The organism is Aphanothece sacrum FPU1, from assembly GCF_003864295.1.
Lineage (GTDB): Bacteria > Cyanobacteriota > Cyanobacteriia > Cyanobacteriales > Microcystaceae > Aphanothece_B > Aphanothece_B sacrum.
Genome location: NZ_BDQK01000001.1, coordinates 747,822 through 859,766 on the forward strand (window position 1 = coordinate 747,822; position 111,945 = coordinate 859,766).

Consider the following 111,945-nt stretch of genomic DNA (forward strand, 5'->3'; position numbering starts at 1 on the left):
ATTAGTGAGGGTCAGGATATCAGCGTTATTGTCGATTATGCTCATACTCCTGATAGTTTAGAGAATTTACTCAAAGCTGCCCGGCCCTTTATTGCAGGTCAAATGATTTGTGTCTTTGGTTGTGGAGGCGACCGTGATCGCACAAAACGCCCATTAATGGGCAAAATATGCGCCGAATTAGCGGATATTGCGGTAGTTACTTCTGATAATCCTCGAACAGAAGAACCTCAAGGCATCTTAAATGATATTATAGCAGGAATTCCTGAATCTGTCAAGCATTTGGTAATTAGCGATCGCGCTGAGGCTATTGGGAAGGCTATTGAACAAGCAAAAGCGGGGGATGGGGTTTTAATAGCTGGAAAAGGTCACGAAGATTATCAAATTTTAGGCACAGAAAAGATACATTTTGATGATCGTGAAGAAGCGAAAAAAGCCTTAGAAATTCGCTTACAGCATTTTGTGACTAACTAAAAATGGGTAGGGGTCAACGGCCGTTGACCCCTACATTAACTGATTGTTTAAGATTATATTTTGCTATTACTCTGAATCAGAAGTTAACATATCCATAGCAATTTCTAGACTGACTTTCATACGGTTTAAAGAAGCTGCTAATAAACCCATTTCATCATTAAACGGATGTTTGAATTCCTGAGATAAATCTCCTGTACTGATTCTTTGTGCTAACTGAGCCATTTTTGTTAAAGGTTTAGTCACTGTAATTTTCATGAAGGCGTTGATCAAAACAATAGCAATCAATAAACAAACTACTAGAATACTTGTCACAGAACTCTGAAGTTTTTGAGCATTTTGTAAGATACGATTTGCCGGAACTGAAATCATTTTCACCCCAACAATTTCATTTAATTTCCAGCCAAATCCATTCTCTCTGCCATAGGTAGCTAATTGACTTTTAGGGGCTGCTTGTGGGGTGCTATGACAGCGTAAACAGCTTTCTTTTGACACAGAAAGAGGACGAGCAATATAAAAAACATCTCCCCCTGCAAAAGAGCGAAACCCTGAGTCTTGTTCTAGATTAGGATTTTCTCTAAATTTCTTGATAACTTGGGTTTCAAAGTCATCAGCTTTATCTCTTGTATTAGTAGGATTTAATGTAGCTTCTTTATAGAAGAAATCTCGATAGTCTCCTTGATTTCTAAAATCCTCAAATACTTCACGGGCCGAATAAGCGGGAACTGTTTGCGGTAAAAATTCCGGATCAGTTTCTAAGCGAGAAGCTAATTTAGGATTGACTTGAGTGCTAGTATAATTACGGATAGAACTCATTGTCTCAATTAAAACTAGAGCTTTTTCTGCTATAACTTCTTCCGAATTATGCCTTAAAAGAATAGCTAAAAATAAACTGCTTAAAACAACTATAATAGCCGAAATGAAGACTAGGAGAATATTCAATTTTGTGGCTATTTTCCAATCTTTTAACATGGTTGAAATTCCTGACAATTTTGTATAGATTAGTTACACACTTTCGTTAATTTAACTGACTCTACTAAAAATTGTTCCCTAAAATGTCATCCAAGTTATAGTTGAAATCTCTGAAAAGCATATATAAATTAATTACACATCTTAGTTGATTTCACGGATCACAGATAAAAAATGTCCTCTAAGATATTATTCATTTGTTGATTGATCAGGTTATTCAAAGAAACCATTAAAAAAACAATCGCATAAGTTTAGGGTTTTAAGAGAAGAGAAATTGTGACATCCTCCCGACGCTAACTGCTAAGAGCAGTATAGCGCGGGCTTCCCCATATCACTATGAGGCTTTCGGGGCTTCTACGGGACGCTCTAGATACCTTTTTAGGGATATCCCCGATGACATCTTCCTCCACAGGCAGCTTGACCCCCAGTCCGAGGGCTGCAAGTCCACGTTGCTCAACAACCATAGCTGAAGCAACATCCCTATCGGTTAAAAAACCACAATGAGAACAATCATGTACTCGTTGAGACAGTTCTTTTTTACCAGTTACTACGCTACAATTGGGACATATTTGACTGGTAAAATTAGCGTCAACTTTCTCAAAATAAACATCTCGTTTCCAAGCAACGTGCTTCAATGATTCCAAAAAAACACCAAAACCCGCATCAAGAGTATGCTTGCATAGCATCCCTCTAGACATGGCTTTTAAGTTTAAATCCTCAGCAAAGATTATGTTCGATTGGTCACAAAGATGATGAGCTACTTGATAATGAAAGTTTTTACGAGTGTTGTAAATATGTTCATGAAGTCTAGCTACTTTTTGAATAGCTTTAAGTCGATTTTTAGACCCTTTTTGTTTTTTGGCTAGTTTTCGTTGTAGCCATTTAAGCTTACTTTGAAGTTCGACAAAAAACTTGGGTCTAGCAATCAGTTCCCCAAGAGATGTGGCAATAAATTTCTCCAGCCCCAAATCAATACCCAAAGATTTTCCTTGAGGCTTTGCAGAAGGTATTTTGACATCTGATTGAATACAAATGACAGCATACCAACCAGAAGCTTTTTTAACTATCTGAACTTGTTTAACGATAAATCCATCAGGAATAGGGCGGTGTAGATTAATTAGAACATCCTCTATTTTTGGGAGTTTTAATTGATACCCTGTTATCGGATTTTCCGTGAATTGAGGAAAATTAATTGAGCGAAACTGACCATATTTCTTAAAACGAGGAAAACCAAAACTTCGTTTCCAGAAAAAGTTAAACGCTTTATCCAAACGACCCATAACCTCTTGCAATACCTGAGATTGAACTCGTTTAAGTTCTGGATATTGTTTTTTAGCTATTGTTAAGGCTTTTTTCTGTTTATAATAGTCGGGAAAGGGCTGGTGAGCAGGTATGATATATTCAGAATGAAGACTACAAGCGTTAACCTGACATTTACGAGAATTTATCCATTCTTTTCTTTCTGCCAAGGCGTAATTATAAACACCTCGACAAATTTCTAGCCATTCAAGCAATTCTTTCTCTTGACTGGCATCAGGATAAATTCGATAAGCGTAGTTAAGGTTTAACACTTTTATCAACTGAACACATTTTCCATATTATAAAATACTTAGGGGATAATTGTCAATCCCTAGAAAGAAATCATGTACAATAATCACAAGCTTTGTTGTCAATCTCGGCCCCTGCTCTCATCCCGACACCGACCGAAGCGGTACGGTGCGGGGCTTCTCGCAGGGCAAGCTAAGTTAAGAAAAAAGCCAATCTTCAATATCGTTTCAATAACTAAGCGTGGCATATTCCACCAATTGTCCCAATTTTTGCCGCAAGGTTTCTAATCCTAAGTGTTGACTGGCCGAAATAAATACCGCTAAGGGGTATTCTTCTTGTGCCATCCTCAAAATATCACTTTCAGCACAATCAATTTTATTAAAGACTAACAGAATCGGCCCTGGAACTAAAGGCATCTGTTGCAAAATTCCCATTACCGATTGAATCTGAGTATGCCAAGCTTCATGAGATAAGTCTACTAAATGTAATAAGGCATCAGCCTCAGTGACTTCTTCTAGAGTGGCCCTAAAGGCATCTACTAGAGAGGGGGGAAGTTCCTGGATAAATCCTACCGTATCCGTTAATAAAATAGTAGTAGGTTTCCCTGTGGCTGCATCAGGAACCAATAGACGACGGGTTGTGGGGTCAAGGGTAGCAAATAATTGATCGGCGGTGTAAACTTCTGCATTGGTCAAAGCGTTAATCAAAGTAGACTTACCCGCATTGGTATAACCTACAATGGCTACAGACGCAATTTCCTGTTGTTGTCGTTGTTGTCGTAGACGAGAACGATGGGCCTGCAGTTGGTTAACTTCTTGTTGTAACCGAGAAATTCGTCTCTGAATGCCTCGACGTTCTGTTTCTAATTTGGTTTCTCCTGGCCCTCTAGTACCAATACCCCCCCCTAAACGGGACATAGCTTGACCTCGACCAATTAATCGGGGGAGCATATATTCTAATTGGGCTAATTCTACCTGTAATTTGCCGGCCCGAGATTGGGCCCGTTGAGCAAAAATATCTAAAATGACTTCTGTGCGGTCAACGACTCTGACCCCTAATTGACGTTCTAGGTTACGCACTTGGGCCGGAGATAAGTCTCGATCAAATACTACTAGATTAACCCCTAATGTTTGCACTCTGAGGGCTATTTCTTGTACTTTTCCGGTACCGACAACGGTTTGAGGATGGGGCCGAGGCCGTTTTTGTACCAGAGTTTCTAAGACTTCCCCTCCGGCCGTATCTACTAACCGTCCAACTTCGGCTAATTCTTGTCCAAATTGGCGATCGCTGGTTTTATCGGTTTGTAACCCTACGATCATGACTCGTTCGTGATCTCCTTCTACTTGTTGGGCTACATATTCTCGACTAAATTCTGCTTCTAAACCTTCTACTAAGGCTAAAAAATCCTGTTCTACCAAGATATCTAGACTCAGGGCCGCAGAAACTGTCCAATAATATTCTTGATGGGGATTGAGTTCTGAGAGGGGTAATAAATGGGCTATATAAGCTTCTTTGATGTATCCTGTAGCCCCTCCACCACGCCGCATTTTTCCTTCTCCAGTCAGACTTAATACGACTAACGCATCGAGTCTTTGCAGTACCATAGCGGTTAAGCTAGACTCTTTAGGTGCTTCTGACTTAAGATTTGTGGCTAAACAGCGAATGCCACACAGTCGTTGTGCCCCATAACGAGGTAATTCTAATAGGGGAATTTGGGTTTGGCCAGGGGTTCCGACTCCTACGCGAATGACCTGGCCCCGTCTGTTCACATAAGCACAGACTGGTTGACTAATCTCTGTACTGATAGCTCCTAATCTTTGAGCAAATTCAGCCGTCATCAGGCGATCGCCTATTAATTTTTGGTGATATAACCGTTGTAATTGCTTAATATGACTGGGTTTGAGTCCTTGTAGATTGCCGTAGATAGTATCAATAAGCGCACCTCTTTTTAGGATGATTGGTGATTTATATTTTGACACTCCCTCGCCGTAGAACGGCGGGGATTCTTGAGCTAATCACTGCGCTTTCTGGCTTCCCTTACTTACGTCTTACACGATTATGTCTGAACCGAGCTTACTAGAATATCACTTGCTATCTAGTTGTCCTTTTTGTGGTTCACTCTCCAAGCGTTTTGGTATTTCAACCAAGATTCGGGTATGCCCTACCCTATCTGTCTTACGACAAAGATTTTTACTGGGTTTCATTCACCGTTGTTTATCGGCTACTTCGCTATGTTTTACGAGGTTTTCGCTACCCTACTTTTTGTCTTTTATACGGACTTTCGAGTTCTAGGGTTCAAACTCAATTGAGTTATATTACTACCACCCACTCAGGGGATTCAAGCCAATTACAATATAACATAAAGCCGTCCCTTTAGGACGGGGAACCTTAAACCCAAATTTCCGGTAACATTCAACAATTGATAATTGACAATTGATAATTATCAATTGTTGAATCAGAGTATGAAACAGCCATTCTTTGCGTTGATTCTTTGCGCGAGATAAAAATCATACCATCAATCAGCAACGCAATAATTACCTCTACCTAAAAGGTAGAGGATTGAAAATAAGGAAAATTTTGGGGATTTCTTCCCTTAAAAGAGGAGGTTGCTTGGTGCATACTTCGATAACCGCGACTTGTGTTGAGCGAAGCCCAAGCAAGCCGAACCATAAACAAAATTAACTAATTATCAATTATCAATTATCAATTATCAATGGTGTGCTTAATATTCATCTTTCTTTGAGTTGTACCTCGCGATTAATTCTATTCATTCCTACTGAAATAATTAAGTTAATTGTTAAATAAGTCACCATGAGAACGAGTAACATTTCTATGGATTTTCCGGTTTGATTAGAAATTGTACTGGAAACGGAATAAATGTCATTATAAGCTACCGCGATCGCTAAACTAGAATTCTTGACTAAATTTAAAAATTCACTGGTTAAAGGGGGAATCATAACCCGCAAAGCTTGAGGAAAAATGACTAATTGCATCATTAAACCGGATCTTAATCCTAATGCTTTTGCTGCTTCCCATTGTCCTTTAGAAACGGACTGAATTCCTGCTCTTACAATTTCGGCAATAAAGGCGGCAGTATAAAGAGTTAACCCTACTAAAAGAGTGGTAAACTCTGGTAATAAATGTAATCCTCCTTGTATTTTTTGAACGGCAATATTATACTCAGGAAATTGCCAATCTAAACCAATAAAAATAATAATAATAGAAATAATTACTAATGATATCGAAATAATTTGATATATATTTCTTCTTTCTTGATTTTCCAGTATAACTTGATTTTTCTTATGATTAATAATCAAGGCTAAAATAACACTTGTTATTAAAAATAAAACTGATAATAAAGTTTGTTTATTATTAATAGGAAAAGGTAAATAAACTCCTTGATTAGAAAAGAAAATAGAATTGAAAAAATTTACAGAATTATCGATTTTAGGCAATCTTAAAAAGACAGCAAAATACCAAAAGAATAGTTGTAAAAGTAGGGGAGTATTTCGGATTATTTCTATATAAATTGTTGCTATTTTACACAACAACCAATTAGTTGATAATCTAGCTAAAGCGATAGTTACTCCCACAATAAAGGCTAAAATAATGCCACTAATCATAATTCGTAGAGAATTAAGTAAGCCGACTAAAATTGCTCGACTGTAGGGATCAGTAGACTGATAAGGAATAAGAGAATCTCCAATACCAAAACGAGCGGGAGTATCTCCATCAATCAAAAATACGAAGCCAAAATTTAAGCCTAGTTTTTGAAAGTTAGTAACTAAATTATTACCTAAGATCAACAATGTGACTAAGATAATCAAAAGTAAGATTACTTGTCCTAGAATTTTTAAAAAACGGGTATCACGCCAAAAAGGTGTTTTTTCCTGATCAATCATTATTAAAACTTTTAAATCTTTACCTAACAATGGATAATTTTAAATTATCCATTATCAATTATCCATTGTCAATTATTCATTATCTAAAGGGAGGAGAATAAAGTAATCCCCCCTCACTCCAAAGTTTATTAGGTCCCCGATCTAAACCCAAAGGTTTACCCACATTACGCTCATAAATTTCGCCATAATTGCCCACGTGTTTAACAATACGAGCAGCAAAATCATTAGGTAATCCGGCCCCTTCACCCAATTTATCATCTAAACCTAAAAATCGTCTAATACTAGGATCTTTAGAAGTTTGAAACGTGGCTAAATTTTGGGAAGTAATACCAAATTCTTCTGCTTGAAAAGTAGCAAAAGTAATCCATTTAACCGCATCAAACCAGGGAGTATCTCCATTAGCTACAACAGGTCCTAAAGGTTCTTTAGACATAACCACATCTAATACCAGATGATCGTCCGGTTTAGGAGCAATAGAACGACGAGCAACTAACTGAGAACGATCTGAAGTAACTCCTTCACAACGTCCTTGTTCATAAGCAGTATAAACCGCATCTACATCATCAGACACAACGGGTTTATAATCATCAATACCCCGTTTACGCATTTGATCTGCTAAATTTTGTTCGCTTGTGGTTCCTGCTTGAACACAAATAGATTTACCTTTTAACTGTTCTAATTTGGTGATACCAGTAGCTTTTTTTACCATCATCCCTTGACCATCATAAAAGGTTGTCGGGGCAAATTCCATACCAACAGAAGTATCACGACTAATAGTCCAAGTGGTGTTACGATTTAATATATCAACTTCTCCGGTTTGAACTGCGGTAAAACGTTCTTGGGTACTCAGTTTACGATATTCTACTTTAGTAGGATCATCAAATAGTGCAGCCGCGATCGCTTTACACATATCAACATCTAACCCAGAATATTGACCTTTTTCATCAACAAAGCTAAATCCAGGGATTTTGCCATCGACACCACAAATGAGGGTTCCGCGTTGTTTAATCGTTGCTAGACGACCTGTAGAACCAGGACTTGCTGTTCCTGAATCTGTTGGGGTTGTGGTTGTCTTCTCTCCACCCCCACAAGCGGTTAGGGAACTCGCTAAGAGCAGGGTTGAGAGAGCGATAGAGGGCCATTTAGTCATCAGATGAGTTTTATTAGACATCAGTGAATTCAACAATGTATTATAGATTTTTATTTTCCTCATAAGAGTATACCTTGTCTTTCCTCTTAGGTTATCCACCAATTCCTAATCTTCCGGCTAAACTTGGACTAAGGGGAATTAAAGTTGCTAACATTAAAAAGAGAATTAATAATCCCCATCCTGCACGATTATCATCAGGTTCAGTTAACTCATTAAGAGTCGGACGTTCTAAATCTCGTTGTAAAAACAGAATCACAATAGCCCAATATAAAGGAATAGGATTACCTGGATTAATTACAGTAACAATTGCTAATACAATTAAAGTGGCAATGGTGGTACGTCTTGCGATTTTTCGTCCATAAATTGCTTGAACAATGCGCCCTCCATCTAACTGTCCGGCCGGCATAATATTAAGAGCAGTAATCACCAATCCTAACCAACCAACAATAGCTAAAGGATGAATATTAATAATTGATTGTTGTAACTGATTTCCTAATATCACCTTGGCTAAACTTCCGACTAAAATGGAGCCTTGAAAAAATTGGGTTGGAACTTGAAATAAACTCCCTTCATGAGACAAAATAAACCCAATTATTAAAACAACTAAAGAGATAATTCCTCCTAATGCTGGCCCGGCAAATGCCAAATCAAATAAAGCCGTTCGGTGAGGTAATAAAGACTCAAAACGAGTAATTGCCCCAAAAGAACCGATTTGCCAAGTTGGTAAGAAAAAAGGCACACTCAAGCGTAAATTGTAGCGTTTAGCAGCTAAACGATGACCTAATTCATGAGCTAGTAAAACCGCCCAAAGTCCTACACTTAAAGGAAGTGCTTCTTGATAACGACCCCAATTATTAAATAAATCGAATCCTAATAGAAGACCCCCCGCTTCTAAACTGGTAACAATAGTAGCCACAAATAGAACTAAAGCTAAATTCTTTTGAGCTAAAGTTGTCGGTTGAGGGTCATCGGTGCTAGGAAGAATAATAACAACGGGTTTACCTTCCGTTCCTTCTACAAGAAAGAGACGATATTTTTCTCCAAAATTGGCGGTTAATTTTTCAGCTAATCGTTCATAAACTAGATCAGGTTCTCCTCTAAGATTACCTCTGAAAATAGCACCTTCTTGATAAGAAATTGTTTCTGTCGCAAAGAAAGTATCAATACCAAATATGCCTCTAATCAGTTGTAGATCTTCGTCAGGGATGGGTAAAACTTCGGGAACTATGGGCATTTCTGAGGTTTCCGATGAGGAGGTAGACACAGAACTTTGAGAAGAATATTTGTCTTCTTTTTGTTTAAGATATTCCGCGTTTTTTTGTCGTAACATAGCGTCTTTACTTTCAAATCTGAGGCGTTTCCCTAAATAAATATAAAGGCCTACCGAAAGCACTAATAATAATAAAATTCCCACTAGATTCACATAAATTCCTATAGCGAATAACCCAAAAAAAAGGAGCCAAGGAGCCATCAAAACAACCGATTGTAACCAAGCTAAAATACCTAATTTGCCATAGGATTTTGCCCGATTATAGCCCCATGCCAAAATTCCTATAGCAATGAGGAGAATAATCAGAACAGTTGTTGTCTCAGAAGGATTAAACATAGGAAATTAAACGCTATTTCTTAAAGGTTAGACGACTGATTATGTGCTTGTAAAGCAACTCTAAGATTACCTTGATGGGTATGGAGCAGAGCTTGAGACTCTTGGCCCTCTAGTCCCGTCCAGTGCATCAATAATGCTAGTTTAACCCGTCTTCCACTACGTTCTAACAAAAATCCTGCTTCTTCTCGACTTAAATCAGTTAAGTCTTCTAAAATGCGTAGAGCGCGATCGTGGAGTTTGCGGTTAGTAACAGACACATCTATCATACGGTTGCCATAAACTTTCCCCAGACGCACCATAACCCCAGTAGAAATGATATTTAAAGCCATTTTTGTCACCGTTCCGGCTTTAAGACGAGTTGAACCCGCCAAAACTTCTGGCCCCGTTAGTAAACGAATATCAATATCAACCCTGATCTGCACTTGTTCGACAGGGACACAACTGAGAGAAACTGTACTAGCCCCTCGTTGTTTAGCGGCCTCTAATGCTCCATGAACAAAGGGTGTAGTTCCTCCAGCACTGATCCCAATTACTATATCTTTTTCGTTAATGTGTCGTTGGGCGATCGCACTGGCCCCATCTTCTTGACTATCTTCCAAATCTTCAGAACTTCTAACTAATGCGGCGGCCCCTCCTGCAATAATGCCCTGTACTAAGTCAGGATTCGTACAAAAGGTGGGGGGACATTCTGCCGCATCTAAGACCCCTAAACGTCCACTGGTTCCGGCTCCGACATAAAACAATCGTCCGCCTTTACTAAGGGCGTTACTGGTAATATCGATCACTTGGGCTAATTCTAGTCTAGCTTGAGCGATCGCTTTAAGAGTTTGAGCATCTTCTTGATTAAAGAGATCGACTAACTCTAAACAGGTCATTTGATCTAAATTGCGACTATTGGGATTAATCTGTTCGGTTAAGAGATGGCCTCGTTCTTCTAAATTTTCCATAATTTGGTTATAATAGCCCTTCTAGTTGACGGCGAATGCGGTCTAAGTCTTCTGAGGGAATATCTGAGTGGTTTGGCGGTTCAACAATGTCTGGAGTCTTGGCTTCTGTTTCCCAGTCTGTTTGTTCTAGATTTTGGTCAGGGGGAATCTCTAATTTACCATCAGGGACTAATTCCCAATCATACCGGGCATCTCGACAAAAGGTTTCTATTTCCTGAGAGTCAAAGGGTTCTACCGTAGGGGTAGGAAAATCTTGAGCTTCGAGTAATAAAGCATAGCGTGTCGCATCGTCTTCTGACTCGAACATCAATATTTTATTGCGCCCTCCCATTTGGACGGTATGAATTCCTTCATTTTCGGTTCGGGCATTGAATAGTAAGACATATACTTTAGCCATATAAAAGTTCTTATTCCTTCAAATTGTGTAACATTTTAGCTAGTTGCTCGACTGTTCCTTTAGGGTATTGTTATTTTAGAATATCTGAGAATGGCTTTTTTCTCCAAGCCTAATACATAAAGGCTCTGTGTTCAACGAATCTAATCTGACATCCTCCCGACGCTAATTGCGCTCCCCAATATAGCGCGGGGTTCCCAACTCAACCACCAAACTTATCAAGCAAGCTTTCACTTATTTGACAGAGGTTCAAATGTCCTTGAGCGTTAATTCGGGAGTGTCCCCCTACTCAAATATTCCAATCCTTTAGCCAAAAGATTACGACTGGCATTTTCATCTCTGTCGAGAATCAAGCCACATTGACAGATGTGAGTTCTTTGAGACAAAGATTTCTTGACAATAATAACAATTTTGCCAAACACCTGCCCATAGTATTCAAGCCATTCAAAAAACTGTCTCCAACCTGCATCGCTGATACTTTTGGCAAGACGATGATTCTTGACCATATTACGCACCTGAAGTTTCTCAAAAACCACCAAATCGCTAGATTTGACTACGCACCTTGCCAATTGAACGACAAAGTCTTTACGTTGGCGAGAGACTTTCAAGTGTTTTCTTCCGAGTTTATTAATTGCCTTTTTGCGCTTGTTAGACCCTTAGGTTATCGTTAGTTTGGGTAATGCTTTTACAATAATGGGATGCTCCCAAAGAGAATAAGTTGATTCTTAATCTCTTTCCGTCTTATTCCAATTGATTTCAGGTTTTTGTAAAAAATTAAGATAGATAGGAAGTTTCCAGATAAGATACTGAGGAATTGCTAACAACATCATACCTGGTATGATGGATTGACCAAATTTGAACCAACTACCGATAATTGACACCAGAATTAAAAGTCCTTGTATTAAAAACATCAAAAAAGGAAACCACGAAAATCCCACTATTGCTGCGATTAGCGAAAAGCTGGTAAAAGATAACCAGAAGATAACAAGTACAGATAAAGGGGGAACCGCTAATTCTAAAGCAAGGATCAATAGATCTAAACGTTGTTGTTTCACAGAAGCTTGCAGCAAGTGAGGAACCTGAATTAAAATCTGAGATAAATGACCATGTTCCCAGCGAGTCCGTTGACTTTTCCCTTGATCCTGTTGCATCAATCGTCCCATGACTTGCCCTTGAGGACAATAGTAAGGTGCATATCCGGCTATGGCTAGGTCAACTGATAACTGCATATCATCCACCGTGTGATTGTTGGCCACAGGAACTTGACGAATAATTGACCAGGGAAAGGCCATTCCTGAACCATTTAACAGACAGGGCATATTAAATTGTGTTAATCCATAAGGACGAACTAAATTTTTCACCATAATCGCAAAAGCAGAAATTCGATCTTTCATGCTGGGATTAAGATCCGTTTTCATCAAATAGGTACTTTGAATCGGTTTTTGTTTGGCGTAAGCTAATTTCACAAGATAATCAAGGGTGTTAGCTTCCATAAGAGAGTCAGCATCAAGTATAACAACAACTTCAGGTGGGTTGCTTTCCAGAAATTTTAAGCCATAATCTACGGCATATCCTTTCCCTCTTTGTTGAGAATTTTGCCTTTCAATGACGGTTAACCCTTTTTCTTTGACTATTTCTGCTGTTTGATCAGAGCAATTATCCGCAATCACTACAATTTTATCTTGAGGCATTAATTGAGTTAATAAAGCGTCAAGAGATTCACTAATCACTTTTGCTTCATTATGAGCAGGAATGAGAATAACTGCTGACGGACGTATTAGATGATCGGTAGGATAATTTGGTTTCGATGGGCACAGTGAAGCCAAAAACTCGATAAATAGGAATAATACTGGTATTAATAGGATTAAACCAACCGAAAAAAAAGTCATGTCAATAATATTCATCTATTTTGGGTGCTTATAGATTCAAATCTTGCACGCAATGTTTAAAACCTCATTTTAACTCAAATTACAAGGAATTAAAAGGGTTTTAGGCTCTGAAAATCAGATTTTTAGATTTTTTAAAGATGCTGCAAGATCTGAAGTAGACTGAGATTGAAAAAACAAAAACCTTACAATACAATATACCAGTTATTTTTAAAATTAAGCTAGTCCTCATGGCTTTCCCTTATCTATGATAATAAGAAAATCTTACCCGATCATAGGGTGGGTTAAGCGCGGCGATGATTTTAATGAAAAACCAATAAGTTTTAATCACCGTTACAAAAAAAAATGGTACAATTAGTACCAAAGAAACTTTCAACTTTCGACTTCGTTAACAGTTATCAATTATCCATTGATAAAATCTTGTCGTCTACGGAAAAATCAATTTCCGCTTGATGACGTTTACCGCTTAAATAATCATTCTCAAATGAGTCTGTTAAACCCTTAATTAAATCATATTCGGGTTGCCAATTTAATTCATTTAATGCTTTATGAATATCAGCAAAAAAGTGTTGCATCCGTAAAGGAAAGGCTTTTTGTTTCCCAAAATCAAACTGTTTCGGATCATAATGAACAATTTTGATCTCATCAGGAGATTTTCCGGTCGCCATCCCACAAGCACGGGCTAATCCATCAAAGGTCACATAACGTTGTCCTGAAATATTGTAAATTTGTCCAATTGCTTGTTCATTTTCTAATATGGCTGCCATCGCTTTTGCTAAGTCTTGAACATGACCAAATTGAGTAAAATGTAATCCATTTCCAGGAATAGGAATCGGGCGATCGCGTACAATTCTATCAAAAAACCAAGCCTCTAAATCATTATAATTTTGTGGCCCATAAATATAGGTCGGACGAATAGATGTCCAAGGAATACCTGCTTTTTCTAGATAGCTTTCTGTCTCAAATTTACCTTTATGACGACTTTTGGGATCGACTGCATCCCCTTCTATATGGGGCATTTGCTCAGACTTTAAATATACCCCTGCCGAACTAACATAGACAAAATGTTTAATTCTATCTTTGAAAATTTCTACTAAGGGTTGAGTATCACTTAATTCTCGCCCATTATTATCAAAAACTGCATCAAAATTTTCTGCTCCTAATTTCTCTTTTAATTGACTTATATCAGTACGATCACCTTTAATTTGTTGTATTCCTTCTACGGGTGTAGGTTTATTTCCTCTATTAAATAAGACCACCTCATGACCCTGTTTAACTAATTCTTTTGTCAAATAAACTCCGATAAAACGAGTTCCCCCCATAATTAAAATGCGCATGATTTGTTTAGTTCTCCTTTCCTTATTCTGAATCTTTTTCTACTTTATTTATTTTATATTAAATCTTGATTAAAGGCGATCAATAACTAAAAATATATTGAGAATAAATAATTAAAAAATTGGCTCTCCCGTATGTGTGGTGATAAGTAAAGGTTATGATTCGTAGGGTGGGTTAGACGCGGCAACGATTTTGGTTCTACCGAACCTAATAGGTAAAACTATTAGAAATTATGGGCTTAAACCCGCTCAGGGTTAAGCTATAAAAACAAAACCCGCCTACGCGGGTTTAATTTAGCCGGACGAAGGGAGGCTTTGTTCCTATAGTATCAGACATAAGGTCTGTATGTGGACGTTAATTTAACATAACTTGTATGGAACAAGTTTTTGAGAAATTAGGAAATCACTAATATTAAACCGTTTCTTCTTGCTCACTTTCTGAAAAATTAATTCTTTTATATAACTCTTGTAATGTAATTTCAAACTGAACTGATTCTAATTTTAAAACTGCTTCTTTTGTTTCATATTCAGTTAAAACCCATTTCCCCTCAATAGTTTTGACAAAATGCTCAACTAAAATATTATATTGATCAATAAGAATATATTCTTTAAACTCAGAAATAGAGCGATAATAACGAAACTTATCACCTCTATCTCTTGCTTTAGTTGATTTCGATAAAACTTCTACAATTAAACTAGGATTTGTAATTGTTGTTGTTCCTGGAAGTTGATAAATAGGTTGCTCTTGAACTATCATAACATCAGGATAAGTATATTCACGATAACGAGGAATCCATAGACGAACATCCCCCGCAAAGACTTCGCTATTTTGTTCCATTAAAGCGAGATTTAAGTAAGTACAAAAATCCAAAACAAGACGATTATGATTAGTTGTTCCTCCAGTCATTAAGATAATTTCTCCATCACGATATTCATGTTTATCCGTAGATTCTTTTTCTAATTTTAGATATTCTTCTGGAGTATAAACCTGTTTTTCTGTAGCTATTGTCATCTTATTTTCCCTCAACTTCCCAAATTGTTCTAGCTTTAGTTTAACAATAATTGGCGGTTCTACCGAACCTAGTATCTAAAACTATTAGAAATCATAGGCTTAAACCCGGTCGGGTTAAGCTATAAAGATAAAACCTGCTTACGGGGGTTTAATTTAGCCTCCGTTCGGGAGGCTTCGTTCATATAGTATCAGACATAAGGTCTGTGGTGTAGACGTTTATTTATCATAACTTATTCGTAGGAAGTCAGGTTGTTGGGTTTCGTTCCTCAACCCAACCCACATTTATTCTTAATCGAATAGTAGGAAGAAATTCATGATGAAGAATTATTTTGAGAACGGTTAAAAGCTTGACGTTCAGGAAACAAAGTACATAAAAGTTGATTAATATAAATCTGACCTACAACGGGAACATTCGGCATTTCATTCGGGATATTAGGTGGATTAATAATTTCGGGAATTTCTTCAACTTCTGTCTCTGGTTCTAACCATAAATCCTCCATTTCTTCCACAAATTCCGGTTTTTCAACTTCCGTTGTTTCTGGTTTAGGAATAACATCATTACTATCAAGAATAGAACCATTAGTTGCAGCAACAGAACCGTTAGTTTCCGATTTTATTGCTTGTGAAGGTTCAGATATTTCTGAAGAAACAGGACGACGAGACATATCACCAATTAATGATCCTGCCTCAATAGCTGTTCCTGGTGCAATAGAAGTATTTAAAATGGTGCTAGAAGACCCAATACAAGCATTTTTACCAATTTTACTGTGACCAACCACCAAAACTCCGGCCCCTAACATAGCACCAGATTCGATTTCGATGTCTCCCTCATAAGCATTCAAAAGAGTTCCCATACCAATACAAGCCCCTTCCCGTATCACAATGCGACTATTGGGGGCAGCTTGGAGAATGGTTCCAGGTGCCACAACTGCACCATCATGAATGGTAACATCACCAATCACGCAAATATCTAACTGAGTCGGCGGATAAACAAGGGGTAAACGCATTATTTGATTAAATAGTCAAAAGGGGCAAGACGAACTTCTTACAGAAGTAAAGCAAAAGGCAAAAGGCAAAAGTAAGAGAAATTAATGCTTTTTGACCCTTAATTGCCTTGACTCACCACTTTTGCAAGAGGTTTTTGTCCTACCCCTGATGCACTTAGATTAAGGACGTTGAATCAGAGTTTCGACTACACGCCGTTTCGCCTGAGAATCAATCCCAATCAAACGAACGTATTCACCTTGATGTTCTGCTAGACAAGCTTCTAAAGCTGCCATCACTTCAGATTCACGGGTGCTGTCAATAGGAGAGCAACTTTGCCAAGACTTGGTACGAAAACGACGCTTATCTGCGTGTTCTGTGCCAATTTTGTGTCCTTGAGCTAATAAAGACCGCACTTGAGTTACGGTTTCTGGGGTTAAGTTACGACTGCTAAAACTGCCATTAGATTGACCGTTTTGATAACTCACAGGAGCGGCAGTAGAAACGGCTCGTGAACCATTAGCTACAGCTTGGCCAGGACGCTGAATCAGGCTTTCACAGACGCGCCGTTTAGCATTAGTATCAATACCTATCAAACGCACATATTCCCCTTGATGTTCCGCTAAACAAGCTTCTAAAGCTGCCATCACTTCAGATTCACGGGTGGTATCAATAGGAGAGCAACTTTGCCAAGATTTGGTACGGAAACGACGTTGATCTGCGTGTTCTGTGCCAATTTTATAGCCTTGACCCAAGAGCGCACGAACTTGAGCGATCGCTTCTGTACTTAAGCCACTACTTCCTTGATAAGAACAAGCACCATTACTAGAACGATAAGCAACCCCAGAGCCATTAGATGATGAGGAATTAGCCGTTGCGCCAGGACGATGAATAATGGTTTCTACCATGCGCCGTTTAGCATTAACATCAATGCCAATCAAACGTACATATTCTTTATCATGTTCAGAGACAACTGATTGTACTTCTCTGATGACATCTGCTTCTCGTTTGCTGTCAATGGCTGGCCCCGTTAACCAAGAACTGGTACGAAAACGGCGTTGATTAGCAAATTCTGTGCCAACTTTATAACCTTGATTGAGCAAGGAACGGATTTGAGCAACAAGATCATCTCCCACAGTAGCTGCTTTTCCTTGGCCGTTGCTAATACTCGCGCCATTGCCATTACTGCTATAGCTAACAGGTTTATTCCCAGAACCAGGGACATCCTCAGGCCGCTGAGCAATGACTTCCAATACACGCTGTTTGGCTTGAGTATCAATACCGATCAGACGCACATATTCCCCTTGATGTTCAGCTAAACAGTTTTCTAGATTAGCTAAAACTTGATTACCTGAGCCGCTAAAACTGCCACAGGTTAACCAAGACTTAGTACGGAAACGTCTTTTATCTGCGTGTTCTGCCCCAATAGTATAACCTTGGGACAAGAGAGAACGTACTTGGGTTACAATTTCTGGACTTAAACTCATACTGGTCACCGAATTTTTATAATCAGTCTCATTAACGTCTTTTATAGAATTCTCCAACCGCTCACGAATCGGATTAATACAAACGGCATTGTCAGCACATTGATAACCGACTCGCAAGGCTTCGTTGATTTCTACCACATGACGAGCGAAAGCGCGATCAGCCTCTGTTACATCAGGAAGACGATCCGCTTGTTGTTGATTGGTAATTATGGCCCCAGAAGGAACGTATTTACCTGGTGCGATTTCCACATCCTGAATTAAGGCGTGCATCATAACAATACAACCAGCACCCACTCTGGCATTAAACACTGTGGAACGAAAGCCAATAAAGGCCCCGTCTCCAACATAGGCTGGGCCATGAATGAGTGCCATGTGGGTAATACAGGCTTTTTTACCGATCCAGACAGAATATTCGAGTTCATCGTCTCCGATAACTCGACCTTTTTCTAATCCATGAATGACCACCCCATCTTGGATGTTAGTGGCTTCACCAATGGAAAAGGGCGTGCCTTCATCAGCACGAATTGACGTTCCTGGTGCAATTAAAACATTAGCACCAACTTTGACATCACCAATGAGGTTGGAGAAAGAATGCACATAGGCACTGTCATCAATTTGGGGTTCTGCTAAGGTTTTTGACCAAGGTGTCGGGGGGGCCGCTGCTGTGCGGACTACCATGACTACTATAAGTCCTCCTAATCTGACGTTATCAGTTACCAAACAATTGACAATTAAGGTTTAAATTCCCTTGTCCATTGTCCCTTGTCTATTGATTTCCAGCCCGATATTCGTCTTTTTTGCTATAAATCTGACGATTTGCTAGGGTGATAGTATCAATAATCCCTACCACCATGGCATCAAGTGGACGTTCTTGATATCCACTTTCAATTCGGGCAGCACTTCCCCTCGATACTAATACCCACTCATTAATCCCCGCACCGACAAGATCTCCTGCCACTTCATAGTCGGGTAAGGCTTGTCCTTCGGCATCAATGAATTGTAGCAGTAAGAGCTTAACGCCTGTCATGCTTGGGGTTTTGCAGGTACTAACAACGGTTCCTCGCACTTGAGCAATTTGCATTATGCTGGCTTTTGAGGTTTATGTTATACCCGTCTTAGGGGACGATTCACACTTTCCCGGAACTGTTCTACCGCTTCGGTATAACGAATGGGTAAGACGTATTCTAAGTTTTCGTGGGGACGGGCAATAATATGATGGGAAAGCACTTGACCACCATTAACCCTTGCCACATTGGAAATTCCGGCTGCTATGGACGCTTGCACTTCGGAAACGTCGCCACGCACAATTACGGTAACGCGACCACTTCCAATCTTTTCGTAACCAACCAGGGTGACACGGGCCGCTTTGACCATCGCATCAGCCGCTTCAACTACGGCAGGGAAACCGAGGGTTTCTAACATTCCAACGGCAATTGACATTAATTTTGACTCCTATCTTGGCTGCTTGTCTACTTGTGGACTAATTGACTAATACGCTCTAAATTGTTCCACTTCCTCTGTGTAGCGGATGGGTAACACATATTCGAGGTTTTCGTGAGGACGAGCAATAATATGGGTGGATAAGACTTTACCGCCATTGACTCGATTGGCTGCCTCAATCCCGGCCGCTACGGAAGCTTGAACCTCAGAAACGTCTCCGCGCACAATTACGGTAACGCGACCACTTCCGATTTTTTCGTAACCAACCAGGGTAACACGGGCCGCTTTGACCATCGCATCAGCCGCTTCAACTACGGCAGGGAAACCGAGGGTTTCTAACATTCCAACGGCAATTGACATTTCTAATTTCCTCTTTTAAGCCAAACTAAACAACTATAGGATAAATGAATTAGAAGCTACTGCAAATTCTCTATCTAAATACCCCTCTAGACTGCTAAAATTAGCAGCACTACAAAAGTTAGGAGCGCAGTAGACCTATCCGCTTTCTCCTGAGATTATTGATCCTTTTGATCTGATATTTTTCAGTTCAAGGATACTCGTCAGTTTTTTCCGACGGGAGTAGCTAACTTATCAACCTCTATATTTAAGAATAGGCAACCTTGGCCCCTTTGACAATATAAATCACTATGATATTTTCTAATCTTATGGTTAATGAAAGTTAATAGTTATCTTTGCTTTGTCTAAGAAGACAGCTAGATCAATGGTTTGACCTTTGTAGAAGGGGACAAACTGTTTTATAATTTTTTCATAATGAGAGTTTAATGGGGTAAACTTGTCTAGGTAATCCTGGGCAGGACTGATTTGCTTTGTCTGGTTGAATCGGTTTACTTAAGATGTATCTTGGTTAATTAACAGCCCATATCCCCGATAGCTGACTCAGAAATGACTGGCGATCAAATAAGTAATAATACTGAAAATGGGAGTTGATTGAGAAGTAATCAAGGTATTGCTCAAAAGGTTGGCACTGATAATCTAAGCCAGAGTAAGACCGCAAAAAATTTCTAACCTCTACTTATCTAAGTTTAGCTTATTTGTCACCCTAACATCTGAGGTCATTAATTGATCTCAATCATCATTAATCCGATGATATCTTAAGAAAGTTATCCCAAAATTAATGTTGTCCCTTCAAAAATACTAAATTTAGATGAATGATTTTCTCTTGCAAAGTAGTTGGTTTATTCCCTTTTATGGTTTAATTGGTTCTTTATTAAGTCTGCCTTGGTCTTTAGGCATTATCCGACGAACGGGCCCTAGACCGGCCGCTTATATCAATTTATTAATGACGACTATTGCTTTTATTCATGGTACAGTGGCTTTTAGGCTCATTTGGCAACGACAAACAGAGCAATTAGTCTTTAATTGGCTCAAAGTGGCTGATTTAGACTTGTCTTTAACTATGCAATTATCTCCCGTAAGTTTAGGGGCCTTAGAACTAATTACCATGATTAGTTTATTAGCTCAAATTTATGCTTTGGGTTATATGGAGAAAGATTGGTCTTTAGGCAGATTTTACGGGTTAATGGGTATTTTTGAAGCGTCTTTAGGCGCGATCGCCCTCAGTGACTCTTTATTACTTAGTTATGGACTCTTAGAAATTCTCACTCTCTCAACTTATTTATTAGTAGGATTTTGGTATGCTCAACCTTTGGTAGTAACTGCGGCCCGAGATGCCTTTTTAACCAAACGGGTTGGGGATATTATTTTATTAATGGGTTTAGTGGCTTTGTCTAGTTACGGAGAAGGGTTAACTTTCTCTCAGCTTGAAACTTGGGCCAATAGTTCCCCAGTAGATACGGTAACAGCAGCTTGGTTAGGATTATCATTAATTGCGGGGCCTACAGGGAAATGCGCTCAATTTCCCTTGAATTTGTGGTTAGATGAAGCGATGGAAGGGCCGAACCCGGCTGGTATTATGCGGAATTCTATCGTAGTTTCGGCTGGAGCTTATGTTTTAATTAAACTTCAGCCTATTTTTACTCTTTCTCCGGTTTCTTCGACTACTTTAATTATTTTAGGCTCTGTTACGGCTATTGGTGCTTCTTTAATTGCTTTAGCTCAAATCGACATTAAACGGGCCTTATGTCATTCTACCAGTGTCTATTTAGGCTTGGTATTTATAGCTGTAGGTTTGGGTCATGTAGATATCGCCTTTTTACTGTTATTTAGTCATGCGATCGCCAAAGCTCTCTTATTTATGTGTGCTGGCTCAATTATTCTCACCACTAGCAATCAGAATATCACAGAAATGGGTGGTTTGTGGTCACGAATGCCTGCGACAACTATGGCTTTTCTGGTAGGTTCTATGGGATTATTAGGGTTGCTACCTATGGGGATGTTTTGGACGATACAGCGATGGTTAAATGGCTCTTGGAACGTTCCGACATGGTTATTAGGTATATTATGCTTTGTTAATGTTTTATGTGCCTTAAATTTAACCCGTATCTTCCGTCTTGTCTTTTTAGGTCAACATCAAAGTAAAACCCGTCGCACACCGGAGGTTGCTTGGCCGATGGCTTTTCCTATAGTTACTTTGATCTTAATTACTTTATTAGCTCCTTTAGTTCCCATTCGTTGGTCATTGTGGTTATCCCCAACTACTCCTTTAACGGATAATACCAGTTTTGCGGTTGAGTGGGGTATGCATTTACTGGTTATTTCTGGCATAATAGGTTGTTTAATAGGTGCAATGATAACACTAACGCGATCGGCGGCCAGACCTACTCAATTTTATTGGCGATTTTTCCAAGATTTGTTTGCTTATGACTTTTATTTAGATCGAGTTTATGCTTTCACGGTTGTAGCTGCTGTGGGAAATATTTCTCGTTTAGCTGCTTGGTTTGATCGCTATATCGTTGATGGTGCAGTTAATTTGGTCAGTTTAGCCACAATTTTTAGTGGTAATGCTCTGAAATATAATGTATCAGGACAATCACAATTTTATGTTTTCACTATTCTCATGGGAATCAGTTTATTAATGTGGTTTGTTTTGAATGGTCAATGGTCTATCATTATCAATTATTGGTCATCTTTCATGGCTTAGAGAGAAATCCAAATGCCAACAGGCTAAAGCCTGTGGCTATACAAACAAAGCCCGCCTTCGCGGACTTTTATTAACAAATAATCATTAATTATGCTCAGTACCTTAGTCTGTATTCCGTTATTTAGTGCTATTTTAATTGCTTTTTTACCTGGAAAAATTGAGGCAGAACGAAACCGTCAAATCTCAATCACTATTGCTAGTATCCTCTTAATTTTAACTTTAGTAATAGGGTTTCAGTTTGATCCGAGTAATACTGAAATGCAGTTAACAGAGTATTTACCTTGGCTTCAAGGAATAGGCTTAACTTACAATTTAGGAATTGATGGGTTATCATTTCCTTTGGTTTGTATTAATAGTCTCTTAACTTTAATTGCAATTTATAGCACTAGCCCAACCATTGAGCGATCGGGGTTTTATTATGCACTTATTTTTATTCTAAATAGTGGAGTAAGTGGAGCTTTTTTATCACAAAACTTATTACTTTTCTTCCTGTTTTATGAATTAGAAATTATTCCCCTGTATTTTCTCATTGTTATTTGGGGTGGCCCAAAACGGGGTTATGCAGGTATGAAATTTCTTCTTTATACTGCCGTTTCAGGATTTTTGGTTTTGGGGTCATTTTTGGGTTTAGTGTGGCTCTCAGGGGCATCTACGTTTGACTATGAGCCTTTACGTTCCCATACTCTACCCCTATCTACTCAATTAATTTTACTAGCTCCTTTGCTCATTGGGTTAGCCATCAAAATTCCAATTTTTCCCTTCCATACTTGGTTACCGGATGCTCACGTAGAAGCGTCTACCCCTGTTTCTGTCTTATTAGCTGGAGTATTATTAAAATTGGGGACTTATGGGTTATTACGGTTTGGGATAGGGTTATTTTTGGATGCTTGGGTATATATAGCCCCTTGGTTAGCCACATTAGCCGCCATTAGTGCTTTATATGGGGCTTCTTGTGCCATTGTACAAAAAGATATGAAGAAGGTGGTAGCTTATTCTTCTATTGCTCACATGGCTTATATTTTATTAGCTGCTGCTGCAACTACCCGTTTAAGTATTATTGCTGCTACTTTTCAAATGGTGAGTCATGGGTTAATTTCGGCTATGTTATTCCTGTTAGTGGGGGTAGTGTATAAGAAGACAGGAAGTCGTGATGTTAACTATTTGCGAGGTTTATTGACTCCACAACGGGGTTTACCTATCATTGGTACTTTAACTATTATGGGAGTGATGGCCAGTGCAGGTATTCCGGGAATGGTGGGCTTTATTGCCGAATTTTTGGTATTTAGGGGCAGTTTTCCCATATTTCCGGTGCAAACCTTATTATGTTTAATTGGTAGTGGTTTAACTGCTGTTTATTTCTTGTTAATGGTTAACAGGGTATTTTTTGGGCGTTTAACTCCTGAATTATCGGAATTACCCCGTGTTTTATGGTCTGAACGCATTCCTGCTATGGTTTTAGCCGTTTTAATTCTGATTTTGGGAATACAACCGGGTTGGATGGTACGTTGGAGTGAACCTCAAGCTGGAGTATTATTAACTGGACAAACTGAGGTAGTTATAAATTATGAATTATGAATTATGAATTATGAATTATGTAGGGGTTTAACAATGTTAAACCCCTACTCAATTTATTACTATTTAGAATCATCTGATTTTTGTTGAGTTTCTATCAATTTTTGTAAGATTTGAGTCATGTCTACTTGTCGCTGCTCAATTTTATCAAAACGGTTATAAAAGTCTGATTGTATTTCATAAAAATCGGACATAGAACGAGTTAATTGTCCTAAAAGCTTATATATCCCTTGACGCTCTTTTTCCCATTGTTCACGGTCTTTTTCTCGTTGTTCACGCTCTTTTTGCCATTCTCCTGATAATGCTTGAATTGACTTAGCATTAGAATTAGCGATCGCTCTTGTTTCTTGGAGTCCTTGTCGAACCTCTTGAAGTCCTGCTAAAACATTTTCTGCTAAAGCTTCTAATCTGTCAAGTCTGTTAGGGTCACTGTTATTCATGATATCCTCAAGGTTAAGTGTATACATTGTTTTTTTGTCCCCTAATTGCTGTTAGGGGACTATTTTTATTTTAATCCTCTACTTCCTCAGTTTCTTTAAAAATATCCTCGTCATCTTCTATCTCACCAGATTCATCTTCGTCATCTTCGGAAAAGTCATGCAAATCTCGAACTTTGGGCAAAGAGTCATCTGATTCAGAGGATTCTTTGATTTGCTCATCAATCAAATCAACTTTAGGTAAGATCACATGAAAATCTTTTCGCCAAGTTGAGATAGAGTGTTCTTGCCAATCAATTTCATTACTAACATCCTCTTTAGTCCTTTTTATCAAGTCTCTCACACCCTCAGAGGAATTCAACAATATCATTTTGACAAGTTCTATACATTTCTCTGTTCCAGATCCTGTAGTTATTATGGTTAATTTTTCATTGGGACTCACTAGAACGTTAGACCAATGAGATTTATTTCTGTTAAAAAAGCCATCTTCATGCATTTTACTAATACTATCCGAGATAGAATTAAGAGTTTCTGGAATACGGTATTCTGTCGATATCCTAAGCAAGAACTTTGAAATAGCAAAAAAAAGAATTTTTTGTCCTAGAACAGTATAAAGAATGCTGGACTGTCGTAATTGTTTTATACTTGCTTTTTGAGTTGCATTTAATCGAGCTTGCTCTGGTTGAATAGGAATATCTATACCTACATGACTGATCTGAGATATCCAATCTTTGAATGGCTGAAGTTCAGTAAAAAACCACTTAAGCAATTTTTTTGTGCCTATGTTTTTAAGTTGAGGATGAGACTCATAATAAGTATTAAGAGCAATATTACGTTCTTTCGGTGAATTGAATGATTTTTTTAATGCTTCCTTCTGATAATCTTTTAATAGTTCAATAGTACATTGACTCACTAAATCTAAAGTCGTTAGATAAGGGTCTGATTGGTTCAAGCTTCTTGCCGTAGAAGACCATTTAACAAATCTATCTTCAAGCACTCCTTCTTCTAAAAGATTTCTAGGAATCAACGCCGATATTTTACTATCATCAAGCAATAATTGAGTTTGTTTATCTATAGATTTTGCTGTCTTATTTATCACTGTAAATATATTACGAGTTGCTTTGATTATCTCATCTCTTACAGTTTCACTTAAGGCTGAATGACCAACCCTGCCAAGCTCACCAAACACCAAATAAACAACTGGTATGTCAAAGGTTTCTGAACAACTGAAGTTATCGTTTGTTTGTTGAGAATTTAAAGGCTCTTTTCCAGTATGAGCATTCCAATATCTTTTTAATGAAAGAAGTCTATGTTGACCATCAATTACAATTCTAGCTACATTTTTATAGAGCTTTAAATTAACCCATTTTTCAACGATTTTTCCTTTACTCTGAACTGTCTCGAAATCCCAAAACTCTGTTTGGTCATTTGAGTTAGGCAAAAGTACAACTACAATTGAATTAAAAAATCGAATTCCACCCTGAGCTAAGTAAGAAAATATTTCTGTATTTGCTCTGTTTGCATCTAGTTTTCTTTGAACTCGTTCAGAGAAGCTCCAACTGCCTTGAATTTCATCAGCAAATCTAATATTTTCAACCGCATCACTTTGATCCAGAGTTGTTATAAAGTACCTAACTTGACCAAATTTACCACTGATTGCTTTATATTCAATAGTCTCTGGAGACTGATCATCTAATTCCATTTTCTAACTCCTTTGGGTATTAAACTTAGGTTGACATAGCTGAATTAATAGACTTTCCAATTCTCTAGAAATCTCTTTTGGGCAAAGGACGCAAACGAATAAAAATTCGTCATAAGGTCTTGAATTTCCGTATCTTGAAAAAAAACCATCGTCTCTCTCTAAATGCTGAATAAATCTCTCTCTTAATTTGCTTGCAGTACCAATATAATCTGGGCGTTGGAAAATGCTACATGAAATTAACATTTTTTTTAACATTCTTCGGTTTTTAGGGTCAGAAACAGCTTCGATAAATTGCTCCATTTTGGGAGACAAACCAACAGGTTCTCCACAAGTATCGACAATGAATTTACTTCTATTATCTTTTTCAGAAAACTTTGTTTTAAATACCGTATTTTTTAAGCGAATATCTATATCTTCAGATATATTTTTCTCAGAAAAATCAAAAGCATGATAAAAGGCATAAACACCTGAATTTTCAGGAATATAATCTGCTGCGGACCTCGTCGCCGTTACTACTGTAAAATTCTTAAAAAAGTTGTCGTGAACTGTTTCTTCCATAATCCTATGAGAAATGATAGAGAAAGATTACAAGATATTTGGTTCTACCGGACAAGTTATGCTAAATTATCACAAATAATAGACTTTAACTCTAAAGAGTTAAGCTATACAAACAAAGGTTGCCTACGCAACCTAGAATTTAGTCCGCGAAGGCGGACTTAGTTTTTATAGTATCAGGCTTTAGCCTGTTATTAATTATTAGTTTAGTTTAGCTGTCATTGTAAATGTAGAAAAATCTTGATCTTCCCATCTAATCAACTACAGGATAGACTATTTGTATATCATTGGTGCGGTATGCTGGCCGGACTTCGCCACCAGGGACAACAAATCCCCCCAACCAGGGAACAATAGTTGTTGTAACATAAGGGGCAGGTGTCGTCCCGTAAATCTTCCAGGTATTGGTCTGCGTATCATAATCCAAGATTTCCCTAGAAAAACCAGGATGTTTGTCCGGGGGTTGAAAATCCACTTTTGAACCATCATCCCCTCCCAAAACCAAAAGATGCGATCGCCCTAATGGTAAACTAGGAGTAGGCGCGGCCACGGCTGAACGGGGCAAATCTGCTAACTGTTGCCAACCTGTCCCCGGTCGATAACGATAAGCATCTCGTAGATACTCCCGTTTTGCTTTACCGTCTGGGCCAGGATACAACCTAGCACCACTAAACAGGTAGAATGCCCCATCCTGAACCCCCGCAACGGGCAAAATTCGCCCCGGACCCGGCCAAGGTGGAAGTTCTTGCCAACCTTTGTTAAAATGGTTTAAATCCAAGGCCCAAAAGGTCTGGAGGGCTTCGGTAGCACCTGGACGAGTTATACCCCCCGCCAGATAAATCATGTCTCCTAGTCGCGCACCGGCCGCAAATGCACAAGGTTGGGGCAATGGGGGAAGGTTTTTGAGGTTTAGGGCGTTATCGCGCCAATTAATTAGGAAAACCTCCTTAAAATGTTCCTCGGCGTTGCCTCCTCCCATCACCAGCACTCCTTCTTCAGTAGAGAGGGATACTGCATGAGCAATAGGTTGAGGAAGTTTAAGACCGCTTTTCCAACTTCCTTGGGCATTTTCTAGGATAAACGCCTGATCATACCAGACCTTTTTACCACCTTTCCAGGGGGGGGCATCAGGAAAATTAGTTCCTCCTGCCACGATTAAAGCATTATTACTAACTCCTGCTAGGGGGGCCGCTAATCCAAGGGGGTTGGGTAAACTGGATAAACTTTGCCAACGCAAACTATTACTACTATAAGCCATTGTTTGCATGGCAATTATTAATAGCAAAATTGCCCATCCTAATAGACAATATTGCAGCGATCGCTTGATTTTATCCATAATTAATTATACCAAAGATTGTAGAGGCGAGTTTTTGTAGGGGCGGGTTTTTAACAGGAGTTATGATTCTCACGAAGAAGTAAGATAAACTAGCCCTAAGTAGTCGGACATAAATAAACAATACTATGTTAAGAAATGTAACTAGGTTGTAACCCCTCTCCGGCGCTCCGGCGCTCCCCTGCTCACTTCACCGTAACGTTTATTTTTGTCCAGCAAGTATTGGAGAAATTATAGATGATTTAATTCTCATTGCTGAAGACCGGAAATGCACAAGATTATCAAGACTGTATCAGTCATATTCCGTTTATCTAGGTTGATTACTGATTATCAACTCTACTCTGTTTATATTCTGGGTAAAGTAGGAAGTCAATACGCAAAATTATAGCAATCGCCAGGGCGGGTTTATCTAGTCTTTTTGTGAAAATCATTGACTTATGTAAAAAAACCGCCCCTACACTAAAAATTAATCTCCAGCTAAAAATTTAAGATAACTTTCACCTAATTCTTTAACTGCTAAATCATACAATTCTTTGCCATGTTCAGGAGTCGCTAAAGCAGGATTTGATCCCATTCTGCCATCAGGATAATGAACCCGAAAATCTTCTGCACCATAAATAGCATATCCCGATGCAACATCAGGAGACAAAAAAGCATTTTTAATCGATTCAGGATAGACATATTGAGTAACTGCTACCTCAGAAGGAGTCGCATGAGAACCCTCTTGATCACCATATAATTCCTTCGCTTTTTGATAGACAGAACGACACATAAACCAGTTACCAACTTGACAACGAACCTGAGCAGCTTGAGGTACTTTTAAGTGAGATAAATGATAATAAGTCTCCGAAAAAGCAGCTTTTAAAGTAGCAATATTTCCCCCATGACCATTAATAAAATAATAGCGAGTAAAACCAGCTTCAGTTAAACAAGTAAGATAATCAATAATGACTTGAATTAATGTACTCGGACGTAAACTAATAGTGCCAGGAAAAGCCGTATGATGTAAAGCCATACCCACATTAATAGTAGGCGCAACCATCACTTGATGATTTTCTGAGACCCCTTTGGCGATCGCTTCTGCACAAATAGCATCAGTACCAATAAGTCCAGTAGGGCCATGTTGTTCAGTGGAGCCTATAGGTATAATAATACCAGAGGAAATCTTTAGATAATTTTCAACTTCTTGCCAAGTAGCGAGGTGTAATAACATAGGGTCTAGATTTTAGAAATAATTAGATACCTTTTTTGTTATCTAGATTACTAGGATAGGGAGGTTGTTCATTGAGAGAACCCAAACGATTAAAGGGCCAAAAACGAACAAAAGCCTTGCCAATAATTTTCTCTTTAGGAACAAATCCCCAATAATGGGAATCATAACTATTATTACGATTATCTCCTAATACTAAATATTCTCCTTGGGAGACCGTAACAGGGCCATAATTATAATTAGGATCTTCAGAAATATATTTTTCTGATATTCTTTGTCCATTCACATAAACATGACCTGCTTTTACCTCAATGGTTTCTCCAGGTAAGCCAATTACTCGTTTAATAAACGCATCATGAAAATTTTGAGCTTCTAAAGCTTGAGTGGGATTAAATACTACCACATCACCCCTTTGAGGTTCTTGAAAACGATAACTTAATTTCTCAATAATCAGGCGATCGTTAATTTGTAAAGTAGGTTCCATCGAAGAAGAAGGAATGTATCGCGCTTCCGCTACAAATGTCCGAATACCGAAGGCCAAAATAGCAGCAGTTGCCACAGTTTTTAATCCTTCAACCCAGGGATTTTCTTGGGGAGAATTATTATTTTTTTGATTCTTTTTATTCAAGCTTCGAGCCATAGGAGTGAGTGTATTTTATCAAAAAGTAAGAACAATCGAGTCGGGAAAAGTTAAGGTAACGAATTGTCGCTTTTTATTGTAACAACATCCGAGTTAGGGAGAAAATTAAAGTATTCTAGAGTTTATTTAGGGATAAATTATGAAAAAGTTGCTCATTCGTCACGCTCAGATTCTTTTACCTTCAGAGGAATTTTTGGTCGGGGATGTGCTAATCCAAGAGGGTAAGATCCTCGAAGTGGCTTCGGAGATTACCGAGACTGATCTTACTACCATCATAGACGCTACCGGACTAACTTTGTTGCCTGGGGTTATTGATCCTCAAGTCCATTTTCGGGAACCTGGTTTAGAACACAAGGAAGACCTGTTTACTGCGTCTTGTGCTTGTGCTAGAGGGGGTGTGACATCTTTCTTGGAAATGCCTAATACTCGCCCTTTAACCACGACTCAAGCTGCTTTAGATGATAAATTACACCGTGCCTCACAAAAGTGTCTAGTCAATTATGGCTTTTTTATTGGGGCAACACCAGAAAATTTACCAGATTTATTAACGGCTCATCCGACTTGTGGTATTAAAATATTTATGGGATCGTCTCACGGGGCTTTATTAGTCAGTCGAGAACAAGAATTAGAGACGATTTTTGCTCAAGGTCGTCGTTTAATTGCGGTTCATGCTGAAGATCAAGCCAGAATTATTCAACGTCGTCAACAATTTTATGGTATTACTGATCCGGCAATTCATTCTCAGATACAAGATGAAGAAACCGCTCTTAATGCGACAAAATTAGCCTTAAAGTTATCAAAAAAATATCAACGACGTTTACATATTCTGCATCTTTCGACAGGGATAGAGGCGGAATTTTTACGCACAAATAAATCCAGTTGGGTGACAGCAGAAGTTACCCCACAACATTTATTATTAAATACGGATGCTTATGCTCAAATTGACACTTTAGCGCAAATGAATCCTCCTTTGCGATCGCCTGAAAATAATGAAATTCTTTGGCAAGCTTTATTAGATGGAGTGATTGATTTTATTGCGACAGATCATGCTCCCCATACGTTAGAAGAAAAGGCGCAAAGTTACCCTCATTCTCCTTCGGGAATGCCTGGAGTGGAAACTTCTTTACCTTTAATGTTAACTCAAGCGATGACCGGAAAATGTAGTGTTGCTCAAGTTGCTAATTGGATGTCTACGGCAGTGGCAAAAGCTTATCATATTACCAATAAAGGCTTAATTAAATCGGGTTATGATGCTGATTTAGTGTTAGTGGATTTAAAAAATTATCATCCGGTTTTACGACAAGAGTTACAAACTAAATGCGGTTGGAGTCCCTTTGAAGGTTGGAATTTAACGGGATGGCCAGTTGTTACTATTGTGGGGGGACAAATTGTTTATGAACGGGGTAAATTAAATACAGAGGTTAGAGGACAAGCAATAAATTATCAATTGTGACAACCTGAGTTCGACATAAGGATTTTGGTGGACGACCTGTCAAAATTAAGAGTCTGACAACCGGTGATTCTATCGTGGTAAAGATTATACTGCGAACTCAGGTTAGCTACTTAGACTTTTCTAGTCTCTTTAAGGAACTGGGGTTTATAATATTGCTAACAACCACCTACATAATAGTAGGAACTTTAGTGAGTTGATGAGTTAGGTTAACGAGTGAATACATCATTATCACATTTGCCAGAAGAACAACTAGAAGACTTAAAGACCTCATCCCAAGGAGGACTAAATTTTCGTCCTTATTTGCGGATTTTCTTGAGAAAAGCTTGGTTAATTGCTGGATTAACTACTTTAACTACCTTTGCTGGGGGGATAATTAGCTCTCTTGATCCTTATACTTACACAGGTAATTTTTATTTATTAGTAGAACCGATTACCTCCAGTGCCAAACTAACTAATCCCTCAACTCTAGCTCGAACTGATGGGCAACCTGATGAAAGTCTCTTTGAGTTAGACTATCCCACTAATCAAGTATTCCTTCAAAGTCCAGGGATGACTTTAAAAATTGCTCAGGAAGTTCATCAGAAAGTGCTGACTCGCGAAGTTCCCGCAATTTGGAAAGATTTAAGAGAAAATCTTAAAGTAACACGAGCTAGTTTACCTGGGCCCGCTTCAAGAAGCGGAGTAACTAAGATTTTTGAAGTTTCTTATACGGGAAAAAGTCCCCAAGAAGTTCAACAAATTTTATCAACGGCGGCCGCAACATTTCTTAAATATAGTTCAGAGGATCGAGAAACTAATATTAAAGCAGGGGTTAAATTTATTGATTCGCAACTCCCTGATTTACAAGAAAGGCTTAAAAATCTTAGAACTCAACAAAAACAAATAAGACAACAAAATGAATTAGTAGATCCTCTTCCTAAAAATAATGAAGTATTAACTCAAATTACCCAACTGCAAAACCAACAATTTGACATAGAAACTCAATTAAAAGGTAAAAAACATTTATCTAATATCTTACAAGAACAATTAAAACTAACCCCAAATGAAGCTTTAGCCTCAGCCACTTTAAGCCAAGATCCTAGCCGGGTTTCTTTACTGTCTCAACTTCAAGAACTCGATAGTCAAATTGCGATCGCTTCGGCTACCTATACTATTGAAAGTCCTCAGATTCAAGATTTAAAAGATAAACGAGAAAATATTGTTAACTTGCTTAATCAAAAAACTCAAGAAATTCTGGGAAAAAATTCTTTATTTATTGCTTCTGATTCTGCTGCTCTAGGTTTTCAAGATCCAACCCGATTAAACTTAATTGGACAATTACTACAAACAAATAACGAGATTCAAGTATTAGAAACTCAATTGCCAGCAATTAAAGAAGCTAGACAAACGATTGAAAAAGAAGCACAACGTTATCCGGTTTTAATTAATCAATACAGTGACATTCAAACCCAAATTAATCTCGCAGAAGAAATTCTCAATAAACTATTAGTACAAAGGGAAACACTTAAAGTAGAATCGGCTCAAGATCTTCCTTGGCAATTAATTTCTAAACCTCAAATTCCTCTTGATGAAAATGGAAAACCTATTGGTTTTCCTCCTGATAGAAAAAAGAAAGTGCTGGCCGGTGTTATGGGGGGACTCTTATTAGGAATGGGACTTGCTATTTTATGGGAAAAACGACAAAATATTTTTCACGCGGCTGAGGATATTGCTGAGACACTTTCTCTTCCTATTTTGGGTGACATTCCTAAAGATGGTCGCACTGGGTTTTCTTCTGATATAACAGTTAAACCTAAACCTGCTCAGGAAATTTCTAATTTGCCGCCTAATTATTTACAGGAAAACGTCAATTATGAGAAGCCAAATCATCTAGAAGAATCTTACTTTTTGGAAGCATTTGAAAAACTTTATACTCAGCTTTATTTGGTTGCTTCTTCTAAAATTAGTTCGCTTATTATATCTTCTGTTGAACCCAAAGATGGTCAATCTAAGATAGCATTATATTTAGCTATTAGTGCGGCTAATTCAGGAAAAAAAGTGCTTCTAGTAGATACTAATTGGACACGCCCCAAACTTCACGAGTTGTTAGATGTTCCTAATCAAAAGGGTCTGATACAACTTCTTAGAGATAGGGTTCCTTCTAACGAAATTATTCAGGATGTGCCAAATATTGACAATTTGTTTATCTTAACTGCGGGAAATCCAGAAGAAAATTGTACTAAAAGACTTTGGTCTCCTCAGATGGAAAATCTTATGGAAGAATTTTCTAGAAATTATGATTTAGTTATTTATGATACTCCCAACTTCTTTGAGACATCAGATATCAAATTTATGACAAAAAAAACTGATGGAATTTTGATGGTAATAGCTCTTAAGAAAACACCTCAATCTTTAGCTAAAAAAGCGGTTAAAGAAATCAAAGATATCAACTTACCTTGTTTGGGTGTAGTTGCTAATCATCTTCAATAATTAAGTAAAGTTTGGACTTGACAAAAATGTCATTTAATGTAACATTTCATGAATCATTTAACGATAGAAAAATCTACTTTTATTTGGGGTAAACGTACCTATCTGATGGGCATTCTTAATGTTACTCCTGATAGTTTTAGTGATGGAGGTGAATTTAATAGTCTAGAAACTGCTTTAGTTCAAGCTAAAATGCAAATTAAGGCGGGGGTAGATATCATTGATATTGGGGGACAATCTACACGACCTGGGGCTGAACAAATTCCTTTAGAAGATGAGTTAAATAGGGTTATTCCTATTATTAAATCTTTACGTCAAGAAACTTTGATACCCATTTCTATTGATACAACAAGATCCTTGGTTGCTCAAGCTGCTATTGAAGCTGGAGCAAATGTAGTTAATGATATTTCTGGGGGAACTTTTGATACAAAAATGTTCCCTATTGTGGCTAATTTACAAGTTCCTATGATTTTAATGCACCTTCGAGGAACCCCTAAAACGATGCAGCAAAAAACCGATTATCAAGATTTAATCGGAGAGGTTTATCAATGGTTAGACACTCAAATAACTTCAGCAATGAAAGCGGGAATTAAACGAGACAATTTAATCATTGATCCTGGTATTGGTTTTGCTAAAACTTATGAACAAAATTTAGAATTAATTCGTCGTTTACACGAATTAAAACTGTTAGGATTTCCCCTCTTAGTAGGAGTATCCCGAAAGAGTTTTATTGGTCATATTTTGCAACAGAATGATCCTAAACAACGAATTTGGGGAACGGCCGCCGCTTGTTGTGGTGCGATCGCTGGTGGGGCTGATATTTTAAGGGTTCACGATGTGGCACAAATGTCAGAGGTGGTTCAGGTAGCAGATGCTATTTGGCGTATCTAGTTTGTATTAGATTTCACCCATATAGGGGAGGTAAAACGGTGATGAAATTAGGCACTCTTGAGATGGAGTGAGTTATTACAAGATTAGTCATTATGACTTTAGTTCAGAGGCAATTATCGTCAAATTTGGTCAAACTTGCTCTGGTAGCCCTTGCTTACTGGAGTGCAGGTAGCTTAACTCTTCAGTGGATGAAATTGGGGGCAGAAGCTTCTCCTTTATGGCTTCCGGCAGGAATTGCCCTAACTGCATTGTTAATTTATGGAGAGGGTATCTGGTTGGGAATTTTCCTGGGAGATACTTTTTTAATGTTAACATTAGGGACGGGTTGGGGCGTTATTCTAAGTTCCGCTATAGGTAGTACTCTATCAGGAATTATCGGTTTAAAGTTACTGCGTTGGTCAGAATTTTCCCCTAGATTATCCAGAATTCAAGATGTCACCGGATTGATCTTTTTAGCGGGGATGGTTTCATCTTTGGTTAATGCAACAGTTGATACTTTAACTCAATTTATCATAGGAGCTTTATCTTGGCATAATTTTTCTCAGAAATGGTGGTTATTATGGTTAGGAGACTGTAGCGGAATTTTAGTTATTACACCGTTTTTATTACGTTTAATATTCGATAATCGGGGACTATTACGTCAACAAAGCAGAGAACGTATGATTGAAGTCGCTATTTGTGGGGGATTATTATTAGGATTAAGTTGGTTAGTTTTTGTCCATCATGGAAAACCAACTCTTGTCTTAGAAGGGGGCTTAACTAATGCTCAATATTTGGAATATTTGCCTTTTCCAATTGTTGTTTGGGCCGCTATTCGTTTTCAAACTTGGGGGGCTGTTTTAGGCAGTTTGCTTGTCTCTATTTTGGCTATTGTGGGAACCTTACGGGGTATTGGCCCTTTTGTTATTCAAACCTTAAATCTTACTCAAGCGACTTTTCTCTTACAATTTTTTATTATTATTATTAATGGAACTGCTTTATTATTATCAGCTACTGTTATAGAAAAACAACGAACTGAAAAGCAATTGAGGGTAACTTTAGAACGCGATCGCTTATTAGCTGAAGTGTCTTTACGGATTCGTGAATCTCTCGATTTAAAGCAAATTTTTCAAACAACTGTGGCAGAAATTCGCCAACTTATTCACGCAGATCGAGTGTTTATTGCTTCTTTAAAAGATCAAGGAATAATTGAAGTAGTGGCGGAGTCGGTCAACGGTTTTTATCCTTCTTTATTAGAGGGAAGTCCAAGAGATGATCTTTTTACGGATATTCAATCTCTTTTTAATGATTATCAACCGTTTATTGCTTCAGATTTAACTGAGTTAGAGTTACCAATAGTAGTTGAAAAATACATAAAATACTATCAAGTTAAAGCGGCGTTAGTCGTCCCTTTACATCTTGACGGTAAACCGTTAGGCTTATTAGTAGCTCATCAATGTTGTGGGATTCGTTATTGGCAAAAATCAGAAGTTAAACTGTTAGAACAATTAGCTACTCAAATGATTATTGCTATTCAACAAGCTCAACTGTATCAACAAGTTCAACAACTTAATAGTAATTTAGAAAAACAAGTAGAAGAACGGACTCATCAGTTACAAGAAAAAATACAAGAAGTTCAAGAATTATATGAGATGAAAGCAGTTTTTTTACAGGCAGTTTCCCACGATTTACGCACATCAATTATGGGAATGCTTATGTTATTAAACAATTTACAAAATCGTCCAGGTGATAATTTGACTCTTTCTCGTTCTATTTTGGAACGGATGATTAATAGTAGCGATCGCCAACTCACTTTAATTAATGCTCTTTCAGAAAATCATTTTTCTGAAGAACGTCACTTAGTAATTCACTGTCAACCCCTATCTCTCAAAGATTTTATTAGTCAATTAATTGAAGATTGGCAACCTTTATTATTACAAAATCAAGCAACTTTAAGTTCAATTATAACTGATAATTTACCACCAATTTACGCTGATTCTGAACAACTTGACCAAGTTTTTGAACACCTTTTAACAAATGCTTTTAAACACAATCCTCCAGGGATTAATTTAACCATTGAAGCAACTGTTAATCAAGGAATGGTTTGCTGTCGCTTAAGAGATAATGGAATTGGTATGGAACGACAACAATGTGAGCAACTTTTTAAATTATATTTGCGTAGTTTACACGATAGACGAAGGACGGGAATCGGGTTAGGTTCCTATCAATGTCGGCAAATTATTGAAGCTCATGGGGGTACAATTGGGGTTAATAGTACCCCCGGTCAAGGTTGTGAGGTTTGGTTTACTTTACCCATCGCTAAAAGTCAACCCTCAGCCGTTAGTTAATGGACTTCTTGCTCGAAGTTCCTTTGGCGCGGTGGCGCGCAAATCAAGAACAGCTAATTAGTCAATAATTACTAACTAAAAAATAGAAAATCCTATCAAAAAATGCGACTTAAAGCATAATCTACTAAATCCGTTAAAGATTGAGAACATTCCGAAGGTTTAAGACAGTCGAGATGTTTAAGAGCTAGGTTCGCATGATAAGCTGCTAACTCCCGCGTTCGCTCAATTCCTTGACTTTCTTTGACTAAAGATAAAGCGGTTTCAATGTCTCCCTCCTCACTAAATTCTCGCTCAATTAAAGTTTTCAAATAGGGCTTTTCTTCCATAGCAAATAAAGAAGGAGCAGTGATATGACCGCTAATTAAATCTGAGCCGACCGGTTTGCCTAAAACCTCAGTGGAACTGGTAAAATCTAAGATATCATCCAAAATTTGAAAGACTAATCCTAGATAACGACCATAAGCATAGAGATTTTCTGTGATCTCGATGGAACTATCACTTAAAACCCCTGCTGCTTTAGCACTATTAGCAATTAATGAGGCCGTTTTATAGTAACTTTTCTCTAGATAAGCCTCCAGGGTGATACTGGTATCAAATCGATTAATACTTTGTAAAATTTCCCCTTCAGCAAAATCTCGGATCACTTCTGAGAGCAGTTTAACTACTTCTAAGTTATCTAAGTTAGCTAAATACCAAGAAGACTGAGCAAAGAGGAAATCTCCGGCTAAAACAGCGATACGATTGTCAAAGAGACTGTTAACCGTAGGGACATTACGGCGCAGTTCGGCTTCATCAACCACGTCATCATGGACAAGACTAGCGGTGTGAATCATTTCCGTAATTTCCGCTAACCGTCGATGACGTGGGGTAATCTCACCCTCAAGCATGGTGGCCCGAGAAACTAATAAAACAATGGCGGGACGAATTCGTTTACCCCCCGCATCAAATAAGTGTTCGGCGGCAGCAGCTAAAATGGGATGGCGCGCACCTACGAGCCGTTTTAGATTCTCCGTGAGAAGATGCAAATCGTTGTCAACAGGGGCAAAGAGAGAGGTAGTTGATATCATTGCTTAGCCAAGTGTGGCAAATCAGTTACGAAAGTTTACATATCCTTATATTTATTTTAAGCTAACCTCTCCAGACAAGGAAACTCCATCATTGATTTTCTGGCCCGAAACGGTTCTCTGACATGGGTAAAATCCCTAAAAAAAATCTGTCATAAGCTAAATTCTTGTGTTAAGTTAATAGTAAGGGTTTTAAGAATTTCCCAAGTCCGCCAATTTCAGAATACCAGAGAGAGCCATTCAATCGAAGAGATTCTGAGGGGTGTGGGGTTGGCTAACTATATCGTGCTGAAAGGTTTTTTATAAACCTAAGTTCAGCCAGATTCGCTATTGGCTTTGCTCAGCAGCAAGCAAACACCATTTGGAGATTAATTTCCAAGAAAGTTTTTGCCAGCTTGGAGCCAAAAAAGTGAGTCTCCTAAAACTAGAGAAAGGAAAACAATAGTTTTTCTAGTCTTGTGCTAAAGTAAACGGGATTTTAAGCCCCGTCTTGCTTTATCTACCCTATTGATGACCAATTTTGTCTGTTTATCCTATATTCACCCTAGCGATGCTCACCTAAAGACTAAAATGCCTCTGATCACCCTGTTGCTTGCCGCCCTGTACCTGCTGATGATTTATGGACTCTTAATGCTGGCCAAACGGACGGGAAAATGGATGTTTCCTCCCCGAAATCTTGGCTAAGACAATAACTTTGAGGGGAACTTATTGTCCCCTTGTTCAATTAATATCAAAAGAAAATAATTAGCTGAAGTAGGGATTGATTATAGAGCAATTACTTTTGTACTAACATCAATCCTTAATTTCAGTCTAACACTTCAACTTCTTCCCAAGTAAAGGGAGAATGATGAGCAGTGGGTAAATATACTTGTTCGACTAGAGGACGATAGCCTAACCATTGTTGAGAAACCTGGGAAAATATTTCAGGGGAACCACTGACAGCGAACTGTGTGGGTAAGGGGGGGGTTGTTTGCCTTAAACCCATTAATTTTAATTCTTTTTCGGCTGCTTGCACCACATAACTAGCAGGATCAACTAAATTTACGGTTGGAGGAACAATATCTTTAATTACTGCCGCCAGATGACGATAATGAGTACAGCCATAGACAAGGGTATCAATGTTTTGAGAGACTAAGGGCTGTAAATATTTTTGAGCGACTTGTCGAGTATAGGGTTCCCAAATACGGTTTTGTTCAATGAGGGGAACAAATTCAGGACATCCGACTTGCCAGACTTGGGCGTTAGGATCAATTTCTTGGATAGCCTGACGGTAAGCGTTGCTTTTAGCGGTAGCGGAGGTAGAAATCACCCCAATGCGCTTACCCCGTTTAACGGCTGCTCTGGCACCTGGGAGAATGACCCCTAAAATGGGGAAATCGAATTCACGGCGTACCGCTTCTAAAGCTAAAGCCGAACTGGTATTGCAAGCCATGATTGCCATTTTAACATTTTTTTTCCCCATCCAGATCAATATCTCTCGCACAAATTGTAAAATCTCTGCTGCTGAGCGATTGCCATAGGGAAGTCTGGCGGTATCAGCAAAGTAGAGAATTGATTCTTGGGGTAACTGTCGATAGAGTTCTCGTAAAACAGTCAATCCGCCCACACCACTATCGAAAACACCAATGGGACTGTTTTGAACGTCTCTCATAAATTATTAAGTCGCCAAAATTGAGTTTTTTGATAATTTAAACACGAATGTCTCAGGAAGTAAACCTATTTCCCGAAACTCAATGGTCTAAGTCTATAGCCACGATAAAGAGAATTTCTTCTAAAATTAGCGAACCTATCCCTCAGACAGCGATATACTAAGCAAGGGCATGGGAAAAAAATCTTAACCATAAGCGAATCAATCCAAAGCTTAGTAGGATTCTTCCCCTATGAAAAACCCTTAAGCCATCATCCGTATTAAAGCAAGATGACCACAGGAATCGACTTACAAGGAAGTTTTATAGAATCTCTCAAACAATTGGGACTCTCTGACGGCTTATCTAAAGCCCTTTGGATTCCCCTACCCTCATTTTTGATGATTATTGGGGCAACGGTGGGGGTATTAGTTGTTGTTTGGTTAGAACGGAAAATCTCGGCGGCGGCCCAACAACGTATCGGACCCGAATATGCCGGCCCATTGGGAGTTTTGCAACCCGTGGCCGATGGTATTAAATTGGTGTTTAAAGAGGATATTGTCCCTGCTAAAGCAGATCCCTGGTTATTCACCCTGGGGCCTGTTTTAGTGATGCTTCCGGTTTTTGTCTCCTATCTGATAGTCCCTTTTGGACAAAATTTAATCATTACTGACCTGAATGTGGGAATTTTCCTCTGGATTGTTCTTTCGAGCATTGCCCCCATTGGTCTGTTAATGTCGGGATATGCTTCTAATAACAAGTATTCCCTATTAGGAGGATTACGGGCCGCGGCTCAATCTATCAGTTACGAAATTCCTCTAGCTTTATCTGTTTTAGCTGTTGTCATGATGTCTAACAGTCTCAGTACCATTGACATTGTACAACAACAATCAGGTTACGGAATTTTAGGCTGGAATATTTGGCGGCAACCTGTAGGTTTTGTCGTCTTTTGGATTTCCGCTTTAGCTGAATGTGAACGACTACCCTTTGATTTACCTGAAGCTGAAGAAGAATTAGTAGCAGGTTATCAAACCGAATATGCCGGGATGAAGTTCGGTTTATTTTACTTGGGTTCTTACGTTAACTTAGTGTTATCGGCTCTCGTTGTTGCCATTCTTTATCTGGGAGGTTGGGAATTTCCCATTTCTATTGATGCATTAGCCGGATGGTTAGGGGTGAATGAAAGTAGTGCTTGGTTAGAGGTGATCACCGCTTCTTTAGGTATTACCATGACCGTTCTTAAAGCTTATTTTCTCATCTTTATTGCGATTCTTTTACGTTGGACAGTTCCCCGTGTCCGCATCGATCAACTATTAGATTTAGGCTGGAAATTTTTACTGCCTGTTTCTTTAGTGAACCTATTATTAACTGCAGCCTTAAAATTAGCGTTTCCTATCGCTTTCGGTGGTTAATTTCTTCAACGTTGTCCACAACTGATAAATCAAGCGTTATGTTCAACATTCTCAGACAAGTTAGTGATTATGCCAAAGGTACTCTAGAAGCGGCCAAATACATTGGTCAAGGATTAGCTGTTACCTTTGATCATATGCAGCGTCGTCCTATTACCGTCCAATATCCCTACGAAAAATTAATTCCCTCAGAAAGATTTCGGGGAAGAATTCACTTTGAATTTGACAAATGTATTTCTTGTGAAGTTTGTGTTCGGGTCTGTCCTATTAATCTTCCGGTGGTAGATTGGGAATTTAACAAAGCTGTTAAAAAGAAAGAACTCAAACATTACAGTATTGATTTTGGAGTCTGTATTTTTTGTGCAAATTGTGTCGAATATTGCCCAACAAATTGTTTATCCATGACGGAAGAATATGAGTTATCTGCTTATGATCGTCATGAATTAAACTATGATAATGTTGCTCTGGGACGCTTACCTTATAAAGTGACTCAAGATCCTATGGTGACACCTTTACGGGAATTTGCCTATTTGCCTAAAGGGGTTGTTGAACCTCATGATTTACCATCAGGAAGTCAACGGTCAGGCAAACGACCTGAAGAAATTGTTCAAGAAACAGAATCATAATGTATCGATAGTGAATAGTTATTTAATGATTAACGACTATTCACTATTTATTGATAATTAACAACAAGGAGCATTACCAATCGTGAATTTAGCCGAAGGCGTTCAAATCGTTTCCTTTGCGATTTTATCTGCCCTAGTAATTGGGGCGGCTCTTGGTGTCGTTTTACTCTCAAATATTGTTTATTCTGCCTTTTTATTAGGGGGAGTATTTATCAGTATTTCGGGAATTTATATCCTACTTAATGCGGATTTTGTTGCGGCGGCTCAAGTGTTAATTTATGTGGGAGCAGTCAATGTTTTAATCTTGTTTGCGATTATGTTGGTTAACAAGCAAGAAGACTTTTCTACTCTTCCTAGACGATGGTTACGTCAAGGGGCAACTGCTTTAGTTTGTGGGGGAATTTTTGCCCTTCTAGCCACCATGATCTTAGTTACTCCTTGGTCAATTGATACCACTTCTTCTGCGATGATTGATAATACCATTGTTGAGATTGGTAAACACTTTTTTAGTGATTTTCTCTTGCCTTTTGAATTAGCGTCAATCCTATTATTAATGGCTATGGTAGGCGCAATTATTCTGGCTCGTCGTGATTTGATTCCTGACACGGTAACGACTAAAGAAGGAACAACTACCGCCTTAACTTTACCAGAACGTCCCAGTGAATTAGAAGTACGAGAGTTGGCATCTGCAAAGGGTAGCTCGACTTCTAAGTAGTAGTTAAACATTAGATGTTGTTGAGGTAAAAAGAGAAATTATGCACCTAAAATTGGAGTTTTGTTTGATTCTGGCTGCGGCCCTTTTTTGTATTGGAATTTACGGGTTAGTAACCAGTCGTAATGCTGTCCGAGTATTAATGTCTATTGAATTATTACTCAATGGGGTAAACATTAATTTGATGGCTTTCTCAAATTTCCTTGATCCGATAGGCATTAAAGGTCAAATATTTACCATATTTGTTATTACTGTAGCTGCGGCTGAAGCAGCAGTCGGTTTAGCCATTGTTTTAGCAATTTATCGTAACCGTAACACCATTGATATGGAGCAATTTAATTTGCTTAAATGGTAAGTTTGTAGTGAGGGCTTTCGCCCTCTAATTTATCATTAAATGGTATCAGGATTAATTCCCTGTTCTCTCAATATTTGAGCAAGACGATCAGCCCGTTGTTTTTCAAATTCAGCCCGTTGTTTTTCAGCTTCAGCCCGTTGTTTTTCTAACTCAAACTTTTCATCTCCAGTTAATAAAATATTGCCTGAGCGATCGCACCATCTCAACCATTGTTCATAAAACTGTCCTTCAAATTCACCTGACCATAACGTTAAACCTAAATTAACTTCTTCTAACCAATAATTATCTTGTAATTGATAACTAATTACTTGTCTTTTATAGACCTGTAAAACATTGTCAGTCAAATATTTTAAAGGATCAAAGATTACATAATAGCCCACCCCTGCATCTAGATAATCTTCTAGCTTAGTTCCCAATTCATTACCCACTTTATTAGAAACAATTTCAATGGCAATTTCTGGGGCTTTACCAAAATTCCAAGTAAAATAAGAACGGTTTTTCTTTTGACTCCAATCTTCAGGGCATTTTACCCTTAAACTTAACATCACATCTGGCACTAAAGGCGGTTTTTTATTAGCATAAAATAACCCTACATTGGCAGTGACTAAAAAAGGAATTTCTAAATTTAGGGAACTATAAGCAGAGGAAGTTAATAAACGTTGTTGTTTTTCTGAAATAAGATTATCCACTGGTTGTTCATCCTCAATAATTAGTTCACTAATATCTGGTTCAGGCATTAATTCCCATTCTGTTTCAGATAAAGATGATTGATTTGTTATAGAATGATCTACAGGAGAAGTTGTTGTTACATTCATAATCTTTCCTCGTTAAATTGATAATTAGTAACAGGCTAAAGCCTTATTCTACAAGAACTAAGTCCGACGAGCGCGGACTAAATTCTTGGTTGCGTAGGCAACTTTTGTTTATCTAGCTTAACTATGAACGAGTTAAGGTCTATTATTTATGATAATTTAGCATAACATATACGGAAAAACCAATTATTTTATCTTTATATCCTATTATCTTATAATAACAATATATTAGAAAGAAAAATTTTAAATTGTTTACAATGAAACCTGATAGTTAATTAATCCAAACACTTTCCCAAGGTGCGCCCCCTATTTCTAATCCGCCTAAAAAACTGGTAGCTTTAACAATTAAATTGCCTTGACTTTGACTCAATTCTAAGGTAATATTTCCTTGCATAGTATCCCGACATCTAAACTGTAAACCCTCAGCCGTAGGAACTCTAACATAATTGCCAGATTCTTCAGTAGTTCCGATAATTGTGATGATAAAGTCTTGATTTTTTCCTTGCATTTCCCATTGTCCCCAAGGTTCAACTTGCCAGGATAATTTACTATTTCCTCTTTCAAATTCATAGAATTTTCCTTGATAATGTAAACCAATTAATCCCACTGATTCAGTTAAACCAAATACATCTCTAATGCCTCCTACTGCTGTTAATGCTAAGTCATATTCTTCAATAAAACTATTACAATTAATCCAAAACCATTTCTGAGGAAAAGAACGACCCCAGTTTTTTTCACTATAAGCAGGTGCATCAATAAATTCGTATTTTTCCCCATTCCAATCAATATAACCTGTGGCGGTTCCCTGAGCCATTAATACTTGCCATCCGGGATCAAAAATAGGTAAATAAGACAGCCAACCTGCCGTTGCTTTTTGAGGCAAATCACGATTACCCCAACCATCAATTGGATTAATTTTATATTGCCAACGACAATAAAAATTATTTCGCTTATCACAAATATAACCTTGATTTAAAGTATCAGTTGCTTGATAACCTTGTTTAATCTGTTGTTCAAAAATAACCGGATCAAGTAATTGCGGTTTAAGGGATAATTGAGTTTTGCCCCAATGACCTAATTCTAATTTATTTCTGTTAGCCCAAAAATTTCTAATATTAGGAAAAGTTCGACATAAATATTGATTATTTGCTCCTAAAATTTGGGCTGCACCACCACTATGAGGCTGATTACCGATAGGATCATCAATAGAATACATAAACCCAAAAGTCTGCCCCCATTGAGGTAACGTAACTCGATAGTACCAACCCTCAAAAAAACGTTGATCACTACCGTTCCAATGATAACCACTATGGGGAGTTTGACGAGAATTTTCCATCATTAATCCTACTTTTTTCCTGGTTTCCAATTATATTGCTTAAATTGTAAACCCAAGTTTTCGATAAACCAGCCCATATTTGATGATTCTTAGAAAAAACCTGTTAAACAGTTCTAGTAAAAGCGGCGATCGCCATGTACAATGAATCTAGATAATTTTGTAGGGTGCAAACACTGTGACTCTAGACTCTTCTAACCTCTGGCCCGAATTGTTGCAACAACTCCTTGATAAACAGTCTCTCTCTCAAACTCAAGGGGCCCAACTTATGCAAGGATGGCTTGATGAAGCCATTCCCCCTGTTTTATCGGGGGCTATTTTAACCGCTATTCAAGCGAATGGAGTATCAGCTAATGAGTTAGCCGGAATGGCCCAAGTGTTGCAAGCACAGTCGTTATATCAAACCCCGATTAACCATTCTGACGCGATTATTGATACTTGCGGAACGGGGGGGGATGGGGCCTCTACCTTTAATATATCTACTGCAGTGGCGTTTGTGGCTGCAGCAGCAGGGGTTAAGGTGGCTAAACATGGAAACCGTTCAGCTTCGAGTAAAGTGGGGTCTGCGGATGTTTTAGAATATTTAGGGGTAAATCTTGGGGCTTCTATAAGTCAGGTAGAAGGGGCTTTAAATGAAGTCGGTGTTACCTTTTTATTTGCCCCTGGTTGGCATCCAGCGATGAAGCACGTTGCACCCTTGCGTAAAACTTTAAAAATACGAACGGTTTTTAATTTAATTGGCCCGTTGGTGAATCCGTTACGTCCTACAGGTCAAGTCATTGGAGTTTATTCGCCTCAATTTATTATACCTATGGCTGAAGCTTTGAATCAATTAGGTATCTCGAAAGCGATGGTTGTATATGGACGAGAAAAACTTGATGAGGCCGGGTTAGGAGATATAACAGATGTGGGTTTATTGAAGGATAAAACGGTTATTTCTGGGGAGTTAAACCCTGTTAAATTAGGATTAGAAACTGCGCCTTTAAGTAGTTTAAAAGGGGGAGATGTGCCAGAAAATGGGGCTATTCTCAAGGCAATTTTGCAAGGAAAAGGAACTCAATCTCAACAAGATGCAGTGGTGTTAAATGCGTGTTTAGCACTTCAGGTAGGGGATATTGTTCCTTGGGAAGACCATTATCAAGGAATTGAAATGGCGAGAGATATTCTTAATAGTGGAATTGCTTGGAAAAAATTAGAGGAATTAGTTAATTTTCTGCAACAATAACATCAAAAAGTTCACCAAGTGCAGAATTTGTCGGGGTAATTCATGAATTACCCCCATAGAATTTATAAACTATTACTTAATTCCTCTGTAAACCATTGTCTTAAATCCTCCTCAGATTTAAAATCAAGTAAAGCTTCTCCTAAATTTTCTAATTGTTCAATAGAAAGATGGTGAATTTGCTTGGATAAATCAGGATAAATTTGACCAATTCTACGATTGAGTTGACGGACAACCAAGTTAGCTTCCCCTTGTTGTTTTCCTTCTTCTCTCCCTTCTTCTCTCCCTTCTTCTCTCCCTTCTGCTTTAATCTCTTGATAGATAACTGATTCTTTCATGATGTCCTCTCTTAACAAACGTTGAATGATGTCTTTACTTAATACTAACCCAGCGAGAATAGCTGTGGATGCTGCTACATTACTTTTTTCCCTCCTATCGGAAATTCTCTCTATTTTTTGGCTAATTTGTCTCAAGGTATTTTCTCGATTTGTGCTTTGACTTAACACCGCAAATGGCCATAATCCTGGAGAATGTAATAAACTTTCTGGGTCAACTTCCCAAAGACGAATCACCTGAAATTGATGACGACTCATACTTAATTCAAATATGTTTTGTCTGACTAATTCTGAGTCGCTTTTTCTTAAATAGATGACTACTTGAATCACTTCTTTTTGAGGATAACGGCGATAAATTCTCAGTCGATAATCTAACATTCTAAAAGGAATATCCTCATCTGGACTAGTTTGAAACTCAATATGTAATACCAAGTCTTCTGATTCCAAAAAGATTAAACTATCTGCTCTAATCGGTTCTAAGGATAATTCTGATGGCTTTAATTCTGTTAACTCCATGGGTTTTCCTAGTAACCAAGTAGCGATATCTTTGGTAAATTGAATGGCAATGAATTTACAAGTAGAATCGTACATTTAATTGACCTATAATGCTTAATTACCTAATTCATCTATAAACCATTGTTTTAAATCCTCCTCAGATTTAAAATCGAGTAAAGCTTCTCCTAAATTTTCTAATTGTTCAATAGAAAGACGGTGAATTTGCTTGGATAAATCAGGAGAAATTTGACCAATTCTACGATTGAGTTGACGGACAACCAAGTTAGCTTCCCCTTGTTGTTTTCCTTCTTCTCTCCCTTCTGCTTTAATCTCTTGATAGATAACTGATTCTTTCATGATGTCCTCTCTTAACAAACGTTGAATGATGTCTTTCCTTAATACTAACCCAGCGAGAATAGCGGTTGATGCTGCTACATTACTTTTTTCCCTCCTATCGGAAATTCTCTCTATTTTTTGGCTAATTTGTTTCAAGGTCTTTTCTCGATTTGTGCTTTGACTTAACACCGCAAATGGCCATAATCCTGGAGAATGTAATAAACTTTCTGGGTCAACTTCCCAAAGACGAATCACCTGAAATTGATGACGACTCATACTTAATTCAAATATGTTTTGTCTGACTAATTCTGAGTCGCTTTTTCTTAAATAGATGACTACTTGAATCACTTCTTTTTGAGGATAACGGCGATAAATTCTCAGTCGATAATCTAACATTCTAAAAGGAATATCCTCATCTGGACTAGTTTGGAACTCAATATGTAATACCAAGTCTTCCGATTCCAAAAAGATTAAACTATCTGCTCTAATCGGTTCTAAGGATAATTCTGATGGCTTTAATTCTGTTAACTCCATGGGTTTTCCTAGTAACCAAGTAGCTATATCTTTGGTAAATTGAATGGCAATGAATTTACAAGTAGAATCGTACATTTAATTGACCTATAATTCTTAAATACCTAATTCATCTATAAACCATTGTTTTAAATCCTCCTCAGATTTAAAATCAAGTAAAGCTTCTCCTAAATTTTCTAATTGTTCAATAGAAAGACGGTGAATTTGCTTGGATAAATCAGGAGAAATTTGACCAATTCTACGATTGAGTTGACGGACAACCAAGTTAGCTTCCCCTTGTTGTTTTCCTTCTTCTCTCCCTTCTTCTCTCCCTTCTGCTTTAATCTCTTGATAGATAACTGATTCTTTCATGATGTCCTCTCTTAATAAACGTTGAATGATGTCTTTACTTAATACTAACCCAGCGAGAATAGCTGTGGATGCTGCTACATTACTTTTTTCCCTCCTATCGGAAATTCTCTCTATTTTTTGGCTAATTTGTCTCAAGGTATTTTCTCGATTTGTGCTTTGACTTAACACCGCAAATGGCCATAATCCTGGAGAATGTAATAAACTTTCTGGATCAACTTCCCAAAGACGAATCACCTGAAATTGATGACGACTCATACTTAATTCAAATATGTTTTGTCTGACTAATTCTGAGTCGCTTTTTCTTAAATAGATGACTACTTGAATCACTTCTTTTTGAGGATAACGGCGATAAATTCTCAGTCGATAATCTAACATTCTAAAAGGAATATCCTCATCTGGACTAGTTTGAAACTCAATATGTAATACCAAGTCTTCTGATTCCAAAAAGATTAAACTATCTGCTCTAATCGGTTCTAAGGATAATTCTGATGGCTTTAATTCTGTTAACTCCATGGGTTTTCCTAGTAACCAAGTAGCTATATCTTTGGTAAATTGAATGGCAATGAATTTACAAGTAGAATCGTACATTTTTTTATAATTACAATAAAATAATCTAAAGATTTATTATTCATTCTCCGCTTCTACAAATAAGGAATCTACACCTTTTATTTCTTCATCTTCTGTCACTCTTAAACCCAGAACAGGACGAAAGCCAAAATTACTAGGATAGGATAAACGATAGCTTATCCAAGCGATGAATACCCAAGCTAAATAACTAAACGTTAAAGTAAATGCACCGACCATCATAAGTCCTATAATTTGAGCGAATAATAAATCAATTTCTCCGCCAAAAAGTAATCCCCCTCTAATATTTTGATTTTGAGTAAACAGATATGACCAAGAGTAAGTTTGAGGGTCTAAGCTAAAAATTCCTACTGCTAATGTTCCCCAAATTCCGCAAGCAAAATGAACGGGAACTGCACCAACAGGGTCATCAATTTCAGATTTTTCTAACAAAATAGTTGCGACTAAAACAATAATTCCTCCTATTATTCCAATGATAGCAGCACTATAAATACTGACAAAAGCACAGGAAGCAGTAATACTAACACATCCGGCTAAAATACCATTAATAATAAAAGATAAACTAGGTTTTTCATAAAATATCCAAGAGCAAGTAGTTGCGCTTAATGCACCAAATGCACCAAATGCACCGGCAATTAAAGTTGCTAATAAAATATGAGAAATAGCTTCAGCATTAGCAGATAAAGTTGACCCTGCATTAAACCCAAACCACCCTAACCAAAGAATAAAACAACCTAATGTGGCTAAACTTAAATTATCGGGATACATAGTAACAATTTTTTTACCATTAAAACTGGTTTGTTTTATTGAACGTTTTTCGGTTTCTTTCCAGTCAACATATTTTCCTAATCTTGGTTTTAATAACCATGTTCCCGTTAATGCAGCACATCCTCCAACAAAATGAACAACCATTGACCCCGCAAAATCTCTAACCCCAAAATTATATAAAAATCCTCCTCCCCAAACCCAATGTCCTGCGATAGAATAAATGATAACAAAGAGCGCACTAAACGCAACAAATACGCCGAATTTAATTCGTTCTGTTACTGCACCAGAAACAATTGTTGCTGCTGTTCCTGCAAAGGTTAATTGAAAGAAAAATTTAGCATATAAGGTAGCCTTTGACCAGTCTAAATCTAAAGCATTAAAACTGTCTTTTCCTAATAATAGAAAGCCTTCAACTCCTAGATAGTCTCCTCCATTGCCAAACATAAAAGCAAACCCAATAAACCAAAATATTAAGGTAGCAATAGAAAAGACAATAGTATTTTTAGCAAGGACATTAACAGAACTTTTCTTCCGACAAAATCCTGTTTCTAACATAGCAAAACCACAGTTCATAAAGAACACTAAAGACCCTGTAATGAGTACCCAGATAGTGTCTACTGTTACTTGTAAATTGTCTAATGTTAGTGAAGAACTTTCTTTTGCGATCGCGGCTGATATTCCCATCACTATCAGCCAAGTTATCATAAATAAGCAAATATATTTGCTGGCGTGGGGACATAAAAATCTATAAGCTAGACTTAATCAGGGATATAGCCCGTCGTCCTCGTCGATAATAGGCGCGTTTTTCGGGGCTTAATTGCATTAATGCCTGGGCTTCAACGGTAAATAAATCACAAGAGTCAACCCAATCTTTTCCATGAAGACCGATATAAAAGTTACTGTGTCTCCGTCGCATTTTCTTGTTTTTTCTGACTCTCCCCACATATTTTGCCAATCCTTTCTCTTTAATAATTTTTCCAGAAAATGTTGCCATTGAATAAGCTAGAGTAATCAATATAATTAAGGAAGTAAGGCGATGTCCTGTTAATTTCGTTCTTTCTAAATCATAACCACCTTTCTTAAAATCCCGAAACATTTCCTCAATACAAAATCTCTTTTTATAAGCGTCAATCGTCTCATCAATACTGGTTAAATTTGTGATAATAAACCAAGCTTCTTTTGTCTCTATTCCTCTATACTTCTTTTTCCATTTCGCCACTATATTACTGCCTATAAATCCTTTTGTTTTTGTAACTTTAACTCCTTGATAAAATAAAGACATTCCTGAAGATAATCCTAAATCTTTTAGTCGCGTCCACATTTCCTTTTCTACTTCAATATAGTTGCTTTTCTTCAATCTGAGTGCATAATAAACTCTTTTTTGTCCATGTAACCATTTTGCTAGTTCAACTGAGCAGAATTCTCTATCCCCTAAGACAACTATTTTATATTCTTTTAGAAAGAGTAATATTCGGGCTAATATACTTTTCTGTGTGTCAAAGTTACTATTACCGATGTGATCTAGCAACTCAAAATATAAGGGAATTCCTCTATTATCAATTACCAGACTTACCATCAAAATATTAATCAACCCCCATTGGGTTCTATCTATGGCAATATGTAAGACATCTCCTGTACTAAATGATTGCTTTAACCACTGTTTTATGATAGGTATCCATACTCCTTTAATTGTCAAACAAGGAATCTCGAAAAACCGTTTTAACTTTTTTCTCTTACTTTCAAATAAAATGGGACTGGGAAAATAACTAGCTAACTCATAAAACCTAATTTTCCTATATACTTGCACTAATTCTATCATGATTAACAGTATTAAATATTCCGATTTTTTCAGATACTTTGTTAAATGGTTGTTATAAATTTCTGGTAACATTTTGGGTTTAGACGGCGATCGCTAAAAAAAGAACATTTTCTTTTTACCATGTTTTGCTCTTTTCGTCATCTGGTAAGGCTTTCAGGGTTTCATGTCCCCACGCCAGCTTAAAGGGCATAATAATATTATGCCCCTACAGACTAGGTTGTAAAATAATTATCATTTGTTATAGTAAAATAAATAGTAGTAGAGGTGGCTTATTATGTCTGTTCCAATAACGATAGAAAGCATAGAAAAGCACATTCGTAGAGCAGAAGCTACTGGTGTTCCTGAAGCAGAAATTGATGAACTTCGGCAGTTTTTAGATAAATTAAAAACGCCTGGGTTTAAACTTCCAGAACAAAACAGCGTAAATCTTCAAATAATTCAACAGGATGGACAAAAAATAATTCGCTTTTCTACTTCATCTCTCATCTCAGATGAAGACTTTGAAGGATTGGATATTAAGCCTGTATAATGGGCTATCAATTATTGTAGTGCGCGAGATAAAAATCATACCATATATTCGCAATGACAATATAGGTTTAATTATCACCACCTACTTAACTATCAACATACAGTTTAACTAATTTTTGAATAATAAAACCAGCTTCACTCCTTTCTATTAATGCTCGTTTAGTCAGAGAAGCAACCCCATCAGTTAAACCCGGTTGTTTAATTTCTTGTCTAAGTTGAGCAAACATAACAGGATTTTCCACCTTAGCTAAATACTGAATAATCGCTTTTTCAACCTCAGATAACCTTTCATATTGCATCTCTATCAACAAATTAACATCACTAAAATTTCTCGTTGCATACTCTAAAAAATCAGTAATATTACCCCCAAATACCTCTTTAATTCTTGCTCCTACTAACTTTAAGAATAGAGGATTACCCCGATAAAGTTGTTCTATTTCTGTCAATTCATTCTCTTTACCTAATATTCCTTGTTCTTGAAAAATTGAGTCAATTTCTTTTTCTTTTAAGCCACTTAAATATAGAGAGTTTACTTGTCTTTGACGATTTTCTAAATAATCAAAATCACTAGGTTTTTCTCGATTAATCATCAGTAAACAACTATTATGAGGTGCTTCACTTATACGTCTCCATAACTTTTGATAATCTTCGTATCCATCTTTATACTTTCCTGCTAACGCTTCTTTACAAAAAATTTCCTCTACATCATCCAATAATAATAAACAGCGATACTTCCTTAAACTATCAATTAATCTAGCTAATCCTTTCTCTAAACTCGGTAAAACTAGGCCTAAAGAATGATTATTTAATCCCTTAAGAATATCTTCTAATAAATTAATGAGATTGGGTGCAGATTTTAAAGAACGATAAATAATAACATCAAATTTATCCTCATTATCCTGAGCAAACTTTACCCCTAAAGCTGTCTTCCCCATTCCCACTATTCCTGATAGACAAATCAGACGAAATTTATCAGTTATTATCCATTTTTCTAAAGTATTTAATTCCTCATTTCTACCATAAAAAGTCTGATCATCAATCTCAGGTGCAGTACCCCAGTCATGACTAATTTCTCCCTCAACCTCTACATTTTCATTCTCAGAAATCTCTTGCCAATCTAACCATAATGCGCGGCAAATGTCCTGAAATTTTTCACTCCCAACCCCTTCACTATTAAAAAATTTAGTAATAGTTGCTCTTGATATATAAAGACGATCAGCCAAAATAGTTTTACTGGTAAAATTGCTTTTTTGAAGTGCTAATTCGACTTTTTTAACGTACTCTGGTTTAACCCGCAGTTTAGACATACAATATGATAAAAGCTTGGTAATTACAGTATAATCATGTGTAGGGACACGGCGATAGTCCGTTAATGGTTTAAATCAAAAAATTATGAATGCCGTGTCCCCTAATGGTTTGAATCAAAAAATTATGAATGCCGTGTCCCCTAATGGTTTAAATCATAAAATTATTAATGCCCTGTTCCCACAGTATAATCGTGTGTATGGACACGGCGATAGTCCGTTAATGGTTTACATCAAAAATTATAAATGCCGTGTCCCTACAAACCTACCCAAATGCATAGGGGTCAACGGCCGTTGACCCCTACAGTAAACTTTAAACTAATTAGATCTTAGTATCCACGAGCAGTAGGTTTATGAACAATAAAACTCATGGTTTGACATTGTTTAATATTGTCAAAAGCAATAACGCGGATATAAGAATCGGGATACTCAGAACGACATTCCCGAACTTCTGCTAATACTTCTTGAGGAGAAGAAGCACTAAACAAAGGTAATTTCCACATTGTCCAGAAGTAAGTGGTGGGTTCAGGTTTTTGTTCAAATTCCACCGCAGGATGAAACCCTTGATCCAACATATATTGAATCTGTTTAACAATTTGTTGGTCAGTTAAAGGAGGTAAATAAGAAAAAGTTTCGTAACGATTCTCTTTAGGTAATGTTTTCATTGTTTGTTGATTCCTATCTCAATTAATCACAGTTAAACATGGTTTTAGTCATCATTGTCCGACTCATAATAGTCAGGATGACAAGATGAGGAGACAGAAGACGACTTAGTAAGCCTTTCCAATAGCTGACGACGGTGTTCCATATTCGCCTGACCCATTTGAGCGCGCACCATATCTGGTAAAAATTCCAGAATTTCTTCGGCGAGATGTTCGCGCACCGTAAGAATCCGCAACACCAGTTCCTTATTATCCGTCATCAACCCGGAGACAAATGCTTCTCCCTGTTGAATATCATGAGAGCATACATACTGTCTCAACCAAATGGCTTGAGTCGGATTGGTTTCAGATAATTGGTCAATAATGACACGAACAGCTTGATAGGTTAGGTAACTTTGTAAAACGCTTGCCGTGTCTTGTGCAATTTTCTTAGGATACATCAGTGCCTACCTGTCCCTCTTGGGACATTGTTGTTAGTTAATAGTGTTTGATATTCCCTAAAAACTAACAACTAAACCCAAATTAGAGTGTATCCATTGCCTCAAACTCAAACTTGATTTCTTTCCAAAGTTCACAAGCGGCAGCTAGTTCAGGACTCCAACGGCAAGCTTCCCGAATAACGTCATTACCTTCACGAGCTAGGTTACGACCTTCGTTACGAGCTTGGAGACAAGCTTCAAGAGCAACACGGTTAGCGGTTGCACCAGGAGCATTACCCCAGGGGTGTCCTAAAGTACCACCACCGAACTGTAAACAAGAATCATCGCCAAAGATGTCTACTAACGCGGGCATATGCCATACGTGGATACCACCAGAAGCAACAGGCATGGTTCCAGGCATAGAAGCGTAGTCTTGGGTGAAGAAAATACCGCGAGCGCGATCTTCTTCAACGTAATCTTCACGCATGAGATCCACAAATCCCATAGTGATACCCCGTTCTCCTTCTAGTTTACCTACAACGGTTCCAGAATGGAGGTGATCACCACCAGACAAACGTAAACACTTAGCTAAAACGCGGAAGTGAATACCATGATTTTTCTGACGGTCAATAACCGCGTGCATCGCACGGTGAATGTGTAGTAATAAACCATTGTCACGACAATACTTAGACAAAGTGGTGTTCGCAGTGAAACCACCTGTTAAAAAGTCGTGCATGATAATGGGAGTTTTGATCTCTTTAGCAAATTCTGCCCGTTTGAGCATTTCTTCGCAAGTACCAGCCGTAACGTTGAGGTAGTGACCTTTAACCTCATTGGTTTCAGCTTGAGCTTTTTGGATAGCATCTTGTACAAACAAGAAGCGATCGCGCCAACGCATGAAGGGCTGAGAGTTGATGTTTTCGTCGTCTTTGGTGAAGTCTAAACCACCGCGTAAGCACTCATAAACGGCGCGTCCATAGTTTTTAGCAGACAGACCGAGTTTAGGCTTAATGGTACAACCAAGTAAAGGACGACCATATTTGTTTAATTTGTCCCGTTCAACGGTGATACCGTGAGGAGGGCCAGGGAAGGTTTTGATTAAAGCTACAGGGAAACGAATATCTTCTAAACGTAATGCCCGTAATGCTTTGAACCCGAAAACGTTACCTACTAAAGAGGTGAGAACGTTAGTTACAGATCCTTCTTCAAATAAATCTAAAGGATAAGCAATAAAGCAAAAATACTGATTATCTTCGTTAGGAACGGGTTCGATATCATAACAACGACCTTTATAACGATCTAAGTCGGTTAAGTTATCTGTCCAAACCGTTGTCCAAGTTCCGGTGGAAGATTCTGCTGCTACTGCTGCACCTGCTTCTTCAGGAGGAACACCCGGTTGGGGGGTCATGCGGAAGCACGCCAGAAGGTCGGTATCTTTGGGGGTGTAGTCGGGGGTGTAATAGGTCAGGCGGTAATCTTGTACGCCAGCTTTGAACCCTGATTTAGCGGTGGCTTGTGCCATTTAGTCATTCCTCCGTGAATGGGCATCGTTAATTTCTCATTTATCAGCTTGTAAGTCGCTCTCAACTCACTCGCCATAAAGAAAATATTAGAAAGTTATTCGGCTGCTAGAAGTCGTTCTTGCTAACCGTTAATTTACTTATCTGTTCTTCGAGTCCTAATCATATCATGAGAGGTTGATCGTTTTAACATTCTCTTTACCGCTAATTTTGTATTTTTATATTACAATTTGTAGACAGTCTGATTAATTTAACTGATACATCCTGGAAACCCTGATTCGTCCTCATCAGCTAGGTTTTCTCCTATATCAGATGTTGGATCGTTTATCCTAAAATTTTTATAAATAGTTACATAAGTTGAATGAGTTGCCTAAGTATGATTGCTTAGTGCCTGAGAACCATATAAAACTAAGTTGATTAATTTATCGTCGTAGAGTTTTGCTAATTCTTGGCGAAATTCTGTGATGATTTTGTGTAATTTTTGGGTTGTTGCTCATTACATCATTAATCTCATTAAATTTTGCTATTTCTATATTAATTGACCTTGAATTAATCGTTATCTCAAGTTTAACTCCCTTCCCAGTTCTGGGATAACTTGATTTAATTTACCACTACGATAGCCTTCTAAGTCGAGGGTGACATACATAAAACCATAGCCTTGAAATTGGGCGACTAATAGGGATAAATCGATATTAACCACAAATTCCTTAATAATTTCGGGGGGTAACTCAATTTTGGCCGTATCTTCTTGAGAACGTACCCTGAGATTTTGATATCCTAATTGACGTAAGTAGATCTCGGCCCGTCCAACTCGTTGTAGTTTGGCCACCGTAATTTCTTCTCCATAGGGAAAACGGGAACTTAAACAAGGTTGGGCCGGTTTATTCCACCAGGGAAGTCCTAATTCTTGGGAGAGTTGACGTACTTCTACTTTACTCATACCCACTTCAGCTAATGGCGATCGCGCCCCTCTTTCTTTGGCGGCTTGAATGCCTGGCCGATAGTCTTGTAAGTCATCGGCATTGACCCCATCTACTACATAAGGATAACCTTTTTTTAGGGCTAAGGGTTTGAGGGTGTCGTGGAGTTCACTTTTGCAGAAGTAGCAACGGTTGACAGGGTTTGCTGTATAATTAGGGTTCTCCATTTCCTGGGTGATTACTAATTCATGGGGAATACCAATGGTCTGCGCTTGAATTTTGGCTTCTTCTAAGTCTTCCGGGAGTAAAGAGGGTGACACCGCAGTAATAGCTAAAGCGCGATCGCCTAAAGTATCATAGGCAATTTTAGCCACTAGGGTACTATCTATTCCCCCAGAATAGGCAATTAAGGCCCGTTCCATTTGGCTAAAAAGATTTTGTAATTGGGTTAGTTTAGATTCAAGCATTATTTTAATTTAATTAAATAAATTCATTGTTATTCGAGTAGGGGTCAACGGCCCTTGACCCCTACAAATAAATTGATTATATTGGTAAATGAAGGGTAAAACAAGAACCTTTTCCTTCTTCTGAAGTTAGGGTGATATCTCCTCCGTGAAGTTGAGCTAATTTACGAGACAGAGTTAATCCTAAACCGGTTCCTTTATGTTTACGACTCAGAGAATTCTGAATTTGTTGAAAGGGTTGAAATAATTTATTTTGATCAGCTTCTTTGATACCAATTCCTGTATCGATAACTGAAAAGGTTATTTTTTCAATATGTCGTTGAACCGCCAGAGTTACTGACCCTTTTTCTGTAAATTTAATAGCATTAGATAGTAAATTAAGAAGAATTTGTTTGATACGTCTTTGATCTACCGTGCAGAAATCAATGGTTTCTCCTAGTTCTAAAATTAGGTCTAGATTTTGTTCTTTAGCTTTAGCTTCAACCATAGAAAAAGCCGATAAACATAAATCTTCTACTGCAACAGTTTCAACAAATATTTCTTCTCGATCAGCCTCAATTTTAGAAAGATCTAAGAAATCATTCACCAATGCTAATAAATGTTGACCAGAAACAGCAATTCCATTAGCATACTGTTTTTGTTTCTCATTTAACGGCCCGTAAAGTTCCTCTTTCAACATTTTAGAGAACCCCAAAATTCCGGTTAAGGGAGTCCGTAATTCATGATTCATGTGAGAAAGATAGTCACTCTTATTTTGACAAGCAGATTTTAATTGTTGATTTTCTACCTCAAGTTGATTGACTTTTTCTTGTAACTCTATTTGATATAGAATAAGAGAAATTTGATCAGTAATTATTTCTAATATTTGTATTTCTTCGGGCGTAAAAATTTTACTTGATTCTTTATCAGCTAATATTAAATGTCCAAAAAACTCCCCTTTTCTAAAGACAGGAACAGTAACAATTATTTTGCGATCAAAAGATTCTATTAACTCTTGTTTCTTGGAATAGGGAATTAGATGATTGGATAGACAAAATTGATAAACTTGACGGTCACAAGAACAGTGAGATAAGTTAGTCCAATTTTGACAAGGAAAAATCTGCTTTAATGGATTAACGTTTATTTCCTTAATCGGCCACTTTTGATAAATCTCACTGTTAACTTCTTTTTCCTCTAATAAGATTACCTGATCAACTTGAAAACATTGCCCTAAAATCGATAAAATAGGTACAATTTTTTCCTGTGGATCAAGGAAACTGTTGACGATATGTTTGATTTGAGAGAATAATCCTTGAGGCCAACTGTCTACAACTTGCTTCATTGGTTGCATTTGCTCAAGGATAGTTGAATATTTCTTTACCAAAGTCTGCACGAGTTTTTAGTCCTTATGAATCTCTTGTTGCCACTACTCTTTTAAGTATATAGGTAAATTATCCAAATTATGTTTCACCATACCATAATAATTCTCTATGAGGTAGTAAAAAATAAACATAACCGTCATGATCACAGAATACTCGAAGGTATAAACAGGCAATAGATAAGGTTAGGAGTATTTGTTAAGATTTGTTTATGGTTGTTTTATCCCTTACTTACTTCTTCTTTTAAAATTGCCTACGGGAAAAGATTAAACTAGCAATTGTTAAAAGCAAGACAATATATAAACCTCCATACAAAGCATTGTTTAATAAGTCAATTCCACTGGGTAATAAACCATAAGTTGCTGTATTTTTTAGATTAAACCGTTCTAAATCAGGGACAATGAGATAGATAGTACGAGTTACACTTTCTACAGTGGGATTTTGACTAATGGTTCCTAATTTCAATAAATCACTACTTACATGGCCAATAAAGTAAACACCAAAACTCAAAAGTGTAGCTAAAATTGAACTGGTAAACACTCCAAAAACTATAGCTACGGCGGTTAATAAAGCCAGTTCTATAAACAAATATAATTGAGCAATAATGAGGCTAAGAGGGGAAAATGTGATTTTAGCCCAAGTGAGTAAACCCAGATATATCACGGTCATAATTGAGATCATAACCAATAAAACCCCACTGAGTCCCAAATGTTTGCCAATAATTAATTCTGTCCGACTCAAGGGTTTAGGAATTAATACTAAAACTGTTCGTTTTTCAATTTCTTTATTGATCAATGCTGTGCCGACAAAAATAGCTACAATTGCTCCTAAAAAAGCGGTTGAACCTAATCCCACATCTAGAAATATTTTACTATCAGTACCAACAGAAATTTCAGGAAGTAAGCGCAAAGACAAAGTTAGTACAAGAGCAAAAAACCCAATTACATAAAGAATGCGATCGCGGATCACTTCTCTAAATCCATTGGTAGCAATGACCCAAATTCTGACTAAATTCATAATACCTAAATTATTAGTAGGGGTTGGATTACTGATATTATAATCTTACAAGAAACTGGTAAAATAGAGAAGTTATCTTAAACTTTATTAAGCTCATGTCAAATTTTAATAACAACCCCTATCTTGCTCATATTTTTATCTATCCCATTAAATCTCTAGATGGGATATGGATTCCTCAATCAACTATACTTGATAGTGGAGCCTTGACCTATGATAGACAATGGGCTATTTTTGATGATAATGACAGATTTGTTAACGGAAAACGCAATAATAAAATTTATCAATTAAGAACCTCTTTTAATACTCAAGTGACCCAAGTTTTTCTACAAGTAGAAGGCAGTAAGGAGAAAATTGAGTTTAATTTGCAGACAGAAAGAAAAGAAATAGAGGTTTTTCTTAGCGACTTTTTGGGCTTTTCAGTTCATTTAAAAGAGAATAAAATTACGGGTTTCCCTGATGATACGAATGCCTCTGGTCCAACAATAATTAGTACCGCCACTATTGAAGCAATTGCTAATTGGTTTCCTAATATAGAGTTTGCTGAAATCAGAAGAAGATTAAGAGCAAATTTAGAAATTAATGGAGTTCCTGCATTTTGGGAAGATCAATTATTTGCCAATCAAAATCAATGGGTTAATTTTCGTATTGGTCAGATAAATTTTCAAGGAATTAACCCTTGTCAACGTTGTATTGTGCCTACAAAAAATTCTCAAACAGGAGAAGTTACTAATAATTTTCAAAGCCAGTTTATTACCAAGAGAAAAGACACCTTACCTCCTTGGGTTAACCCTAGTCAATTTAATCACTTTTATCGAGTTAGTGTCAATACAAAAATTGTAGATTCAGCCCTAGACAAAGTTTTAAAAGTAGGTGATAAAATTGAAATTATAGGAGTAGGGTAGGATTTTTGTAGGGGCGGGTTTAGCTAAAACTTTTGTTACTCAACCATTACGACTATATCAAAACCCGCCCCTCTTTTATGATTATCACAAAGAAGTTGAATAAACCGGCCCCTCTTTTATGATGCTCACAAAGAAATTGAATAAACCCGTCCCTATTCATTAAAATTTCTTATTTGTAACCAGATTAAAATTCCCGTTATCCCTAACATAATAACCCCTAATGCATTGATAAAAGGATAAATAATCTCCAAATTTACCACTCCAAATTTACCTCGATGGATATCTAATAACCAGTAAAATTGTTGACTATTTCCTGTTAACTGTGCCACTTGAAATAATGACCCGGTAAGAGCAGTCAATAACAAAGGAAATAACATTAAAGGAGCAACAGTATAATGTAAGTAACGAAGCCGTTGTCTATTCATAATCAACATTAATAAAGATTAAAAAGGATAACTAAGAATTATGATAGACTAACATTACACAGGACTTACCCACAGATCTTAGTTATAGGGGCAATTCATAAATTACCCACACAAAAAACACTTTAGAGGATGAAATTAATGAAGCAAGTTAAAACAATTTCTGGACGTGGAATCCCCTTAGTGGGAGATGATATTGACACCGATCGCATTATTCCGGCCCGTTTTTTACGGTGTGTCACCTTTGACGGTTTAGGAGAACAGGTGTTTGCCGATGATCGAGTTCAACTCAAAGGACAACACCCCTTTGATCTTCCCCAATATCAGGAAGCTCATATTTTGGTCGTTAACAGTAATTTTGGCTGCGGTTCATCACGAGAACACGCACCCCAAGCGATTATGCGTTGGGGTATTCAAGTCATACTCGGAGAAAGTTTTGCAGAAATCTTTTTTGGTAACTGTACTGCTAATGGCATTCCCTGTGTTACCATGCAATCGACAGATCTTAAAACCCTACAAAATTTATTAAAAACAGATCCCCAATCTCAACTTAAGGTAGATTTAGAAGGAATGCAAGTCCATTGTGGAGAGTGGACGGCTCCAATTTTTATGGGAGAAGGATCTCGTCAAACCTTGTTAGAGGGAACCTGGGATACTTGTGGACAGTTGGTAGAAAATATTGCAGAGATTAAAACAATGGCCCCCAAATTACCCTATTTATCTTGGAATTCGGCTGTATCTCTTAGCTAATTCCTTGACTAAATACTCTGGCTTTGATCTAAAACATACACTAAGAGCAATCCCTTAAGATACAGTTGTAATATATTAACAAATATAAAGCAACTGATATTATGATATGTCAAACTCAGGTCTGATGATACCGGACTTTATGAATGCTGAGGAATTGATCTGGGAATATAATCAGGGTAAAAGAGATTTTAGTCGATTAGATCTGCAAAGAACCGATCTCATTCAAGTAAGTCTCACAGACGCTAATTTAAGCCGAAGTTCTTTAGAATGGGCTAATTTAAGTGGTAGTGATTTAAGTCGTACTAATCTAAATCGAGCCGATTTAATCCACGCTCAACTCATTAGTGCTAAATTAGTCGGAGCCGATTTAACGGGGGCTGACCTGAGTTACGCTGATCTCAGTTGGGTTGATTTAGAATCAGCTATCCTTGTTAATGCTGATTTAAGTTATGCCAATCTTAAGCAAACTAATCTTAGTTATGCCGATCTCAGAAGTGCTAACCTTAGAGGAGCTAACCTCAGTGGTGCTATCCTCAGTGATGCTAGACTAGGTCGGGCTGATCTAAGCGAGTCCAATCTGAGTGGGGTAAATCTTACGGGGGCTAATCTGAGTCGGGCTGATTTTACGGGGGCGGATCTGAGCAAAGTTGATCTTAGTAATGCTAACCTTTACAAAGCAGATCTTAGTAATAGTAAACTCCGTAACGCTGACTTACAAGAGGCATTTTTGCAAGGGGCTAATTTTAGTGGTACTAATTTGAAAGGGGCTAATCTTACAGGGGCTGTATTACGACAGATTAATCTAAGTTTAGTTACCTTATCTGAATTTAATCTACGGGCGATTACTTTGGCTAGTGAAATTGACCTGAGTTCTGCTAATCTAAAAGGAGCTAATTTAACTGGAGCAATTTTGCGTCATGCTAATCTTGGTTATGGATTACTTCATCAAATTAATTTAATTGGTGGAAATCTTCGAGGTGCTAATTTAATTGATGCCTCTTTAAGAAGTTGTGATCTTCGCAATGCTAATTTAAGCAATAGTAATATCAATGAAATTAACTTAACAGAAGCTACTATGCCAGATGGTAGTCTTCATCCTTAACTAACAGCTTTAAATTAATAATTATTATCATGATTAATGGAATTTATACCCTGGCTAATGATGTTGTTTACGATCAATTGATTGCTTTACTCAATAGTATCGAAGTTAATGTAGATCCTAATTTTCCTGTATGTGTAATTCCTTATGATGATCGTTTAGAAAAAGTTAAACAAGAAATTAATAAAAGAAGTAATGTACAACTTTTAGACAATCCTAATATTATTGCTCGTTGGGAACAATTTGCACAACAAATTTGGGATGCACACCCGTTTGTAAGGCAAGAATGGGATGCTAGAGGCATTACAGGGGTTAATCGTTTAGGGATGCACCGACGATTTTGTGCCTTTGATTCTGAAAGTCCTTTTGACAATTTTATTTATTTTGATGGGGATGTTTTAGTTCTCAATTCTCTTGATTATATTTTTGATAAATTAAAAGACAAAGATTTTCTAGTTTATGATTTTCAATATAAAGATCCTAGTCATGTTTATAATGTAAATTCTAGTAAATTATTAGAAATATTTTCTCAAGAACGTATCAATCAAGAAATTTTTTGTGCTGGTTTTTATGCTTCTAAAAAAGGCTTATTTCCCTCAGAAAAAAGAGCTTGGCTTGTTGAACAACTTCAAGCAGGAGAAGCAGAAATCTTATATCCTAATGGGCCAGATCAATCTATTTTAAACTATATGGTAATGCGGGGACAAGTAAATGCTTATAATTTTGCTTTAAATTTACCCCACCAACAAAAAACGGGTTGTGCGGTTACATCTGGGCATTTTGACTATCGGGATAATTTACTGTACGATAAAGGTCAACTTTTAACCTATCTTCATTATATTGGAATCCCTAGTTATGCTTTTACTAATTTATGTGCAGGAGAAAATTTAGCATTTCCTTATCGGGAAATATTTTTACACTATCGCTATCTCCATGAACCCGAAAATATACCCAATTTTTCGGGAAAAGCGAAACCTTATAATCCTCCACCTACTTGGGGAGAAAAATTACTAAATAAACTCAAAATAAACCGTTAATAATGACATTATATAGCAATCAGGAATGATTTATGAGATGTTTATAATCCCGGCGTTCCCTCAAAGTTAGATATTTTTTTTACAACTCATAAGTTATTGCTATATAATTGATTTTGTTTACCTTCTGGTAGTTTTGTCTTAAAGGTTATATGATAAAAGAAATTATAATCTGATTTATCATTTGAGGAGATAAATAGATGACTCGTGGAATTTATATTACAGCCAATGATAAAGTGACTGAACAGACTATCGCTTTACTCAATAGTATTAGACTATATGATCAAGAAACACCAATTGTCTTAATTCCCTATGATGATAATTATCATAATATTATCCAACTGTTAACTGAAAGTTATGGGGTTACTCTCTATCCAGATTTAGATTTTATTGAACGTCTATCTAAAAATCTTTATAATATTTTTGGTCAAGATTTTTTTGCTCGTCCTAATCAATTTCGTAAACAAGCTTGTTGGTTTGGTGAATTTGATGAATTTCTTTATATAGACACAGATATTGTTGTCTTTAAAAAGATAATTGAAGATCTTGATTATTTTACTGACTATGATTTTATTTCCTATGATTATCAACATAAGGCAGGAATTAGAAATGTTTTCTCTCCTAAAATCATTGAAGAAAAAGTATTTACGAGTGAAGAACTTCAAGATATATTTAATGGCGGGTTTTGGGCTTCTAAAAAGAACTTGATTTCCGAAGAAACAATTTATCAAATATTTGCTGAATGTGCTGCACATATTGATTATTTTGATTTTACTAATAAAACTTCGGATCAACCCATTATTAATTATCTGATTCTCAAGCAAATTAAACGTCGATTTAATTTAGCTCGTCAATCTGATAAAAATCCTGGTAATTGGGCGGGAAGTCCACATTTTGAAGAAAAAGATCATATTTTAATTGATCCTAAAACCGCAAAAAGTCTTCACTATCTTCATTGGGCTGGCATTAAAATAACTCCTGGCTGTCCTTATTGGGATATTTGGAAATATTATCGTTATCTGGGAGAAAATACTCCTTCTGATGCTGAATTAACACCCAAAAATAAGGGAGGTAAAGTTACCTTTTTTAATCAGATTAAACGAATATTTAAGAGAAAGTAATTATCATGGAAGATGGATTTATTTTCACTAATGGCATTCAACTTCATTACAAAACTCAAGGTCAAGGCAAACTAATGTTAATGTTGCATGGATTTCCTGAATTTTGGTACTCTTGGCGATATCAAATTACTGAATTTGCTCAAGATTATAAGGTAGTCGCGCTTGATTTAAGAGGCTATAATGACAGTGACAAACCTAAAGACTTAGCTGCCTATAAAATTGATGTATTAGTTGAAGATATAGCGGGAGTAATTACAGGTTTAGGCTATGATAATTGTATCCTAGTTAGTCATGATTGGGGAGGTGCGATCGCTTGGAATTTTGCTTATACTTATCCTGAGATGATCGAAAAGTTTATTGTGATGAATCTTCCTCATCCTGCTAAATTTAGTCAAGGTCTAAAAACACGCCAACAATTATTAAAAAGTTGGTATATATTTTGGTTCCAAATTCCTTACTTACCTGAAAGGAGTTTGCAAGCTAATAATTATCAATCAATTGCCAATATATTTCAAAAAACAGCCATCGATAAAACGGCTTTTAGTCAAAAAGATTTAGATGCTTATAAAAAAGCTGCGGCTAAACCTGGGGCCTTAACTGCTATGTTAAATTACTATCGTAATATTTTTAAATGCTTATTAAAATCTCCCAAAGAATGGCAAAAAATTTCTTTACCTATTCTGATGATTTGGGGAGAGAATGATACAGCTTTAGGGAAAGAACTAACCTATGGAACTGAAGAATATTGTATTGATTTTACTCTTAAATATATCCCTAACTGTAGTCATTGGGTACAGCAAGAACAACCTAAATTAGTTAATGAGTATATGAGAGAATTTTTAAACAGATAACCTTAAACCCTAGATAATTGTTAATTCATATAGGACTTACGCGCAAACCCTAAATGTAGTAGGATGCGTTCCCAACGCATCCTACTACATTTAGATCGTTTAAAATCGTTTTATTCGTAAATCCTGTCATATTAATAATTTTGTCTAATTTGTTCTCAAAGTGACTTAATCAGATAAACTAGAAGAATAGTAAGTTTAAGAGGTAGAAACAATGGGACGAAAAGCGAAACTAAAACAACGGAAAAAATCTCAAATAAATTTATCTAAACCTGAGTTAATAGATTCTGATCAATTTGTTCAACATCTAGAAAGACAAGGTTATTCTTTGAAAAAGCCTAACCTTGCTCCTGAAGTCCCACAAAAGCGTATTGAACCTCAAATTTAACTCCTCAAATCAATGATATCTCAGGAACAATTGACCATTGACACTCTATCGGTTAATATTTATAATAGCGAAGAAGAATTAGCAGTAGGAGCCGCCCAAATTGGACAAAAATACCTAGAAGATTTGTTAAAAAGAAAGGGTGAAGCAGCTATCTTGTTAGCGACAGGTAACTCTCAGCTTAAATTTCTCGATATTTTAATCAAGTCCCAAAAAATCGATTGGAGTCGTATTACCTTATTTCATTTAGATGAATACTTAGGAATTAAGGGAGAAAACCCAGCAAGTTTTCATTTTTATCTCCATGAAAGAGTAGGAAAAAGAATTCAACCAAAAGCGTTTCATTACCTTCAAGGAGATGCTTTAGAACCCATCGCCGAATGTGATCGCTACAGTAAACTGTTACAAGCACAACCCCTCGATTTATGTTGTTTGGGAGTGGGAACCAATGGTCATTTAGCTTTCAACGAACCTCAAGTTGCTAACTTGAATGATTCCCGATTGGTTAAATTAGTTCATTTAGATGGACAAACCCGGTGGATACAAGTCAATCAGGGACACTTTTCTCATTTTGACCAAGTGCCTCAATATGCTTTTACACTGACTCTCCCAGCCATACTTTCTGCTAAGAAAATTCTCTGTCTGGCACCAGGAAAAGCAAAGGCACAGATCATTCAAGAAATACTTACAAGATCAATTTGTCAGACTCGTCCTGGGTCTATTTTACGGCAGCATAAAAATGCTACTTTATGTTTGGACAGAGAATCAGCAAGTTTGCTCTAATACGCCCATTATAACAATTTTCCCAGGAAGATAACTACTCAATGACCTCTAGTTCATTATCTCGAAAATGAGCTTTAAATCGCTTTTCAAACTGAACTAAAATAGGAAAATTCGCACTTACGGGTCTTCCTTGCCAATTCGTCACTAATTCAATGAGTTCTCCCTCCATTCCCTTGATATCAAAAGGTTCTTTCTTGTGATTGGGGTGGTGGTACACAATAACAGATACATTAACACGGACGCGATCGCCAACTTTCATATTTAATAACTCTCTAGGTTAATTCTCCGACAAGCTTAATTAAGGGGAAGATAAGCAACCTTACCATTTTTACATAGAGTGTCGTTGATCAGCGACAGATTAGAGATTTAATCCCCTGATCAAGTCCGTGACTTCTTTGTCACAGGGTTGAGCAGCGATCGCTCCTGGTTTGGTGGTAGTAAGTGCGCCTACTGCACTAGCATAGGTTAAGACTTCTTTAACCATTATCTCATCTTCTAAAACGCGATCGCCCATTAAACAACATTGATGGAGAAATCCGGCCACAAAACTATCTCCTGCTCCGGTTGTATCTACAACGTTAACCGGAAAGGCTGGGATTTGTCCTTGATTTTCCCCTAGATAATAAGTACCGCCTTTTTCTCCTGCGGTGACTAATATTCCTGTAACATTGGGAAATTTTTGGGCGATTTCTTTGGCATTTTCTGTCTTAAATAATTCTTGTGCTTCTTCTAGGGAACATTTGATAAAATCAACTTGGTGCAATACCTCTATTATTAGGGGTTCTGCTATCTCTAAATTGTCCCAGAAGACGGGTCGCCAGTTAATATCGACAAAAACTTTAACTTGATGCTTTTTGGCCAGTTCTATAGCTTGATAAATAGCTTTTTTACTTTTAGGATAAGCAAGTTCTAGGGTTCCTATGACTAAATATTTAGCATTAATAAAAAGAGACTCTGGTAGGTTTTGAGCTAATAATTTAGTATCAGCGAATTGAGCAGTATCAATATTACCGAAACCAGCAAAATGACGTTCACCAGTGAGGGAACGAGTTACATAAATTTGTCGAGTCGGTGCTGTAGGATGACGTTGAACTCCTGTTATAGTGACCCCAATTTCTTCTAAAAGAGAAACTAATTGATCTCCATAGTTATCGGAACCAATACATCCTATAAATGCGGCTGGAGTTCCTAGTTTAATTAAAGCACAAGCCACGTTAGCAGGTGCGCCCCCTGGATAAGCTGTCCATGAGGTAACATCAATTAATTCTTTGCCTAATTGATCTGCTAGACAGTCAAAGAGAATTTCACCTAAACAGATTATTTCAGGATTAGTCATTTTTTCAGATGATTTCCTTTAATACAATAATAACGGAACCAGAGGTAGGGGTCAACGGCCGTTGACCCCTACCTTAAAAGATAATTTAAAGTTATTGATTTAAACATTTTATTTGAAAATTTCAATAGCTTAACATTTGTTAAACTTGACAAGACTTGAGAATTATTAGCAATAAGTAACGAGTTTGCGCCATTTATGGTATGATAAAAATTATTAAACATCTACAGCACGTTTGTCTTGCCCTAAAAATAGTCTTATAAGTATCATTCTTTCGTTGTCTTCATCTAAGTCTGATCTGTTTTAGAGCTATTTTCTGGTTATTTCCCTCTTTATTTTGAGCAAATGTATTAAAATGCCACTAAGTATCATTGCTTATGGATTGACAAAATAGCCAAGATATGTAGTAAAGAAAATCAAGAATTGTCTAACTTCAAAATTTAACATCAAAATAATTAAGATAATTTTCGATCAATGTGTTAGAAATGGTTCTTTTTTGGGATTATTAGAGATAAGCCCATTGTAAGACTCAGTAGGACACAATTATGGATTTAGTTGACAGATTAAAAGGGATCGCGCAGCAGGTTGATAAGCTACAGTCCCAAATTCAAAATGAGCAAGCCACGAAGACAGCTTTTATTATGCCTTTTATCCAAGCATGGGGGTATGATGTCTTTAATCCCATAGAAGTTCATCCTGAATATACAGCAGATTTACCAGGATTAAAAGGGGAAAAAGTTGACTATGCTATTTGTTTAAACGATAAACCCATCATCTTAATTGAGTGTAAATGGTGTGGGGATAATCTTGAGAACCCTAAACATAATTCCCAACTTCATCGATATTTTCATTCAACAGAAGCGAAGTTTGGTGTCTTAACGAATGGTATTATCTATCGGTTTTATACTGATACAGATAAAGACAATATAATGGATGATAAACCGTTCTTTGAATTTAATGTTTTAAATTTTGATGAATCTTCACTCAATGAACTCAAGCGGTTTTCTAAGTCTAACTTTAATCTTGATGATCTTGAAAATGTTGCTAGAAACCTTTTATATACCAAAGAAATTAAACGGGTAATTTCTGAGCAATTATCTAATCCTTGCACTGATTTTGTTAAATTTTTTGTTACTCATGTTTACTCTGGAAGAATGACATCTGGCGTGATCGAGAAGTTCACAGAAATTACTCAGCGTTCTCTTAAAGAATATATTAATGAACGGATTAAAGAACGTTTGGAATCTGCCATTAACAATGATAGTTCTTCTAGCTTTATGCAAGACTTATCCTCCCGTGATAATTTAGAAGAAATAATATCTGATTCTGAAGATAACGGAATTGTGACAACAGCAGAAGAATTAGAAGGATTTTATATGATTAAGTCAATACTGAGAGAAGTCGTTGACACCTCTCGAATTCAGTATAAAGACACGAAAGCTTATTTTGGGATTAACTTGGATGGAAAAGTAAAACAAACAGTTTGTCGTCTGCGGTTTAATGAAAGAACTGGCCATAAAACTATTTCTATTCTTGATAATACTGATTTCAAGAAAGAAGCAACAACAACTATCGAAAATTTAGATCAGATTTATGGTGTTGCTGAATTTATCAAAGCAAGAGTTAAGTATCTCACAAAAGATAGCTATGCAAATCAACCAGAAAAAGTATAAGTTTTATAGCTTAAGCTCTATTTTATCCCAAAGCTAGGTTAAATAGAGTTATTATGTAGGGGTCAACGGCCGTTGACCCCTACTTTTGCATTCAATAAACATTACCAGAATATAATCAATCATTAACAATAACTACTATGACAATTAAAAAGCAACTCATCCAAGAAATTGAAGATATTCCTGATTCTCTTTTAGCGCAATTACTTGACTATTTACTCTTTCTTAAAAAACGACATATTGAAGAAGACATTACCGAAGAAGAACGCGCTAACATCATTGCCTCTGAGTTTGCTTATCAATCAGGAGATTATTTAACCCTTGAAGAATATGAGGCTAGTCAAAATTGAGCTATCATATTATTATTCCTAAACCTGTTCAAAAGCAACTAGACGACTTACCTAAAAAACAACGTCAACGCATAATTGCGGATATTCAACTTCTTGCGGATATCCCTCGTCCTAATGGAGTCAGGAAACTTAAAGGATACGATAATACTTATCGTATCCGAATCGGCGACTATCGCGTTATTTACAAAATTCAGGATAAAGAAGTGTTGATTCTGATATTAAGTTGTACTCATCGTAAAGATGCTTACTAAACACAAAAAATAACATATTGGTGTGTTATTTTTAAATTCTATAATGCTTCTTTAGTCGAAAGTTGTATTAACTTGAATTTAAAGCAATATCCACCTAATACGATGTCATTCAAAAAAAGATCTAAAAACTTGTAAGAATTGAGGCATAATTGATCCTCAGAGCCTATCAATTCATGAATTATGATTGAAGTCGAACACCTCAGCAAAATTTACGGTGCAACTGCCGCCATTCAAGATGTAGATTTTTCCGTTGAAAGTGGAGAAATTCTCGGATTTTTGGGGCCAAATGGTGCAGGAAAAACCACCACCATGCGAATTTTAAGCGGGTATATTCCTGCCACCACCGGAACCGCTAAAATAGCAGGATATGATGTCCATGAACAGTCAATGGAAGTGCGACGACGCATAGGTTATCTTCCTGAAACTCCCCCTTTGTATCCTGATATGACGGTAGAAGGATTTTTATTGTTTGTGGCACGCATAAAAGGGGTAGTAGCAGGCGATCGCGTTTCTAGGGTAAACTGGGCAATTGAACGTTGTCAATTAGGAGAAAAGCGTAAAGTTTTAATTCGGAAACTTTCTAAAGGTTATAAACAAAGGGTAGGCATTGCTCAAGCGATTGTACATGATCCTCCGGCGATTATTTTAGATGAACCTACCGTCGGATTAGATCCGAAACAAATCATAGAAGTTCGCAATCTAATTAAGAGTTTAGCGGGGGAACATACGATTATTTTGTCTACTCATATTTTGCCAGAAGTGAGTATGACTTGTGATCGCGTTGCCATTATTAATAGGGGTAAAGTTGTTGCTACAGATACCCCAAATAATTTAATGTCTCATCTGACACAAAGAGGAGGATATGAACTAGAACTTGAAGGAGATATGACGAAAATAGAATCATTATTGAACAATATTCCGGGAGTTTTTAAGATTCAGATTAATCCTGAAATAACAGATAATGAGTCTGATCGTTATTTAGTTCATGTGATGACTGAATCAGACATAGAAATAGGACGAGATATTGCTAATTTAATTGTCAATGAAGGATTAGGATTATATGAAATGCGTCGCAGTCGTGCTACTTTAGAAGATGTGTTTTTAGATCTAATTACGGAAGAATCAGGAATTGAAACTAAAAATGAAGAAACATCACCCATTACTGAAGATTAAAACAAAATAATTACTATGATTTTCACCAATTTAAGTGCTATTTTCCGCAAAGAATTTCAAAGTTATTTTACTTCTTCATTTGCTTATATTATCGCTGCCGTATTTTGGCTAATTTCTGGGTTATTTTTTGGACTAATTTTAGAGAATATCATCACTAGCGTGGCCTTTGCTGAAAAGAGTGGACAATTACCAACCTCAGTTGATGTTGCTAGTGAATTCTTACAAAGTTTTTTAGGGATCATTATTTCCCTATTATTAGTGTTATTACCGGCCTTATCTATGGGATTATATTCTGAAGAACGTAAACGAGGAACCTTAGAATTATTAGCGACTTCTCCAGTGACTAACTGGGTGGTTGCGGTGGGTAAATTATTAGGGGTTGTTTGCTTTTTTATTGTCTTAATGATCCCACTTTGGATTTATGAAACAATTGTTTTTAGTAGTGCTAATCCTCCCGTTAATCTTAATGTAATATTAATTGCTCATGGGGGATTATTTTTAGTGGCAACTGCCATACTTTCTTTAGGGATGTTTATTTCTTCCTTAACAGATAGTTCAATTTTGGCGTATATTCTGACCTTTGTTCTGGTTTTATTCTTGTGGATAACTGATGCGATCGCTGGTAATCTTAAAGAACCACTGAGTAGTATCTTATCTCATCTTTCCTTATTTGATCGTTACAATGACTTAGTGAATGGAGTTGTAGATACCAGCAGTTTAGTATTATTTGCAAGTTATATTTTTCTAGGGATTTTTCTAACTGCACAATCTATTGAAACTTTTAGATTTCAGAGATCTTAATTCTTAAACATAAATGAAGATGAATAAATTTTCTAATTATCTTAAACTGTTAAAATATTTCTATATTCCTGGTTTAATACTAGGAGTTTCGGGTTTAGTGGCTAATATAACCACTAAAACTTGGTCTCCTCTTTATTTAGGGTTAGTGATCGGTGGTGGCATTCTATTAGTCATTTGGTTAGGGTATATTTTACTAAATTCTCAAGGGTTTTGGCAAAAAAGATCGACCCAAGCAGGAACCAATACTCTGGTCACAACTATTTCCTTATTGGTTATTTTAGGACTGATTAATTTTTTAGCTATTCGATATGCTAAGCGAATTGATTTTAGTGAAAATCAACTATTTACCTTGTCACCCCAAAGTCAAGAAGTGGTGCAAAATCTCAAAGAACCCGTAAAAATTTGGATTTTTGATAAAGAAACCAATCCCAAGGACAAAGATTTATTAGAAAACTATCGTAGGTACAATAATAAGTTTGAATTTGAAGTAATTGATCCAGATCAAAAAATTGCCTTAACAAAAGAGTTTAATGTCAAATCATTAGGAGATGTTTATTTGCAATATGGAGACAAAAAACAAATAGTTCAAACCTTAATTGCTTTTAATAATAGGGAACCTTTATCAGAAATTAAATTAACTAATGCTATTGAAAAGATACAAAAAAATTATACCCCAATTATCTATGTTCTTCAAGGTCATGGAGAAACGACCCTAGAAGAAGCAGAAAAAGATAGTATGTCTCTTGCTATTAGTAGTCTTAAAGATAAAGGATATGAAGTTCAACCCCTTAATTTAGTGGAACGTTCAGAAATTCCTCAAGATGCAGATGTTATCATTATTGCTGGGCCAAAACGTAAATTATTTGAGCAAGAAGTTCAAGCATTAAAGACTTATTCCGATCAAGGTGGTAACTTATTATTATTACTTGATCCGAATACAGATCCAGGATTAGAACCTCTTTTAAAAGAATGGGGTATTCAATTAGATAATAGAATTATTATTGATGGATCTGGATCGGGAAATTTAGTCGGTTTAGGCCCCACTACTCCGATTATTACTACTTATGGTGATCATCCTATTACCAAAGAATTTGGTCAAGGAATTTCTTTTTATCCGGTGTCTCGTCCTATTGATACTGTTGAGGTAAAAGATGTCACAGCAACCGCTTTATTAGTCACTAATGAACAAATGTGGGCCGAAAGTGATTTAACCTCTGAAGATGTATCATTTGACCCTAAAACGGATATTGCTGGCCCCTTTGATCTAGGGGTAGCATTAACGAAAAAGATTGATCCTGAAGATAATAAAACTGCTTCACCTAATAAAGAGTCTACGTCTACAACTTCACCTGAAACAAAAGCAAGTCCTACACCTAATAAAGTAGAGGAAAAATCTTCAACTACTTCACCTAATAAGGAGTCTACGTCTACAGAGTCATCTGAGACAAAATCAAGTCCTAATGCTAGTCCAAACGATGATAAAAAGCTTGAGTCATCAGAGAAAACAGATGTCAAAAAAACAGAATCTCGTCTGGTAATTATAGGAAATTCTAGTTTTGCTAATAACAATTTATTTGGTCAACAACTCAACGGAGATATATTTTTGAATTCTGTGCAATGGTTAGGAAATAAAGATGAACAACTCTTATCTATTCGTCCGAAAGAAGCTAAAAATCGTCGCATTAACTTAACAAGTTTTCAAGCAAATCTACTCGCTTTACTCGCTTTAGTTATTGTTCCTTTATCTGCTTTAGTCGCAGCAGGAATTACTTGGTGGCGTAAAAGATAAGTAAATAGGGGCGGGTTTTTAACCAAAATCAATGGTTTTAACATATTTGTTAAATAAACCAGCCCGTACATAAATAATAAGTAAATCTAGAAAAATATGAAATTACAGAAGACAACGTTAGGATTATTTATCACTGCCATTTTATTTGGAGGGGGTGTTTATATTCATGAAATACAAAATGAGTCTAAGCAAGAAGAAACCCAGTCTCAAGAAAAAAAGGTGTTTGACTTTGAAGAAAAAGACATTAAAATTTTGACCATTGAAACTCAAGGAAAGACCCTAAAATTTGAAAAGACTCAAAATTCTCAAAAACCTTGGCAAATGAAAGAACCAGAAGATAAAGTAGGGAATGATGCGATAATTTCTTTCTTAACTAATTTATTAGCAAGTGAAAAAATCAAGCGTAGTTTTAAAGTGCCAACAAATCAAAAAAAAGATTATGGTTTAGAGAAACCATTAGGGATAATAAAGGTTGAATTAAATGATAAAACTCAACATCAATTAATATTAGGAAGTCCCGATTTTCAAGGAGAACTAATTTATGCCCAAGTTGATCCAGAAACTCAGTCACAAGAACAAATAACTATTAGTTTAGTCCCGAAAAATTTTCAATATGCTTTAGAGAGAAAACCCGAAGAATGGTTACAATTAGAACCTAAACCAGAACCATCTAACTCTAAGTAAGATTTATGTAAAAAACGGTTCTACAGGACAAGTTATGCTAAATTATTACAAATAATAGGCTTAAACCCTTAAGGGTTAAGCTATACAAACAAAGGTTGCCTACGCAACCTATAATTTAGTCCGCGAAGGCGGACGCTCGTTTTTATAGAATAAGGCTTTAGCCTTTTATTAATTATTAGTTTAGCATAGTAAGTCCTGTAGAACCGAATCATTGATTTATGTAAAAAACCCGCCCCTACATGATGCTTACCAAATTCAATTTTGTGGAACGCCGCATCTTGCGGCGTTCCACAGTTATATCTTAAATTTAAACTTTAGTTAATTACATCTTAACCTTATTTTAAGTCAAATAAAGTATATTTTGTCTGGCATTGCCAGATTGATTAATAGGGCAATAAATGAAAGTATTAACACTAGGAATTTTTTGATTCAAAACATGATGCTGTTTACATTTTCTAAAGTCAATCAGGTCTTAACAATTTCTGCTACTACCTTGATCCTTGCCCTGGGAGCGACAGGAGAAGCAATGGCCCAGGCACTAAACGGTGCTGGTGCTTCCTTTCCTGCTCCTCTGTATCAACGTTACTTTGCTGAATATAAGAAAGCCACCGGAGTTACTGTCAATTATAACTCTGTAGGAAGTGGAGCCGGAATTCGTCAATTTATTGCGGAAACAGTTGATTTTGGAGCAACTGATGCTGCCCCTTCAGGATCAGAAAAAAGCCAAATGAAACGGGGAGTTCTTTTAGTTCCCACCGCAGGCGGCGCAGTTGCATTAGTTTATAATCTTCAAGGAGCCGGAAAAATCCAAATTTCTCGTCAGGTACTCCCGAAAATTTTTAGTGGTGAAGTTACTAACTGGAAGCAAGTTGATTCTAAACTGCCGAGTAAACCGATCAAAGTAGTTGTTCGTGCTGATGGTAGCGGAACCACAGAAATTTTTACCAGCCATTTAAGTGCCATTAGTCCTGCTTTTAAGTCGAAAATAGGAGCAAGTAAAGAACCTAACTGGGGATTTACCGTGCTTAAAGGTCCCAAAAATGATGGAGTTGCGGCACTGGTGAAGCAAACTGATGGCGCGATCGGTTATGTACAAGATACCTTTGCTCGTAAAAACGAAGGGGCAACCATGCAAACGGCTAAAGTTCAAAATAAAGCCGGAAAATTCGTAGAACCGAGTTTAGCTGAAGCCAATAAAGCGATGGCTGGAATTACCTTTAATGCTGATTTTACCGCTAACGTGGATGATCCTAAAGATGGTTATCCCATTATGGGAATGACTTGGTTATTAGTATCTAAACAATACAAAGATGCTGGACAAGCGGCTCAAATCAAGAAATTGATGAAATGGATTCTTTCTAGCGGTCAAAATTTGAATAATGAGTTGGAATTTACCCGTATTCCTGCCTCCGTTGCTCAAAAAGTATCTGCTGCTGTGGATAAAATCAAGTAGTACCTGTAAGGGCAAACGGCCGTTTGCCCCTACCACTTAAAACATTATGGCCAATTTTTCAGACCCCATTGATAGCCAACAGGCAATAATTAATGACCTCACAACTACTAAAGGAGCAAGTGTATGGGGCGATCGCTTATTTACCGTCTTGGTTAGAGGTTTAGCCTTCTCAGGAAGCTTGTTTTTGTTGTTGATAGGGTGGATCGTGTTTCAAGATGCCCAACCCGCTATGAAAGCTTTTGGGTTAGGTTTTTTTTGGAGTCAAGATTGGGATGTGGGAAAACTACAATTTGGTGGTTTACCCTATATTTACGGAACCTTAGTCAGTTCTGCCCTAGCTTTATTCTTTGCCGTTCCCTTGGGTTTAGCCGTTGCTTTAACTACCAGTGAGAATTTTGTGCCAGACTGGGTGCGATCGCCTGTTGCTTTTCTAGTAGAATTAATTGCCTCTATTCCTAGCGTCATTATTGGACTATGGGGTATATTTATCTTGATTCCCATATTAAAGCCGCTACAAGAGGTGTTATTTAAGACTTTTGCTTGGTTTCCCCTGTTTAGTACCGAACCCTTTGGCCCGAGTACCTTAATAGCAGGAGTGGTATTAGGGATCATGATTTTACCCACCATTGCCGCTATTGGTCGGGATGCCTTACGGGCCGTTGCACCAGAGTTACGCAGTGCGTCAATGGCTTTGGGTGCGACGCGATGGGAAACCATTTTCCGGGTTCTGTTACCGACGGCCAGTTCCGGTATTATTGGTGCGATTATTTTGGCGTTAGGACGGGCGTTAGGGGAGACAATGGCAGTTACTATGGTTATTGGGAATTCAACCATCATTAGCCCCTCTTTAATTGCCCCTGGTTATACAATTCCTGCGGTGTTAGCCAATCAATTTCCTGAAGCTTTTGAAGAACTGCATATTGGTGCTTTGATGTATTTGGCCCTGATTCTGTTTATTATTACCCTAGTAGTTAACAGTCTGGCCGTTCTCTTGGTTGAATTAGTCAAATCTAATCGTTAATATTATGGTACAAAAATCCCCAGATGATTCTGAACTATTTAGCCCTTTATCTCCCCTGAGAAATAGTTTTAGTTTGGGGATGACTATTTTAGCTTTTATCCTGACATTTATCGCCTTACTGCCCTTATTTGCCATTGTTTGGGAAATTACCCGTCAAGGTTTACCTCAGTTGAGTTGGGAAGTATTTACTTCTTTACCCTCACCTCCTGGAGTGGAAAATGAAGCTAACGGCTTTGCTAATGCCATTGTCGGTAGTTTAACAATGGTGGGACTAGCAGCGTTATTAAGTGTACCGTTAGGGGTGATGACCGGAATTTTTGTGTCAGAATTTGCTAAAGGTTCAGTTGTGGCCAATACTATCCGCTTTGTCAGTGCCGTTTTAAGCAGCGTTCCTTCCGTTATTGTGGGCGTATTTGCTTATGGGGTTTTAGTTATTACCACTAAGAAATTTTCGGCAGTGGCTGGAGGTTTAGCCTTAGGGGTGATCATGTTACCCATTATTTCCCTAACCACCGAAGAAGCACTTAAAGCAGTTCCTATGTCCTATCGTCTAGGGTCAGCCGCATTAGGTGGGGCCAGGTTTACCACGATTTTTCGGTTAATTATTCCTGCTGCTTTACCTTCTATCACTACGGGAGTATTATTAGCAGTAGCTAGGGCGGCCGGAGAAACAGCACCTTTGATGTTTACTGCTTTATTTAGTCAATTTTGGGCAGAAGGACTCTGGAATCCCACTCCTTCTCTACCTGTCTTAATTTATACTTACGCTAGTTCCCCTTTTCCCGACCAAAACGCCATCGCTTGGACAGCTTCTTTGGTGCTGCTATTTTTAGTATTAATTACTAACTTGTTATCCCGTTTTATTATTCGTCAGCGTCAATCCTAATTTTATCATGATTTCCACTACTAAGTTAACCCCTAACACTCAATTAAATTCTTCCGCTTTATTGATTGAAAATGTCAATTTTTGGTACGGAACCAAACAGGCATTAACCGATATTTCTTTGAATATTCCTCAAGAAAAAGTAACTGCAATGATAGGCCCTTCTGGCTGTGGTAAATCTACTTTATTAAAATCTCTTAACCGTATTGGAGAATTAGAAGGAAAAGTCAAAGTAACTGGAAGCATTAGATTTTTAGGACAAGATATTTATCATAAACGGGTTAATATTAATACCTTACGGCGACAAATTGGAATGGTTTTTCAACGACCCAATCCTTTTGCCACAAGTATTTACGAAAATATTGCCTATGGAATTAGAATTTTTCGTTCTGTAAGTCGAGGAGAACTAGACGCACAAGTAGAGTCTGCTTTACAAGGGGCAGCCTTGTGGGAAGAAGTTAAAGATAGTCTCAATAAATCAGCATTAGGACTATCAGGAGGACAACAACAAAGATTATGTATTGCTAGGGCCTTAGCCGTTAATCCTAAAGTTTTGTTGATGGATGAACCTTGTTCGGCCCTTGACCCACTTTCTACCCTAAAAATTGAAGAATTAATTCATGGTCTTAAAACTCATTTAACGATCATAATTGTCACTCATAATATGCAGCAAGCCTCACGGGTGTCTGATTATACAGCGTTTTTTAACACAGATGAAAGTCGTATAGGCAAATTAATTGAATTTGGAACTACTGAAAAGATATTTACTGATGCAAATCATTCTCAAACTAGAGATTATGTAGCCGGAAGATTCGGGTAAAGATTAGCAGTTCCGTAGGGGTTTAACATGGTTAAGTTCCTAATACAGTACGGTGTAGGGGTATAATATATTATGCCCCTACTAATTTTTGTATAATAGTTTTTAGCGATAAATGACTACTGAGAGCAAAAAAATGAAAGCAAGTGATTTAATAACTTCAAATCTCAGAGAACTTTATGAAACCGATTATTTAGCTTGGTATGAAACCACTTTAGAAATCATCAAATCTCGTTGTTTAGATGAATTAGATTTAGATAGTTTAAGTGAGGTATTAGAAGACTTGGTTAGGGACACAAAGCGTAGTGGTGCAAGTTTTTTAGAACAAATTATTAGACATTTACTAATGATTCAATATTGGGAAACAGAAAGAGAGTATAATTATCGTCATTGGGCCGGTGAAGTGGTTAATTTTCGGAATCAATTAGAAATAGATATGACTACTAATTTATACAAATATCTTAAGGATAATCTCAATAAAATTTACCAAAGATCACTTAAATACGTCATCGTTAAAACTGGTTTGAAAAAAGAGAAATTCCCAGAAGAATGCCTCTATACCTTAGAACAGTTAATTGATAGTAACTGGTTTCCAAGTGTCGATGAATAGCAGTTTCGTAGGGGCGGTTTTTTTACATAACTCCATGATGTTCACAAAAAAATCAAATCAACCCGCCCCTCTTTTATGATGTTCACTCATTGCTATTAGGATTTTGGCGATCGCCTCTAAAAATAACAGGTTTAACCGACTTAGGAGGCATTGATCACGGGTTCAATGGAGATTTGTAAGCCCAAAGCCCCGACGATTTTGCTTACCGTTGAAAATTGTGGATTCCCTGACTCTAAAAGTGCCTTGTACAGACTTTCCCTTCCTAGCTCAGTTGAGTCCGCCACTTGACTCATTCCTTGATTAGCTCGTATCACATTTCTCAAGGCGAGATAAAACTCTTCAAGTGAGCCTTCATGCAGCGCATCATTGAGATAGAGAGCCACATATTCTGGATCTTGTAAATCACTATCCAAGCTTTCGTGCATACTTTTGAGCTTCATCCTTATATTCCCTCCATATAGCTTTGGCTTGGGCGATGTCCTTCTTTTGGCTACTTTTGTCCCCACCCCCAATAAGAACAATGACTGTATTTCCGATACGTGCAAAATAAACTCGATATCCTGCTCCAAAATGAAGTCGTAGTTCGTAAACCCCTTCCCCTACTGATTCGGTATCCCCAAAGTTGCCTAGTTCAATTCGATCTAAACGCCGTCTAACTCGAACTTTGGTTACTTTATCCCTAAGGGAATCGTACCATTCTTCAAACGGGACTTTTCCCTCATCAGTCTCCAAGAGCTTGATTTCAATTATGGATTCCATTGGGGTACTGTATCCTACCAGATACATTCTAGGTCAACAAACCTCGTCTCTGTCAACCCTATCACAATTTAATTGTATTACTTTTTTGCTTTTAGAGATCGCTCCTAAAAATAACAGGGTTAAATATATCAAAATGTCACAAATTCAAGCTATAAAATCCGTATTTTTACTATTAATTTACTTAATTATCCGTATTATTACTGTTAATATTTACCTAATAAAATTATTATTAATATAATCTTTATTAATTTTATTAAATGCTTCATAAAAACTTTAAAAATTAGCTCTTAATAAGCAAAAATTTTTTCGTAAATACTTGCAAATTGAAAAAATTTATGCTAACTTAGTTTCAGTAAGAATTCTTAAGTATTAATCATTAATAAACTATCATGAAACTATTAAAACTCTTGTCACTTATTAAAAAGAATCGTTCTAACTCTGGGTTTGGTTTGGCAGAACTATTAATCGCAGCTTCCTTAACTTCAGTGGTTGTTAGTGCAGCAGGATTTGGATTAGTTAACATATTAGCAGCGAATAATAAAGCATCAGCAAAGGCCACTATTCAATACAATTCAAATCGGGCCCTTGAATTTATGAGCGATGAAGTAAAACCAGGAATAAAAGTTGAATCTGATGCAGTGGCTGCTTTAGCTGAAGCACCAGACTTTACTCTTCCTAATGGTGCAAAACCGATTTTAGTTATTCAATTAGCTAACGTTCCTCAACGGATTATTTACTATACAAAACCGGCTACAAATCCTTGGATTGGCCCAACTGTTATTGAGCGATGGGGGCCAGCTTTAAATGAGAAGGGAAAATATGATAGTACCGAAATTAATAATCCCCAAAATTGGCAATCACAAGTCATAATTGATCAGATTGATAACAAATCCATAACCCCAAATTGTTCACCAAATTGGCAACCCACTAATCCGAATCCTGTTCAAGGTTTTAATGCTTGTGTTGATCCCACACAAAAACTTGTCAAAATAAATTTAGCCACTACAGTTAATAATCGAACTTGGCGTGAAAATGTTGTTTATAAAGTAGAAACCCTGGCCTTTGCGAGAGCATACATAACACAAAATATTTCTCAGACTGTGCTGGGTTTTAACATTGTTAATAACCAATTAACTGTTAATCAAGCTGCTAACTTAAAATTTGAAGTATTAGGGGGTGAGATTACTTGTGGTGCAGGAGGGGTCAAAATTCCAGTTACAACAAAACTTTACATGAATGGAACTCAAAAAACTTGGAATACAGATTCACCTTTAAACTTACCAACTCAACCAGCAGGAACAACTTTTGATGTGACATCAATTTCAGGAAATGGTTCAATTTGTGACGGATTTAGCCTAACAGCTTCTAGCAAGGATTCCAACACGCCACAAGTTAAAGTTCTCGTCAATGGAGATCCTATTCCTAATATTAGACCTTTTGCTAATCAAAATACCATTGAGTTCTTTTTACAAAAGTACATTGAAAACGGAAAAATTAAAATTGCAGATAACCAAGTGATTTATCTATTTGAATTAGGAACAACTAATCAAAGCAGTTCCGCATTTGATTTGCAAGACAATGTTGTACTAGCAACAGTTAACCCAGTCAATTAAGGAAATGCACTTAAGGGCGGGTTTTCGTAGGGGCGGGTTTTTTACAGAAATTATGATTCTCACAAAAAAGTTAAATAAACCCGCCCCTCTTTTATGATGTTCACTCATTGCTATTAGGATTTTAGCGATCGCCATTGAAGTCAAATATATCAAAATGTAACAAATGTAACTAATTAAGTTGAAGTCGGGTAAAGCTAGAGAAAGATCTTAAAAATTCCCAACAATTCCCTTAACTTTATTGAGGCGACAGCAGACTAGGAAAGGGAAACATTGAATCTTGAATCATTTGGGAATGGGAGGACTATTATGGGTATCGCTACAGTTAACCCCGCCACAGGAGAAACGCTGAAAATCTTTGAACCACTCAGTGCCAAAGAGATCGACCTTAAAATCGCTTTAGGTTCAGCCACATTTCAACAATACCGCAAAACCTCAATTGAGCAACGGGGTCAATGGTTATACCAAGCAGCCGACATATTAGAACGAGATAGTCGTAAATTTGGGGAACTGATGACCCTAGAAATGGGAAAACCCATTAAAAGCGCGATCGCCGAAGTTAACAAATGTGCCTTAGTTTGTCGCTATTATGCGGAAAATGCCGCCGCATTCCTGCAAGATGTTCCCGTCACCACCGATGCAACTAGCAGTTTCATTCGTTATCAACCATTAGGAATAATTTTAGCGATCATGCCCTGGAATTTTCCCTTTTGGCAAGTCTTGCGCTTTGCTGCCCCTGCCTTAATGGCCGGTAACGTAGGCCTACTTAAACACGCCTCTAACGTGCCACAATGCGCCTTAGCCATAGAATCTATCATTAATGAGGCCGGCTTCCCTGTAGGGGCATTTCAAACCCTATTAGTAGGGGCATCCCAAGTCGAATCTATTATCAACGATGATCGAGTCAAAGCGGCCACCCTAACCGGAAGTGAATTTGCTGGGGCAAGTTTAGCCGCAGCGGCCGGCAAACAAATCAAGAAAACTGTCTTAGAATTAGGAGGTAGTGATCCGTTTATTGTCTTAGACAGTGCCGATATTGAAACAGCAGCCACCACCGCAGTTACAGCAAGAATGCTCAATAATGGTCAATCTTGTATCGCTGCTAAACGGTTTATTGTCGTCGAGTCAGTGGCGAATCAATTTGAGGCCTTATTAGTCGAAAAATTCCAGGCACTGAAAGTCGGTGATCCCATGTTAGAGGATACGGACATAGGCCCCTTAGCCACATCTTCCATGTTATTAGAAATTGCCGAACAAGTTCAAGAAACAGTGACAAAAGGGGGGAAAATTCTAATAGGGGGTCAAGTGATCAGCGATCGCCCAGGTAACTTTTATCTGCCAACTATTTTGACAGATATTCCCGTAAATTCTCCTGGTTATAACGATGAATTCTTTGGGCCCGTTGCTTTGCTCTTTCGGGTGAAAGATCTAGATGAAGCCATTGAATTAGCTAATAGTACCATTTTTGGATTAGGAGCGAGTGGATGGACAAATAATCGGGCCCAACAAGAACGACTGATCGATGAAATTGAAGCCGGATGTGTCTTTATTAATGGCATGGTCAAATCTGATCCTCGTTTACCTTTTGGGGGAATTAAGCGTTCAGGATATGGACGGGAATTAAGCATTCAAGGGATGCAAGAATTCTTGAATGTTAAAACTGTATGGATAAAATGATCAAATGATCCTCTAGAACAGTTTCTGACAAATATCTTTCGTTAAATTAGATCAATGCAAAACTTCCACATAATTTTATCAATGGGAATAAGATTTTCGGGAGTTAGGATCAATAAACAAGCACAATTTAGGGACAAAACAAATGGGGGAATTAACAACGGCTGAACTATTGGTTCAATGCCTAGAAAATGAAGGAGTGGAGTATATCTTTGGACTTCCCGGAGAAGAAAATCTGCACATTCTTGAAGCCCTGAAACACTCCTCAATTCAATTTATTACCACTCGTCACGAACAAGGGGCCGCTTTTATGGCCGATGTTTATGGACGACTCACAGGGAAAGCAGGAGTCTGTCTGTCTACTTTGGGGCCAGGGGCCACTAATTTGATGACAGGGGTAGCAGATGCTAACCTTGATGGTGCGCCTTTGGTAGCTATTACCGGCCAAGTGGGAACCGATAGAATGCACATTGAATCTCATCAATACCTAGATTTAGTGGCCATGTTCGCCCCTGTGACCAAATGGAATAAACAAATTGTCCGGCCTAGTATTACCCCAGAAGTTACTCGTAAAGCCTTTAAAGTGGCTCAAAGTGAGAAACCAGGGGCTGTTCATATCGATTTACCCGAAAATATCGCGGCTATGCCTGTAGTTGGCCAACCTTTAAGACGGGATGCTCAAGAAAAGACTTACGCTTCTTATCGTAGTCTTAATGCGGCAGCGATGGCTATTTCTAAGGCGAAAAATCCTTTGATTTTAGTAGGAAATGGTACAATTCGGGCTGATGCTACTGAAGCGTTAACGGAGTTTGTCACCAGTTTAAATATTCCGGTAGCGAATACGTTTATGGGGAAAGGGGCCGTTCCTTATACTCATCCTCTGTCGTTGTGGACAGTGGGACTACAACAACGGGATTTAATTACTTGTGCTTTTGAACAAAGCGATTTAGTGATTGCGGTGGGATATGATTTGATTGAATATTCTCCAAAAAGATGGAATCCTGAAGGTACAACCCCTATTATTCATATTGGTATGGCCCCGGCAGAAATTGACAGCAGTTATATTCCTTTGGTGGAAGTTGTCGGGGATATTTCTGATTCATTAATGGATATTCTCAAACGGGCTGATCGTCAAGGAAAATCAGGTTCTCTGTCCACCGGGTTACGCACAGAGTTAGTGACAGAATATGAACGTTATGCTCATGATGACGGATTTCCTGTTAAACCGCAAAAGATTATCTATGATCTGCGCCAAGTGATGGGGCCTCAAGATATCGTTATTTCTGATGTGGGGGCCCATAAAATGTGGATGGCCCGTCATTATCATTCGGATTGTCCTAATACTTGTATTATTTCTAATGGGTTTGCGGCCATGGGTATTGCCATTCCTGGGGCGATCGCCGCTAAATTAGTTCATCCTGATCGGAAGGTAGTAGCGGTGACGGGGGATGGGGGTTTTATGATGAACTCTCAAGAGTTAGAAACTGCTTTGCGAGTGGGAACGCCTTTTGTTACCTTAATTTTCAATGACGGTGGTTATGGATTAATTGAATGGAAACAAATTAATCAATTTGGTGAGTCTGCTTTCATTAAGTTTACTAATCCTGATTTTGTTAAATTTGCCGAAAGTATGGGATTAAAAGGTTATCGAGTTGAGTCTGCGGCAGATTTAATTCCTACTTTGAAAATGGCTTTAGAACAAAATGTTCCAGTAGTTATTGATTGTCCGGTTGATTATGAGGAAAATATCCGTTTCTCTCAAAAAGCTGGCGATTTAAGTTGTCAAGTTTGGGAATAAAATTTAGATTCTATGTAACTGTAGGGTGGGCAATGCCCACCTTACAAAATTTAGGAAACTTTTTCAATTGAAATTCTCCCCTCAACCTTCTCATATTCATCTTCTAACAACCACAATTTTGCTTCTTCATAACTAGAACAAGCATAAATAAGATGATAATTGTCTTTCGGATCATAAATAGCAAAATTATCCTGATCATCTCCTAATAACATCAAAACATAAGGAGGTATAGCTGTAGAATCAATCCAAACTTCAGTTAAGATCCAATTATTAACTAGGTCTAGTTCGGGGGATAGCATGATACTTGTCTTTGGTTACTTTTATTTCTCCATAATACAAAGGAATTTGAGTTCCATCAATTTTAAATACATGAACAAATCCCTCTTTATTTAATAATCGCCGCATTTCAGGTGTATTAGGAAGATGTTTAGGAATGTGTCTGGTATCTAGGGTTAAATTACGATTAATCCCAGTTATTATTTATACTTCATTAGGATCAATCCCTAAAAATCTGATTAACATTAATTTTAATTTCAGGAAAAGCTAAAGGTGATACCGTTTCTTCTAATGATAATATTATCTCATTTTGATAAATTCCATTGAGGGGAAAACGATAAACAATTAACTGTTTATTTTTAACATCAACAACCCAATAATCTTGAATTTCTGCGGTAGCGTAAGTGTCTCTTTTTTCTGACGTATCAAACCCTAAAGTAGAATAAGATATCTCTATTAATAAGTAAATATCTTCAGGATACGGATGATGGGAACGATACATTGAATGGGGAAGACGAACAACAGCAATATCTGGTTCCGGTTCCGAATTAGAAATAGTAATCGGTCTAGCTTCTCTAATCCAAGCAAATCCTTGAGTCAATCGACGTAAATGATTAGCAAAAGTTTCTCCGAGATAAGCTTGTTCTGTTCCTTCGGGAGACATTTCTAAAATAATTCCGTTAATTAACTCTACTTGGCGATTATTTAATAAACCATATTCTATCATTTTATGATAGTCTTCAACTGAAAATTTAGCAGTTGTTAATGTCACCATCTCTTTAACTATAGACTAAAAATTTTGAAGCTAACGTAAATCTACATAAAATAAGATTAAATCCGTTAGAATTTTCTAACGGAATAGTTTTTAGTTTCATGCTTTATCTCTAACTTGATTATTCTTCTTGTTCAGTATAAAACAGGGTATCCACTACTAACGCTAATAAGATTAAACTAAAGGCTACGATGAGGATTAAGGTAATCATTTTGTTTGAACCTCCTTGTTTTTACTTTCTTCTTTTTTTATAACTCATTTTTTATGAATATATAGAAAATTTAATAAAGACTTTAACTCTTAAGCAATCTTTTTTGTCAATATTCTTTGACTTAATGAGAATTTAACCTAAAGTTACTATAGCAATAATCCTAATCCTGCTGCTATCACTTCTGCTAAAATACTGATAATTCTAAAGATAGCAATAGGAGTTAAAATAATACCGATAGGAATAGTAGATTGTTGCAGTAAAGCGATAATAGTTGCTTCAAATACACCGATTCCGCCAGGTGCGCCAGGAATAACTAAACCGAGTAACCAAGCAAAACTAAAGGCACTTAATAACACAGGAATTTGTTTAATTGATATTGACATAAATGCCATTAAAACTAAAATAAATCCTAATCCTCTTAATAATAAAAATATAATTTCTCCTAATAAATAAATACTTGGATATTTGTCTATATGTAAAGGGTCGTTTTTCTTGTTTTTATTTCGTTTATTTTTTTGAGTAAAAGTAATTAATTTATTAAAAAAAAATGGATGAATACTCAATAAAATAATCAATAAGCTGAAGATTTGTAGGGTTAACACATAAAAATTTGATGTAGTTTTAATTACCCCAATAAAATGACTAGATAAAGCGATTAATAAAGCAGCACTAGCCATTAATAATGGTTCTAATAACACGCTTAAACTAGCAACAGCAAGAGAAGCACCTTTTTTAGATACGGCGGAAATACGCCCATAAAAATGACCCACATTACCTGGTAAATATTTAGCAATATTAGTGATTAAATATATCTTTAAAGCCCATAAAATACTCACAGGTTGTTTAAATCCTTTGAGGATTAATAACCAGACAAAACCTGACCAAATATGAGCAATTAAAGTAATAATTAAAGCTAATGATAATAATGTCCATCCCTGAGAATCAAGGGTAACTGACGTAACAGTTTGCCAATTAGTTTTAACAGTTTTAGTAATAAAAAATAAAGTTAATCCTAGAATTATCCATCGTAAATAAGGTTTAATTAATGACATAAGTTTGTTATCGCATGATTCTCTGGAGAAAAATATTTATTTATATTGTTCAATAAAGGTAGCAAATGCTTGACATTCTAAGATAATCTGAGATAATATAAATGGAGAATTATCTACTAGAGGATGAAGTTTTTCCGACTCAAATTCAAAAGCATAAATATTCCGCACTACATGACGTAATCCTCGATAATCTTCTAATATTTTACGGGTATTAAAAGAAATAACAGCCGGTCGTTTATGATCTATTTCTAGACTCATTTGTTCAAGTAGTTGTTGATGCAAATTTGCTCTTTGTGGAACATGATTATCGATTTCTCTAGCAATTCGTTCTAAAAGTCGTTCTATTCCATTATAAAAATTATGCAAATTTAAGGCTACACTATCTAAATAAAGCTGATCATCTGTTTGTTTAAATTTCTCCCAAGCTTGTAATGTTCGACTAATAGAACGCTCAATTGATAATAATTCATGTTTAATCTCGTTTGCCAGTTTTAAGTATCTTTTGCTAAAATTTTTATTCCTTTTTTTTCAATGATTTCTCTCAGTTGAGTTTGACAAGTTTCTCCGTCTATTAAATCCACTTTAAACTCATCACTAATTCCTGTTACCATTCCCACTGCTTGATAAAATTGTTCAGCAGAAATACCCCAAACAGCTAAATCAATATCCGAGTAAGCATCAAACCAATTAGGATCAGTTAAAGAACCAAAAATAATGACTTGTTTTGCTTGATATTTTGAACGTAATAAATCAGCTAAATTTTGGGCTAATTTCCAAGCTTTTTCCCTTCTTTGAGATAAGTCAAGATTAGGAGGCTCAGTTTTGTCATCAAGTTGATAATATTTCCATTCTTCAGGGGTTAATTCAAGGGCTGTTTTATTCATCTTTAGTGATTTTGATATACTTTTTAGTTATCTAGTATAGATTATACCATTAATTTTTTTAATAATCAATTGTTTTTGGCTTAAGATATGATATGCTATTTTACTATATATAAGTTTTTAGTCAAATAGGTTATTATGGTGAATTTAGAGAACTTAAAACGTATTATTATCAGAACTCCCCTAGAAAATCCAGCTAAGTCATTAAGATCTTTATTGGGGATTACACAATATTATAAAAATCCTGAACTTCGAGAGATTTATCGAGAGTCAGATAGACTAGATAATATTTTTAAAAGTGTGATTTTACCTGATTTTAATTGTATAGATATAGGATGTCATTTAGGCTCAACATTGAGTCAGATTATTCAGTTAGCACCACAAGGACATCACATTGCTTTTGAACCTATTCCTTATAAGGCTAAATGGCTAAAGCAAAAATTTCCAGAAGTCGAAATTAAAGAAGTAGCGTTGAGTGATTCAAGCAATGAAGTTGATTTTTATGTAGATAAAACTAAATCGGGATTTAGTGGACTTCATCAACATAGAAAAAAGGCTGAAGAAATCGAAAAAATAACCGTTCATTGTGATCAACTTGATGAAGTTATCTCTCCTGATTATCGTATCGATTTTATTAAAGTAGACGTTGAAGGAGGAGAATTAGCAGTTTTAAAAGGGGCAAAAAATACATTATCTAAATTTCATCCAATTATTTTATTTGAGTGTACATTATCGGGACTTTCTAGCTTTAATTTTACTTCTCAAGAGGTTTTTGATTTTTTAACAACTCAGTATTCTTATCAAATTTTCCTGCCTAAAGACTTTCTTGAAAATGGGAAGCCTTTAACTTATGATGAATTTAATAATGCTTTACAATATCCCTTTAAGGCATTTAATTTCATTGCCATATATTCTAATTAAAAATAGATTAATAAGCTAAGACGCATTTAAAATGGTTATAGATAATTTCAGTACAAAAGTTCAAACTCTTTCTCCCTGCTCCCTTCCTCCGGCGCTCCCTTGCAGTCTCAACTACCAATTTAGATTCGTGACAGCTTAGACATCTCCCCAAATTAACTTCAAACCATTATATTATAATGGTTTGAAGTTAGGTTTCTTGGAAATGTCTAATGATTTTCAAACCAAGCATCTAAAGCCATTTTTTGAATCATCCTTAAGGGTTGATGAAACTGTCTGGCTAATTCTGCACAATCTTCATATTCTGGTTGTACATTAATAATTATCTCATCTTGACTCGCTACCTTAACCCTAACTTTGCCATACTCTATCTCAACTTCTTGAATTTCTCGCTCTAAAATAGTTCTATTTTGTCTTAACTGACGAATCCCTAATGTTGTTGTTTCCTTAAAAATAATTTGTTCACAGTCAGACACTTTATCTAAAGGACAAATAACCGTCAATAAAATTCCAGGACGGGACTTTTTCATATTAATAGACTGAGTAAAAACATCTAAGGCCCCCACCTGAAATAAAGTCTCAAAAATATAGCCAATAACTTGAGGACTTAAATCATCAATTTGTGTCTCTAATACCGCAATAGTATCTACATTAGTGTTTTTTTTTCCTCCATACTTTCCCCAATCCAAAGACGTAAAATATTAGGAATAGATAACTCTTGTGAACCGGCCCCTAAACCCACTTTTTCTAACTTCATTTGAGGAGATTCACCAAAACTTAATGCTAGACTAATAGCGATCGCGGCCCCAGTCGGTGTCACTAATTCTTTGTCAATACCATTACTATAAATAGGTACTTGACGGGACTCCCATAACTTCATCACTGCCGGAACAGGTACAGGTAAACGCCCATGGGCCGCCCAAACCGTCCCTCCACCCGTAGGCATCCCAGAACAGTATAACCCCTCAATATCCAACCAATCTAAGCCCAAACAAGTCCCCACAATGTCTACAATGGCATCTGTAGCCCCCACCTCATGAAAATGTACCTTGGACGGTGCAACCCCATGAACAGCCCCTTCTGCTATGGCTAATTGACGAAACACCTCTAGACTCCATTGAGTCGCCCTGGGGGGGAGTTTTGCTTGTTCAATCATCAATTCTATCTCAGGTAAATGACGAGCGGGCGGATGATGGCTATGATGGTGATGGGGAGACTCGTGTGTATGGGGAGTCGAGGTAACTAATTCTACATGAACCTTAGTAGCTAATTGTCCCTGACGGTGAACCTTTTCAGCCCAAAGACGGTATTCATCAGCTATTCCTAACCCCTGAAGTTGCTCAATTAAGTATTCTAAAGGAACACCGCTATCAACCAAGGCCCCTAAACACATATCTCCAGCAATACCCGTCGGACACTCTAAATAGGCTATTTTTTTCATAACAATGGCTACTCTATATACACTTCATCCTTATAATCCTCAACCTCGTCGTATTGAAGAAATTTGTCAATCCCTAAGACAAGGGGCGATTATGCTTTATCCTACTGATACAGTTTATGCGATCGGTTGCGATCTTAATAGCAAATCTGCCGTACAACGAGTCAGACAAATCAAGCAATTATCTAATGATAAACCCTTGACGTTCCTGTGTTCTTCTCTCTCAAATATTTCTGAATATGCTTCCGTTAGTGATAGCGCTTATCGTATTATGAAAAGGTTAATTCCTGGCCCCTATACCTTTGTTCTTCCTACTACCAAATTAGTGCCTAAATTGGTCATGAGTCCTAAACGGAAAACCACAGGTATTCGTGTTCCTGATCATCCCATTTGTCAGACCTTATTGCAAGGCTTAGGTAATCCTATTATTTCTACTTCTGCCCATTTAGCAGACGAAACAGGAGGTTTTCCAACTATTGGGTTAGATAAATTTCTCTTATTTGACGAATTGGATAAACAGGTAGATTTAATTATTGATAATGAATTAGAACCTGGGTTTGATGTCTCTACCATTGTAGATATGACCGGTGATACTCCTATGGTGATTCGTAAGGGGTTAGGATGGGAAGAATTACAAAATTGGGTAACTGTTACCGTTTAAAGGTACACTAGATAGCAATTATTTTTCTTGTTATTTTATCTATAACAATTTCCTATGAAAGTGACTCCTACTGCTATTCCTGATGTTTTGATTATTGAACCCCGTGTTTTTGGCGATGATCGAGGCTTTTTTTACGAAAGTTATAATCATCAACAGTTTATCGATGCTACAGGAGTTACTATCAATTTTGTGCAAGATAATCACTCCCGTTCCTTAAAAAATGTGTTGCGAGGATTACATTATCAAATTCAGCAACCTCAAGGAAAATTAGTCAGAGTTGTGGTGGGAGAAGTGTTTGATGTTGCAGTAGATATTCGTCAAAGTTCCCCGACTTTTGGCCAATGGGTAGGATGTCTTTTGAGTGCGGAAAATAAGCGGCAATTTTGGGTTCCTCAAGGATTTGCTCACGGTTTTTTAGTAGTTTCAGATGTGGCAGAATTTTTGTATAAAACTACTGATTATTATGCCCCTCAGTATGAGAGAAGTATTGCTTGGAATGAGCCTGAAATTGGTATTGAATGGCCCTTAAACGAAGATCCTATCCTATCGGGTAAAGATCAAGTTGCTGTTTCTTTAAAAGAAGCAGAATTATTCCCATAGTTTTTATTCAAAATCATGAATATTTTAATTGTTGAAGATCAGAACGAAATCGCTAAATTGATTCGAGATACCTTAGAAAGAGAGTCATTTTCTTGTCAAATCGCGTCCGATGGGATGGCCGCATTAGAACTATTTCAACAACAACAACCGGATTTAATTATCCTTGATTTAATGTTGCCAAAATTAGATGGACTAGAAGTTTGTACCCGAATTCGTCAAAAACAAACAGTAAAAGACCCTTATATCCTTATGTTAACCGCAAAAGGAGAAGAAATAGATCGGGTAATTGGATTGTCAACAGGGGCCGATGATTATTTAGTTAAACCTTTTAGTCCTATCGAATTAGTTGCTAGAGTTAGGGCCTTATTACGACGGAGTTTACGTCATGAAATAAAACTTAATAATATTTATCAAAGTTCTCATTTTACAGTTGATTTAGATCGTCATATTGCTACTTATAAATTAGATAATCAAGAAGAAACCTTAGAATTAACTACACTAGAATTTAGTTTATTATCTACTTTTATGAGTTATACAGGAAGGGTATGGAGTCGCAGTCAACTCATAGAAAAATTGTGGGGAGATGACTTTTTTGGAGATGAAAGAGTCGTAGATACTCATGTTAGAAGATTACGCAAAAAAATAGAACCTGACCCCGCTAACCCTTCCTTTATTAAGACTGTCGTTGGAGTGGGATATAAATTTGAAGACCATTAATTTAACCCCTACGGGGTCAACTTAAAATGAAACCCCAAGACACACAAGCTTTCCCACCATCCCACCCACACCCTGCCAAGGGTGGGGTTAACTGTAGAAAGCCTGCCTACCTGTATTTACCCCAGGCTAATTTTACATAAAGTCCGCGAAGGCGGACTTTGTTACTATAGCCACAGGCTTTAGCCTGTCGGCATTTTGGACTAAGTTGACACCAATGACAGTCGTTGACCCTTACCATCTCGTCCCTATCATGCTTATTAAATTTTGACAAGGTTCCTTGCTTTTTTTTTACATAAAGATTAAAATAATTTACATAAGTTTACATAACCCCTGCAATTATGAATATCCTAATGCTTGAACTCGTTGCTATTGTGTCTATGGCGATCGCCATCAAAACCCTTCAGACACAAAAACAGACTGAAACCATAATTATAGCTGTTCGTACCAATGAAACTTTGATTAATGAGAGAAATGTTAGAAAAATTAATTAGTTTTTTACAAGATGAATTAGACGTTCCTAAAGAACAAATTAACCTTGCGTTGCGTCATACCCAAGCAATTCCTAACCAATTACCCATGCAATTATGGCAATATGGGTTAATTAACATGGGTCAATTAGAAAAGATTTTTGATTGGTTAGAATCATAAAATGATGTAAGGGCGAGTTTATTTAACTTTTGGTTTAGAATCATAAGATCATGTCAAAAACCCTCCGGCGGGTTTATCTAGTTTTTTGGTGAGAATCATGGATTTATGTAAAAAACCCACCCCTACGAAAATTATCCCCTACTGTTAACAACTTATACCTATCTGAATTATTAATGAATGCTTTATCAATTCCAACTTGGATAGTTCATGTTTCTAGTGTTATTGAATGGGTTGCTGCTATTTGGTTAGTGTGGACTTATGCCGAAGTTAGTGGTAATCGTTATTGGCAATGGTTATCATGGGGAATGTTACCCGCTTTATTAAGTGCCACCTGTGCTTGTACTTGGCACTTTTTTGATAATGCTGACTCCTTAACTTGGTTAGTTACCTTACAAGCTGCCATGACAGTTGTGGGAAATTTTACCCTTTTTGGTGCAGCTTGGTGGATTTATAAACAGTCCCAATTAAACATTTAATACTCAATCATGATAATTTCTAAAGATACTTTATTTGGGGTTTCTCTATTTCCTTATTTAGGATTTTTATGGTTTATGACCCGTTGTCACCAAACCCCTAGATTAGCGTTAATTGGCTTTTATGTATTATTAATCTTTGTGGCGGTAACTATTCCAGCCGGAATTTATGCTAAAGTTCACTATCACGAAGCATTGGCTAATATTGATTGGTTACATGGCAGTGCCGAATCTTTTTTAAGTATATCTAATATTTTAGTTGTCTTGGGATTTCGTCAAGCTATTATTAATCAACAAAAAGAGAAAACCTAGAAGAAGTTTTGTGATGCCAGAAATAAGCCGTTTTTTAGGAATTATTATCACAATGTATTACAATGACCATCCGCCTCCTCATTTCCATGTCCGTTATAACCAACAAAAAGCGATTATTGACATAGAAAACTTTTCTATTATTGAAGGAAAATTAACGCCTAGAGTCCTTGGTTTAGTCATCGAATGGGCTGGCATTCATCAAACTGAATTACGGGAAAACTGGCAACGAGCGAGACAACAACAACCCTTAGAACAGATTCAACCTTTAGAGTAAAATATGTTAAAAGATATTATTGAAGTTCAACCTAGAGAAAATTATCAACTTTATATTAAATTTGAAGATGAAAAAGAGGGAATTGTTGACATTACCAAATTAGTCCAATTTACAGGAATCTTTGAACGATTAAAAGAATTAAACTATTTTCAATCCGTCAAACTTAACCCAGAATGGGGAACAATTTATTGGGAAAATGGCGCAGATTTAGATCCGGATGTCTTGTATTCAATAGTAACGGGTGAAACAATTTATCAAGATAAATCAAGAGCAATATGAAGAAAATTACTAGACTATTTTCGGTTGTTTTATCTATCAATATTACAACAATTGATGTTATTGCCCAAGATGTTCCTATCTACGATTCTCAAGCAATTTTTCATCCCGTTATTAGCAAAAATGGCATGGTTGCTTCCCAAGAAGATTTAGCAACTCAAGCAGGATTAGAAGTATTAAAAGAAGGAGGAAATGCGATTGATGCAGCAGTAACTGTTGGCTTTACTTTAGCCGTTACTTTACCACGTGCTGGTAATTTAGGGGGTGGAGGATTTATGTTAATTCACTTAACTAAGCAACAACAAACCATTGCCCTTGATTATAGAGAAAAAGCCCCCCTTGCTGCTACAGAAAATATGTTTCTTGATGAAAATAGCAACGTTGATCAAAAAAAAGTAAGATTTAGTCATCAAGCTGTCGGGGTTCCCGGTACGGTTGCCGGGTTAGCAATGGCCTTAGAAAAATATGGCACAATTTCACTAAAAAGAGCTTTAGAACCAGCCATAAAACTAGCAGAAAATGGCATAATTGTTGATGAAGATTTGTATAATTCTCTAATCTTTTCAAGAAGAAATTTACAGAAAAATCCGGCTAGTTTGGCTATTTTTTATAAATCTGATGGAAGTCCTTACCAAATCGGAGAGAATTTAAAACAAACAGACTTAGCAAATAGTCTTAAATTAATTGCAAAACAAGGAATTAAAGCCTTTTATCAAGGGGATATTGCTGATAAGATTGTGGCGGATATGGAAGCAAATAATGGATTAATTACGAAAGAAGATTTAGCCAAATATCAGCCAATTATTCGAGAACCGATTGTCGGAAATTATCGCGGATATCAAGTCTATTCTATGCCACCGCCAAGTTCTGGTGGTGTTCATTTAGTGCAGATATTAAATATCTTAGAAAACTTTCCTATTCAGTCTTTAGGACAGAATACCGCCTCCACCCTTCATCTAATGGTTGAAGCGATGAAATTTGCCTACTCAGATAGGTTTAAGTTTATGGGAGATTGGGATGTTATCAACATTCCTATTCCTCGCCTAATTTCTAAAAATTATGGGAATAGCTTATCAAAAAAGATTAATTTACAACGAGCAACTCCTAGTCAAAATATTCTGCCTCACCCGATTTTTCAATCAAATGAAAGTAAAGAAACAACTCATTATTCTGTAATGGATCGTTACGGAAACGCAGTAGCCAATACCTATACCTTAAACTTTAGTTATGGAACGGGTATAATGGCCAAAGGAACAGGAATTTTATTAAATAATGAAATGGATGATTTTGCGGCTAAACCTGGGGTTCCTAACGCGTCTCAACTGATTGGAAGTGAAGGCAATAAAATTGCGCCTGAAAAACGAATGCTCAGTTCAATGACTCCCACTATTGTGATGAAAGAGGGAAAACCTTGGTTAGTTACAGGAAGTCCAGGGGCCAGTCGTATTATTACTACTACTTTACAAATTATTATGAATGTTATCGATCATAAAATGAATATTGCCGAAGCGACAAATGCTCCGCGAATCCATCACCAATGGTATCCTGATCAAGTTCAGGTAGAACGAGGAATTAATAAGGATACAATTGAGTTATTAGAAAAGAAAGGTCATAAGATAATTAAAAGTAGTTTTGCTATGGGAAGTACCCAAAGTATTATGTATGAAAAGGGCCGGTTTTATGGAGCCTCTGATACTCGACAACCAGGAGCATTAACATTAGGATATTAAGCCACAATTGAAGATTCAGAACAAGAGGTTATTGTCACTCCAATATTTACATTTAGCTCTTTAAGCAGAACTGAGTAAATAGTAGTTAAATTATCCATGGTAGGATTACCTTTAGCTGATAGCATTCGATGAAGACTTTTACTTGGCTTAGAAGTTTGGATGGCAAGTTCTTCAAAACCTATAGTTGAATTTACTAAATCTCTCAATATAAGTCTTGCAGTGTCTGGTTCACCATTAAGAAAAAGACATGTAGCTTCATCAAGCAAGGCCTTAGCAAATTCAGTATCTTGATTGACTCGCTTATTAACTGTTTCTTTAAAATCTCTAGTTAGTGCCATGATAACTACCTCTTGTTAGCCTGTTTTTTTCTCTTTTGTAAGATATTCTTGAACTTTCATCTTAGTCTTTATAGTAACTTATATGTTACTTCTAGTCAAGTTTTTTTTCTGATAAGATCGTAGATATTGATTTATTTTAAATCCCTTTGCGTCTTTGCGCGAGATTAAACCCCCAATCTCTTATAATGAATTAGGCTCTACACCTAGCCATTTTAAATTCCATGACCAAAAACGAACGCCGAACTTTTCTGTTGGACTTTGAAAAACCTTTGTGGGAGTTAGAAGCCCGTATTAATCAAATTCGGGAACTAGCAGAGGAAAATAATGTCGATGTCTCTGAGCAAATCGCCCAACTCGAAAGTCGTGCTGATAATTTACGTCAAGAAATTTTTAGTACACTTAACCCTTCCCAACGTCTCCAATTAGCCCGTCATCCCCGTCGCCCCAGTACTCTCGATTATATCCAATCCATCGCCGATGAATGGTTTGAATTACATGGCGATCGCGGGGGATACGATGATCCAGCTTTAGTCGGAGGTGTGGCCCGTTTAGGAGGTCGTCCGGTGGTAATTATGGGCCATCAAAAAGGACGAGATACTAAAGATAATGTAGCTCGTAACTTTGGCATGGCCGCCCCTGGAGGCTATCGAAAAGGCCTGCGCCTCATGGAACACGCTAATCAATTTGGAATGCCCATAATCACCTTTATTGATACTCCTGGGGCCTGGGCCGGCGTAGAAGCAGAAAAATTAGGGCAAGGAGAAGCGATCGCCTATAATCTACGACAAATGTTTCGCTTTGATGTGCCAATTATTTGTACAGTTATTGGAGAAGGGGGTTCCGGTGGGGCCTTAGGTATTGGAGTTGGCGATCGCTTACTAATGCTCGAACACGCTGTTTATACTGTAGCTACTCCAGAAGCTTGTGCGGCTATTTTGTGGAAAGACGCGAAAAAATCCCCTCAAGCGGCCGTTGCCCTCAAAATTACCTCTGGAGATTTAAAAGAGTTAGGTATTGTTGATGAAGTGGTGGTTGAACCTTCTGGTGGGGCCCACGCTAAACCCCTAGAAACCGCTTCTCACCTTAAGCAAACTCTTTTAAGAAATCTTGAAGAACTCTTTACAATGAGTGGGCAACAACGCAAGGAATTACGTTATCAAAAATTCCGCAAAATAGGGGTATTTTTAGATAAATGAGCCTTATTTTTGACTTTTTTGAGGTTTACTCAAGAAAATTCCATTAGTTTTGGGAATCAGAAGTAAAAATGTTATAATAATCAAAGTAAACATTTGTAACAGTTTTTTAAGCTAAAGAGGGAAACCGAAAAGAAACTAGGGTAGGTTTTACCCCAGTTTACTGTTTACATCCTGAGCTTAAGAGACTTCTTTCGCTAAGGGAATGACCTTGCATTTAATCAGGTTTCCCAGAGAAAGACTTTTTCGATGAGAGTGTGTTACCTCACTCATCGATGGATTTTATAGAGTCCGCATTATATCATGAATTCTTCCTCAAGTCAACTGCGAGCCATTATTACAGGAGCCAGTAGTGGGATCGGCAAAGCGACCGCTTTAAGGTTTGCCCAAGCCGGAATTAATGTAGCTCTTGTGAGCCGTTCGTCCCAGAGGTTAGAATCAGTTGCTCAAGCTGCCCGACAACTAGGGGTTGAAGCCAAAGCCTACGTTATAGACTTGAGCCAACTATCAGAAATACCGGCCAAGATTCAAGAAATTATCCCTGATTTTGGTGGTGTTGAAATTATAGTCAATAACGCGGGAATGGGCTACACCAATTTGTTAAGAGAAACCTCTTTAGCTGATTGGCAACAGGTAATGGACTTGAATCTAACCAGTGTGTTTCAGTGCGTTCAAGGGGTATTACCTTATATGCGCGATCGCCACCAAGGAACCATAATCAATGTGGGTTCTGTGGTTGCTCAACAGCCGTTTCCCAGTTGGGGGGCTTATGGTGTGAGCAAAGCGGGTTTAGTGGCTTTTTCCAAAGTCTTAGGGATGGAAGAAAGAGCCAATGGAATCCGGGTTGTGACAATTAATCCTGCCGCCGTTAATACTTCTCTTTGGGATAGTGATACGGTACAGGTCGATGTTAATGGGATTGATATGCTAACTCCCGATATCATTGCTCAGACTATTCTTCATGCGGCCCTCTTACCAGCCGAAGCCGTAATTGAACAAATGACGATTTTACCAAATCCTCGAATCTTATAATCCTCCATTAGAATTTTATTTCAACTTATGACTATAGCGTCTTCCAACGGAATTAATCGGACTAACTCGAATCCTTCTAATGGTTCTGACCTTCTTAGCCCTAATCTAGCGGAGAAAGTTTATACGCGACCTGATCGCAATACCCATAACGGAAACCCTCCTCAGATTCATCCTACACCTGATATTAGCAAAGAGAAGATGATGGAAGCGGTACGAACCATGTTACTAGGAGTCGGAGAAGATCCTGATCGTGAAGGACTGCTCAAAACCCCCAAACGAGTAGCAGAAGCGATGCAGTTTCTTACTCAAGGATATAATCAATCCTTAGAGGAGTTAGTTAATGATGCCATCTTTGATGAAGGCCATAGCGAGATGGTACTTGTACGAGACATCAATTTTTTTAGTTTGTGTGAACACCATATGTTACCTTTTATGGGAAGGGCCCATGTTGCTTATATCCCCAATCAAAAGGTAGTGGGACTGAGTAAGTTAGCGAGAATCGTGGAGATGTATTCTCGTCGTTTGCAAGTACAAGAACGTCTCACTCGTCAGATTGCAGAGGCGATTCAAGAGATTTTAGAACCACAGGGGGTAGCTGTTGTGATGGAAGCGACTCATATGTGTATGGTGATGCGGGGGGTACAAAAACCAGGATCTTGGACTGTTACGAGTGCGATGGTGGGGTTATTCCAAGAGGAACAAAAAACTCGTGAAGAATTCCTGAATTTAATTCGTCATCAACCGAATTTTTTTTAACAGACACTTTGAAAAGTGTAACTACTAAAACAAAGCCCGCCTGCGCGGGCTGATTTATTTTTTAAAGACACTTGATAACTCTGAACTCCTAACACCGAACTTAGGTTATTAACTTGTAGGGGCATGGCAATAATAAGTTGATGGTTTTCAGAACAAACTCACTATTAACTTGTAGGGGCATGGCAATAATAAATTAATGATTTTCAGAACAATATAACTAATGCCATGCCCCTACCGTATTAATTTGTCGGGGCCTGGCGATAATGAGTTATCAAGTAACGATTATTGGATAAATAATACTTCTATGCAAAGAACTTTGCCTAACTGTCATAATTCAGAAAATCCTAATGATCAATTCTCATTAGATCAATCTAAACAAGATTGTTGCCATTGAATAATTTTTTCTACATTTTGGGGAGTACCTGGAGGAACAGTTCTCTCTTTCATAAAGAAAATATTGATACTAGCGAGTTGTTTATCTCCTTGGTGTTTACTATTCCACTGACGACATAAATAGGCCCCATAATGAGGATATAATTTTTTGCCCATCGCTCGATTAAGATTAATAAAATAGACTCGCCATTGTATCGTTTTATAAAGGTTTCTACGCTGTTTAACAGTAGGTTTTTCCCAACTAACAGGACTATCTTCTTGAAGAAGATTAACTTCAGTGCCATCCTTAAGTTTTCCAATAATAACGTGCCAACCATCATCTCTTGGAGGTGCAGGAGCAAAAATACTCCAAGATTGGTCTAAACGAGTTACATGACTAAGAATATCAATAGTTTGAAATGTTTTTTTGTGTAAAACTTTATAGACTAAACTAACCCAATCATTTTGGGATGCTACCCTACGTTGAACTGTTTGGTTAACGAAACTTTTGAGATTCCAAATTGTTGTTAAAAATAATAAGACTAAGGTAATAATATTTAAAGGTAAAGATGATTTAATTTCCAGGGTACGAAACTTTAAAGGTTTAGTAAATAGACCAGCTTTTTTGCGATTTTTGGCTATTACTTCATAAAATTTTGTTCCTACTTTAATCACGGGTTGCCATCTAAGTAAGGGCGTTAACATCCTAAATATTGGCGATAAACTACAGACATAAACAATACCTTCAAACTTAAAATGTCGATTTTCTTGCCAATCTACTACAACCCAAGAATTTTTAGCTAACATATCAGCATAAATTGACTCATTATCCTGAGCAACTAACAGGGGTGTCCCTGGCAAAATTAAAAATGTTCGTATTAAATGAACAACTTTCTTGCAAAAACCGCAGTCTAAATCGTAATAAATAGTTAATCCTTGACGTTGTGGAGTCTTAATATTATTGACGGCTCCATCCCATATTACACTAGGAATTAAAGCCAACCAATTAATAATACTGATATAGCTTAAACCTCCAATAGAGAAAGACAATTCAAAACCGATATGTAACAGAATAAATGAGATAATCGCAACACAACGGAAAAAATTGGTACGGAAGGGAATAAATAACATTAACGGCCCTAACCATTCAAATCCAAGAGCAGCAAAGGTAAGAACTCTCTGAAAAGGAATAGGTAAGCCTAATAAAAATTGACCAAATTCCGTAACATATTGGTCAAAACTCAAGGAATAATAAACCCCGTCTCCATCAGGCCACCAAATAGGACTTTGAGATTTATAGGCAGCTGACCATATATAAATAAAACAAAGCTGAATAATAAAGGCAACTGTCGCTCCACTTACTATCCTTTTAGGCAAAGGTTTTGTCGAAGAATTAAGCGCGCTATCAATGGAATAAGTAGCTCCCAAAGGTAAAAACATCGCCCAAAAAAGCATCGCTCGCAGAACATCATCTCCAGCAAAAATTAAAGCAGGATTTCTATTTTGTAAGGAAATATTTAAAGCCCAAGTTGCTATAATTGCCAGTTGTGTGCGATAACCAACTAATAGGGCTAGAGCGATTAAAAAAGCTACGCAAAATAGTAAGACTTGAAACAAAAAATGACCGTTAAGCAGATGAAGTGACCAATACCAAGGATTTAGTAATTCTTTGCTTAAAGCGGCTCCTGGAAGTACTCCAGCATCCGTATAATGGGCGTTTAAACCTTGACTCCTGCTAATGAGATCGGCGATCGCAATTAAAGCTAAACCGATACGAAATACAGCTAAGGAACGCAAGTCTAGCCCAAATATAGCGGTTAATTTAGAGGTAGCTTGATCATTCATCGTTTATCGCTCGGTTTTAGCTTTGAGAAGGCCTAAGTCGGTGAGGACAGGTTTTAGTTGTTGGGCTAGTTGTCTTGATCTAATTTTGCGGGCTTCTGGGATAAGGTGATGATGGGTATCAGCGAACAACCTAGAATCAGTTTTTAGGTTATAAGAGGTTTTATCGTAGACCAGAGGGGCAATTTTACCCAGATTTTCCACAATATTCTTCATGTTACCAACTGTTTGGGCATCAGTCTTGGCATAGACCCACGGGAGAGACAATACTAGGGTAGCTCCTTTAGCTTCCACTTCTTGGCGGAATTGGGTAATACGGGAGATCGCGTGTGGAGAAATAGGTTGACGTATCGACCATTGCCACCATTTTCCCTTGCGATATTTGGCTTCTTCGGGATCACCTCTTTTTGTAATAGGATCAGAATAATAACCTGTAATTTTGCCTGTTTCGAGCAATTCTATAGTAGATTTAGTGATAGATCTTAAGGAAGGAACCCCCAACATCCAAGCTGCTTGAGTTAACTCTTTTGGGGGAACTCCCCCTAAACCCGGTCGTCCAGTAGCCAAACCAAAGGGTGCTGAGCGTTCTAATAAACCATCCTCGTCAAGAAGAATTAGGTCTTCAGGAATTAGTAGTACAATATCCCCTGGACGCACTGATTCTAAAATAGTTGGCAGAATGACATTCAGACCTACCGGCCCATCTAACCCCATATTCATGACGGGGATACCTAATTTCTGCTCGATGATTTCGGAATTAATGGAATGGTGGGCCCCTGAACCTCCCATAATGATCAGCCTTTGCGGGGCTTTGATTTCGGCAGCTAATACTACCTTATGAAAGTACATGGCTCGTAATGAGCTTAATTCGCCACCACCAGAATATACATTATAAACAAATCCAATTGACCAAGCTGCACTTGCTGCCACAAACCAGGGAAGAAGTTTAAAAATTTTCGGCATAGGCCATCACTGTCATGACGAATAAATCTTATTGTAGTCTATGTTTGTTGGGTTTCGTGCCTCAACCCAACCTACAAACAGTAGGGGTCAACGGCCGTTGACCCCTAGGCCGTTGACCCCTACAACAAAGATACATCTTAGGGTATAATGTGTCGGTTATGGAGTGTGTTAGTTTTCCTGGATTTGAGATGAAAATTGGAAACAACGGAATTCCTTGGGGAATTATCTTTGCTGGAATGTTATTTTCCCTATATTTAGTCTGGCAAATTCCCAATGGAGTCTATTTTAGTGGTGATGGTGGACTAAAGGCTTTATTAGCTCAGCAATTGAGTGCTGGAGTGTTTCATTTTGACCTTGTAAAACCTTCAGAAATCTGGATACAAAAGCTTTGGTCTGAAGGATTATATGCTTATCAGGAACCATTTGTCTATTATTTAAACAACCGATATTTTATTACATTTCCCTTTCCTTTTTCTTTAGTTACTGCTCCTTTTTATGCCTTATTTGGTTATCGTGGGTTGTATATTGTTCCCTTGGTTGCAACTTGGGTTATTTGGGGTACTTTTTATGGGATGTGTCAACGTTTTAAGTTAAATCTTTTTAATACTTCACTGGCTTTATTTATTCTCATATTTGCTTCTAATTTAACCTTATATAGTGCTATGTATTGGGAGCATACTCTAGCAGTTGCTCTTTGTTTTGCAGGAATGGCAATTTTATTTAGTCCTACAGAAACAGGAAATTTATCAAGCAAAAATGTAATTTTAAGTGGCTGTTTAATTGGGTTTTCAGCTTGGGTACGTTCCGAATTTTTTGCTATGGTAGCAACTCTGACTTTTTTGGGATGTTTATTAACCATATTAAATCATAATTACTTTCAAAATATTAGAGAAAAAATTAAATTAAATCAGTCTTATTTCTCAGTTCAAAAATTAATATTTTTTTTAATTTCCCTCTTTACTACCGTTGGGTTATTTTTTCTGTCTAATCAACTAATATATGGTCATTTTTTAGGAATTCATGCTCTACAAATAGTTGAAGGTTTTACCTTGGCTAGACGGCTAAAAGAGGCTTGGGAGAGTCTTCAAGAAATTAGTCTAACCTTTTTTGAATATTTTCCTATTGCCATTTTTCCCCTGTTATATATATTTCTTAATTTACTTAAAAAAGCCACTAATAAAGTTGGTGTTGGTTTGGTAATTATTGGCTTACTTTTCTTGATTTCTCTCCAAGGAGTGACTCTGGTTCTAAACTGGAAAACAAACGACTTAAGCGCAATTAAAAATTGGGTGAAACAGTGGGGTATTTTATTATTTATATGTGCCAGTTGGCTATATTTATTAAGAAAAGTGGATGTTAAAGTAACTCCTAGAATGATCTTAATTTATGGCATTTGTATATTGTTTACGGTAGGTGTTGCCTTATTAGTAGATTCTGGTTCAGATGAGATTGCAGTAGGTGGCAAACAGTGGGGGCAAAGATATTTGTTAATTCTGCTTCCTTTCGTCTCTTTAATGGGAGTACAACAATTAAATGTTATCAAAGAAAATTCCCCATCTATCCCTCATAATATTAGTTTATTTTTCGTAGGTATTCTGTTAATAATAAGTTGTCACAAGAATCTTTATGAAGGTACTGTATTTTTTCAAAAAGCTCATGAAGGTGTTGCACCTGCCATTGAAGCATTGCAAAAAAATTCTAATCGTATCATTGTAGTCTCTCATCAATATGCTGCACAAGTGTTAGAGTCTCCTTTAAGGAAAAATAAAATTTTCTTCCGCATAGAAAACAGTCAAAATTTAGTTAAACTAGGTAATGCTTTAGTGGAAAATAATCAATCTAGTTTTATCTATGTTTGCTATCCCCATCGTGAATGTAAACTTCCTCAAGAAAGTCCCGAAAATTGGAAATTTGCCGTTGAGGGTCAAAATTTTCAGATAAAAATGTTAAGTTTGGGTAAGATAGGTAAATATCCCATGTATGAAGTAGCAATCAAACCAATTAGAATATAGTAATAGTATTTAGACAAAAATGACCCAACCAACTGAACTTTCCACAATAATTCAAGAAATTGTCTATAATGGCGAGACACTAGCTATTATCATTCCCTCTGAATTTGATGAACCTGGTATTCATTTCTTTACTCCCGATAGTTTCTCTCAACAACTGGCCTATATGAAGCATCCGACGGGTAAATCTATTATGCCCCACGTTCATAATCAGGTGCGTCGGGAAGTATTTTACACTCAGGAAGTTCTCGTACTAAAAAAAGGCAAGCTGCGGGTCGATTTTTTTAACGATAATCAAGAATATTTAGAAAGTCGTATCCTCAAAGCTGGAGATGTGATTCTTTTAATTAAAGGAGGACATGGTTTTGAAGTATTAGAAGCGGTAGAAATGATTGAAGTTAAACAAGGGCCCTATGTTGGGGATGGAGACAAAACCCGTTTTCCCAGTATAGATAATAACCAGATAAAAATTACAGAGTGAGTTAATTGTAATGGAGTTTATACCCGTTAATCAGCCCCTACTTAATGGTAAGGAAAAACAATATCTTAACGAATGTATTGACACTGGTTGGATTTCCTCAGAAGGCCCTTTTGTCAAGAAGTTTGAAGAAGATTTTGCCGCACGAATGGGGCGAAAATATGGCATTGCTGTTTCTAATGGTTCTGTAGCTATTGATGCGGCCATTGTTGCTTTGGGTATTGGCCCTGGGGATGAGGTTATTCTGCCAACTTTTACTATTATCTCCTGTGGTGCAGCTATAGTACGAGCAGGGGCTATTCCCGTCGTCGTAGACTCCCACCCTCAAACCTGGAATATGGATATTAGTAAGCTTGAGGCTAAGATTACCCCCAAAACTAAAGCTATTATGGTAGTTCATATCTACGGATTACCTGTAGATATGGTTCCATTATTAGAACTAGCCCACAAGTACGGTTTAAAGATAATTGAAGATGCGGCCGAAATGCACGGCCAAACCTATCAAGGGCAACCCTGCGGTAGTTTTGGAGAAATTAGCACCTTTAGCTTCTATCCTAACAAACACCTGACTACTGGGGAAGGAGGGATGATTCTAACCGACGATGAGACTTTGGCCGAACGCTGTCGTTCTTTACGGAATTTATGCTTTCAACCTCAGCAACGTTTCATTCATGAGGAGTTAGGTTGGAATCTACGTTTTACTAACCTTCAAGCGGCAGTAGGACTAGCTCAACTGGAACGGTTAGATGAATTTGTGATTCGTAAACGTCGCATGGGAAAATATTATACTGAACTATTGGCTGATATTGCTGACTTAGAACTGCCAATTCCTCAAACTGAGTACGCTGATAATATTTATTGGGTATATGGGATAGTATTAAAAGATAATGTACCGTTTGATGCGGCTGAAGCGATGAAGAAGTTGCGCGACTATAATATTGGAACTCGTCCCTTCTTTTGGTGTATGCACGAACAACCTGTTTTTCATAAAATGAGATTATTGCTCAATGAGTCTTGTCCGGTAGCAGAAAGGTTAGCCCGTCGGGGATTCTATGTACCCAGTGGATTAGGGTTAACAGATGAGCAAATAGAACGAGTTGCACAAGTTCTCAAGGAAATTTTTAAGTAGGGTGGATTAGACGCGACCATGATTTTGAGGGAAAACTAATAAATTTTAGGGCGCGTCGTAACCCACCATTTCCACAAAATCTTGTGTTTATTAGGATTTGGGTTTGTTAGGTTTCGTTCCTCAAACGCCACTTCCTCTACTTGGGGAAACCCCAAGACCGGAGTGACTCCCCAACCTACAATCTTATTCTGGAAAAAGGTGCAAAATGGAAGAATTATTAGAGTTAAAGGATTTGCTGTTGGCCGGGAATATCCCTGATGCTTTGGTGCTAGTAGAGGAAATGACCGAAATGAGCAAAGATGATAAACTTAATAAAATTTTTAGCTTTGCTAAGATTTTACTCTTACATCTTATCAAACAAGCAGCAGAAAAGCGCACAACTCGATCATGGGATTTGTCTATTGCTAATGCGGTAAAAGAAATTCAACGCACTAATAAACGTCGCAAAACTGGTGGTATATATCTAACGGAGGAAGAATTACGCGAAACTTTAGAAGATGCCTATGAATTGGCTTTGAGGGCTGCAGCTAAGGAGGCTTTTGAAGGTAAATACGAAGCAGAAGAAATTGCAGCGATGGTCAATGAAACTGAAATTATTAATCAAGCAATGGAATTAATTTTAGAGTAATCCGAAAATTAAAGAATATTTATCAGTTTCCCTTTTGTTTTTTGCATGAAAGCATTTAAAATACGTTTTAGCTTATCCCGTGATTTTGGTTTGTTGGGTTTCGTTGCTCAACCCAACCTACAAATTTAATTCTTTTTATTGCGCCAAAGTCTAACAATTGTTGCCACGTATTTACGTCCCTTACTCAGATAATCCCACAAATTAATCCCTGTTTTACTATCTCCAGAGGTACGAGGAACACAAACATAAGGGACTTCTATTAATCTATATCCCCGTCGTCCGGCCTGACATAAAAAGTCGATACAATATTCTCCATAGTCTCCCCGTAGGGGGATACTTTCTAATACTTCTGCTCGTGCCGCAATGAAGCCACTGGTATAGTCATGTGCCTTATCCCCTAATAATAATATAGCAAAATTATTGATAATCCAACTTAATATTCTAGCCATTAAACCGTGAGCAATATCGGTTCCCCCCGAAACCCAACGAGAACCTACTGCCACATCAGCCCCTTGTTCAATGATTGCCTGAACCAGCTTAAAAACGTCTTCTGGAGGCATGGATAAGTCACAATCCATCCAAGTGACAATATCCGCTTTATAAGTGTGAATCGCCTGATAAATGCCCTCTCGAATGGCCGAAGTTAGACCCTTTTCATTAATACGCCGTACTAATGCTACCCCTTTCTGATTAGGAAAGTCAGCATAAGAAGATGCCAAACGTTCTACCACCTCCCAAGTCCCATCGGGGGAGTTATCATCAATAACTAAGACGAGATAGGGACTCGGAACACTAGCTAAAAGGCGTTCGATTAAGGGTTTGATATTATCTCGCTCGTTAAATGTAGGCAAGATAGTACATACTAGGGAGTAGGATGTTGAATCTTGAGGATTGGGCATAAATTAGATATACTGTGATACGGCTGCTTTATGGGTCTTTGAACATCCTATCTTTTCTATTCTATTCTAGCTTTGTGTTAACTTATCTACGTCCTGTTTCATGTTTTTGATAGGCTTTAGCAGAAGCGCGAATCCAAATTGAGGCAGCAAACCCAAAGGGAACTATCATAACACCGAGTCCCGTAAAAATGGGGTGTTCCCTACCCCAAGGAAAAAGCATCAAAAAGGCAATAATTCCAGCACAATAGATTAAACCCAGGATAGGTAGTCCCAGAACAAGTAAGGCAAATTTAGTATCTTTATCCATAGTGAACACTCCTCACAAAGGTTAAATTAGTTGCTGTTTATGCTGTTGGTTGACCAATAGTCTTTTGAAAGGCGGGACGTTCATTAATGCGTTGAATGTAGGCTAATACAGCCGGATAGCTACTTAAATCTAGCTTTAACATAATCGGAATGTAGGCTAAAATAGATCCCACTGCCACATCAGCAACCGTAAATTGATTACCCAATAAATAGGCGTGACTCTCAAAAATTTGGTTTAAGGTAGCGAGTAGTTTGGGTGCTTCTCGTTCCCTGCTGGCTTCCACAAATAAACCTGTAGCTAATGTAGAATTCCCAAAGAGTACCCATTGAGTCATAATACTACGTCCTGCTAAATAATCGGGTAGTTGCTCATATTTTTCCGCTAAATAGAGTAATATGGCTCCTGATTCCCATAATTTGAAGTCATCATCGAGAATAGCAGGAACTTTGCCCATGGGATTAATGTCCAAAAATTCGGGTTGACGATGTTCCCCATTTTCCATGTCGAGTAAGACAAATTCGTAAGGAACCTCTAATTCTTCTAAGTACCATTGAACGATAGAGGCCCGACTGCGTTTGCCCCCATATAGTTTAAGCATAATTGATGATTTATATACTGCGTTTTATTCTACCGAATAAAAGACCCCTAAGTTACAGGGGTCTTTTATTATTTACCTTAAAAAACAATTTCATCTCGTAATCGCTGAAATAACGCCCGATTAGCTAATAATTCAACCCGCATACCCGCATCCTTACCAAAGGCGACCCCATCACGGGTTAACTCATCCCATTTAGCCCCCAATTGCTCACCTAGTGGATTCTTGATTCTGGCCTTTCTACTACTAATACGAGCAATAATCCACATATACATCGGCTCTCCTGCACTTATTGTTCCCTAACTGTGCGATCACTATAAATACCAATTGTGGGGTATTCATCTACTGGGTTGTATTCCAGCCATTAAAACCCGTATAAATACTTATGAGGGTCAAGAAACCTGTCATCAAGGACAAAGCCGCCAAACCCTTACGGGGAGTATATTTGAAAAAAAGTCAAAAAAACTTTGGGAAAACCCTTGACATTCCCTGGGAGTTTGGTTATATTTGTAAATGCGCGGTTGAGAGACAAACAACTCACGCCGCTCCGAACCTAGACAAACCAATAGTTTGAAAGCTTACGAAAGACAGCCCTTGTTATTTGAAGCAATTATATCTCATTATAACCTAGATGTCTAGGGAATAAAAGAGGAAAAAAAAGAGTCAGTCACGAAAGACTCTTGAGAGCTTGCGCTCAAACACTATGGAGAGTTTGATCCTGGCTCAGGATGAACGCTGGCGGTATGCCTAACACATGCAAGTCGAACGGTCACTTAGGTGATAGTGGCGGACGGGTGAGTAACGCGTGAGAATCTGCCCTCAGGATGGGGACAACAGTTGGAAACGACTGCTAATACCCGATGTGCCGCAAGGTGAAAGATTTATCGCCTGAGGAGGAGCTCGCGTCTGATTAGCTAGTTGGTAAGGTAAAGGCTTACCAAGGCATCGATCAGTAGCTGGTCTGAGAGGATGAGCAGCCACACTGGGACTGAGACACGGCCCAGACTCCTACGGGAGGCAGCAGTGGGGAATTTTCCGCAATGGGCGAAAGCCTGACGGAGCAATACCGCGTGAGGGAGGAAGGCTCTTGGGTTGTAAACCTCTTTTCTCTGGGAAGAAAAAAATGACGGTACCAGAGGAATAAGCATCGGCTAACTCCGTGCCAGCAGCCGCGGTAATACGGAGGATGCAAGCGTTATCCGGAATCATTGGGCGTAAAGCGTCCGTAGGTGGTTTTTCAAGTCTGCTGTCAAAGCCTGGGGCTTAACCCCAGATAGGCAGTGGAAACTGGGAGACTAGAGTTCGGTAGGGGTAGCGGGAATTCCCAGTGTAGCGGTGAAATGCGTAGATATTGGGAAGAACATCGGTGGCGAAGGCGCGCTACTGGGCCGAAACTGACACTCACAGGACGAAAGCTAGGGGAGCGAAAGGGATTAGATACCCCTGTAGTCCTAGCTGTAAACGATGGAAACTAGGTGTGGCTTGTATCGACCCGAGCCGTGCCGAAGCTAACGCGTTAAGTTTCCCGCCTGGGGAGTACGCACGCAAGTGTGAAACTCAAAGGAATTGACGGGGGCCCGCACAAGCGGTGGAGTATGTGGTTTAATTCGATGCAACGCGAAGAACCTTACCAGGGCTTGACATGTCGCGAATCTCTTAGAAATAGGAGAGTGCCTTCGGGAACGCGAACACAGGTGGTGCATGGCTGTCGTCAGCTCGTGTCGTGAGATGTTGGGTTAAGTCCCGCAACGAGCGCAACCCTCGTTTTTAGTTGCCATCATTAAGTTGGGCACTCTAGAGAGACTGCCGGTGACAAACCGGAGGAAGGTGAGGATGACGTCAAGTCAGCATGCCCCTTACGCCCTGGGCTACACACGTACTACAATGGTTGGGACAACGGGTAGCGACCCCGCGAGGGCAAGCGAATCTCATCAAACCCAGCCTCAGTTCAGATTGCAGGCTGCAACTCGCCTGCATGAAGGAGGAATCGCTAGTAATCGCAGGTCAGCATACTGCGGTGAATTCGTTTCCGGGCCTTGTACACACCGCCCGTCACACCATGGAAGCTGGCCACACCCGAAGTCGTTACCCTAACCCTTGTGGAGGGGGACGCCGAAGGTGGGGCTAGTGACTGGGGTGAAGTCGTAACAAGGTAGCCGTACCGGAAAGGTGTGGCTGGATCACCTCCTTTTAGGGAGACCTTCTTTCATTATGAATGCAAAATGACGAATTATGACAAATAATTCAGAATTTATAATTTATAATTCATAATTTAAGACATCCCAAGGTCGTGCAAGGGGAAGAAAAATCGTATTAAAGCTTTCAAACTAGGAAGTCTGTTCGGGTCAATCAGCCAACAGCAGTCAGTCAAACAACTGATAACTGATAACTTCTAAGGGCTATTAGCTCAGCTGGTTAGAGCGCACCCCTGATAAGGGTGAGGTCCCTGGTTCGAGTCCAGGATGGCCCACCTAATTGTTTCGACTGACCCTATTTGTTCAGCACCGAGTCTTACCTTCATGAGTGAGACAGACTGCTGGGCCCTATTAGTAGTCCAGTACAGCACCTTGAAAACTGCAGAATAACGAGTCAAGAAAAAAGTCAATTGAAGATGACCTATTGGTCAAGCTACAAAGGGCTAACGGTGGATACCTAGGTACACAGAGGCGATGAAGGACGTAGTTACCGACGAAACGCTCCGGGGAGCTGGAAGCAAGCAATGATCCGGAGATATCCGAATGGGGCAACCCCTAGTACGGTCATCTGAATATATAGGATGACGCGAGCCAACCGGGCGAACTGAA

The 111,945-nt window shown here is 37.5% G+C and carries 110 protein-coding genes, 1 tRNA gene, 2 rRNA genes and 2 pseudogenes (1 of these 115 cut by a window edge); 57 read left to right on the forward strand and 58 right to left on the reverse strand.

The genetic code is table 11. The features are described 5' to 3' along the window. Positions 1-471, forward strand: partial view of a UDP-N-acetylmuramoyl-L-alanyl-D-glutamate--2,6-diaminopimelate ligase gene (locus AsFPU1_RS03440; RefSeq protein ID WP_124977807.1) — the end only. It extends 1,038 nt beyond the left edge of the window; the window shows 471 of its 1,509 coding nt (coding positions 1,039-1,509); the start codon falls outside the window, past its left edge; it ends in the stop codon at positions 469-471. A gap of 66 nt (positions 472-537) precedes the next feature. Here the strand turns inward: AsFPU1_RS03440 and AsFPU1_RS03445 are convergent, their stop codons facing one another. From AsFPU1_RS03445 to AsFPU1_RS03525, 17 genes and pseudogenes are all read right to left on the reverse strand, one after another. Then, positions 538-1,440 carry a Tll0287-like and HAMP domain-containing protein gene (locus AsFPU1_RS03445; RefSeq protein ID WP_124977809.1) on the reverse strand — a complete coding sequence of 301 codons (903 nt, stop codon included), beginning with the start codon at positions 1,438-1,440 and terminating at the stop codon, positions 538-540. 290 nt (positions 1,441-1,730) lie between these two features. Continuing rightward, a complete protein-coding gene (locus AsFPU1_RS03450; RefSeq protein ID WP_124977812.1) occupies positions 1,731-3,008 on the reverse strand; it encodes an RNA-guided endonuclease InsQ/TnpB family protein in 1,278 nt (425 codons plus the stop codon). 204 nt (positions 3,009-3,212) lie between these two features. Beyond that, complete coding sequence (gene hflX, locus AsFPU1_RS03455; protein ID WP_124977897.1) at positions 3,213-4,919, reverse strand: GTPase HflX; 1,707 nt, start codon at positions 4,917-4,919, stop codon at positions 3,213-3,215. Between the two features lie 795 nt (positions 4,920-5,714). Beyond that, entirely contained in the window at positions 5,715-6,887 is a 1,173-nt protein-coding gene (locus tag AsFPU1_RS03460) for an amino acid ABC transporter permease (protein WP_124977814.1), read from the reverse strand. A gap of 79 nt (positions 6,888-6,966) precedes the next feature. Next, the gene (locus AsFPU1_RS03465) at positions 6,967-8,037 is read right to left on the reverse strand and encodes an amino acid ABC transporter substrate-binding protein (RefSeq protein WP_124977899.1); all 1,071 of its coding nucleotides are present in this window, start codon (positions 8,035-8,037) and stop codon (positions 6,967-6,969) included. A 91-nt stretch (positions 8,038-8,128) separates the two neighbouring features. Further along, positions 8,129-9,643: a site-2 protease family protein gene (locus tag AsFPU1_RS03470; RefSeq protein ID WP_124977816.1), complete on the reverse strand. Its 1,515-nt coding sequence runs from the start codon at positions 9,641-9,643 to the stop codon at positions 8,129-8,131. A gap of 20 nt (positions 9,644-9,663) precedes the next feature. After that, positions 9,664-10,590, reverse strand: coding sequence for an N-acetylmuramic acid 6-phosphate etherase (gene murQ / locus AsFPU1_RS03475; RefSeq protein WP_124977818.1), 927 nt, complete (start codon positions 10,588-10,590; stop codon positions 9,664-9,666). Between the two features lie 7 nt (positions 10,591-10,597). Next, positions 10,598-10,987, reverse strand: coding sequence for a DUF3110 domain-containing protein (locus AsFPU1_RS03480; RefSeq protein ID WP_124977821.1), 390 nt, complete (start codon positions 10,985-10,987; stop codon positions 10,598-10,600). A 263-nt stretch (positions 10,988-11,250) separates the two neighbouring features. Further along, positions 11,251-11,640 (reverse strand): annotated as a pseudogene (locus AsFPU1_RS03485) (RNA-guided endonuclease InsQ/TnpB family protein); the annotation flags it as partial. 69 nt (positions 11,641-11,709) lie between these two features. Continuing rightward, positions 11,710-12,810, reverse strand: coding sequence for a glycosyltransferase family 2 protein (locus AsFPU1_RS03490; protein ID WP_227875699.1), 1,101 nt, complete (start codon positions 12,808-12,810; stop codon positions 11,710-11,712). 458 nt (positions 12,811-13,268) lie between these two features. Next, entirely contained in the window at positions 13,269-14,207 is a 939-nt protein-coding gene (locus AsFPU1_RS03495) for an NAD-dependent epimerase/dehydratase family protein (RefSeq protein WP_124977825.1), read from the reverse strand. 409 nt (positions 14,208-14,616) lie between these two features. Next, positions 14,617-15,216, reverse strand: coding sequence for a Uma2 family endonuclease (locus AsFPU1_RS03500; protein WP_124977827.1), 600 nt, complete (start codon positions 15,214-15,216; stop codon positions 14,617-14,619). A gap of 311 nt (positions 15,217-15,527) precedes the next feature. After that, positions 15,528-16,223 carry a beta-carboxysome scaffolding protein CcmN gene (gene ccmN / locus AsFPU1_RS03505; protein WP_124977829.1) on the reverse strand — a complete coding sequence of 232 codons (696 nt, stop codon included), beginning with the start codon at positions 16,221-16,223 and terminating at the stop codon, positions 15,528-15,530. A gap of 159 nt (positions 16,224-16,382) precedes the next feature. Further along, the gene (gene ccmM / locus AsFPU1_RS03510; protein ID WP_124977831.1) at positions 16,383-18,365 is read right to left on the reverse strand and encodes a beta-carboxysome scaffolding protein CcmM; all 1,983 of its coding nucleotides are present in this window, start codon (positions 18,363-18,365) and stop codon (positions 16,383-16,385) included. An 88-nt stretch (positions 18,366-18,453) separates the two neighbouring features. Then, positions 18,454-18,768 (reverse strand): beta-carboxysome shell vertex protein CcmL, encoded by a 315-nt coding sequence (gene ccmL / locus AsFPU1_RS03515; protein ID WP_124977833.1) that lies wholly within the window; start codon positions 18,766-18,768, stop codon positions 18,454-18,456. Positions 18,769-18,791: 23 nt separating this feature from the next. After that, positions 18,792-19,127: a carbon dioxide-concentrating mechanism protein CcmK gene (locus AsFPU1_RS03520; RefSeq protein ID WP_124977835.1), complete on the reverse strand. Its 336-nt coding sequence runs from the start codon at positions 19,125-19,127 to the stop codon at positions 18,792-18,794. 48 nt (positions 19,128-19,175) lie between these two features. Further along, positions 19,176-19,487 (reverse strand): carbon dioxide-concentrating mechanism protein CcmK, encoded by a 312-nt coding sequence (locus AsFPU1_RS03525; RefSeq protein WP_124977837.1) that lies wholly within the window; start codon positions 19,485-19,487, stop codon positions 19,176-19,178. An 805-nt stretch (positions 19,488-20,292) separates the two neighbouring features. Between AsFPU1_RS03525 and AsFPU1_RS03530 the strand changes: the two genes are divergently transcribed. Then, on the forward strand, positions 20,293-22,188 hold the full coding sequence (locus AsFPU1_RS03530; protein WP_124977839.1) for an NAD(P)H-quinone oxidoreductase subunit F: 1,896 nt from the start codon (positions 20,293-20,295) through the stop codon (positions 22,186-22,188). A 90-nt stretch (positions 22,189-22,278) separates the two neighbouring features. Then, positions 22,279-23,763 (forward strand): NADH-quinone oxidoreductase subunit M, encoded by a 1,485-nt coding sequence (locus AsFPU1_RS03535; protein ID WP_124977841.1) that lies wholly within the window; start codon positions 22,279-22,281, stop codon positions 23,761-23,763. A gap of 59 nt (positions 23,764-23,822) precedes the next feature. Here AsFPU1_RS03535 and AsFPU1_RS03540 read toward each other — a convergent pair whose 3' ends face one another. The 6 genes from AsFPU1_RS03540 to lepB form a co-directional block, all read right to left on the reverse strand. After that, a complete protein-coding gene (locus AsFPU1_RS03540) occupies positions 23,823-24,200 on the reverse strand; it encodes a hypothetical protein (RefSeq protein WP_124977843.1) in 378 nt (125 codons plus the stop codon). A 70-nt stretch (positions 24,201-24,270) separates the two neighbouring features. Beyond that, positions 24,271-25,899, reverse strand: coding sequence for a DNA sulfur modification protein DndB (locus tag AsFPU1_RS03545; RefSeq protein ID WP_124977845.1), 1,629 nt, complete (start codon positions 25,897-25,899; stop codon positions 24,271-24,273). A gap of 3 nt (positions 25,900-25,902) precedes the next feature. Next, positions 25,903-26,457, reverse strand: coding sequence for a GIY-YIG nuclease family protein (locus AsFPU1_RS03550; RefSeq protein ID WP_124977847.1), 555 nt, complete (start codon positions 26,455-26,457; stop codon positions 25,903-25,905). Positions 26,458-26,707: 250 nt separating this feature from the next. Then, positions 26,708-27,787: a galactose oxidase gene (locus AsFPU1_RS03555; RefSeq protein WP_124977849.1), complete on the reverse strand. Its 1,080-nt coding sequence runs from the start codon at positions 27,785-27,787 to the stop codon at positions 26,708-26,710. 463 nt (positions 27,788-28,250) lie between these two features. Further along, positions 28,251-28,997: a creatininase family protein gene (locus tag AsFPU1_RS03560; RefSeq protein WP_124977852.1), complete on the reverse strand. Its 747-nt coding sequence runs from the start codon at positions 28,995-28,997 to the stop codon at positions 28,251-28,253. A 22-nt stretch (positions 28,998-29,019) separates the two neighbouring features. Next, positions 29,020-29,634 carry a signal peptidase I gene (lepB, locus tag AsFPU1_RS03565; RefSeq protein WP_124977854.1) on the reverse strand — a complete coding sequence of 205 codons (615 nt, stop codon included), beginning with the start codon at positions 29,632-29,634 and terminating at the stop codon, positions 29,020-29,022. A gap of 139 nt (positions 29,635-29,773) precedes the next feature. Between lepB and AsFPU1_RS03570 the strand changes: the two genes are divergently transcribed. The 4 genes from AsFPU1_RS03570 to AsFPU1_RS03585 all read left to right on the forward strand — a co-directional run bounded on the left by AsFPU1_RS03570 (position 29,774) and on the right by AsFPU1_RS03585 (position 36,771). After that, positions 29,774-31,087: a dihydroorotase gene (locus tag AsFPU1_RS03570; RefSeq protein WP_124977856.1), complete on the forward strand. Its 1,314-nt coding sequence runs from the start codon at positions 29,774-29,776 to the stop codon at positions 31,085-31,087. Positions 31,088-31,300: 213 nt separating this feature from the next. Beyond that, positions 31,301-33,556, forward strand: a complete 2,256-nt coding sequence (locus AsFPU1_RS03575; protein ID WP_124977858.1) for a GumC family protein — start codon at positions 31,301-31,303, stop codon at positions 33,554-33,556. 48 nt (positions 33,557-33,604) lie between these two features. Then, positions 33,605-34,444 carry a dihydropteroate synthase gene (gene folP, locus AsFPU1_RS03580; protein ID WP_124977860.1) on the forward strand — a complete coding sequence of 280 codons (840 nt, stop codon included), beginning with the start codon at positions 33,605-33,607 and terminating at the stop codon, positions 34,442-34,444. 92 nt (positions 34,445-34,536) lie between these two features. Then, positions 34,537-36,771, forward strand: coding sequence for a sensor histidine kinase (locus AsFPU1_RS03585; protein WP_124977862.1), 2,235 nt, complete (start codon positions 34,537-34,539; stop codon positions 36,769-36,771). 95 nt (positions 36,772-36,866) lie between these two features. On the opposite strand, the gene sds is transcribed toward AsFPU1_RS03585, so the two are convergent. Continuing rightward, positions 36,867-37,838 (reverse strand): solanesyl diphosphate synthase, encoded by a 972-nt coding sequence (gene sds, locus AsFPU1_RS03590; RefSeq protein WP_124977864.1) that lies wholly within the window; start codon positions 37,836-37,838, stop codon positions 36,867-36,869. An 802-nt stretch (positions 37,839-38,640) separates the two neighbouring features. Continuing rightward, positions 38,641-39,486 (reverse strand): glutamate racemase, encoded by an 846-nt coding sequence (murI, locus tag AsFPU1_RS03600; RefSeq protein WP_124977869.1) that lies wholly within the window; start codon positions 39,484-39,486, stop codon positions 38,641-38,643. Positions 39,487-39,753: 267 nt separating this feature from the next. On the opposite strand from murI, the gene nuoH reads away from it, so the two are divergent. From nuoH to nuoK, 4 genes are all read left to right on the forward strand, one after another. Further along, entirely contained in the window at positions 39,754-40,872 is a 1,119-nt protein-coding gene (nuoH, locus tag AsFPU1_RS03605) for an NADH-quinone oxidoreductase subunit NuoH (protein ID WP_124977871.1), read from the forward strand. 38 nt (positions 40,873-40,910) lie between these two features. Then, on the forward strand, positions 40,911-41,495 hold the full coding sequence (ndhI, locus tag AsFPU1_RS03610; protein ID WP_124977873.1) for an NAD(P)H-quinone oxidoreductase subunit I: 585 nt from the start codon (positions 40,911-40,913) through the stop codon (positions 41,493-41,495). A gap of 82 nt (positions 41,496-41,577) precedes the next feature. Beyond that, the gene (locus tag AsFPU1_RS03615; RefSeq protein WP_124977875.1) at positions 41,578-42,210 is read left to right on the forward strand and encodes an NADH-quinone oxidoreductase subunit J; all 633 of its coding nucleotides are present in this window, start codon (positions 41,578-41,580) and stop codon (positions 42,208-42,210) included. Between the two features lie 40 nt (positions 42,211-42,250). Continuing rightward, entirely contained in the window at positions 42,251-42,562 is a 312-nt protein-coding gene (gene nuoK, locus AsFPU1_RS03620; RefSeq protein WP_124977877.1) for an NADH-quinone oxidoreductase subunit NuoK, read from the forward strand. A gap of 35 nt (positions 42,563-42,597) precedes the next feature. Here the strand turns inward: nuoK and AsFPU1_RS03625 are convergent, their stop codons facing one another. Then, a complete protein-coding gene (locus tag AsFPU1_RS03625; RefSeq protein WP_124977879.1) occupies positions 42,598-43,377 on the reverse strand; it encodes a Uma2 family endonuclease in 780 nt (259 codons plus the stop codon). Positions 43,378-43,645: 268 nt separating this feature from the next. Beyond that, complete coding sequence (locus AsFPU1_RS03630; protein ID WP_227873643.1) at positions 43,646-44,713, reverse strand: tocopherol cyclase family protein; 1,068 nt, start codon at positions 44,711-44,713, stop codon at positions 43,646-43,648. A 172-nt stretch (positions 44,714-44,885) separates the two neighbouring features. On the opposite strand from AsFPU1_RS03630, the gene trpD reads away from it, so the two are divergent. Further along, entirely contained in the window at positions 44,886-45,932 is a 1,047-nt protein-coding gene (trpD, locus tag AsFPU1_RS03635; RefSeq protein WP_124977881.1) for an anthranilate phosphoribosyltransferase, read from the forward strand. 62 nt (positions 45,933-45,994) lie between these two features. Here the strand turns inward: trpD and AsFPU1_RS03640 are convergent, their stop codons facing one another. Genes AsFPU1_RS03640 through AsFPU1_RS03660 form a run of 5 tightly spaced genes read right to left on the reverse strand, consistent with a single transcriptional unit; the run spans position 45,995 to position 51,221 of the window. Beyond that, complete coding sequence (locus tag AsFPU1_RS03640) at positions 45,995-46,855, reverse strand: Rpn family recombination-promoting nuclease/putative transposase (protein WP_124977883.1); 861 nt, start codon at positions 46,853-46,855, stop codon at positions 45,995-45,997. Between the two features lie 18 nt (positions 46,856-46,873). After that, on the reverse strand, positions 46,874-47,704 hold the full coding sequence (locus AsFPU1_RS03645; RefSeq protein WP_124977885.1) for an Rpn family recombination-promoting nuclease/putative transposase: 831 nt from the start codon (positions 47,702-47,704) through the stop codon (positions 46,874-46,876). An 18-nt stretch (positions 47,705-47,722) separates the two neighbouring features. Beyond that, the gene (locus AsFPU1_RS03650; RefSeq protein ID WP_124977887.1) at positions 47,723-48,565 is read right to left on the reverse strand and encodes an Rpn family recombination-promoting nuclease/putative transposase; all 843 of its coding nucleotides are present in this window, start codon (positions 48,563-48,565) and stop codon (positions 47,723-47,725) included. A gap of 36 nt (positions 48,566-48,601) precedes the next feature. After that, positions 48,602-50,035: an ammonium transporter gene (locus tag AsFPU1_RS03655; RefSeq protein ID WP_124977889.1), complete on the reverse strand. Its 1,434-nt coding sequence runs from the start codon at positions 50,033-50,035 to the stop codon at positions 48,602-48,604. A 40-nt stretch (positions 50,036-50,075) separates the two neighbouring features. After that, on the reverse strand, positions 50,076-51,221 hold the full coding sequence (locus AsFPU1_RS03660; protein WP_125061046.1) for an IS4 family transposase: 1,146 nt from the start codon (positions 51,219-51,221) through the stop codon (positions 50,076-50,078). 202 nt (positions 51,222-51,423) lie between these two features. On the opposite strand from AsFPU1_RS03660, the gene AsFPU1_RS03665 reads away from it, so the two are divergent. Then, positions 51,424-51,678 carry a hypothetical protein gene (locus AsFPU1_RS03665; RefSeq protein WP_124977905.1) on the forward strand — a complete coding sequence of 85 codons (255 nt, stop codon included), beginning with the start codon at positions 51,424-51,426 and terminating at the stop codon, positions 51,676-51,678. Positions 51,679-51,763: 85 nt separating this feature from the next. Here the strand turns inward: AsFPU1_RS03665 and AsFPU1_RS03670 are convergent, their stop codons facing one another. The 7 genes from AsFPU1_RS03670 to AsFPU1_RS03705 all read right to left on the reverse strand — a co-directional run bounded on the left by AsFPU1_RS03670 (position 51,764) and on the right by AsFPU1_RS03705 (position 59,341). After that, positions 51,764-52,984: an NB-ARC domain-containing protein gene (locus tag AsFPU1_RS03670; RefSeq protein ID WP_124977907.1), complete on the reverse strand. Its 1,221-nt coding sequence runs from the start codon at positions 52,982-52,984 to the stop codon at positions 51,764-51,766. 326 nt (positions 52,985-53,310) lie between these two features. Further along, complete coding sequence (locus AsFPU1_RS03675; protein WP_124977909.1) at positions 53,311-53,646, reverse strand: ribulose bisphosphate carboxylase small subunit; 336 nt, start codon at positions 53,644-53,646, stop codon at positions 53,311-53,313. Between the two features lie 44 nt (positions 53,647-53,690). Beyond that, positions 53,691-54,083: a RuBisCO chaperone RbcX gene (gene rcbX, locus AsFPU1_RS03680; protein ID WP_124977911.1), complete on the reverse strand. Its 393-nt coding sequence runs from the start codon at positions 54,081-54,083 to the stop codon at positions 53,691-53,693. 82 nt (positions 54,084-54,165) lie between these two features. Next, positions 54,166-55,584 carry a form I ribulose bisphosphate carboxylase large subunit gene (locus tag AsFPU1_RS03685; protein ID WP_124977913.1) on the reverse strand — a complete coding sequence of 473 codons (1,419 nt, stop codon included), beginning with the start codon at positions 55,582-55,584 and terminating at the stop codon, positions 54,166-54,168. A 554-nt stretch (positions 55,585-56,138) separates the two neighbouring features. Then, a complete protein-coding gene (gene larE, locus AsFPU1_RS03695) occupies positions 56,139-56,969 on the reverse strand; it encodes an ATP-dependent sacrificial sulfur transferase LarE (RefSeq protein ID WP_124977915.1) in 831 nt (276 codons plus the stop codon). A 76-nt stretch (positions 56,970-57,045) separates the two neighbouring features. Next, positions 57,046-58,287 (reverse strand): sensor histidine kinase, encoded by a 1,242-nt coding sequence (locus AsFPU1_RS03700; RefSeq protein ID WP_227873645.1) that lies wholly within the window; start codon positions 58,285-58,287, stop codon positions 57,046-57,048. 280 nt (positions 58,288-58,567) lie between these two features. Continuing rightward, positions 58,568-59,341, reverse strand: a complete 774-nt coding sequence (locus AsFPU1_RS03705; RefSeq protein WP_124977917.1) for an ABC transporter permease — start codon at positions 59,339-59,341, stop codon at positions 58,568-58,570. A gap of 95 nt (positions 59,342-59,436) precedes the next feature. Between AsFPU1_RS03705 and AsFPU1_RS03710 the strand changes: the two genes are divergently transcribed. Continuing rightward, positions 59,437-60,243, forward strand: coding sequence for an MOSC domain-containing protein (locus AsFPU1_RS03710; RefSeq protein WP_124977919.1), 807 nt, complete (start codon positions 59,437-59,439; stop codon positions 60,241-60,243). Between the two features lie 152 nt (positions 60,244-60,395). Here the strand turns inward: AsFPU1_RS03710 and AsFPU1_RS03715 are convergent, their stop codons facing one another. Continuing rightward, complete coding sequence (locus tag AsFPU1_RS03715) at positions 60,396-60,668, reverse strand: PepSY domain-containing protein (protein WP_124977921.1); 273 nt, start codon at positions 60,666-60,668, stop codon at positions 60,396-60,398. Positions 60,669-60,806: 138 nt separating this feature from the next. Between AsFPU1_RS03715 and leuD the strand changes: the two genes are divergently transcribed. From leuD to AsFPU1_RS03745, 7 genes are all read left to right on the forward strand, one after another. Next, positions 60,807-61,415, forward strand: a complete 609-nt coding sequence (leuD, locus tag AsFPU1_RS03720; protein ID WP_124977923.1) for a 3-isopropylmalate dehydratase small subunit — start codon at positions 60,807-60,809, stop codon at positions 61,413-61,415. A gap of 106 nt (positions 61,416-61,521) precedes the next feature. After that, positions 61,522-62,517, forward strand: a complete 996-nt coding sequence (locus AsFPU1_RS03725) for a pentapeptide repeat-containing protein (RefSeq protein WP_227873646.1) — start codon at positions 61,522-61,524, stop codon at positions 62,515-62,517. 29 nt (positions 62,518-62,546) lie between these two features. Continuing rightward, entirely contained in the window at positions 62,547-63,551 is a 1,005-nt protein-coding gene (locus tag AsFPU1_RS03730) for an Npun_R2821/Npun_R2822 family protein (RefSeq protein ID WP_124977925.1), read from the forward strand. 197 nt (positions 63,552-63,748) lie between these two features. Further along, positions 63,749-64,669 carry an Npun_R2821/Npun_R2822 family protein gene (locus AsFPU1_RS03735; protein ID WP_124977927.1) on the forward strand — a complete coding sequence of 307 codons (921 nt, stop codon included), beginning with the start codon at positions 63,749-63,751 and terminating at the stop codon, positions 64,667-64,669. 5 nt (positions 64,670-64,674) lie between these two features. Continuing rightward, the gene (locus AsFPU1_RS03740) at positions 64,675-65,520 is read left to right on the forward strand and encodes an alpha/beta fold hydrolase (RefSeq protein ID WP_124977929.1); all 846 of its coding nucleotides are present in this window, start codon (positions 64,675-64,677) and stop codon (positions 65,518-65,520) included. A 211-nt stretch (positions 65,521-65,731) separates the two neighbouring features. Continuing rightward, a complete protein-coding gene (locus tag AsFPU1_RS22430) occupies positions 65,732-65,905 on the forward strand; it encodes a hypothetical protein (protein ID WP_172957579.1) in 174 nt (57 codons plus the stop codon). Positions 65,906-65,917: 12 nt separating this feature from the next. Beyond that, positions 65,918-66,685: a glucosamine-6-phosphate deaminase gene (locus AsFPU1_RS03745; protein ID WP_124977931.1), complete on the forward strand. Its 768-nt coding sequence runs from the start codon at positions 65,918-65,920 to the stop codon at positions 66,683-66,685. A 34-nt stretch (positions 66,686-66,719) separates the two neighbouring features. Here AsFPU1_RS03745 and AsFPU1_RS03750 read toward each other — a convergent pair whose 3' ends face one another. Together AsFPU1_RS03750 and AsFPU1_RS03755 are read right to left on the reverse strand one after the other, a co-directional pair. Next, on the reverse strand, positions 66,720-66,944 hold the full coding sequence (locus AsFPU1_RS03750) for a ferredoxin-thioredoxin reductase variable chain (RefSeq protein ID WP_124977933.1): 225 nt from the start codon (positions 66,942-66,944) through the stop codon (positions 66,720-66,722). A gap of 99 nt (positions 66,945-67,043) precedes the next feature. After that, entirely contained in the window at positions 67,044-68,021 is a 978-nt protein-coding gene (locus AsFPU1_RS03755) for a carbohydrate kinase family protein (RefSeq protein ID WP_124977935.1), read from the reverse strand. Between the two features lie 542 nt (positions 68,022-68,563). On the opposite strand from AsFPU1_RS03755, the gene AsFPU1_RS03760 reads away from it, so the two are divergent. From AsFPU1_RS03760 to AsFPU1_RS03815, 12 genes are all read left to right on the forward strand, one after another. Next, complete coding sequence (locus tag AsFPU1_RS03760) at positions 68,564-69,691, forward strand: type I restriction endonuclease (RefSeq protein ID WP_124977937.1); 1,128 nt, start codon at positions 68,564-68,566, stop codon at positions 69,689-69,691. A 137-nt stretch (positions 69,692-69,828) separates the two neighbouring features. Beyond that, complete coding sequence (locus AsFPU1_RS03765) at positions 69,829-70,038, forward strand: DUF2281 domain-containing protein (protein WP_124977939.1); 210 nt, start codon at positions 69,829-69,831, stop codon at positions 70,036-70,038. Continuing rightward, entirely contained in the window at positions 70,035-70,289 is a 255-nt protein-coding gene (locus tag AsFPU1_RS03770) for a type II toxin-antitoxin system RelE family toxin (RefSeq protein ID WP_124977941.1), read from the forward strand. Before AsFPU1_RS03765 ends, AsFPU1_RS03770 begins: the two co-directional genes overlap by 4 nt. Positions 70,290-70,469: 180 nt before the next feature. Further along, positions 70,470-71,462, forward strand: a complete 993-nt coding sequence (locus tag AsFPU1_RS03775) for an ABC transporter ATP-binding protein (protein WP_124977943.1) — start codon at positions 70,470-70,472, stop codon at positions 71,460-71,462. Between the two features lie 15 nt (positions 71,463-71,477). Next, a complete protein-coding gene (locus tag AsFPU1_RS03780; RefSeq protein ID WP_124977945.1) occupies positions 71,478-72,263 on the forward strand; it encodes an ABC transporter permease in 786 nt (261 codons plus the stop codon). A 19-nt stretch (positions 72,264-72,282) separates the two neighbouring features. Beyond that, positions 72,283-74,052 (forward strand): GldG family protein, encoded by a 1,770-nt coding sequence (locus AsFPU1_RS03785; protein WP_172957580.1) that lies wholly within the window; start codon positions 72,283-72,285, stop codon positions 74,050-74,052. A gap of 96 nt (positions 74,053-74,148) precedes the next feature. Then, positions 74,149-74,736 (forward strand): DUF4340 domain-containing protein, encoded by a 588-nt coding sequence (locus AsFPU1_RS03790; RefSeq protein ID WP_124977950.1) that lies wholly within the window; start codon positions 74,149-74,151, stop codon positions 74,734-74,736. Positions 74,737-75,175: 439 nt separating this feature from the next. Beyond that, a complete protein-coding gene (gene pstS / locus AsFPU1_RS03795) occupies positions 75,176-76,189 on the forward strand; it encodes a phosphate ABC transporter substrate-binding protein PstS (protein ID WP_124978112.1) in 1,014 nt (337 codons plus the stop codon). Between the two features lie 46 nt (positions 76,190-76,235). Beyond that, positions 76,236-77,210 carry a phosphate ABC transporter permease subunit PstC gene (pstC, locus tag AsFPU1_RS03800; protein WP_124977952.1) on the forward strand — a complete coding sequence of 325 codons (975 nt, stop codon included), beginning with the start codon at positions 76,236-76,238 and terminating at the stop codon, positions 77,208-77,210. 4 nt (positions 77,211-77,214) lie between these two features. Continuing rightward, positions 77,215-78,096 (forward strand): phosphate ABC transporter permease PstA, encoded by an 882-nt coding sequence (pstA, locus tag AsFPU1_RS03805; protein WP_124977954.1) that lies wholly within the window; start codon positions 77,215-77,217, stop codon positions 78,094-78,096. A 7-nt stretch (positions 78,097-78,103) separates the two neighbouring features. Then, a complete protein-coding gene (pstB, locus tag AsFPU1_RS03810) occupies positions 78,104-78,913 on the forward strand; it encodes a phosphate ABC transporter ATP-binding protein PstB (RefSeq protein ID WP_124977956.1) in 810 nt (269 codons plus the stop codon). Between the two features lie 133 nt (positions 78,914-79,046). Beyond that, positions 79,047-79,520 carry a DUF29 domain-containing protein gene (locus AsFPU1_RS03815; protein WP_124977958.1) on the forward strand — a complete coding sequence of 158 codons (474 nt, stop codon included), beginning with the start codon at positions 79,047-79,049 and terminating at the stop codon, positions 79,518-79,520. A gap of 140 nt (positions 79,521-79,660) precedes the next feature. Here the strand turns inward: AsFPU1_RS03815 and AsFPU1_RS03820 are convergent, their stop codons facing one another. Further along, positions 79,661-79,960, reverse strand: a complete 300-nt coding sequence (locus AsFPU1_RS03820; protein ID WP_124977960.1) for an addiction module antidote protein — start codon at positions 79,958-79,960, stop codon at positions 79,661-79,663. After that, positions 79,926-80,279 (reverse strand): type II toxin-antitoxin system RelE/ParE family toxin, encoded by a 354-nt coding sequence (locus AsFPU1_RS03825; protein WP_124977962.1) that lies wholly within the window; start codon positions 80,277-80,279, stop codon positions 79,926-79,928. Before AsFPU1_RS03825 ends, AsFPU1_RS03820 begins: the two co-directional genes overlap by 35 nt. Positions 80,280-80,668: 389 nt before the next feature. On the opposite strand from AsFPU1_RS03825, the gene AsFPU1_RS03830 reads away from it, so the two are divergent. The 3 genes from AsFPU1_RS03830 (at position 80,669) to AsFPU1_RS03840 (ending at position 85,361) form a co-directional block, all read left to right on the forward strand. Continuing rightward, positions 80,669-81,892 carry a PilW family protein gene (locus AsFPU1_RS03830; RefSeq protein WP_124977964.1) on the forward strand — a complete coding sequence of 408 codons (1,224 nt, stop codon included), beginning with the start codon at positions 80,669-80,671 and terminating at the stop codon, positions 81,890-81,892. 306 nt (positions 81,893-82,198) lie between these two features. Next, on the forward strand, positions 82,199-83,566 hold the full coding sequence (locus tag AsFPU1_RS03835; RefSeq protein WP_124977966.1) for an NAD-dependent succinate-semialdehyde dehydrogenase: 1,368 nt from the start codon (positions 82,199-82,201) through the stop codon (positions 83,564-83,566). Positions 83,567-83,708: 142 nt separating this feature from the next. Then, a complete protein-coding gene (locus tag AsFPU1_RS03840; RefSeq protein WP_124977968.1) occupies positions 83,709-85,361 on the forward strand; it encodes an acetolactate synthase large subunit in 1,653 nt (550 codons plus the stop codon). Positions 85,362-85,411: 50 nt separating this feature from the next. Here AsFPU1_RS03840 and AsFPU1_RS03845 read toward each other — a convergent pair whose 3' ends face one another. The 6 genes from AsFPU1_RS03845 to AsFPU1_RS03870 all read right to left on the reverse strand — a co-directional run bounded on the left by AsFPU1_RS03845 (position 85,412) and on the right by AsFPU1_RS03870 (position 88,556). Further along, complete coding sequence (locus AsFPU1_RS03845; protein WP_124977970.1) at positions 85,412-85,660, reverse strand: hypothetical protein; 249 nt, start codon at positions 85,658-85,660, stop codon at positions 85,412-85,414. Next, the gene (locus tag AsFPU1_RS23490; RefSeq protein WP_438357542.1) at positions 85,632-85,766 is read right to left on the reverse strand and encodes a DUF6972 family protein; all 135 of its coding nucleotides are present in this window, start codon (positions 85,764-85,766) and stop codon (positions 85,632-85,634) included. Before AsFPU1_RS23490 ends, AsFPU1_RS03845 begins: the two co-directional genes overlap by 29 nt. Positions 85,767-85,857: 91 nt before the next feature. Continuing rightward, positions 85,858-86,412, reverse strand: a complete 555-nt coding sequence (locus AsFPU1_RS03855; RefSeq protein WP_124977973.1) for a Uma2 family endonuclease — start codon at positions 86,410-86,412, stop codon at positions 85,858-85,860. A 354-nt stretch (positions 86,413-86,766) separates the two neighbouring features. Further along, entirely contained in the window at positions 86,767-87,672 is a 906-nt protein-coding gene (locus tag AsFPU1_RS03860) for a lysylphosphatidylglycerol synthase domain-containing protein (RefSeq protein WP_124977975.1), read from the reverse strand. 36 nt (positions 87,673-87,708) lie between these two features. After that, on the reverse strand, positions 87,709-88,038 hold the full coding sequence (locus tag AsFPU1_RS03865) for a ribonuclease toxin HepT-like protein (RefSeq protein WP_124977977.1): 330 nt from the start codon (positions 88,036-88,038) through the stop codon (positions 87,709-87,711). Positions 88,039-88,163: 125 nt separating this feature from the next. Then, positions 88,164-88,556 carry a nucleotidyltransferase family protein gene (locus AsFPU1_RS03870; protein ID WP_124977979.1) on the reverse strand — a complete coding sequence of 131 codons (393 nt, stop codon included), beginning with the start codon at positions 88,554-88,556 and terminating at the stop codon, positions 88,164-88,166. A 135-nt stretch (positions 88,557-88,691) separates the two neighbouring features. Here AsFPU1_RS03870 and AsFPU1_RS03875 point away from each other — a divergent pair, with 135 nt between their 5' ends. Next, positions 88,692-89,474 carry an FkbM family methyltransferase gene (locus tag AsFPU1_RS03875; protein ID WP_124977982.1) on the forward strand — a complete coding sequence of 261 codons (783 nt, stop codon included), beginning with the start codon at positions 88,692-88,694 and terminating at the stop codon, positions 89,472-89,474. A 206-nt stretch (positions 89,475-89,680) separates the two neighbouring features. Here AsFPU1_RS03875 and larC read toward each other — a convergent pair. Further along, positions 89,681-90,912 (reverse strand): annotated as a pseudogene (gene larC / locus AsFPU1_RS23635) (nickel pincer cofactor biosynthesis protein LarC). A gap of 4 nt (positions 90,913-90,916) precedes the next feature. Between larC and AsFPU1_RS03890 the strand changes: the two are divergent. From AsFPU1_RS03890 to ggt, 10 genes are all read left to right on the forward strand, one after another. Continuing rightward, the gene (locus tag AsFPU1_RS03890; RefSeq protein ID WP_124977988.1) at positions 90,917-91,570 is read left to right on the forward strand and encodes an L-threonylcarbamoyladenylate synthase; all 654 of its coding nucleotides are present in this window, start codon (positions 90,917-90,919) and stop codon (positions 91,568-91,570) included. A 54-nt stretch (positions 91,571-91,624) separates the two neighbouring features. Further along, positions 91,625-92,170 carry a dTDP-4-dehydrorhamnose 3,5-epimerase gene (rfbC, locus tag AsFPU1_RS03895; RefSeq protein ID WP_124977990.1) on the forward strand — a complete coding sequence of 182 codons (546 nt, stop codon included), beginning with the start codon at positions 91,625-91,627 and terminating at the stop codon, positions 92,168-92,170. Between the two features lie 15 nt (positions 92,171-92,185). Beyond that, positions 92,186-92,887 carry a response regulator transcription factor gene (locus AsFPU1_RS03900; protein WP_124977992.1) on the forward strand — a complete coding sequence of 234 codons (702 nt, stop codon included), beginning with the start codon at positions 92,186-92,188 and terminating at the stop codon, positions 92,885-92,887. 338 nt (positions 92,888-93,225) lie between these two features. Beyond that, positions 93,226-93,378 (forward strand): hypothetical protein, encoded by a 153-nt coding sequence (locus tag AsFPU1_RS22440; RefSeq protein WP_172957581.1) that lies wholly within the window; start codon positions 93,226-93,228, stop codon positions 93,376-93,378. After that, positions 93,359-93,535, forward strand: a complete 177-nt coding sequence (locus AsFPU1_RS03905) for a DUF2949 domain-containing protein (protein ID WP_124977994.1) — start codon at positions 93,359-93,361, stop codon at positions 93,533-93,535. Before AsFPU1_RS22440 ends, AsFPU1_RS03905 begins: the two co-directional genes overlap by 20 nt. Positions 93,536-93,708: 173 nt before the next feature. Then, positions 93,709-94,011, forward strand: coding sequence for a DUF2499 domain-containing protein (locus tag AsFPU1_RS03910; protein WP_124977996.1), 303 nt, complete (start codon positions 93,709-93,711; stop codon positions 94,009-94,011). Between the two features lie 9 nt (positions 94,012-94,020). Beyond that, a complete protein-coding gene (locus AsFPU1_RS03915) occupies positions 94,021-94,320 on the forward strand; it encodes a DUF3593 domain-containing protein (RefSeq protein ID WP_265415790.1) in 300 nt (99 codons plus the stop codon). A gap of 13 nt (positions 94,321-94,333) precedes the next feature. Continuing rightward, entirely contained in the window at positions 94,334-94,594 is a 261-nt protein-coding gene (locus AsFPU1_RS03920; RefSeq protein WP_124978000.1) for a DUF4160 domain-containing protein, read from the forward strand. Positions 94,595-94,597: 3 nt separating this feature from the next. Next, positions 94,598-94,873, forward strand: coding sequence for a DUF2442 domain-containing protein (locus AsFPU1_RS03925; protein ID WP_124978002.1), 276 nt, complete (start codon positions 94,598-94,600; stop codon positions 94,871-94,873). Beyond that, positions 94,870-96,600, forward strand: coding sequence for a gamma-glutamyltransferase (gene ggt / locus AsFPU1_RS03930; RefSeq protein ID WP_124978004.1), 1,731 nt, complete (start codon positions 94,870-94,872; stop codon positions 96,598-96,600). Before AsFPU1_RS03925 ends, ggt begins: the two co-directional genes overlap by 4 nt. On the opposite strand, the gene AsFPU1_RS03935 is transcribed toward ggt, so the two are convergent. Continuing rightward, positions 96,597-96,938 carry a helix-turn-helix domain-containing transcriptional regulator gene (locus AsFPU1_RS03935; protein ID WP_124978006.1) on the reverse strand — a complete coding sequence of 114 codons (342 nt, stop codon included), beginning with the start codon at positions 96,936-96,938 and terminating at the stop codon, positions 96,597-96,599. The genes ggt and AsFPU1_RS03935 overlap by 4 nt on opposite strands. Positions 96,939-97,159: 221 nt before the next feature. Between AsFPU1_RS03935 and accA the strand changes: the two genes are divergently transcribed. The 3 genes from accA to folE all read left to right on the forward strand — a co-directional run bounded on the left by accA (position 97,160) and on the right by folE (position 99,919). Next, a complete protein-coding gene (gene accA / locus AsFPU1_RS03940) occupies positions 97,160-98,134 on the forward strand; it encodes an acetyl-CoA carboxylase carboxyl transferase subunit alpha (RefSeq protein ID WP_124978008.1) in 975 nt (324 codons plus the stop codon). A gap of 300 nt (positions 98,135-98,434) precedes the next feature. After that, on the forward strand, positions 98,435-99,163 hold the full coding sequence (locus AsFPU1_RS03945; protein ID WP_124978011.1) for an SDR family oxidoreductase: 729 nt from the start codon (positions 98,435-98,437) through the stop codon (positions 99,161-99,163). 27 nt (positions 99,164-99,190) lie between these two features. Next, a complete protein-coding gene (folE, locus tag AsFPU1_RS03950; RefSeq protein ID WP_124978013.1) occupies positions 99,191-99,919 on the forward strand; it encodes a GTP cyclohydrolase I FolE in 729 nt (242 codons plus the stop codon). Between the two features lie 366 nt (positions 99,920-100,285). Here folE and AsFPU1_RS03955 read toward each other — a convergent pair whose 3' ends face one another. Together AsFPU1_RS03955 and AsFPU1_RS03960 are read right to left on the reverse strand one after the other, a co-directional pair. Further along, complete coding sequence (locus AsFPU1_RS03955; RefSeq protein WP_124978015.1) at positions 100,286-102,136, reverse strand: DCC1-like thiol-disulfide oxidoreductase family protein; 1,851 nt, start codon at positions 102,134-102,136, stop codon at positions 100,286-100,288. A gap of 3 nt (positions 102,137-102,139) precedes the next feature. After that, the gene (locus AsFPU1_RS03960) at positions 102,140-103,096 is read right to left on the reverse strand and encodes a hypothetical protein (protein WP_124978017.1); all 957 of its coding nucleotides are present in this window, start codon (positions 103,094-103,096) and stop codon (positions 102,140-102,142) included. Positions 103,097-103,284: 188 nt separating this feature from the next. Between AsFPU1_RS03960 and AsFPU1_RS03965 the strand changes: the two genes are divergently transcribed. The 4 genes from AsFPU1_RS03965 to AsFPU1_RS03980 all read left to right on the forward strand — a co-directional run bounded on the left by AsFPU1_RS03965 (position 103,285) and on the right by AsFPU1_RS03980 (position 107,340). Further along, the gene (locus tag AsFPU1_RS03965; RefSeq protein ID WP_172957582.1) at positions 103,285-105,108 is read left to right on the forward strand and encodes an LA_3751/LA_3752 family putative glycosyltransferase; all 1,824 of its coding nucleotides are present in this window, start codon (positions 103,285-103,287) and stop codon (positions 105,106-105,108) included. 19 nt (positions 105,109-105,127) lie between these two features. Continuing rightward, a complete protein-coding gene (locus AsFPU1_RS03970; protein ID WP_124978019.1) occupies positions 105,128-105,586 on the forward strand; it encodes a cupin domain-containing protein in 459 nt (152 codons plus the stop codon). A gap of 10 nt (positions 105,587-105,596) precedes the next feature. Continuing rightward, the gene (locus AsFPU1_RS03975) at positions 105,597-106,712 is read left to right on the forward strand and encodes a DegT/DnrJ/EryC1/StrS family aminotransferase (protein ID WP_124978021.1); all 1,116 of its coding nucleotides are present in this window, start codon (positions 105,597-105,599) and stop codon (positions 106,710-106,712) included. A gap of 205 nt (positions 106,713-106,917) precedes the next feature. Continuing rightward, positions 106,918-107,340, forward strand: a complete 423-nt coding sequence (locus AsFPU1_RS03980) for a DUF29 family protein (protein ID WP_124978023.1) — start codon at positions 106,918-106,920, stop codon at positions 107,338-107,340. Between the two features lie 125 nt (positions 107,341-107,465). Here AsFPU1_RS03980 and AsFPU1_RS03985 read toward each other — a convergent pair whose 3' ends face one another. From AsFPU1_RS03985 to AsFPU1_RS04000, 4 genes are all read right to left on the reverse strand, one after another. Continuing rightward, positions 107,466-108,239, reverse strand: a complete 774-nt coding sequence (locus AsFPU1_RS03985) for a polyprenol monophosphomannose synthase (RefSeq protein ID WP_124978025.1) — start codon at positions 108,237-108,239, stop codon at positions 107,466-107,468. A gap of 82 nt (positions 108,240-108,321) precedes the next feature. Next, complete coding sequence (locus AsFPU1_RS03990) at positions 108,322-108,546, reverse strand: hypothetical protein (protein ID WP_124978027.1); 225 nt, start codon at positions 108,544-108,546, stop codon at positions 108,322-108,324. A gap of 37 nt (positions 108,547-108,583) precedes the next feature. After that, on the reverse strand, positions 108,584-109,144 hold the full coding sequence (locus AsFPU1_RS03995; RefSeq protein ID WP_124978029.1) for a glutathione S-transferase family protein: 561 nt from the start codon (positions 109,142-109,144) through the stop codon (positions 108,584-108,586). A 77-nt stretch (positions 109,145-109,221) separates the two neighbouring features. Next, positions 109,222-109,416, reverse strand: a complete 195-nt coding sequence (locus AsFPU1_RS04000; protein ID WP_125061047.1) for a hypothetical protein — start codon at positions 109,414-109,416, stop codon at positions 109,222-109,224. Between the two features lie 425 nt (positions 109,417-109,841). On the opposite strand from AsFPU1_RS04000, the gene AsFPU1_RS04005 reads away from it, so the two are divergent. The 3 genes from AsFPU1_RS04005 to AsFPU1_RS04015 form a co-directional block, all read left to right on the forward strand. Next, positions 109,842-111,332: ribosomal RNA gene (locus AsFPU1_RS04005) — 16S ribosomal RNA — on the forward strand. A gap of 205 nt (positions 111,333-111,537) precedes the next feature. Continuing rightward, a tRNA-Ile gene (locus AsFPU1_RS04010) sits at positions 111,538-111,611 on the forward strand. 151 nt (positions 111,612-111,762) lie between these two features. Continuing rightward, positions 111,763-111,945: ribosomal RNA gene (locus AsFPU1_RS04015) — 23S ribosomal RNA — on the forward strand; the annotation flags it as partial.

Bases quoted from the DNA above. Each gene is read 5' to 3' on its own strand.
- AsFPU1_RS23490 (WP_438357542.1), bottom strand. From the start codon at position 85,766: ATGCGGCGATTATTAAATAAAGAGGGATTTGTTCATGTATTTAAAATT.
- nuoH (WP_124977871.1), top strand. From the start codon at position 39,754: ATGACCACAGGAATCGACTTACAAGGAAGTTTTATAGAATCTCTCAAA.
- rcbX (WP_124977911.1), bottom strand. From the start codon at position 54,083: ATGTATCCTAAGAAAATTGCACAAGACACGGCAAGCGTTTTACAAAGT.
- AsFPU1_RS03945 (WP_124978011.1), top strand. From the start codon at position 98,435: ATGAATTCTTCCTCAAGTCAACTGCGAGCCATTATTACAGGAGCCAGT.
- AsFPU1_RS22440 (WP_172957581.1), top strand. From the start codon at position 93,226: ATGAATATCCTAATGCTTGAACTCGTTGCTATTGTGTCTATGGCGATC.
- pstS (WP_124978112.1), top strand. From the start codon at position 75,176: ATGCTGTTTACATTTTCTAAAGTCAATCAGGTCTTAACAATTTCTGCT.
- AsFPU1_RS03730 (WP_124977925.1), top strand. From the start codon at position 62,547: ATGATTAATGGAATTTATACCCTGGCTAATGATGTTGTTTACGATCAA.
- AsFPU1_RS03535 (WP_124977841.1), top strand. From the start codon at position 22,279: ATGCTCAGTACCTTAGTCTGTATTCCGTTATTTAGTGCTATTTTAATT.
- AsFPU1_RS03775 (WP_124977943.1), top strand. From the start codon at position 70,470: ATGATTGAAGTCGAACACCTCAGCAAAATTTACGGTGCAACTGCCGCC.
- AsFPU1_RS03825 (WP_124977962.1), bottom strand. From the start codon at position 80,279: ATGGAATCCATAATTGAAATCAAGCTCTTGGAGACTGATGAGGGAAAA.
- nuoK (WP_124977877.1), top strand. From the start codon at position 42,251: ATGCACCTAAAATTGGAGTTTTGTTTGATTCTGGCTGCGGCCCTTTTT.
- AsFPU1_RS03970 (WP_124978019.1), top strand. From the start codon at position 105,128: ATGACCCAACCAACTGAACTTTCCACAATAATTCAAGAAATTGTCTAT.
- AsFPU1_RS03665 (WP_124977905.1), top strand. From the start codon at position 51,424: ATGTCTGTTCCAATAACGATAGAAAGCATAGAAAAGCACATTCGTAGA.
- AsFPU1_RS03920 (WP_124978000.1), top strand. From the start codon at position 94,334: ATGCCAGAAATAAGCCGTTTTTTAGGAATTATTATCACAATGTATTAC.
- AsFPU1_RS04000 (WP_125061047.1), bottom strand. From the start codon at position 109,416: ATGTATATGTGGATTATTGCTCGTATTAGTAGTAGAAAGGCCAGAATC.
- pstC (WP_124977952.1), top strand. From the start codon at position 76,236: ATGGCCAATTTTTCAGACCCCATTGATAGCCAACAGGCAATAATTAAT.
- AsFPU1_RS03855 (WP_124977973.1), bottom strand. From the start codon at position 86,412: ATGGTGACATTAACAACTGCTAAATTTTCAGTTGAAGACTATCATAAA.
- ggt (WP_124978004.1), top strand. From the start codon at position 94,870: ATGAAGAAAATTACTAGACTATTTTCGGTTGTTTTATCTATCAATATT.
- AsFPU1_RS03655 (WP_124977889.1), bottom strand. From the start codon at position 50,035: ATGATAACTTGGCTGATAGTGATGGGAATATCAGCCGCGATCGCAAAA.
- AsFPU1_RS03570 (WP_124977856.1), top strand. From the start codon at position 29,774: ATGAAAAAGTTGCTCATTCGTCACGCTCAGATTCTTTTACCTTCAGAG.
- AsFPU1_RS03835 (WP_124977966.1), top strand. From the start codon at position 82,199: ATGGGTATCGCTACAGTTAACCCCGCCACAGGAGAAACGCTGAAAATC.
- pstB (WP_124977956.1), top strand. From the start codon at position 78,104: ATGATTTCCACTACTAAGTTAACCCCTAACACTCAATTAAATTCTTCC.
- AsFPU1_RS03995 (WP_124978029.1), bottom strand. From the start codon at position 109,144: ATGCTTAAACTATATGGGGGCAAACGCAGTCGGGCCTCTATCGTTCAA.
- pstA (WP_124977954.1), top strand. From the start codon at position 77,215: ATGGTACAAAAATCCCCAGATGATTCTGAACTATTTAGCCCTTTATCT.
- leuD (WP_124977923.1), top strand. From the start codon at position 60,807: ATGAAGCAAGTTAAAACAATTTCTGGACGTGGAATCCCCTTAGTGGGA.
- AsFPU1_RS03845 (WP_124977970.1), bottom strand. From the start codon at position 85,660: ATGCTATCCCCCGAACTAGACCTAGTTAATAATTGGATCTTAACTGAA.
- AsFPU1_RS03890 (WP_124977988.1), top strand. From the start codon at position 90,917: ATGGCTACTCTATATACACTTCATCCTTATAATCCTCAACCTCGTCGT.
- sds (WP_124977864.1), bottom strand. From the start codon at position 37,838: ATGATATCAACTACCTCTCTCTTTGCCCCTGTTGACAACGATTTGCAT.
- AsFPU1_RS03830 (WP_124977964.1), top strand. From the start codon at position 80,669: ATGAAACTATTAAAACTCTTGTCACTTATTAAAAAGAATCGTTCTAAC.
- AsFPU1_RS03975 (WP_124978021.1), top strand. From the start codon at position 105,597: ATGGAGTTTATACCCGTTAATCAGCCCCTACTTAATGGTAAGGAAAAA.
- AsFPU1_RS03815 (WP_124977958.1), top strand. From the start codon at position 79,047: ATGAAAGCAAGTGATTTAATAACTTCAAATCTCAGAGAACTTTATGAA.
- AsFPU1_RS03640 (WP_124977883.1), bottom strand. From the start codon at position 46,855: ATGTACGATTCTACTTGTAAATTCATTGCCATTCAATTTACCAAAGAT.
- AsFPU1_RS03735 (WP_124977927.1), top strand. From the start codon at position 63,749: ATGACTCGTGGAATTTATATTACAGCCAATGATAAAGTGACTGAACAG.
- accA (WP_124978008.1), top strand. From the start codon at position 97,160: ATGACCAAAAACGAACGCCGAACTTTTCTGTTGGACTTTGAAAAACCT.
- AsFPU1_RS03870 (WP_124977979.1), bottom strand. From the start codon at position 88,556: ATGAATAAAACAGCCCTTGAATTAACCCCTGAAGAATGGAAATATTAT.
- AsFPU1_RS03660 (WP_125061046.1), bottom strand. From the start codon at position 51,221: ATGTTACCAGAAATTTATAACAACCATTTAACAAAGTATCTGAAAAAA.
- AsFPU1_RS03820 (WP_124977960.1), bottom strand. From the start codon at position 79,960: ATGAAGCTCAAAAGTATGCACGAAAGCTTGGATAGTGATTTACAAGAT.
- AsFPU1_RS03550 (WP_124977847.1), bottom strand. From the start codon at position 26,457: ATGGAAGAAACAGTTCACGACAACTTTTTTAAGAATTTTACAGTAGTA.
- ndhI (WP_124977873.1), top strand. From the start codon at position 40,911: ATGTTCAACATTCTCAGACAAGTTAGTGATTATGCCAAAGGTACTCTA.
- AsFPU1_RS03785 (WP_172957580.1), top strand. From the start codon at position 72,283: ATGAATAAATTTTCTAATTATCTTAAACTGTTAAAATATTTCTATATT.
- AsFPU1_RS03710 (WP_124977919.1), top strand. From the start codon at position 59,437: ATGTCAAATTTTAATAACAACCCCTATCTTGCTCATATTTTTATCTAT.
- AsFPU1_RS03675 (WP_124977909.1), bottom strand. From the start codon at position 53,646: ATGAAAACATTACCTAAAGAGAATCGTTACGAAACTTTTTCTTATTTA.
- AsFPU1_RS03555 (WP_124977849.1), bottom strand. From the start codon at position 27,787: ATGGATAAAATCAAGCGATCGCTGCAATATTGTCTATTAGGATGGGCA.
- AsFPU1_RS03700 (WP_227873645.1), bottom strand. From the start codon at position 58,287: ATGAAGCAAGTTGTAGACAGTTGGCCTCAAGGATTATTCTCTCAAATC.
- AsFPU1_RS03965 (WP_172957582.1), top strand. From the start codon at position 103,285: ATGAAAATTGGAAACAACGGAATTCCTTGGGGAATTATCTTTGCTGGA.
- AsFPU1_RS03780 (WP_124977945.1), top strand. From the start codon at position 71,478: ATGATTTTCACCAATTTAAGTGCTATTTTCCGCAAAGAATTTCAAAGT.
- AsFPU1_RS03460 (WP_124977814.1), bottom strand. From the start codon at position 6,887: ATGATTGATCAGGAAAAAACACCTTTTTGGCGTGATACCCGTTTTTTA.
- AsFPU1_RS03670 (WP_124977907.1), bottom strand. From the start codon at position 52,984: ATGTCTAAACTGCGGGTTAAACCAGAGTACGTTAAAAAAGTCGAATTA.
- AsFPU1_RS03960 (WP_124978017.1), bottom strand. From the start codon at position 103,096: ATGCCGAAAATTTTTAAACTTCTTCCCTGGTTTGTGGCAGCAAGTGCA.
- AsFPU1_RS03935 (WP_124978006.1), bottom strand. From the start codon at position 96,938: ATGGCACTAACTAGAGATTTTAAAGAAACAGTTAATAAGCGAGTCAAT.
- AsFPU1_RS03715 (WP_124977921.1), bottom strand. From the start codon at position 60,668: ATGAATAGACAACGGCTTCGTTACTTACATTATACTGTTGCTCCTTTA.
- ccmN (WP_124977829.1), bottom strand. From the start codon at position 16,223: ATGCGTTTACCCCTTGTTTATCCGCCGACTCAGTTAGATATTTGCGTG.
- AsFPU1_RS03480 (WP_124977821.1), bottom strand. From the start codon at position 10,987: ATGGCTAAAGTATATGTCTTACTATTCAATGCCCGAACCGAAAATGAA.
- ccmM (WP_124977831.1), bottom strand. From the start codon at position 18,365: ATGGTAGTCCGCACAGCAGCGGCCCCCCCGACACCTTGGTCAAAAACC.
- AsFPU1_RS03560 (WP_124977852.1), bottom strand. From the start codon at position 28,997: ATGTTATTACACCTCGCTACTTGGCAAGAAGTTGAAAATTATCTAAAG.
- larE (WP_124977915.1), bottom strand. From the start codon at position 56,969: ATGCTTGAATCTAAACTAACCCAATTACAAAATCTTTTTAGCCAAATG.
- AsFPU1_RS03755 (WP_124977935.1), bottom strand. From the start codon at position 68,021: ATGACTAATCCTGAAATAATCTGTTTAGGTGAAATTCTCTTTGACTGT.
- AsFPU1_RS03840 (WP_124977968.1), top strand. From the start codon at position 83,709: ATGGGGGAATTAACAACGGCTGAACTATTGGTTCAATGCCTAGAAAAT.
- AsFPU1_RS03530 (WP_124977839.1), top strand. From the start codon at position 20,293: ATGAATGATTTTCTCTTGCAAAGTAGTTGGTTTATTCCCTTTTATGGT.
- ccmL (WP_124977833.1), bottom strand. From the start codon at position 18,768: ATGCAAATTGCTCAAGTGCGAGGAACCGTTGTTAGTACCTGCAAAACC.
- AsFPU1_RS03860 (WP_124977975.1), bottom strand. From the start codon at position 87,672: ATGTCATTAATTAAACCTTATTTACGATGGATAATTCTAGGATTAACT.
- AsFPU1_RS03915 (WP_265415790.1), top strand. From the start codon at position 94,021: ATGATAATTTCTAAAGATACTTTATTTGGGGTTTCTCTATTTCCTTAT.
- lepB (WP_124977854.1), bottom strand. From the start codon at position 29,634: ATGGCTCGAAGCTTGAATAAAAAGAATCAAAAAAATAATAATTCTCCC.
- AsFPU1_RS03740 (WP_124977929.1), top strand. From the start codon at position 64,675: ATGGAAGATGGATTTATTTTCACTAATGGCATTCAACTTCATTACAAA.
- AsFPU1_RS03625 (WP_124977879.1), bottom strand. From the start codon at position 43,377: ATGAATGTAACAACAACTTCTCCTGTAGATCATTCTATAACAAATCAA.
- AsFPU1_RS03750 (WP_124977933.1), bottom strand. From the start codon at position 66,944: ATGAAAGTTGGCGATCGCGTCCGTGTTAATGTATCTGTTATTGTGTAC.
- AsFPU1_RS03875 (WP_124977982.1), top strand. From the start codon at position 88,692: ATGGTGAATTTAGAGAACTTAAAACGTATTATTATCAGAACTCCCCTA.
- AsFPU1_RS03900 (WP_124977992.1), top strand. From the start codon at position 92,186: ATGAATATTTTAATTGTTGAAGATCAGAACGAAATCGCTAAATTGATT.
- AsFPU1_RS03495 (WP_124977825.1), bottom strand. From the start codon at position 14,207: ATGCGCATTTTAATTATGGGGGGAACTCGTTTTATCGGAGTTTATTTG.
- AsFPU1_RS03525 (WP_124977837.1), bottom strand. From the start codon at position 19,487: ATGTCAATTGCCGTTGGAATGTTAGAAACCCTCGGTTTCCCTGCCGTA.
- AsFPU1_RS03925 (WP_124978002.1), top strand. From the start codon at position 94,598: ATGTTAAAAGATATTATTGAAGTTCAACCTAGAGAAAATTATCAACTT.
- folE (WP_124978013.1), top strand. From the start codon at position 99,191: ATGACTATAGCGTCTTCCAACGGAATTAATCGGACTAACTCGAATCCT.
- AsFPU1_RS03685 (WP_124977913.1), bottom strand. From the start codon at position 55,584: ATGGCACAAGCCACCGCTAAATCAGGGTTCAAAGCTGGCGTACAAGAT.
- AsFPU1_RS03765 (WP_124977939.1), top strand. From the start codon at position 69,829: ATGACAATTAAAAAGCAACTCATCCAAGAAATTGAAGATATTCCTGAT.
- AsFPU1_RS03760 (WP_124977937.1), top strand. From the start codon at position 68,564: ATGGATTTAGTTGACAGATTAAAAGGGATCGCGCAGCAGGTTGATAAG.
- murI (WP_124977869.1), bottom strand. From the start codon at position 39,486: ATGAGAGACGTTCAAAACAGTCCCATTGGTGTTTTCGATAGTGGTGTG.
- AsFPU1_RS03725 (WP_227873646.1), top strand. From the start codon at position 61,522: ATGTCAAACTCAGGTCTGATGATACCGGACTTTATGAATGCTGAGGAA.
- AsFPU1_RS03540 (WP_124977843.1), bottom strand. From the start codon at position 24,200: ATGAATAACAGTGACCCTAACAGACTTGACAGATTAGAAGCTTTAGCA.
- AsFPU1_RS03905 (WP_124977994.1), top strand. From the start codon at position 93,359: ATGTTAGAAAAATTAATTAGTTTTTTACAAGATGAATTAGACGTTCCT.
- AsFPU1_RS03645 (WP_124977885.1), bottom strand. From the start codon at position 47,704: ATGTACGATTCTACTTGTAAATTCATTGCCATTCAATTTACCAAAGAT.
- folP (WP_124977860.1), top strand. From the start codon at position 33,605: ATGAATCATTTAACGATAGAAAAATCTACTTTTATTTGGGGTAAACGT.
- AsFPU1_RS03520 (WP_124977835.1), bottom strand. From the start codon at position 19,127: ATGTCAATTGCCGTTGGAATGTTAGAAACCCTCGGTTTCCCTGCCGTA.
- AsFPU1_RS03790 (WP_124977950.1), top strand. From the start codon at position 74,149: ATGAAATTACAGAAGACAACGTTAGGATTATTTATCACTGCCATTTTA.
- AsFPU1_RS03980 (WP_124978023.1), top strand. From the start codon at position 106,918: ATGGAAGAATTATTAGAGTTAAAGGATTTGCTGTTGGCCGGGAATATC.
- AsFPU1_RS03630 (WP_227873643.1), bottom strand. From the start codon at position 44,713: ATGATGGAAAATTCTCGTCAAACTCCCCATAGTGGTTATCATTGGAAC.
- AsFPU1_RS03955 (WP_124978015.1), bottom strand. From the start codon at position 102,136: ATGAATGATCAAGCTACCTCTAAATTAACCGCTATATTTGGGCTAGAC.
- murQ (WP_124977818.1), bottom strand. From the start codon at position 10,590: ATGGAAAATTTAGAAGAACGAGGCCATCTCTTAACCGAACAGATTAAT.
- AsFPU1_RS03650 (WP_124977887.1), bottom strand. From the start codon at position 48,565: ATGTACGATTCTACTTGTAAATTCATTGCCATTCAATTTACCAAAGAT.
- AsFPU1_RS03585 (WP_124977862.1), top strand. From the start codon at position 34,537: ATGACTTTAGTTCAGAGGCAATTATCGTCAAATTTGGTCAAACTTGCT.
- AsFPU1_RS03470 (WP_124977816.1), bottom strand. From the start codon at position 9,643: ATGTTTAATCCTTCTGAGACAACAACTGTTCTGATTATTCTCCTCATT.
- AsFPU1_RS03990 (WP_124978027.1), bottom strand. From the start codon at position 108,546: ATGGATAAAGATACTAAATTTGCCTTACTTGTTCTGGGACTACCTATC.
- rfbC (WP_124977990.1), top strand. From the start codon at position 91,625: ATGAAAGTGACTCCTACTGCTATTCCTGATGTTTTGATTATTGAACCC.
- AsFPU1_RS03910 (WP_124977996.1), top strand. From the start codon at position 93,709: ATGAATGCTTTATCAATTCCAACTTGGATAGTTCATGTTTCTAGTGTT.
- AsFPU1_RS03985 (WP_124978025.1), bottom strand. From the start codon at position 108,239: ATGCCCAATCCTCAAGATTCAACATCCTACTCCCTAGTATGTACTATC.
- AsFPU1_RS03465 (WP_124977899.1), bottom strand. From the start codon at position 8,037: ATGACTAAATGGCCCTCTATCGCTCTCTCAACCCTGCTCTTAGCGAGT.
- AsFPU1_RS03705 (WP_124977917.1), bottom strand. From the start codon at position 59,341: ATGAATTTAGTCAGAATTTGGGTCATTGCTACCAATGGATTTAGAGAA.
- AsFPU1_RS03500 (WP_124977827.1), bottom strand. From the start codon at position 15,216: ATGACAATAGCTACAGAAAAACAGGTTTATACTCCAGAAGAATATCTA.
- AsFPU1_RS22430 (WP_172957579.1), top strand. From the start codon at position 65,732: ATGGGACGAAAAGCGAAACTAAAACAACGGAAAAAATCTCAAATAAAT.
- AsFPU1_RS03445 (WP_124977809.1), bottom strand. From the start codon at position 1,440: ATGTTAAAAGATTGGAAAATAGCCACAAAATTGAATATTCTCCTAGTC.
- AsFPU1_RS03545 (WP_124977845.1), bottom strand. From the start codon at position 25,899: ATGGAATTAGATGATCAGTCTCCAGAGACTATTGAATATAAAGCAATC.
- AsFPU1_RS03745 (WP_124977931.1), top strand. From the start codon at position 65,918: ATGATATCTCAGGAACAATTGACCATTGACACTCTATCGGTTAATATT.